We start from the raw sequence: 111,875 nt of genomic DNA on the forward strand, positions 1-111,875 counted from the left end.
TCTCAAAACACGAACAGGATGGAAACGAATCTCCATCCTGTTCGATAGGTCTTACCAGATCCTCATCCAGCCCAACTTAAGTGAACTGCATTACGAGCAACGCCCGGCCTTTTGCTTAGAATTTTCAGTTGCTTAGAACTTGATCTTGATACCGCCGGAAATTGCCGTGACCAGATCGTTGCCGAAGTCATAGCTGTCATCGGTGCCCGCGATATAGCCGTTCTCGCCAGCCAACTCCCCTGAATGGCCGCTGGTCAGCACACCGACCGCACCTGCCAGACGAACCTCGATATTCGGCCTGGGCGTATAGGCAACGCCACCACCCAGCGTCCAGGTATCGGTCTGTGCACCATAGCCATGCGACGTGCCACGATCCCAGGAAAGCTGCCCAGCGGCACTCCACTGATCATTGAACTTGTGACCGATACCGCCCGTGACAGTCCAGCCATCACGATACATCAGGTCGAGTGAAGTTAGTTGGCCCAGACCATTCGTGACGCAGAATGAGGAGGGTGTACCCTGGGCACAGATCGGAACGCTTTGCAGGACGCTCCAATTGACCCACTTGATCGAACCGAAAGCGAGCCAGCCAGGTGCGATGCCCGACTGCAGTTTCAATTCGAGCGAATCCGGCATTGACTCCGTCGCACCATAAATCGGTACAGAGACGACGCCGCCGATGTTCAGAGTACCAGAGATATTGTCGAGCTTCACTTGCGAATTGTAGACAAGGCTGGCGCGCAGCGCGATATCTGGAATTTCATAAGCGACGCCCGCACGCCAGCCCCAGCCATCGGCCTCCAGATCGACACGACCGACCATCGTGCCGAAGCCAATATCTGTGTAGTTCTCCTTGAAGCCATAGATCTTCTGGTAGAAAACACCGCCTATGAACCGAAGCTGGCCTTTGCCGGCGTCCATCTTGTAGGAGCAGGTAGCCGCGTAGTTGTCGCTCTTGATGTCGGTTTCGATATTCGAAAACGCGCCGTTCCACGCATTTCCCGGCGCGGTATGTGCACCCCAGGGCTGCGAATAATCGACCATGCAATCCACGCCTTGCACGACCTGGACCTTGGCTCCAATGCGTGGAACCCAATAGCCCTCGGCTCCGTCGGCCGAGGTGCCCAAACCGAGATCGGCTCCGCCCGGGCCGCGCGCATTCTTGTACTTGCGGTCCGGCATCACATAGGTCGCTTCCGCTTCGGTCGCGAACGGAGCCGGATCAAACAACAGGTCGATATCGTAGCCAGCACGCTCCAGGCCGCCGGCATGTGCCGGGTTCATCGCCGTCCCGATCAAAGCCAGCGAAAAGCAGCCCGCCCCAAGCAGCGCTTTCAGTCGCAGAATAGTCATGAAATGTCCTCCCCGAATTCGAGTGCATCAAGCTAGAACCAATTCGGGTTAACGGTGCAACAACGAATTCAAGAGCGTACATGTACACATTCGCCAGGCGCATTTTCGAGGAAATGCAACCGGATGCGGCAAGGCCGAAAACGGTCCGTGATGGCGGATCTGCTTCCAAAAAACAGAGGAAACCCATCCAAAAAGGTTCGAAAACAGCGTTTTTTGCGGTCCGGGAGCCCCATTGTTACATTATGGCAACAATGGGGCTAAAACTTCCGTTTACGTCAAAATTAACGCAACGGCATGCTGATTTTCGAGGCGGAAAACCAGCAGTTTAGAGAGGGCTAAAGTCTCGCGAATCTATCCTTAGCCGGCGTCGCGAACCCTGGCCAACGCGACTGACAGCTTGCCCTGCGCATCGCGGTATTCGGCGAGCTTTTCACGCTCGGCATCGACGATCTCGGCCGGCGCGCTGGCGACGAACCTTTCGTTCGACAGTTTCTTGTGCAGGCGCGCGATCTCCTCGGTCACCTTGGCCAGTTCCTTCTGCAGCCGTGCCGCCTCGGCGGCGAGGTCGATCAGGCTGCCAAGCGGCAGGCAGACCGTCGCCTCATTGAGCACGATCTGCGCCGAGCCCTTGGGCGCGACATCGGCAAGCGAGATGTCGCCGACCCGCGCCAGCCGCTTGATCGCCGAATCCTCGCGAACGAGGCGCTCGCGTGTCACATTATTGGCGCCGACCACGACGAGCGGTGCAATGGCTGCCGGCGGCACGTTCATCTCCGAACGCACGGAGCGAATGCCGGAGACGAGTTCGACCAGCCAATTGATGTCCGCTGCGGCCTCGGCGTCTTCGAAATCCGGTGACGGCCATGCCGCATGACACAGCAGCGAGAGGCGTTGCTTGCCTTCGCCAGCGGTCTGCGCCCACAGTTCCTCGGTCATGAACGGCATCATCGGGTGCAGCAGCTTGTAGATCTCGTCGAGTACGAAGGCGACGCAGGCGCGGCTTTCGGCCTTGGCCGCCTCGTCGGCGCCCATGAACACCGGCTTCAGCAATTCCAGATACCAGTCGCAGAACAGGTTCCAGACGAAGCGGTAGGCGGCACCCGCCGCCTCGTTGAAGCGGTATGAGGTGATGCCGTCCGTGATTTCGCGCGCCGCGCGCGTCAGTTCGGTCAGGATCCAGCGGTTGACCGCCAGCTTCGCGTCATTCAGCCAGAACTCGTCATTGCGCGCGACCTCGTTCATTTCGGCGAAGCGCGTGGCGTTCCACAGCTTGGTGCCGAAATTGCGATAGCCGGCGATGCGCGCCGGGTCGAGCTTCACGTCGCGGCCTTGCGCCGCCATCACCGTCAGGGTGAAGCGCAGCGCATCGGCCCCGTATTCGTCGATCAGGTCGAGGGGGTCGACGACGTTGCCTTTCGACTTCGACATCTTCTGCCCGTTCTTGTCGCGCACCAACGCGTGCATGTAGACGGTGTGGAACGGCTCCTCGTCCATGAAGTGCAGGCCCATCATCATCATACGGGCAACCCAGAAGAAGATGAGGTCGAAGCCGGTCACCAGCACGTCGGTCTGGTAGTAGGTCTTCAGCTCCGGCGTCTCATCAGGCCATCCCAATGTCGAGAACGGCCACAGCGCCGACGAAAACCAGGTGTCGAGTACATCCTCGTCGCGGGTCAGGATCTCGCCCGGCTGGAAATTCTCCAACTTGTCCTCGACCCAGCCCTTCCAGGGTCCTTCCAGAGCCAGGTAGTATTCGATCGCGGCGCCGAGCGCCTCTTCCTCGGTCTTCTCGACGAAGACGCGCCCATCCGGCCCGTACCATGCCGGGATCTGATGACCCCACCACAGTTGGCGTGAGATGCACCAGGGTTCGATATTTTCCATCCACTGGAAATAAGTCTTTTCCCAATTCCCGGGTATGATCTTGGTGCGCCCCTCGCGCACCGAAGCGATCGCTGGCTTGGCCAGTTCCGCCGCATTGGCATACCATTGCTCGGTCAGGAACGGCTCGATCGGCACGCCCCCGCGATCGCCTTGCGGGACGGCGTGGCGATGCGGCTCGACCTTTTCGAGGAAGCCGCCCTCTTCCATCAGCTCGACGATCTTCTTGCGCGCGACGAAGCGGTCGAGGCCGTCGAGTTCGTCCCAGACAATTTGGCGCTCCGGCGTCACCTCGAGGCCGGCAAGGAAATCCTCATTATCCCTGAGACTTACCGCCGCCTCCGTGGTCAGGATGCTGATCGCCGGCAGCTTGTGGCGCTTGCCGACCTCGAAGTCATTGAAATCGTGCGCGGGCGTGATCTTGACCGCGCCCGAACCCTTTTCCGGATCGGAGTACTCGTCCGCCACCACAGGAATCCTGCGACCGACGATCGGCAGGACGATGTTCTTGCCGACCAGATGCCGGAAGCGCTCGTCGTCAGGGTGCACGGCGACGGCCGTATCGCCCAGCATCGTCTCCGGGCGCGTCGTCGCCACGGTGATGAAGGTTGTTGGGTTTTCCGGGTCGAAGACCTGGCCCTCTACGGGGTAGCGGAAGTGCCAGAGATTGCCGTTGACCTCCTGCTGCTCGACCTCGAGATCGGAGATCGCGGTGAGCAGCTTGGGATCCCAGTTCACAAGGCGCTTATCCTTGTAGATCAGCCCTTCCTTGTAGAGCGTGACGAACACTTCGAGCACGGCCTTGGACAGGCCTTCGTCCATGGTGAAGCGTTCGCGTGACCAATCGGCCGAGGCGCCGAGCCGCTTTAACTGGTTGAAGATCGCGCCGCCGGATTCGGCCTTCCACTCCCACACTTTCTCGATGAACTGCTCGCGGGTCAGGTCGCGGCGATGGATCTGCTTTTCCATCAGCTGCCGCTCGACCACCATCTGCGTGGCGATACCGGCATGGTCCATGCCCGGCTGCCACAGGACATTCTTGCCGCGCATGCGCTCGAAGCGCACCAGTATATCCTGCAGCGTGTTGTTGAGCGCGTGTCCCATATGCAGCGAGCCGGTGACGTTCGGCGGCGGGATGACGATGGTGAAGGCTTCCGCCCCCTCCTCGGCCCCGGCACCGGCGCGAAACGCGTCGGCCTCTTCCCAGACTTTGGCGATCTTCGGCTCGACGGTTTTGGCGTCGTAGGTCTTTTCAAGCATGGGAAAATGGTCCGCGCTGTCGGGAGTTTTGCTGGTCCGCTGTAAATCGGAAGGCTTTGACCAAGTCAACCGCAAGGGCTGTCTCGGACCCTCACAACCAGATAGGCGCGGCCTTGGTCATTTCAACGGAAAGCGATCCGTCGTCCTGCCAACAAGCTGACCTCACCAAAGGAAACGGCGCCACGAGGGCGCCGCTTCCTTTGGTGATCGGCATGGGGAACTACTGCGCCCCGCGCGCCACGCGCTCGATCTCCTCGCGCACCAGCCTTTCGACCAGTGTCGGCAGATTGTTGTCGAGCCAATCCTGCAGCATCGGCCGCAGCATCTCTTCGGCCATTTCGTCGAATGTCTTCTTGCTGCGGCTGGCAAACGCGTCGGAAAGCTCGCCAAAGGCAGCCGCGACCTGCCGGCCGGTGTGCTCGGAAACGATCGCCGGACGCGGCGCGTCGCTGGCCGCCACCGGTCGCACCACGCTTGCATCCGGACGAGACGGCTCGACGGCTGCTTTCGCGGTCGGTTCGTCACTTGGAGTCTCCACGGACGGCTGGGCAGCGGTCTTGGGGGCTTCGCTCCGGTCCGACACCGCCCTCGCCTGCTCACCGACCGCGGCGATCTCGCGACGCCAATCGGCGATGGAAGCGTCGGCGACAGGACGCGATCCCGGCGCTTCAACCGTGATTGGCTCGGCGGCGACGCGGGCGCTGACCTCGGCAAGTGTCATCGATGGCTTTGCCGGGCCGGGATCGGGGCGCACCGGCGTTTCCATGCGTGCGGCCACCGGCTCGGCCGCCGGCAACTGTGCCTGGACTTCCGCCAGCGTGACCGGCTTCCTGCCGTCGGGGGCGGCATGCAGGTCGGCACGGAATGCTTCCACGTCGGGGGCTGCATAGGCGCTCGACGCGCGCTCCAGATCCTGGCTCAACTCATCGGCGTCGCCCGGCTGCTTGCGGCCGCCGTCGCTGTCCTCGATGATCCGCCTGATGGAAGCCAGTATCTCTTCCATGGAAGGTTCGCGCTGTGCGCTGCTTGCCGTTGCCATCGTCACATCCGCCGCCCTTGTGACCCCTGTTGGGTTTTCCGATCCGGCAGAGCCGGATCGAATCATGGCGACAGCGTAACCGACGGATCGCCGCACGAGAATCCCCAATCTGGGGACTTGTGGGATTTCAACAGATTAGCGCGATCTGAACCCGAGAGCGCAGTACGAAAGATCCTGCTCAAACGAGGAGCACGGCCAGTCCTGGCCGAACGCTTCAGCGGCCGTCCGGCGTGCGCAGGCCGTACCACTTGTCCTTGACCGCGTTGTAATGCTCTTCAGGCTTGTATTTCGCTACCTGCAAGCCAAGGCGGTCGACGGACAGACGGCCGGTCGCCTGCAGGATGGCGTAGCTCGCCACCACCACATCATGTTCGTAACCGGCCTGGTTGATCTGGGCGGTGATGACCGTCGCCTGCGCGTTGAGGACGTCGAGCGTGGTGCGCTGGCCGACATTGCGCTCTTCGATGACACCGTTCAGTGCCAGCTTCGCGGCCTCGATCACCTGCCTGTTGGCCGTCAGCTGCTGCTGCGCGGCGGTGTACTCGGTCCAGGCGGCGGTGACGGCCTGGCGCACCTGGTCGCGGCTGACGTCGACCTGGATGCGGGCCTGGCTGAGCGATTCCTTGTCCTGGCGCACGATCGCCGAGGTGCGGCCACCCGAATAGATCGGGATGGTCAGCGTTGCCCCGACACTGGCCGAATTGGTCGTGCCATCCTGCGAACCGACGCCCGGCAAAGGCGAGGTATTGCGATAGGCGCTCGAAACGCCGGCGGAAGCCGACAGCTGCGGCAACAGCGCGCCTTCGGCCGACTTCACCGAAAACGCGGCCGCGTCGACCAGATGCTGCGTGGCAAGGATGGCCGGATGCTCGTTCGAGGCCACCCCGACGGCGGCGGCGAGGCTCGACGGCAACAGCTTTGCCACCGGCGAAGCGCCCTTGAGCTTGCCCGGCTCGTCGCCGACGATCTGGCGGTAGATCGCCGCACTTGCCAGCGCCTGCGCCCGGGCGGCACTCAGCGATGCCACGGCGGCGGCCCGCGAAGCATCGGCCTGGGCGACATCGGTGCGCGTGCCTTCGCCAACTTCGAAACGCGAACGCGCCGCGCGCGCCGTTTCGGTAAGGAACTGAAGGTTCTGCTCAGTCAGCACGGCGACCTGCCGGTCGCGAATCACGTTCATATAGGCTTGGGCCGCGCTGAACAGGATACCCTCTTCGGTGTTGCGCAGGCTTTCGACGGAAGCGCGGACCTGCGCTTCGGCGGCAGCGACATTGTTCCTGGTCTGAAAGCCATCGAACAGCATCTGGTTTATCTGGACGCCAAAATTTCCGGTGGTCAGCCTCACGCTTGAATTGGTGCCATTGAGATGGCTGCTCGAATAATCAATATCCGCCGAGCCGGTGACAATCGGGCGGTAGCCCGACTTGGCGATGGCGACACCCTCGTCGGTGACACGAACGCCGGCGCGGGATGCATTCAGCGAAGAATTGTACTGATAGGCCTTTGCAAGCGCGCCGGAGATGCTTTCGGCTGAAGCCGCCAGTGGGGACAGCATGGTCGCCGAAACGAGGACGGCGGTGAAAAGTGACTTGCGTAAAGACGGCACGGTTAAACCCTCATTCGTTTTCCATGGGAACCGCGCCGCGCCTGCTTCTCTCATAGATCAGCCGGCGCCGCGTGTTCGATGTTCCCTGCTGCTCACCCCAAAGTGCCCCCAGTCTGGGATCCGCAGCGATCGTTCAAATGCAAGCGACCATGACACAGCCTCTCCTGCAAGGCCAAATCATTCAGAATTCGAAAGCACGAATGCGTTCAAACCCCGGTAGTGGCTTAATTGCCGCATTAAATGCACGTCTTCCGGTTACAACCCCCCCGGCCTTGAAAAAGAGACGGGCCACGCCGGAATTGCCCTGCCCTTCGACGGCGACAAGGCGGCCGCCTTCGGCGAGTTGGTCCAGCAGCGCCACCGGCACTTCCGCGACGCTGCCACCGACGAAGATGACGTTATAAGGCGCCTTAGCGGCATGCCCCTGCGGCAACGCGCCCTGGACGACGGTCACATTGCCGCAGCCCAGCGACGAAAGCGTCGATCTGGCGGTTTCCGCCAGCGCCGAATCACTTTCGAGCGCCACCACGGACCTGGCCAGTCGCGACAGGATGGCCGAGGCGTAGCCGGTTCCGCAACCGACATCGAGCGCCGAATCGGTCGGGTTGATCTCCGCCAGCTGGATAAGCTTGGCCAACGGCGATGCTTCCATCAGGTAGCGCGCGCCGTCCGCGCCGGCGGCAATGCGGATGTCCTCGTCGATATAGGCCAGATCGCGCTGGGCGGCGCCGACAAACATCTCTCTTGGGACGACAAGCATTGCATCGAGCAGCGGCGCGCTGGTCACATCGGTGGTGCGGACCTGGCCGTCGACCATCTTGACGCGTAGTTCGGAGAAATCAGCGCTCATGTCCCAACCAATCCGCTTGCCGCGCCAGAACCGCGGTCCATTGTGTCAGGAACTTCAGGCCCCTGCGCTGCCGCGCGGGGGCCCGGGCATTGGAGGCCTCGCCCGGAATCGAACCGGGGTGCAAGGATTTGCAGTCCTCTGCGTAACCACTCCGCCACGAGGCCTCATTGCTCCCGGCGTTCCACCCGGTTCCAATAGGTTGCGGCGAAAATGACGTCAAGCGGCCACCGTGCATTCCGAACGGTTTCCTCGCGTCAGTCCGGACGGCACCCGGCAAATCGTCGGATCGGGCCTGACCGCTCCATTAGCGGACAATTAAGCATAGCCTGCCCGGAGAAGAAACTCATCGGCGGCCGTGCGTTGGACATGGCAGGAGGAAGAGCCATGCACCGGACAGTGGCAGCAAATACAAGTGCCTCGTCCGGCCTGTCCCTGCCACAATGCGGAGAGCCTCTGCATTACGCAATCGACCGTCTGTCCATCGAAGGTGCGGACAGCCTGTCGCCGCATGACAGGGCAAGGCTTGCCTCGGCCGCGGCGATTCTCAAGCAGATCCGTGAGGCGCTGGAAGAGCACGCCGCCCGCTGAACACCCGCCTTGCGCTATCGGCGGTCAATCGGGCCGGCGACGCCGTTCCCACCAGACGACAAAGCGACGCCGGTGACGGCGAACCATGGCGAATTCATAGGACAGCACCAGCAATCCGAGCGGAACCATCCAGAAGCCGAGGATCGGCAGGAAACCGAGGACGCCGCCAACGGTCAGCAGGATGCCGATCGTGATTCTGAGCCCGCGCGAGCGCGGCATTTTGAACTCGCGCCCGAAAACGGAGATTTTCCGCGCCGGCATCTGGTTGTCTTGTGCTGTCATCGTCTCGAAAGATTGACCCGTTTGATTGTTCGCAAGCATGCTTGAACCAAAGCAGCCGCCGCGCTTTCGGTTCCATATCCCCGCCAAGACGGCTAATATGAGGGCTTCCTTCGACGATTGCGAGAAACGCCTGCGCGAAAAAGCCTCGGAAAAATGTGAAAAGCTTCTTTGCAAAGCCGAAAAGGGCAGCTATAGGCTGCGCCACTCACATAAGAGCATCCGTTCCCCGGTAGCTCAGTGGTAGAGCAACCGGCTGTTAACCGGTTGGTCGCTGGTTCGAATCCGGCCCGGGGAGCCAATCTTTTCAAAGCCTTGAGACGGTCAGGTCGCCCATAGGGGCTGATCTATGGCATGTCTGCAAAATCGCGGTCAGCAGGTTGATTCTCAACTTGACCTGGCCCCGCTGTCCAGCGCCGTCGATGACGCCGCGGCATCGGGACGGTTCGCGGGAGCAGGCATAAGGCCTTGCTTCGATCTCGGCGATCTCATCTCTTGTCGCCGTTCGGGTTGGGTGCCGGTGCCTCTCGCACATCTCGCGGTGGCGGGTCGACATGCTTAAGCTCTGGCGGGACTTCTTTGTCCCGGCGTTGCACAGGTATCTTCTCCGGTGCGGGCTTCGATGGTGGCTCTTTGATCTTGCTCGGCATAATCGAGTTAACCGCCCTGCCGGTCTCTTGTTCCGTAGCGAGCAGAAAACCTGAATGCGTGGGGAACCGGGAACATCGAAGAGCGTTTTCTCGCATGCTGAAGAAGATCGCCCTCGCCGCCGTGCTGGTCCAGGTTGCCGCGTTTTCGGCTCTCATCACCCAGACGGTCCTCTTCGCGTCCACGGCCACACAGGCCGCCGACGCGAAGCCCGGCGACGCAGTCGCCGTCACCATTGAGAACGAACGGGACAAGGCGGCGCAACCTATTGTTGCCGGCCAATGTCCAACGCGGCTTGTGGCGAGCAAGGTCTTCACGAGGAACGTAATTACGGCGCAACAATAGCTCGCCATCGATGCCGGCCATCCGTCGATCCCCCCAATTTAAGTCAGGGCAATGTGCTTGAAAGCACAATGATTCCTGTTACTTGCGACGTAGGGCGAGTGCGTTTGGGTTGGGCAAGAATTAGTATGATTTCATCGAATATGGAATGCCCGCGCTGTCATGGCAGCGGCAGGGTTTTCGACTGCTCCAAGTGGTATGCGTCAAACGGGCACTGCTGCCCGCAGGGAACCCATCGGGGTGGCTGCCCTGGAAAGACGGGCGCCTGCGCGGAATGCGACGGCCTGGGGACGATGGCGGAGCCTCCGCTGAGAGCCGTGGCGTAATCTGCGAGAGCCGCGCATGCCGCTGATGACGGCGCGGAGGCGCCCGAACGAGCATATTTTACTCTGTTGGTGTTTCTACGGGTGGTGCGGCCAGAACCGTGATGTCCATCCTGGCGATCTTGGATGCCGCGCGGCCTTGCGCGCCAGCATCCATATCGCCGCCTGCGGCAACCATGATTTTGGCCAGATGTCCCACGGCGTCCGCGCTGCGGCCCGGCGAAAATCCTTCCCCGGTTTGCGGCTTCCCCACTGCCGTTTGTTTTTCCGGGACATGCGGATGTTGACTTACGATAGCGGAAACCATTGAACCTCCTGTGGCGACGCTTCGAACATTATATTAGCATTGACTGTTGCGAGGCTGACCTAGCCAGTCGCCAAAAACCGCACCAGGGAGTTCGAACAAAAGATCGAGCCGCCCCGCTACAAGGTGAACTGGTAGGGCAGCTCACCTTGCAGCGATGTGAAAACGACGATGCAGGCCCAGCCGTCCTGGTAGCGCCGCCCCTTTTATCAAGGCTAAGCGGTAATCCCACCGCGACCTGACCTTGTGTCCATCCAAGGGAACTGAGCAAGCGGGTCCTGCAGGATCTTGACGGATCTTGCGAAGCCGGCGACGGCATCGCGCGCCACCGTCAGCGGAACCTGGCCGTCGTAAGCACGCTGGCAGGCTCGAAAGGCCGTTTCGAAAATCGGACCCCGCCTTTCCCTTGGCCACTCGTCAAAGAAGTCAAAGGCGTCGTCGAGGCACCCTATTTCTTGAATGAACTCGCCATTCTTGACCAGGACCGGTTGGTCGAACGTCCTGTCACTCATGTAATCCTCCATTCGGCACGGTGGGTTGTTGCTGGTTCGGGTCATCATGCGATTGCATGCTCCGGCTCGGCCAACATGCCGCCACCTCCACGCCCAGGCGGTACCGTTGCAATGGCCGGGATTGGCGGCGGATCATCGTCGTCATCTCGCCAGGGGTGCCGCATCCAACCGAGGCGGCTCTTCCTGCGGCGCCGGTCGAAAGACGGGCTGACGGTGCCCGGCATCTTTGAAATACGCGGTTCCCGCCCGGATTCGTCCAGGAGGTGGAGGGCGCGAAGTATGTCGCTGACTTCCACGATGGCGCCGTTGTCCAATTGCCGCAACGCGGGATTGTCAGGAACCGCATGAACGTCGGAAGCCCAGAAAGCGAGCAAAGCCCGCTTTGCGCCGATTGTCATCGTCTCCTCGTTCAGGACGTCATCTGGCGTCCGCAACTCAGCGGATTCCGCGGCAAGATTTTTCGGTTCGGGTTGGTAAAAACTGTAAGCTTCGGTTCTCATCTCCATTCTCCGCGAGCTGTGCCTCCCGGCCGAACCGGGAGGCGGACCGTAGATCTAGGTTCCAGGGAATCAGGCGACCTCGCGCTGAGGCTCCGCATCGGAATCGATCAACTGCTTCTTGCCGGGTTGCTCGAGCGAAACCGCCTTGGCTTCGGACCCTATCTCAATGCGCCGAGGCTTGAGTTCCTTGGGCACTTCGCGGATCAGGTCCACCGACAGCAAGCCATTCTCGAGGTTGGCCGCCTTGACCTTTACGTGATCGGCAAGTTTGAACACCTGCTTGAAGTTGCTCGTCGCCAAGCCGCGATGAAGGACCTCCCGATTTTCCTGGTCGGGTTTCCTTTGGCCGATGACAGACAATTCGGGGCCGTTCTGTATGAGTTCGACTTCATCGAGAGCGAAGCCGGCGATAGCCATCGTAATGCGATAGTCGTTCTCGCCAATCTTCTCGATATTGTAGGGAGGCCAGTCGGAGCGCCCGCTTTTCTCGAGCATATCGAAGAGACGGTCGAAGCCGACCGTTGTGCGGTAAAGAGGGGTATAATCAAAGCTTCTCATAGCCATATCCTCCGTGAAGCAACATGGGTTACGAGGCTGTCGCAGCGCCGCTGCGACGCCAATATGTCGAGCCGAAGCCTCGACGGAAAACGATCTGGTAATCGTGTTTTTTTCCGTCAAGAGGGGCGTAAAAAATTTTCTGGCCGGCAGGCAGATCCAGCGAGCCATGCTCTTCGGCGGGGAATTCCGCCACACCGTACGAGGTCCGCTGAAGCGGGTGCCCAAGGCGCTGCCTTGCGTGCTGGCGGTCACTGCGCGATGTTGGCGGCGGGGTGGAGCGAATCATGCGAAAAATTTTGATGTCCGGACTGCTGCTCGCGGTGGCCTTTTCCGCGAACCCGGCCCACGCGCTGGACAGCAGCGGCACGCCTGTCGTCGTGACCCCTCTTGCGTCGCGCACGACGACCGCGTCCGGCCAGCCGATCACGCTGCCGCAGAAGAACGTGCAGGTGCTGGTCTCGAGCTACGACATCGCGTCGGGCGCGACCTTGCCGGTCCACAGGCACCCCTTTCCGCGCTACGCCTATGTCCAGGCCGGCACGCTGAAGGTCACCAATGTCGAGACCGGCATCAGCAACACCTACAAGGCTGGCGATTTCATCATCGAAATGATCGGCCAGTGGCATCAGGCCACCAATATCGGTGATGTCGAGGTGAAGCTTCTGGTGATCGATCAGGTCGAGCAAGGCGCCAAGAATACGGAATTGCGCCAATAACCGCGAAGTCTGTGCCCGAAGGCGGAAGGCTGTTCGCGCTTTCGCAGCAGCCGGCCCGGTGCTAGGGCTGGCCGGGAAATCATGGACTGGATCGCCCCTTGACCAAAGCTCTCCGCCTGCCGCTGATCGAAATCTGTGTCGAAGGCATTGACGGCCTGCTCGCGGCGCAAGCCGCTGGCGCCGACCGGGTCGAATTATGCGCCAGCCTCATCGAAGGCGGCATCACGCCGAGCCTCGGCACGGTCCGCGCCGCCATCGAGCAGGCAAGCGTGCCGTTTCACGTCATGGTGCGGCCGCGCGGCGGCGATTTTCTCTACAGTGAGACCGAATACGCCTCGATGCTGGCCGATGTCTCGGCACTGCGCGAACTCGGCGTGCCCGGCGTGGTGTTTGGCTGCCTGAACGCCGATGGCACCATGGATGAGGCGCGCATGAGCGAACTGACACAAGCCGCTGGCCCCTTGAACGTCACCTGCCATCGCGCCTTCGACATGACGCGCGATCCGGCCGAGGCGCTCGAATCGCTGATCCGCAGCAAGGTCGGCCGCGTGCTGACCAGCGGCCAGCGTGACACTGCCGTCGAAGGCTTGCCGCTGTTGGCGGATCTGGTGCGGCAGGCCGGTGACCGCATCGTCATTCTCGGCTGCGGCGGCCTGGATTTGCACAACATTGCCGAAGTGCGCAGCAAGACCGGCCTGTCCGAAATGCATTTTGCCGCCCTCAAGGATGTGCCGAGTGCCATGGACTACCGCAATCCCCATGTCGGCATGGGTGGCTCCGATCTCGATCGCGAGTATCGTAACACGCTCACCGACACACCACTGGTGGCGGCAACGATCGCGGCGGCGAAGGCATGACCTCGACCCCTGTCCCGATAGCCCGTGTAGCGGCCGCAGACGAAGCGGCGATCCTGGCGCTCAACAACGAGCATGCCGCCGAACTGTCGTGGCTGGAGGCTGAGCGGCTGTCCTTCCTGCTTGGCGAAGCATTCTATGCGCGCCGCATCGGCAATCTCGAAGCCTTCATCATGACCTTCGACCAGGACGCCCGCTACGACAGCCCGAATTTCCTGTGGTTCCGCGAGCGCTATGAGCGGTTCGTCTATGTCGACCGCGTCGTCGTGGCGGCGCATGCGCGCGGCCGCGGCCATGCCCGCCGCCTCTATCAGGATCTGTTCGGCCATGTTGAGCGCGCCGGCTACAATCTGGTCACCTGCGAAGTCAACACCGACCCGCCGAACCCCGCCTCGGATGCCTTTCACGCCGCCCTTGGCTTCACTGAGGCCGGCGACGCCGTCATCCATGGCGGCAAGAAAGCGGTCCGCTATTACATCAGACGAACCTCCGTCTGAGGCCAGGCGGATCGAACTGAAGACAGGGCTACTGGAACAAGGCTGTCGCACTCACCAGCGTCATCCAGAACCCCCAGACCAACGGGATGCCGACCAGCAGCCAGGCCAGCGTCAGTTTGATCGAATTGCCGTTGTCTTGCGCCATGGTCGGTCTCCTCAGAGCATGATCCCGAAATTGGGCTCCGGTTTCGGAAAAGATCATGCTCAAACAATACGATAGAGCCCATCCCGATTCTATCGGGATGGAACTGGCTCTAAGCCACCGCTGGTTCGGTCTTCATGTGGAAGCGCGCATTGATCGGCCGCATCATCAGGTTGAGCAGGAGGCCGATGACCAGCAGGCCGGCCATGATGTACATGGTGACCGTGTAGGCGTCGGCCTTCGCCACGCCGCTGTCGATCTGGTACTGCCTGATATAATTCACCAGCACCGGGCCAAGCACGCCCGCCACCGACCACGCGGTCAGCAATCGGCCGTGGATGGCGCCGACGTAACGCACGCCGAAGACGTCGCGCAGGTAGGCGGGAATGGTGGCGAAGCCGCCGCCATACATGCTGAGGATGATCCCGTAGAACAGCACGAACAGGAAGACGCTGCCGGTCTGGCCGGTCCAAGGCACCGCCGCATAGAGGACGACGCCCAGCGCGAAGAAGATGGCATAGGTTGTCTTGCGGCCGATATAATCGCTGGTCGAGGCCCAGAAGAAGCGGCCGAGCATGTTAAAGATCGACAACAGGCCGACGAAACCGGCGGCAGCGGCCGGCGAGATGCGTCCCGGGAACATCTCCTGGCTCATGGCCGAGGCTTGCCCGAGCACGCCGATGCCTGCCGTCACGTTGAGGCACAGCACACCCCATAGCAGCCAGAACTGCGGCGTCTTCAACGCATCGTCGAGATGGACATTGGACGTCGTCACCATCGCATTCTGTGCCGCTGGCGGCGCCCATCCGGCGGGCCGCCAGCCCTCCGGCGGCACCCTGACGATAACAGCCCCAATCAGCATGAAGACGAAATAGACGATGCCCAGCACGAGGAAGGTTTCAGCGACGCCGATATGCTCAGGCGTCGAAAACAGCTTCATCAGATAAACCGACAGCGGCGAGGCGATGAAGGCGCCGCCGCCGAAGCCCATGATCGCCATGCCGGTTGCCATGCCCGGCCGGTCCGGAAACCAGGTGATCAGCGTCTTGACCGGCGAGATGTAGCCGAGGCCGAGACCGATGCCGCCCAGCACGCCGTAGCCGAGATAGATGATCCACAACTGGTGCAGATAGACGCCGAGCGCCGAGACAATGAAGCCGCCACCGAAACAGCAGGCAGAAGCGACCATGGCTTTGCGCGGCCCGACACGATCCAGCCAGCCGCCGCCGAACGCCGCCGCAATGCCCAGGAACAGGATCGCGATCGAGAAAATCCAGCCAAGGCCGGTCAGCTTCCAGTCGTCGGGCGCCGAGTCGGTGATGCCGACCAACTTCGACATCGGCAGGTTGAAAACGCTGAACGCATAGGCCTGGCCGATGCAAAGGTGTATGCAGAGCGCCGCTGGCGGCACCATCCACCTGCTGAAGCCAGGTTCGGCGACGGTGCGTGAGCGGTCGAGCCAGCCGCCCGCCCTCTCCCCGGTCGTGTCCATTCCATCCTCCCAGATGCGTCTTCGAACCATCTTCTCAGATGTGTCCTGCGAACAAACTAGGAGGGTGAGCCGGTGAGGCAATAAGGAATGCCCGTCATAAGACCAATGTCTAATGAGACTGGCCTATATCGAAAGCAGGTCATTACTTTCCAAAAAATTATATTAGAGATAATTAATTGATTGTCTGCTTATGAAGCGCGATCCACTCCACCTGCACTCGCGATCATCTGGCCGGGCACGACGGCATTCACCAGTTGCGGTTGAGCCATTCGCGCGCCGGGCGCTCGATGAGGTAGTAGCTGCAGAGCGCGCAGGCAAAAACGCCGGCCAGCATCGGGATCGGCGCGCTGCCTTGTTCATAGACGAATTTGTAGAACGGCTGCTGCCACAGATAGAGCGAGTACGACCACAGGCCCAGCGTCGCCATCGGCCAGGAGGACAGCAATCCGGAAAAATACCGTGGGCTGAAATCGAGTGCGTTGACGGCCAGCGCCAGCAGCGGCACCGCGAAGAGATAGTGGATCGGCGTCGGCACCTGATCCAGGAACAGGACAACGGCACAGAACGTTGCCACCAGGGCCACATGCTTGCCTCTCAAAAACGCAGGCAGCCTGCCATCGGCCTTGAGCAGGCAGATCGAAGCCGACAGCAGGATCGACGCGATGTGCACGTCGGTGCGCCAATAAGTGGTTTCGTAGTCCATCCCGAAGACCCAGTACGAAACCGCGCCATTGGCCATGGCCAGCAAGGCCAGCGCCAGGAGCAGCACGACCACGCGAGAGCGACTTGAGACGATGACGCTGATCAGCGCCAGGAAGATGTAGGCGTGCTCCTCGATGCAGAGCGACCAGATATGGTCGAGCGCCCCTGCCCGCGTCAGGAGAATGCCGGCATAGTTGTAGGTGAATGTCAGCGCCGTCAGCGCCGCCTTCCATTTGAAGGCGATGAACGTGCCGGCCAGCGCGATCATCGCGACGACTACGAAGACCAGAAGAGCTGGATAGATGCGGGAGAAGCGGCGTTTGAAGAATTTTTTCAGCGGGTAGCGTTCGATGAACAGGATCTCGCCCATCAGCCGGCCGCTGAGCACGAAGAAGAATTCGACGCCCAGCACGCCAAGATTGATTCCCGGAACCGGAAAGAAATGGCCGATCAGCACCAGCGCGATCGAAAGGCCGCGCCAGCCGTCGAGATAGGCCAGTCTTGTTCTGGTTGATCTGTCGGCGGCGGATCGGGACGGAACGACATGCGTCGCGGAAATGTCGGTCATGCCGATCCTCTCGCAATAGGTATGCGAAGGGTACGACGGTACATTTCGAACCCAGCTCGCATTCCCGCCCAAATCCATATTGCAGTGCAATATGGATTTGTGCAAGTGCGAGATTGCCGCCGGTGCAGTTCCAGGTGAAGTGTCGGCGGAAGAAATTGCTCAGGCAAACGATTGGTGCGGGGGGCGATTCCATCAAAATTGGACAACTACAGGTCGTCCCAAAAAGGAAAAGGGGCCGCATGACCCCTTCTCCCGTGTTCACAACTGACCGTATCAGGCGTTGGCGGCAGCCACCGCGCGCTTGGCCATCACCGCGATCAGATTGGCGCGATAGTCGGCCGAGGCATGGATGTCGGTCATCAAATTCTTCGCCGGCACTTTTACCCCTTCGAGTGCCGAGGCCGCGAAGTTCCCGGCTAATGCTGCCTCGATCTCCTTCGAACGAAAAACGCCGTCGTCGCCGGCACCGGTGACGGCGACGCTGACGCCATCCTTGCCCTTGGCCACGAACACGCCGACGATGGCGTAGCGCGATGCCGGATTGCGGAATTTTTCATAGGCCGCCTTGGCCGGCGCGGTGAAGGTGACGGCGGTGACGATTTCGCCATCCTTCAACGACGTTTCGAACAGGCCTTTGAAGAATTTGTCGGCTGATATCTGGCGCTTGTTGGTGATGATGGTGGCGCCCAGCGCCAGCAGCGCCGCCGGATAATCGGCCGCCGGATCGTTGTTGGCGATCGAGCCGCCGATCGTCCCCTTGTGGCGCACCGCCGGATCACCGATCAGCGATGCCAGATGAGAAAGCGCCGGACAGACCTTCTTCAGCTTCTCGTCATTGGCAACAGCGTGATGCGTGGTGGCGGCGCCGATGGCGACGGTCTTGCCCGACACCGTGACGCCCTGCAGCTCCGTGATCCGCGACAGGTCGACAAGGTCGGACGGCGCGGCAAGCCGCGTCTTCATCGCCGGGATCAGCGTCATGCCGCCCGAAAGCAGCTTGGCGTCGCCGGTCTTGATCAGCTTGGCGGCATCGGCGACCGAGGCGGCGCGGTGATAGTTGACTGCGTACATTTGTCTTTCTCCCCTGGGTGAAAGAGCGAACAGGAAGTAGCGAACATCGCGTTCTCCCCCTATTCGCTACTCCCTATTCGCCATTCGCGTTCAATGTTTCGTCGCGCGGATCGCGGCCCACACGGTGGACGGCGAAGCCGGCATGGCAAGATCGTTGCTGCCGATGGCATCGGTGATGGCGTTGATCACCGCCGGCGGTGAGCCGATGGCGCCGGCCTCGCCGCAGCCCTTGATCCCCAACGGATTGCCCGGGCAAGGCGTGTTCGAGGTCGAGACCTTGAACGACGGCAGATCGCCGGCGCGCGGCATGGTGTAATCCATGTAGCTCGCGGTCAGCAATTGTCCGCTGTTGTCGTAATAGGCGCCTTCGAGCAGTGCCTGGCCAATGCCTTGCGCCAGCCCGCCATGCACCTGGCCCTCGACGATCATCGGGTTGATGATGTTGCCGAAATCGTCAGCGGCGACGAACTGGACGATCTCGGTGACGCCGGTTTCCGGGTCGACCTCGACCTCGCAGATATAGCAGCCCGCCGGGAAGGTGAAATTCGACGGATCGTAGAACGCCGTCTCCTTGAGCCCGGGCTCCATGCCGCCCGGCAGGTTGTGGGCAGTGTAGGCGGCCAGCGCCATCTGGAACCACGGCACGTTCTTGTCGGTGCCGGCCACCTTCAGCGCGCCGTTCTCGATGATGATGTCGCCTTCGTCGGCCTCGAGCAGGTGCGCCGCGATCTTCTTGGCCTTGGCCTCGACCTTGTCGAGCGCCTTGACGATGGCCGACATGCCGACCGCACCCGAGCGCGAGCCATAGGTGCCCATGCCCATCTGCACCTTGTCGGTGTCGCCATGGACGATCGAGACCGAATCGAGCGGCACGCCGAAGCGCTCATTGACCAGTTGCGCGAAGGTCGTCTCATGGCCCTGGCCGTGGCTGTGAGAGCCGGTCAGCACCTCGATCGTACCGACCGCGTTGACGCGCACTTCCGCCGATTCCCAAAGGCCGACACCGGCGCCGAGCGAGCCGACGGCCGCAGACGGCGCGATGCCGCAGGCCTCGATGTAGCAGCTCATGCCGATGCCGCGCAGCAACCCCTTGTTGGCGGCGGCGGCCTTGCGCTTGGCGAAGCCGGCATAATCCGACGCCTGCATTGCCGCATCGAGCGAAGCGGCATAGTCGCCGGCGTCATAGCACATGATGACCGGCGTCTGATGCGGAAACGCTGTGACGAAGTTCTTGCGCCGCAGCTCAGCCGGCGAAACGCCGAACTGGCGGGCCGCCGTCTCCATCATGCGCTCCATGACGAAGGTCGCTTCCGGCCGCCCCGCCCCGCGATAGGCATCGACGGGCGCGGTGTTGGTGTAGATCGCCTTCACATTGGCGTGGATGGCCGGGATGTTGTACTGGCCCGACAGCAGCGTCGCATAGAGATAGGTCGGCGTCGCCGATGAAAACAGCGACATATAGGCGCCAAGATTGGCTTGGGTTTCCACCTTCAGGCCGAGGATCCTGTGGTCCTTGTCGAAGGCCATTTCAGCATGGGTGTGATGGTCGCGGCCATGCGCGTCGGTCAGAAAACTTTCGGTCCGGTCGGCCACCCATTTGACCGGCACGCCGGTCTTCTTTGACGCCCACAGGCAGACGATCTCTTCGGGATAGATGTAGATCTTCGAGCCGAAGCCGCCGCCGACATCGGGCGCGATCACGCGCAGCTTGTTTTCCGGCGCGACATTGTAGAAGGCGCTCATCACCAGCCGCGCCACATGCGGATTCTGCGAGGTCGTCCAGCAGGTATAGTGATCCTCGGCCTTGTCGTAATGGCCAAGTGCGGCGCGCGGCTCCATGGCGTTGGGCACCAGCCGGTTGTTGATGATGTCCATCTTGACGACATGGGCCGCCTTCCCGAAGGCCGCCGCGGTGTCGTCGGCATTGCCGATGTCCCAGTCGAAGATCAGATTGTTGTCGGCTTCGGGGTGGATCTGCGGCGCACCCTTGTCCATCGCCTTGGAGGCATCGACGACGGCCTTCAACTCCTTGTAGGTGATCTCGACCGCCTCGGCGGCATCACGCGCCTGCCCCTTGGTCTCGGCGACGACGATGACGACGGCGTCGCCGACATAACGGACCCGGTCGAACGCCAGTGGCGACCATGCCCCCATCTTCATCGGCGAGCCGTCCTTGGAGTGGATCATCCAGCCACAGATGAGATTGCCGATGCCGTCGGCCTTGAGTTCCTTGCCGGTCAGCACGCCGATGACCCCGGGCATGCCCTGGGCCTTCTTCACATCGATCTTCTTGATCTGCGCATGCGCGTGCGGACTGCGCACGAACGCGGCGTGCTTCATGCCGGGAACCACCATGTCGTCGACATAGCGGCCGGCGCCCGTGATGAACCGTTTGTCTTCCTTGCGCGCGACCCGAGCGCCAACACCTTCAATGCCCATCAGAAATTCCTCCGGAATTTATGGGAGTAGGGCAGTAGGGGAGTAAGGGAGTAGGGAAAAAGAGGCCTCGTTGCGTTGGCCTTTTTGCCCTACTCCCCTACTGCCCTACTCCCTTATTCCCTTGCCTAAGCAGCTTGTTTCGCCTTACCCTTCGACCCCTTCATCGTCGTCGATGCGGCGAGGATCGCCTTGACGATGTTGTGGTAGCCGGTACAGCGGCAGATGTTGCCGTCGAGCTCGGCGCGCACCGTCGCCTCGTCGAGCCCTTCGGGGTGGCGGCTGATCATGTCGGTCGCCGTCATGATCATGCCCGGCGTGCAGAAGCCGCACTGCAGCCCGTGATGTTCCTTGAAGGCGGCCTGCACCGGATGCAGGTCGGCGCCATTGGCCAGGCCCTCGATCGTCAACACGGTGGAGCCGGAGGCCTGCACCGCAAGCATCGTACAGGATTTGACCGCCTTGCCATCAACGTGGACGACGCAGGCACCGCATTGCGAGGTGTCGCAACCGACATGCGTGCCGGTAAGACCGAGATTTTCCCGTAGGAAGTGAACCAGAAGTGTTCGGTCCTCGGCAGCACCGCTGACCCGCTTTCCGTTCACCATCAACGAAACGTCCGACATGGTCCCTCCCTGGGTATCAACCTTGGTATCCACGCTGCCGACGCGGTATTCGCGCTTCGGTGGTGCATTATTCGTACACCGCACATCGGACAAAAAACAGCACGTCGCAAACGCGGAACATTGTACTTTCGGTCATGGCCGCGCCCAAACATGCGGTGCCGGTGGCCCCATTGCCAAACCGCCGATTGAAGGCAACAATGTCGGTCGACGCCCGCGCGCCAGAAGCATTTAAAAACAGCCGCGCACAAAAAAGCGTCGGAGGAAATGCGGAGAACATCGCTGGCCAATTCACAGACGCGCTATGCATGCGGCCTGTCGGCGCTCACCACGGACGAGCCCGACATGGAGGCGTTCGCCAAGGCGATCGCACTGGAAGCAGCCGCCATCGACGCAGGCTTTGCCCTGCTGTTCTTTTCCCAGAGCCTAGTCGAAGCCAGCGCCCTTTCCCAGGCGCTCATGACCCACGCACCGGCGCTCCACCACGCCGGCTGTTCGACTGCCGGCGAGATCACGCCGCAAGGTCTCGAGGATGGTCATGTGCTGGCCATGCTGCTTCCGTCCACCGCGTTCACCGCCGTTAGCGTGATGGTCGAAAATCTGTCCTCGTCGGGTATGGACAGGATCACCGGCGAGGTGGAGACCCTGCGGCGATCGCTGCGCGCGCGCCTCGGTTGCGATCGGACCAAAGGCACTTTCGCGCTCTGCTTCATCGACGGGCTCTCTTATGCCGAAGAAGCGGTGAGTTCAGCCATCCACTGGGGCCTCGATGACATACCGCTGCTTGGCGGCTCCGCCGGCGACGATCTGAAATTCGAGACGACGCGCCTGATCTCGAACGGCAAGGTCACCTCCGACAGCGCCATCATCGTGCTGATATCGACCGAAATTCCCTTCCATGTCTTCAAGACCGACAACTTCGTTCCCACCGATGAAAAACTGGTGGTGACGGCTTCCGATCCCGATCACCGCATCGTGCGCGAATTCAACGCCACCAATGCAGCGCAGGAATATGCCGCGTCCGTCGGCATCGTCGCGCAGATGCTGACGCCACTGAGCTTCGCCTCGCATCCCGTGGTGGTGAAGGTGGGCGGCCAATATTATTGCCGATCGATCCAGAAGATGCATGCCGACGGCTCGCTGTCGTTCTTCTGCGCCATAGACGATGGCGTCGTGCTGTCGATCGCCCAACCAAAGGACATGGTCGAATCGACGCGCGCCGCCCTGCGCGATGTCGAGGAGAGGCTTGGCGGCATCGACATGATCCTCGGCTTCGACTGCGTGCTGCGCCGGCTCGACGCGCGCAATCGGCAGGTGTTTCGCGAGATTTCGGAACTCTACCGGGTCAACAATGTCATCGGCTTCGGCACCTATGGCGAACAGTACCGGTCGATGCATCTGAATCAGACTTTTACCGGCATCGCCTTCGGCGAGCGCCAGGCGGCGGAATAGGACGGCGCAACAAGATGCCGCTGAGGGACATAAACGATCTTGAAAAGCTGAAGAAGATCAACGCGGCACTGGTCAGCCGCGTCGAGCGCTCTATGGACCAGCAAGGCAACGCCTTTTCGCTGTTCCAGACCGCGATTTCGCTGGAAAACCGGGTGCGCACCCGCACCGAGGAACTGCACTCGACCTTGCGCCGGCTGGAGCAGTCGAACATCGACCTCAGCGCCGCCAAGGAAAACGCCGAACTGGCGAACCTGTCGAAAACCCGTTTCCTCGCCGCTGCCAGCCACGACGTGCTGCAGCCGCTGAACGCGGCCCATCTCTCGGTTTCGGCGCTCGCCGAAGTTCAGACCAGTGACGAGGGCAAGAAACTGGTGCGGCAGGTCGAGCGCTCGCTGGAGACGATGGAGGATCTGCTTAGAACGCTGCTCGACATCTCAAAGCTCGATGCCGGCGTGGTGCAGCCCGACATAAGCGATGTCAGCCTGGAGGCGCTGTTCTCGTCGCTCCGCTCGGATTTCCTGCCGGTGGCGGAGATGAAAGGCCTGTCGCTGAAATTCCGGCCGGTCCATGCCGTCGTCCGCTCCGACCGCACGCTGCTGCGCCGCATCCTGCAGAACATTCTTTCCAACGCGCTGGGCTATACACGCTCGGGCGGCGTGCTTGTCGGCACCAGACATCGCGGCGACACCATCCGCATCGACGTCGCCGATACGGGCTGCGGCATTCCCGACGACCAGCGCGAGGCGGTATTCGAGGAGTTCCATCGCGGCACCTCGCCGGCCAATGCCGAACTGGACGGTGGCGGTCTCGGGCTCGGGCTTGCCATCGTGCGCCGCATGGCCAGCGCGCTCGGCCATCCCGTGACATTCTCGTCGAAGGTCGGACGCGGCACGATCTTCCACATCGATGTTCCCGTCGGCATCGGTGCGCCAGCCGATGCCATCGCTAGCGTTGCCGATATGGAACGGCCGCGCGGCTATGGCCTGTTCGGCACCAAGGTGCTGCTGGTCGAGAACGATATCGAAGTGCTGCAGGCCATGACCTTCCTGCTCGAACGCTGGCAATGCCTGGTGCGGGCCGCGACCTCGACCGACGATGCGCTCGACATGCTTGGCGACACCGACTGGGTGCCCGACATCGTCATTGCCGACCAGCATCTCGACGGCGGCGATCTCGGCACCACGACCATCGCCGAAGTCCGCGATTATCTCGGCCGCGCCGTGCCGGCGCTGATCGTCACCGCCGACAGTTCGGAAGCGGTCGCCAAAGCCGCCCGCTCCGGCGGCATCGAACTGATGCGCAAGCCGCTGAAGCCGGCACAGCTAAGGGCGCTGCTGGCACATTTGCTGGCTTAGACAATAACCAATTCGATGCTTAACTACTTGGAAAGACGGAGGCGTCACTTTTGAGATCGCCACCGTTTAAATATTGGAAATTCCGAAAAAAAGTTGACGATGATCTTCCGGAAGTCCGCATACATTACGTATCCGCACGCAGTAGTTTGACAATTTGGATCGAGACCTCTTGGACATTCCTTTTCATCCAGTCGCAAGGACGTGCTTGATAATTTTGGCGTCCCCATAAAAAGCGGCACGGCAGATGGGATAAGGAAGGTAACGCTCATGCGCGCTGACGCGGTGCCGTGATTATGAGGGGCATCGTCCAGGCGCGACTGTGAGATCCGGCAATTACGGTGACAGTGCACTCTTAATATGTCCTCCCGGCCCATAGTGCATACTGTCAACGCATTTGATAGCGCAAAGGTGATGATTGAAAGAGGAGCTACCTATGTCCGATGACGACACGCATTTAGTTCAAGCCAAGGAAGCCCTCCACAAGGGTGAAGTGGAGAAAGCAATATCAATTCTCTTAGACGCAATGAACTATGAGAGCAAGAAAGCGGCGGCGGCGTATTCTCTGGGGATAGTTTATGACAGTAATACCGATTGTCACGATGATGATCTGGCGGTAAGTTACTATTCGATTGCAGAAAGTGGCGGAATCGAAATGGCAACTTATAGAATTGCTGGGTTGAAACAAAGAATTGGCGACAATATTGAATCTTTAGAGCTGTTTAAAAAAATCTCCACCCGGAACCCGTCCGCCGCCTACTGGTGCTATCGCTTGATACAGAAAAATGAACCGACTGATCCGGATGCTGAAATATTTCTAAAAAGCGCTGCATCTCAAGGCCACATTCTTGCGAAGAGGGATATATTAATGGAGAAACTGAAAGGAAGGCGAGGCGCTGCTCAAATGGTTATCGGCGCGTTTGGTATGATAAGACTATTTAGAGAAACGATGGCTGCATATGCGGCGAGGGATGAGCTACTGTACCAATAGATGTAGAGGCCGAAATTGTTGCGATTTTCGAATTACGGTGACAGTGCACTTTTACCACGTTCGCCCAGCCAGTGTTGAGCGTGGTGGTGACAACCCTACTTGGATGAGGGACGGCGAGCCTCAAAACCCAGCCTGATCCCGAAACAGCTCCGCATTGTCCAGCTTCGAAACCTCGATCACCGCCTGCGTGCGGCTGTAGACATTGAGCTTGCGCAATATCTCCGAGACATGCGCTTTCACGGTGGTCTCTCCCACCTGCAGCTCGTAGGCGATCTGCTTGTTGAGCAGGCCCTGGCGCAGCATCTGCAGCACGCGCAGTTGCTGGGGCGTCAGCGTCGACAGGCGCTGCACCATGTCGGCGCGGTCGACGCTTTCAGCGTCGGGTGTGCGGCCTTCATAAGTTTCCGGCACATAGATCGCGCCTTCCATCACCGAGCGTATGGCGGCGGCGAGGTCGCTCTTGCGCGCCGATTTCGGGATAAAGCCGGCGACACCATAGGACAGCGCCTCGGAAATGATCTTCGGCTCCTCATAGCCCGAGACGATGACCACCGGCAGGCGCGGATAGCGGGTCCGGAGCTGCAGCAGGCCTTCAAAGCCATGCACGTCGGGCATGTTGAGGTCGAGCAGCGCGAGATCGAACGGCTTGGCGCCGGCCAGAAGGTCCAGCGCCTCGGTGATCGAGCGCGCCTCCACGGTGTCGACTTCCGGGTAGGCCATCTGCACGGCGCTGTGCAGCGCCTCGCGAAACAGCGGGTGATCGTCGATGATCAGGAACCGGGCGCGATCGTGGGTTGCGGTCATAGGGGTTCATTTCAGTTCGTGGGCGATTAGAATAGCCTCGTCAGCATGGCCAGATTATTGCCAAATAGTATATCGCCATCTCCGGCGGAAAGTGCCGCCGGCACTTTCTCGACCAAATCGCCTTGTCCAGGCCCCCAAATCGGTCGAATGTTCCGGCAACCAAGCAGAGACCCACATGACAGAATTCGTCCTTCCCTTGCCCGCAACCGCATCGGTGGCCATTGCGGGCTCGTCCGATCGTTTCGCGGTGCGCCGTATCTACTGCGTCGGCCGCAACTACGCGGCGCATGCCCGCGAATTCGGCAATGACGAGCGTGATCCGCCCTTCTTCTTTACCAAGCCGGCCGACGCGGTGGTCGATTCCGGCACCGCTATCCCCTACCCGCCGCTGACGGCCGATCTACACCACGAGATCGAATTGGTGGCTGCGATCGGCAAAGCCGGCTTCCGCATTGCCCGCGACAAGGCGCTGGACCACGTCTGGGGCTACGGCGTCGGCATCGACCTCACTCGCCGCGATCTGCAGGACGAGGCCAAGAAGGCCGCCCGTCCGTGGGACTGGTCGAAGGCCTTCGACCGCTCCGCGCCTTGCGGCCCGCTGATCCCCGCGGCGAAATCCGGCCACCCACAGAAGGGCCGCATCTGGCTCGCCGTCAACGGCAAGGTCAGGCAGGATGCCGACCTCGCTGAACTGATCTGGCCAATATCGGATATCGTGTCGATCTGCAGCGAGGCGATGGAGCTCGAGCCCGGCGACCTGATCTTCACCGGTACGCCGGCAGGCGTCGGCGCGGTTGGCCCCGGCGACACGATGACCGGCGGCGTCGACGGCATCGGCACCATCGAAGTGACCATCGGCCAGCCGAAGTGAGCGCATGAGCGGCCTCGTCCTGCATAATTACTACCGTTCCTCCACCTCCTACCGGGTGCGGATCGCGCTGGAGATGAAGGGGCTGAGCTACGACTATGTCCCGCATCATCTGCGCCATGGCGAACATCTGGAACCAGCCTATCTCGCGGTCAATCCGCAAGGCCTGGTGCCGGCGCTGGTGCTCGGCGACGGCACGCTGCTGACGCAATCGCTGGCGATCATCGAGTTCCTCGACGAGACCAAACCGGAACCACCGCTGCTGCCGAAGGACCCGGCCGGCCGGGCACGCGTGAGAATGCTGGCGCAGATGATCGCCTGCGACATCCACCCGGTGAACAATCTGCGCGTGCTGACCTCGCTGCGCACGCTGTTCGGCGCCGGCGACGAAGACATCGCCAACTGGTTCCGCCATTGGGTGAACGAGGGCTTTCAGCCGCTTGAAAAGATCATGGCGTCGGCGGCGGAGAGGGGTACATTCTGCCATGGCGACGCGCCGGGCCTGGCCGACATCTGCCTCGCCGCGCAGATTGCCAGCAACGCCCGCTTCGGCGTCGACTTGACCCCCTACCCGACGATCGCGCGCATCAATGCCGCCTGCATGGCGCTGCCGGCCTTCCAGAAAGCCGCGCCCCGGAACCAGATCGATGCCGAGTAGAAAAGCCACCGACCCAGGTGAAGCCAAGGCGCTGGCCGATATAGAGGCTTATGGCTGCCACATCTTGCATGTGCTGGAGGAAGGCGACGATCCGCCTTTCACCTATTCGGTTGGAATAGAGCACAACTTCAAGGCGCCGGAACTCATCGTCATCGGCCTGAAGCCGGAAATCTCCCAGTTCATCATCAACGAGTATTGCAGCCGCGTCCGCTCCGGCGAGGTTTTCCAACCAGGGCAGCGATCGTCCGGTTTTATCGAAGGTTTCGACTGTCAATTCGGCGCCGTTCATATCGAACACTATCGCGAGCATTTCGGCTGGGACCTCTGGTTCTACGACGGCCTGGATTTCGGTGTTCTCCAGCTGATCTATCCCACTGTGGACGGCATCTGGCCGTGGCAGGCCGAGGCGAGCGACTGGTTCCGAGCCTGGCAGCCGCTTCTCGACACCGCGCCGTGGCCATAGGCTTATCTGCCGACGCGCAGCGTCAACGCCCAGAACAGCAGCGCCAACAGGCCGATGCCGGCGCCAAGCACACAGACGCCATTCCAGCCCATTGCACCATAAGCCATGGTCGAGGCGATGGAGCCCAGGGCGCTGCCGACCGAGTAGAAGATCATGTAGCCGCCAACCAGTCGGCTGCGCGCATCCGGCCGCCGGGCGAAGATCAGGCTCTGGTTGGTGACGTGGACGGCCTGGATCGCCAGATCCAGCATGACTATGCCGGCGACGAGCAACCACAGAGACATGCCCATGAAGGCGATCGGCAGCCAAGCCGCCATCATCAGCAGCAGGCTGAGGCCGGTGACCAACTGGCCGCATCCACGATCGACGAGGCCGCCGGTCCAGCGCGCACCGAGCGCGCCGGCGACGCCCGCAAGGCCGAAAAGCCCGATCTCGGTATGCGAAAGTGAAAATGGCGCGACGCTGAACGGCAGTACCAGCGGCGCCCACAGCACGTTGAAGCTGGCGAAGATCAGCATGGCCAGCACCGCCCGCACGCGCAGCAGCGGCTCCTGCGCGAACAGCAGCAGCACCGAAGCGAGCAGGCGTGGATAGGATGTGCGTGGCCGCTCCGCCTCGTGGCGCGGCAGGATCAGGTAGAGAACCATCGCCATGACGAGCGTCAACATGGCCGAGACAAGATAAACCCAGCGCCAGCCGGCGAAATCGGCGACGACCCCCGAAGCGAAGCGGGCAAGCAGGATGCCCAGGATGACGCCGCTGGTGACGGTGCCGACCGCCCGCCCCCGCTCCGATGCTACAGCGAGGTCGGCAGCGAAGGCGACCAGCACCTGCACCACCACCGCCAGCAGCCCGACGACCGCGAGGCTCGCCAGCAGCATCGCCGCGTTGGGCGCGATCCCGACCGCCACCAGCGCCACGGCAGACAGAATCGCCTGCCCGGCAATCAGCTTGCGGCGATCGAACAGGTCGCCCAGCGGCACGATGAAGAACAGGCCGAGCCCATAGCCGATCTGCGTGACCGTCACCACGATGCCGACCGAGGCCGGCGCGATAGCAAAATCATGCGCTATGGCGTCGAGCAGCGGATGAGCGAAATAGATATTGGCGACGCTCAGGCCGCAGGCGATGGCGAAGATCAGCGCGGTCAATCGTGACAATCCCGTAGGCGGCGGCGCCACCCGATGCGGCCCATCGGATTGCTCGAGGCTTGTTGCACCGCTGTTCGCCACCTGCATGTTCATGTCTCTCTCCACAAAAGGTTTCAACTTGAAACCTCTTGCTGGATAGGCGGAACAGTTTTATGTTGCAACCGAAATTAGAGCATTGGACCGACGACTGCCATGGTGAAACGAACGAGCCACCACGAAGCGGATTGCTTCATAGCGCGACCACTGGACGCGATTGGCGACTGGTGGTCGCTGCTCATCGTGCGTGACGCCTTCGACGGCTTGCGGCGCTTCGGCGAATTCCAGAAGAGCCTCGGCGTCGCCAAGAACATCCTGTCGTCGCGGCTGCGCAATCTTGTCGCGCATGGCATCCTCGAAACGGTCCCGGCGCCCGACGGCAGCGCGCATCATGAATATGTGCTGACGCAAAAGGGACGCGGCCTGTTCTATGTCCTGGTTGCCCTGCGGCAATGGGGCGAAACCTACTTCGCCGGACCGGGCGAACCCTATACCTTCATGGTCGACAATCTCACCAGCCGGCCGATCAAGCGACTGGAAGTACATGCCGAGGACGGGCGGCAGCTTGCCCCCGGCGAAACCCGGCTTGCCGACTTTCGCAACCGCGGAACCGGTTAAGAGCTGCTGCCTGCCAACAGGCCTGGCGGAATCGATTTCTGCTCGACCAGACAGGGAATCGGCTATCGTTTCCTGCAGCACAGAGGGTGGAGTGACCGATGAAAGCCGTCGTCTTCGAGAAATTCGGCGAAGCGCCGAGGATCCAGACCGTTCCTGATCCGAAGCCGGCCGCTGATGGCGTCGTCATCAAGGTCGAGGCGACCGGTCTGTGCCGCAGCGACTGGCATGGCTGGATGGGTCATGACGACGGCATCACGCTGCCGCATGTGCCGGGCCACGAGCTGGCCGGCGTCGTTGTTGCCGCCGGCAAGCAGGTCACCCGCTGGAAAGCCGGCGAGCGCGTCACCGTGCCGTTCGCCGTCGGCTGCGGCCGCTGCTTCGAGTGCAATTCGGGCAATCACCAGGTCTGCGAACACCAGACACAGCCTGGCTTCACCGGCTGGGGCTCGTTCGCCGAATATGTCGCCATCGAACACGCCGATACCAATCTCGTGCGCTTGCCCGACGAGATGGAATTCGCCACCGCCGCCAGCCTCGGCTGCCGCTTCGTCACCTCGTTTCGAGCCATCGTCGACCAGGGCCGGGTGAAGCCGGGCGAATGGGTCGCGGTGCATGGCTGCGGCGGCGTCGGCCTGTCGGCGATCATGATCGCCAGTTCAATGGGCGCCAATGTCATCGCCATCGATCTCACCGACGAGAAACTGGATTTCGCCAAAAAGATCGGCGCCGTCGCCACCATCAATGCATCCACGACACCGAACGTGGTCAAGGCGGTCAAGCAGATCACCAATGGCGGCGCGCACATGTCGATGGACGCGCTCGGCCACCCCACCACCTCGTTCAATTCGATATCCAATCTGCGCCGGCGCGGCCGCCATGTGCAGGTCGGCCTGATGCTGGGCGAGCATGCCCGGCCGCAGGTGCCGATGGACAAGGTGATCGCCTTTGAACTCGAAATCCTCGGCAGCCACGGCATGCAGGCCTACCGCTACCAGGCGATGATGGACATGATCCGCAACGGCAAGCTGAAGCCCGAACTGCTGGTCGGCAAGAGGATCAGCCTCGACGAGGCGCCCGCGGCCCTGATGGCGATGGGCGGCTTCGAGGGCATTGGTATTGGGGTGGTCACGAAGTTTTAGGCGAGGACGGTACCGTCGTCAGGCGATCGCGCGTCGTGGCAATTCCTGCTTCGCGAATCGCTTGGCGCCGACGACGCAAAGCACGACGCCAAGCGTGACGACCACCATCAGCGGGCTGACCTGCTCGTGCAGCAGCGTCGCTGCCAGTGCCAGTCCGAAAAATGGCTGCAGCAGCTGCAACTGCCCGACCGCGGCGATGCCGCCTTGCGCCAGCCCGCGATACCAGAACACGAAGCCGATCAGCATGCTGAACAGCGAGACATAGGCAAGCCCTATCCACGCACTGACGCCGACGCCGTCGAACGACGGCGGCATGGTCATCAGCGTCAGCACCAGCATGATCGGCAGCGACAGCACCAGCGCCCAGCAGATCACTTGCCAGCCGCCAAGCTTGCGTGACAGCGCGGCACCCTCGGCATAGCCCAGACCGCAGGCGATGATGGCGGCCAGCATCAAACCATCACCCACCGGCGAGGCCGTCACGCCCTGCGTCAGGGCAAAACCCGCGACCAGCGCGCTGCCGATGCATGAAAACAGCCAGAACGCCGGGCGCGGCCGATCGCCGCCGCGCAGCACGCCGAAAATCGCAGTGGCCAGCGGCAGCAGGCCGACGAAGATGATGGAATGGGCCGTGGTGACGTGCTTGAGCGCCAGTGCGGTCAGCAAGGGAAAGCCGACCACCACGCCAAGCGCGACGATCACCAGCGACAGCAGGTCGCCGCGCTCCGGACGCTTTTGCCGAAACAGGAGCAGCAGTGCCAGGCCAAGCAGTCCGGCAATCGCCGCTCGGGCCGAAGTCAGGAATGTCGGATCGAAATCCCTGACCGCCACGCGCGTTGCCGGCAGCGAGCCGCTGAAGATCAACACGCCGATGAATCCATTCATCCAGCCGCTCGCGGTCTTGTCCATCGTATGCTCCGTTTGTCGGCTCCGTATCGCGCGGAGCCGGTAGTATCGCCAGAGACAATGCGGTACAATTACACACAACTGTCATGCTTAGAAGAGCAGTACGGATGGACAAACAGACAACAGGAAGCGAGAGCAGCGGAACGCTGGTCGAAGGCGTCATGGCGACGATCCGCCAGCGGATCGCGGCGCGCAGCCTGACGCCGGGAGCGCAATTGCCGTCGATCCGCACCTTTGCCAAATCCATGCGAGTGTCCAAATCCACCGTGGTCGAAGCCTATGAGCGGCTCGCCGCCGAAGGTGCGATCCGCTCGCGGCCGGGCTCCGGATTCTATGCCGCCGGATCGCTGGCGCCGCTGTCGCTGGCCGAGATTGGTCCTCGCCTCGACCGCGCGGTCGACCCCCTCTGGATCTCACGCCAGTCCCTGGAGGCCGGCGACGACATGCTGAAACCCGGCTGCGGCTGGCTGCCGGCCTCGTGGATGCCGCAGGCAGGTCTGCGCCGGGCACTGCGCACGGTAGCGCGTGCCGACGATATCGCACTGGTCGATTACGGCACGCCGCTCGGCCTGCCACCGCTGCGGCAATTGCTGGCGCGGCGTATGGCCGGGCACGGCATCGAGGCCTCTCCCGGGCAGATCATGCTGACGGAATCAGGCACGCAGGCCATCGACCTGTTGTGCCGGTTCCTGATCGAGCCGGGCGACACCGTGCTGGTCGACGACCCCTGCTACTTCAACTTCCACGCTCTGTTGCGCGCCCACCGGGCCAAGGTCGTCAGTGTCCCCTACACGCCGTCGGGGCCGGATATCGATCTATTCGCGCAAGCGTTGGCCGAGCACCGGCCGCGCCTCTACATCACCAATTCCGCCATCCACAACCCGACCGGCGCGGTGCTGTCGCCAGTCACCGCCCATCGGCTGCTCAAGCTCGCCGACCAATCGGATCTGACCATCGTCGAAGACGACATCTTCGCCGATTTCGAACATGCGCCCGCCCCGAGGCTGGCGGCGTTCGATGGTCTCAACCGCGTTGTCCACATCGGCAGCTTCTCCAAAACGCTTTCGGCGTCGGTTCGCTGCGGCTTCATCGCTGCACCGCGCGACTGGATCGAGCCCCTGACCGACCTCAAGATCGCCACTACCTTCGGCGGCGGCCGGCTCGCGGCCGAACTGGTGCTGACGCTGCTCAAGGACGGCAGCTACCGCAAGCATATGGATTTGCTGCGCGCGAAGCTTGCCCGCGCCATGGGCGAGACCAGCGTTCGTCTGAAGGCGATCGGTATCTCACCCTGGATCGACCAGCCGGCCGGCCTGTTCCTGTGGTGCAGCCTGCCGGATGGCGTCGATGCGGCTGAAGTGGCCCGCCGCGCTTTGGCCGACAACATCGTGCTGGCGCCCGGCAACGCGTTCAGCCTGTCTGGAACGGCCAGCCGCTTCCTGCGCTTCAACGTCGCCCAATGCACGGACGAGCGGATTTTCACGGTGATCGAAGCTGCGATGGCGCGTTGATGCCCATCAAGCTGATCCTGTTGCCTGGGCAACCTTCGGCTGCTAGGGAACCGCGAGCGCACTCGAGAGAATGTCCGCGCAATCATTCCGGGATAGTGGTTATGGGAACCAGCAAGTCAGCAGACAAGTAGGCCGCAACAGCAGTTCGTTGTTGCGGCGGCCCGTCATTTCCCATTTTCAGTGAGAACGGCAGATCGCCGCCAAATGTAGCCATTTGAGCGGATGTTCAATCATGCCTTGTCCAAAAAACCCGACATGGACCACTTCCCTGCCAGCAGCCATGGTGCTGATGGCGCCCTTCGACATCCTGGCCTCGCTGGCCATGGATATCTACCTCCCGATCGTCCCGGCGATGCCGGGAATCCTCAAGACATCGCCTGATGTCATCCAGCTGACGCTGAGCCTCTACATGATCTGTCTTGGGCTCGGCCAAATCGTCTTCGGCCCGATTTCCGACAGGATCGGCAGGCGTCCGGTGCTGATCGGCGGCGCGCTTTTATTTGCAGGCGCTTCCGGCCTGCTCGCCTGCACCTCGCTGGCCATGGTGTTCGTCGCCTTGCGGGTCGTGCAGGCCATCGGTGCATCCGCCATTCTCGTTGCGACCTTTGCAACGGTTCGCGACGTTTATGCGCAGAGGCCTGAAAGTGCCGTCATCTACGGCCTGTTCAGTTCGATGCTGGCCTTCGTGCCGGCGTTGGGGCCGGTTGCCGGTGCATTGATCGCCGACAATCTCGGCTGGCGCGCGATCTTCCTGACGCTCGGCGGTCTGGCGGTAGCCGCCACCCTCAACGCATGGCCGAGATGGCATGAAACACGGCCCACCAATGGCAACGACAGGCGAATGGCGTTTCGTCCCATTCTCTCCAGCTTAGCCTTCTGGACCTATACGCTCGGCTTCAGCGCCGCCATGGGCGCCTTCTTCGTGTTCTTTTCGACAGCGCCACGGGTGCTCATGGATCGCGCCGGCTTTTCACAACTCGGTTTCAGCCTTGCCTTTGCCACCGCGGCACTGGTCATGATCGTGACCACCCGCTTCGCCAAAAGGTTCATTGCACACTGGGACATCGCGGGCAGCGTCGCGCGCGGCATGGCGATGTTGCTGCTCGGCGCGGCACTGCTGGCATTCGGACAGGTATTCGCGGCACCGTCCTTCGTCACATTCGTCGGCCCGATGTGGGTCATCGCCGTGGGCATCGTCTTCACTGTTTCGGTCACCGCGAACGGCGCACTCGAGGCCTTCGGCGATGTCGCGGGAACCGCCGTCGCGCTCTACTTCTGCATCCAGAGCCTTGTCGTCGGCATCCTCGGCACGCTGTTCATCATCCTGCTTGATGGAGACACGGCGTGGCCGCTGGTGGGCTACTGTTCGGTCATGGCGACGCTCACACTAAGCGCGCTGAGATATTTGCGGAAACGCCAAACCGAATAAACGGGACAGATGAGAAGCCTGGGCGATTGGCGCAGGCTTCTCATCGTTGTCAGCGAGACGCCGCGCAGATCTCCCGCACGCAGTCGCGCAGCCAGCGTTGCGCCGGATCGGCATCCAGGCGCGGGTGCCACAGCATGGAGATGGTGACCCCAGCCGTGGCAACAGGCAGGGCAAAACTGTGCATGCCGACGCGTGCGCCCTCGGTGTGCCGCTCCGGAACGCTGGCGATCAGGTCTGATGTGCGGGCCATGGCAAGGGCTGCCGAGAACCCGGACACCATGCACACGATTGTCCGCTGCAGCCCGAGCCGGTTCAAAGCCTCGTCGATCGGCCCTTTCTCGCGGCCACGCCGTGAAACGCTGATGTGCCGGCCTGCGGCATAGCGCTCTGGCGTCACCGTGCCCTCGCTCAACGGATGGCCCATTCGCACGGCGCCGATGAAGCGGTCGCGAAGCAATGCCTGGATGCGCACCTCCGGTCCGGTCTCGCCAGCGACGCCTATGTCCAGGTCGATCGCCACATCGCGCAGCTGTCGCAGTTCTTCCGCACGCGGCGTCGCCACCAAGCCGCGACCGGAGCGAACCAGCAGCGGATCGCCCGTCGCCTGGCGCAGCCGCGCCAGCGTCCGACTCATCGCCGAGGGGCTGAGGCGCAGGCGGTTGGCGGCGCGCGCCACGCTGCCTTCGGTCAGCAGGACGTCGAGAGCGAACAGCAGATTGAGATCGGGCGATGTCATCGGCGGATCATGGCATGATATGGCGCCAAACGCACGAGTAAGATGCAAACGCTGCGCCTTCCGCCACATCTGCCAAGGGACTAGATCTCCAGCAGTTCCGGTTATGGACTGATGGAAGGGGATCGCCGTGGCAATTGCCGAGCAAAATCTGGACGGGCGCGCATCGGCGCCGCCACGGATGCAATCCGCCCGCTGGGCGCTGGCAAGCCTGTCGCTCGCCACGCTGCTGTCGTCGTTGGGAACCAGCATTGCCAGCGTCGGGCTACCGTCGCTGATGCAGGATTTCGACGCGACGTTCCAGTCCGTGCAATGGGTGGTTCTGGCCTATCTGCTCGCCATCACCACACTGATCGTCAGCGCCGGACGGCTGGCCGACATGTTCGGGCGCAGGCCGTTGCTGCTTGGCGGCATCGCGCTGTTCACATCGGCATCGGTGCTCTGCGGCCTGGCGCCGACACTCTGGCTGCTGATTGCCGCACGCGCCGTGCAGGGACTTGGCGCGGCGCTGATGATGGCGCTGACGCTGGCCTTTGTCGCCGAAACCGTGATCAAAGACAGAATTGGCAGCGCCATGGGCCTGCTCGGCGCCATGTCCGCGATCGGCACGACACTTGGCCCTTCGCTCGGCGGCCTTTTGATCGCCGGCTTCGGCTGGCGAGCGATCTTCCTCGTCAATGTCCCGCTGGGTGTGCTCACCTTCGCTCTCGCCTGGCGTGCCCTGCCGGCACACAGCAAGACAGCGCAGCAGGTCGACCGAGGCACGTTCGATGTCGTGGGCACCGCCTTGCTGGCCTTGACGCTGGCCGCCTATGCACTGGCCATGACGTTTGGCCGAGGCAATTTCGGCGCACTCAACATCAGCCTGCTGATAGCTGCCGGCATCGGCGTGTTTCTCTTCGCCGCCGCGCAGGCGAGAGTGAAAAACCCCTTGATCCAGCTTGCCAGCTTCCGCGACCTCCAACTGAGCGCCAGTCTCGCCATGAGCCTCGTCGTCGCCACGGTGATGATGGCGACCCTGGTGGTGGCCCCGTTCTACCTGTCGCGAGGACTTGGGCTCGATGCCGCAATGGTCGGCCTCGCGCTGTCGACCGGGCCGCTCGTCTCGACCTTGTCGGCGCTGGTGGCCGGACGCCTGGCCGACCGCTTCGGCGCCCACAGGATGATGGTCGCAGGCCTGCTCAGCCTCGCGACAGGCACGTTCCTGCTGTCGCTCGCCGTGACCAGACTCGGCATTGCCGGCTATGTCGTTGCGATCACCGTCACCTGCATCGGCTATGCCCTGTTCCAGACATCCAACAATGCAGCCGTCATGACCGGTGTCGGCGCCGGCCAGCGCGGCGTCGTTTCCGGCCTGCTCAACCTTTCGCGCAATCTCGGGCTGATCACCGGCGCATCGGTGATGGGCGCCATATTCGCCGTCGCATCGGCCAAAGGGCAGGAAGGCATTGGACTTCTGAGTTCCGAGGCCGCAGCACGGGGAATGCAGGTCACATTTCAGACGGCCACGGTGCTGGCGCTGGCTGCACTGTTCCTCGCACTGCTCTCGGCCCGCGCCGAGTTCAAGCGGCAGAGGCTGGTGGAAGTATCACAAGACCTCTGATTTTGCGCTCCAGGTGAACAGCCTCTCACGCCCCTGCCCGCTTGCGGCGTTCATAAAGCATGACCAGCGTTTCGGCCATCAAAGCAGGCTTTTCCTCGCCTTCGATCTCGACCGTGTTGGCGGCCTTCATCAGATACTGGCCGGGGCCCCTGTCCTCCATGGACAGCAGCGTGATGCGCAGTCTGATGCGGGCACCGACCTTGACCGGTGCCAGGAAGCGTACCTTGTCGAAGCCATAATTGAAGGCGGCCTGCGTATTCTCGGGCACGATGCCCATGCCGAGCGCCAGTGCGCCGATGATCGACAGCGTCAGATAGCCATGCGCGATCGTCGTGCGGAACGGGCTTTGCCGCCGCGCCCTTTCAGGGTCGACATGAATCCATTGATGGTCGCCGGTGCATTCAGCGAACTGGTCGATGCGGTTCTGGTCGACCGTCGTCCACTCCGACACGCCGAGTTCCAGCCCGGCCATCGTCCTCAACTGCTCGTAGGTAGGCGGCGTTTTAGGCCGTATTTCGTTCATTCCTGGTTTCCCGATCGCTTCCAGAGCCTCCGGACCACGAACTGACGGCCTCTGTCAATTCGCTCTGCGCGAATCCGTTCCGTCGATTTCGGCCGCAATCGTGCCACGCCGCCGGCGCAGTCGCAGGTCAAATCGGGCTTTCCGGGCTTCAGGGCGCTGTCGGCAGCAATGAGCCGGCCCCGGCCACATCCGCTACTTCTTCTCGTAGCCGGCGCGGATTTCCTCCATCGCCTCCTTGATGCGGGTGCGCAGGATGTCGACCGATTCGGCACCGGATTTCTTGACCAGTTCAGCCACTTCGCCCGCATTCTTCAACGCGGCCTCGAAGGACTTCCTGGCAAACTCCCTCCGTTTGGCCATCAGTTCCTGCGGATTGCCCGGCGCCCTGTAGCTTTGCGCGATATCGGTGACCTCGCGCAGCGTATCCTGCAGCATCTCGCGCTGCCGGGACAACAGCGAGGTGGCGCCGGCGGCACCGGCTCGTGCCGATTTCTCCAGCGCTTCGATGTTCTTGCGATGATGGGCGAGGATCGCCTCGACATCGACATTGGGCACCTTCAGGTCGCGGCCGAACCTGCCGAACATGTCCATGAAAGAATCGGATTCCGGTTGTTTTGCCATGCTCGTTTGCTCCCCTTTGCCGCATGATGCGGGCACCCTCGGCGGGAGAATAGCACTCGCATGCCGCGAGTCCATGAACGCGGAGGAATGAGCGCCAATCGGGCCGCGCATCAATTCACGAGGAACAGCCGCTCGGCCACATAGAGCACGACACCGGCGAGGCCGCCGATGATCATGCCGTTGAAGCGGATGTATTGCAGGTCCTTGCCGATGTTCATCTCGATCAGCCGCGTCAGCTGGGCAAGGTCCCAGCGCTTGACCTGGTCGGCGATGAATGTCGACACGCCGGCCTTCTGGCTCTCCACGAACGACGCCAGCGCCACCACGAACCCCTGGTTCATGTCGGCCCGGATCTGCGCATCGCCGGCAAGATGGCGGCCGACCTCGACGAACATGTTGGCAAGATGCGCGCGGACAACCGAATTCGGCGCCTTGGCGTCCTGCTCGATGAACTGGCTGAGGCTTGCCCACATGTCGCCGGCCAATCCCCTGACTTCCGGCCGGGCCAGGAAATCGCGCTTCAGCTTCTCGGCACGTTTGGCGTATTGCTTCGATGTCCTCAGCTTTTCGATGAAGCCTTGAGCGAAATGGTCGAATTCGGCGCGCATCGGGTGATCGGGATCGGCCCTCACCTCGTCGAGCAGCGAACCGGCCGAGGCGACGATCTTCTTCAGGAGATAGGCGTCGGCGCGGAACAGGTTGAACAGCGACGGCAGTTCCTCGCGGATCTTCTCGCGCATCGTCGCCAGCGCCTGTTCGTCATTGAGGAACCTGCCGATCACCTTGGTGAACTCGTCGAACAGTTTCTGGTGGCGGCGGTCGTCGGTAAGCGCTGACAACAGCTCGGCGGCCAGCGGCGCCAGCGGCACCTTTTCAATCTGTTCGAGCATGCGGCTGGTGACGAAGCCGCGCAGGCCGGATTGCTCTATCGCCGCCAGCGTCTGCGGCACCAGCCGCACGACGAAGCGCGACAGGCCGGCGGCGCGCTCCGCATCGGCCAGCCAGTCGGCGACGAGTGCCGAGAAATCGACCTCGGCGAGCTTTTCACGCACCGGTTCAGGCGCCAGGAAGTTGACCTCGATGAAGCGGCCGAGATTGTCGGCGATGCGGTTCTGGTTCTCGGGTATGATGGCGGTGTGCGGGATCGGCAGCCCCAGAGGTCGCCTGAACAGCGCCACCACCGCGTACCAGTCGGCCAGCCCGCCGATGGTCGCCGCCTCGGCAAAGGCAGCGACGAAGCCGAGCCACGGGTGGATGTGCTCGAACGATTTGGCGAGCGCAAACACCGCCACGCAAAGCGCCAGCGCGGCGGCCGCGAGGAATTTCGTCCGCCGCAACGCGGAAAGCTTGGCATCCGCTTCGGCATCGAAACGGACCGGCGCCAGGGGCGAAGCCGATTGTGACATGGGTGAGCCGCTCCTCGTCGATCTCAGCCTATTTAGTGTTCCGAGCGCCGAAATACCCGCGACAGCGGGTTTCGTCCGGCATCTTCTCCGGCTGCGCACACAAAGTTGAGGAGAAAATTCATCTATCGCACGAAGCTAGTCTGGAATTATTCCAAGGTATAGGCCATATTCCGCCCGAGCCAATGTGGCGAATCCGGAAATTCGGGTCAAAGCCGCATCAGCAAGAATTTCCAGATCTGGCGTGGTTGCACCGCACCAGTGCCTTGTGAGGACAAAATGCGGCTTACGCGCCAGACCAATTATGCCATGCGCATCTTGATGTATTGCGCGGCCAATGATGACCGATTGAGCCGCATCCCGGAGATCGCGGCCGCGTATTCGGTGTCGGAGCTTTTCCTGTTCAAGATCCTGCAGCCCCTGGTCGAGCACGGCCTTGTCCAGACCGTGCGGGGCAGGAATGGCGGCGTCAAGCTTGGCCGTGCCGCCGAAGCCATCAGCCTGTTCGATGTCGTGCGCGTGACAGAAGAGAGCTTCGCCATGGCCGAATGCTTCGAGAACGATGCCGCCGAATGCCCGCTGGTCGACAGCTGCGCGCTGAACTCGGCGCTGCGCGAGGCGCTGAACGCGTTCTTCGCCGTGCTCGCCCGCTACACGATCGCCGATCTGGTAGCGGCGCGGCCGAATGTGCGCAACCTGCTCGGCATCGACATGTTGGAGCGCCGCGCCCCGGCTGCCTAGCCCAGCCAGGGGCGCGGGCTAGGTTTGCAATAAATTAAGCTGCTGACTGAGGCAGCACAAACGGCATATTGCCGGCCGGCAGCACGCCGACCCTGAGCCGGCAGTCGAACACTTTTTCGATCAGGTCATCGCTCAGCACATCCCGCGGCGACCCGGTGGCGGCTAGCCTGCCGCGGTGCATGACGAAGATCCGGTCGGCATACATGGCCGTCAGATTGAGGTCGTGCAGGATGGCGACCACGCCGCCGCCCCTTCTGGCGAAGTCGCGGGCAATGTTCATGATGATCAGCTGGTGCTTGATGTCGAGACTGGAAACCGGCTCGTCTAGGAACAGAAAGCGCGGCTTGCCGTCGAGCACTGGCGCCCAGACCTGGCACAGCACGCGCGCGAGCTGGACGCGCTGCTGCTCGCCGCCGGAAAGCTCCTGGTAGAAACGGCCGGCAAAGCCGTCGAGATCGACACGCGCCAATGCCCGTTCCGGCAGCCGCGAATCCTCGCCCGGCAAGACGCCTGAGCGGCCGCCGACAAGGCCAAGCTTAACCACTTCCCGCACGGTGAACGGGAACGACAGCGTCGTCGCCTGCGGCAGCACAGCGCGATGGACGGCCACCTCGACCGGCTTCATCGTCGAGAGATCTCGGCCGTTGAGGGCAACGCGCCCGGTATAGGCGAGTTCGCCGGAGAGCGCTTTGAGGAAGGTCGTCTTGCCCGAACCATTGGGGCCGACGATGGCGGCGATCTCGCCGGGCCGCGCGTGGAAATCGATACCGCTGACGATAGGCTTGCCGGCGATATCAACCGAAACATCCTTGGCCTCGATCATCAAGCCTCACAAATCAACCACGCCGCGCTTGCGCAGCAGGATCCAAAGGAAAAACGGCGCGCCCGCTATCGCGGTGACGATACCTATCGGCAGTTCGGCCGGCGCAACGATGGTGCGTGCGACCGCATCGGCCAGAAGCAGCAGCGAGGCACCGAGCAGCGCCGACGCCGGCAGCAGATAGCGATTGTCCGGACCAATCAGCAGGCGCAGCAGATGCGGCACCACGATGCCGACAAAGCCGATGCCGCCGCTAACGGCGACGGACGCTCCGACCGCGGCGGAGACGCCGATGATGGCCGTGTATTTCAGCCGCTGCACCGGAATGCCGAGATGGCCGGCGGTCGCCTCGCCCAGCGCCAGCGCGTTGAGGCCGCGTGCCAGGAATGGCATCGCCGCCAGCGCCAGCACGATGATCGGCCCGACGGAAGCAATCTTCGCCCAGGTCGCGCCGCCGAGCGATCCGAGTTGCCAGAAGGTCAGGTCGCGCAACTGGCGATCGTCGGCCATGAAGATGAGGATGCCGGTCAGCGCCATGGCGAGCGCCGCCAGCGCGATGCCCGCAAGCAGCATTGTGGCAACCGAGGTTTGCCCCCGCCGCGTCGCGACCTGATAAAGCACCAGCGTGGTGGCGAGCCCGCCACAGAAGGCCGCCAGCGGCAATGCGAGCGTGCCGAGCAAGACGGTCACCGGAGCCAATATCGTGGCGCCGAGCACGATGACGGCAACCGCGCCGAGGCTGGAGCCGGCCGAGACGCCGATCAGGCCGGGGTCGGCCAGCGGATTGCGGAACAGTCCCTGCATGACCGCGCCGGAGACCGCGAGCGCCGCGCCGACCAGCATGCCGAGAATGATGCGCGGCAGGCGGATGTCGTAGACAATCAGGCTGTCGCGGGCACTCACCGCGGCGTCATCAGGCACTGTGCCGAACAGCCAGTCGCCAATGACGTTGACGGCCGAAGCGTCCGAAGCCCCCGATGTCAGCGACAGAAAAATGGCAGCCGCGAGCCCCAGGCACAGCAGAAGGATGACGATGCGGGCGCGGCCCGACCGGTCGCCTTCGGATACGCTTGCCATCACCGGGCCGGCGATCGATTGATCGACCATGATCCGCCCGTTCAGTCCGTGACCTGCCCGCCATAAAGCGAGACAGCGAGGTCGTGGATGGCATCGGCCGTGCGTGGCCCGAAGCCGAGCAGATAGGCACCGTCGATGCGGATCAGCTTGCGCGCCGTTCCGGCCGGCGTCGAGGCGATCGACGGATTGCCGAACAGTTCGTCGTCCGACACCGGAGGCCCGGCATTGCTCATCATCAGGACCACGTCCGGTCTGGCGGTTATGATCGCCTCGTCGGACATTTGCTTGTAGCCGGAAAAGCCCTCGACCGCGTTGACGCCGCCAGCCAGCTTGACCATACCGTCGGCCGCGGTCTCGCTGCCGGCCGCCAGGATCTTGCCGCCCTGTATCGACAGCACGAACAGGATGCGCTTGCGCTCCTTGATCGACGCTGTCTGCTTCTCAGCTGCCGTAAGCTTGGCATCGAGCTCCCCGGCGAGCACCTCGGCCTTGGCGTCGACGCCGAGCGCCTTGCCGACGATACGGACCTTTTCGAGGATGCCTTCGTGGCTATAGTGCTCGGGCACTTCGATGAACGGGACGCTCGTCTTCTTCAAGACATCGACGGCTTGCTTGGGACCGCTGCCATGCAGCGCCAGGATGCCGGTCGGGTTAACCGACAGCACCCCCTCCGGCGACAGCGCGCGCATGTAGCCGACATCGGGCAGCTCAAGCGCCGGCTTTGGGTACCGGCTGGTGGAATCGCGAGCCACCAGATGCTTTTCCTCGCCGAGCGCATAGACGATCTCGGTAATCGAGCCGCCAACGGCCACGATTTTCGAAGGATCGGCAAACACGGCCGTGCCTTCCATGGCGCTGGCGGATTGCAGTGCGATAACAGCTATGGAGAGACCGATCACCGGCCCGAAAATAGATCCGCGCACGGTCGACAATCTTGGGAAAAAACGCATCGCATTTTCCTCAGGCTGCGGTCGGGTTTGGGATGCGCGGCAGGTTTTCCGCCAGGAAGCGCCAGTCGTCCCGCTCGCTTTCGCCTTCATGACGCTTGCCGAAGAACTGGATGAACATCTTGCCGTCGACGTCATAGACCTCAAGCGAGGTGACATGACCGTCCTTGGTCGGCTTGCGCACCGCCCAGACCTCCTGGATGTGGTCGGTCCGCAAATGCAGGTGGAAGGTTTCGTCCAGCACGTTGATCCATGGCCCCATCGGCTTGATCGACTTGATCGGACCGGAATGGATCTGGATACAGCCGCGGTTTCCCACAAAGCACATGATCGGCATCTCGCCCTCCGCAGCGTGATGAAACATGGCACGGACGGCATCATTGTCGAGCTGCCAGGCATAGTCTTGCCCGACCAGGCGGACCGCCTGCCGGCGGCTGAGCTTCAGCGTCTTCAGCATGCCGAAGAACTGGTGCACGTCGGTGAGCCGGCTCCAGCGGTCGCGCAGGTCGTCGAGGTTGGCGGCCGTTTCGTCGCCATGGATCTCGTCATCGGGGAGTGGTCCTGAAATGTCGACCGTCGGCTCCTGATTGGACGATTCGAGCGCGGCAACCAGTTTCTGATAGGCATAGAGGCTGGAGGCCGGACGCAAATGCACCTTGTGCACGGCCTCGCCCGCCGCATCGAAAAACTGCAGGCTGCGGCTGATTTCGTCGCCGTCTCGCTTCTCGACGGCAAAGCCGTGTGCCCAGACCTTCGGGAAGATGCGCAGGTCGATGTTTTCGCCAAGCACCATGGCATTGTGGTTGCCGGTGACGACCTTGTCATAGACGCCGATCTTTTCGTGCACCGCGCTTTCATTGCGGGTCAGCGCCATGACCTCGCCGACGGCTTCGAGACCGGTCAAAAGATCGTTGACGCGTGGCTCGACGCGGACGACGCCGTCGCCGCAGTGGGCTGCGACCAGCTCGGCCTCCGAAATGCCGAGCTGGGCGGCGAGATCACGCTCGCGCGTCTTCGGATTGTCTGTCCGTGCCCGCCGGATTTCATGCGGGGCGGGTTTTACGCGCTGGTCCATGTCTTGGTCCCTGTGGCCTTGCCTTACTTGTTGAGAATGAGCTTGCCCTGGCGGGTGATCTTCAGCCGGTAGAGCGCGCCATGATGCTCGATGCCGATCTCGTGCTCGCCCTGGAACAGGGTGTTGCTAGACAGGGTTCGCACCGCCAGCGGAACCCGGTCGAAACGGGCGGAGGCATCGTCGGAGCGGCGGACGCGATAGCGAAAATCGTTGGGATTGTGGGTGTTCATCTGGATGGATCCCTTTCCTGTGCCGGGCGTCTGGCTAGGCGTTGCGTAATCCGATTCATTTCTTGACTTGAATAATCATGTTTACTAGTCAGTGCAATACCGGATTAAATGAATCAACATTTAAGACCCCGGACATGATCAAAAATGCCAGCCAGCCCCGGGCCAGCCAGCATGAAACCTGGACTTTGGAGTTGGGGCATGGGGTTTGTGACTTGGGAATGGCGCGGCCGGTCGGCGGCGAACGGCGCAGCGGCTTTGCTGGCAAGCGTGGCGGCGATCGCCTTGTCGGCGCAGCTGGCCAACGCTCAGCAGGCGGCGCAGCCGGCGGACCAGCAGACAGATCAAACGAAGAAGGCCGACGAAGAAAAGGCGGCACAAGCGGGCGCAACGCTGCTCGACAAGATCCTCGTCATCAGCCGCACCGGCGAAACGGCGATCGAATCGCTGGCATCGACCAGCCATGTCGGCCAGGAACAGCTCGACCGCCGCATGGCGACGACGCCGAACGAGATGCTGCTCGGCGTGCCCGGCGTCGCCGCGCAGGCCGACGCCAGGCGTGTCAGCACCAGCATCAACATCCGCGGATTGCAGGATTTCGGCCGCGTCGCGGTGATCGTCGACGGCGCGCGCCAGAATTTCCAGCGCTCAGACCACGGCACGCAGTCGACCTTCTACATCGACCCCGAACTCGTCAAATCCGTCGACGTGATCCGCGGTCCTGTCGCCAACACCTACGGCTCGGGCGCCATCGGCGGCGTTGTCTTCTTCGATACCAAGGACGCCGAGGATTTCCTCAAGCCGGAAGAAACATGGGCCGGCTCCGTCACGGGACGCTATGAGAGCAACGGCAAGGGCTGGACAACAAGCGCATCCGGTGCCTACCGCCTCAACGAGAACTGGGATGTGCTCGGCAACATCGTCTACCGCAACTATGACGACTACAAGGATGGCGGTGGCGACACGGTCAAGGGCACGGGCTTCGATGTGCTGAGCGGTCTGCTCAAGACCACCATCCGCCCGACCGACAACAGCGAACTGAAGCTCGGTTGGGTCGGCTCAAGCGACGGCTGGAACGAGATCAGCGGCGGCGTGCCGGTCAATGAGGTCGACCTGAAGTCGAACACCTTCACCGCCCGCTACAACATTACGGATGAGGACAAGAGCTGGCTCGATCTCCATATCAACACCTCCTACAACAAGACCAATCTCGATCTGACCAGCCTCGTGCCTCTCAACCGGTTTGATCCGAGCACCGGCCTTCCCGTTGTTTTGCCGGCTGGCTCGACATCGACATTCGACATCGGCACGACCAGCATCGACATTTGGAACACGTCCAGATTCGAGACTGCCGCCATCGCGCACGAACTGACCTATGGCGGCGACTGGGCCGGCGATAACGTCGAGACCGGCGGCACGGCCGGTGGCGACAGCTTCTATACGCCTTCCGGTAAGCGGAACGTCTCCGGCGCCTATGTCCAGGACAAGCTCACCTGGGAGTGGCTCGAAGTCATCGCCGGGCTGCGTTACGACAATTACAGCCTCAAGGATGACACACACGAAACGTCGGGGGACCGGTTGTCGCCGCGCATCACCGTCGGCGTCTCGCCTTTCGACAGCGCCAGCCTTGCCGGCCTGCAATTCTACGGCACCTATGCGGAAGGATACCGGTCACCCTCCCTGTCGGAAACACTGATCAGCGGTCGCCATCCGGCGGGTGTCACCTTCCCGTTCCTGCCCAATCCCAATCTGCGGCCGGAAACCGGAAAGACCGTCGAATTCGGCGTCAACTACAAGCAGAATGACATCCTCGAAGCCGGCGATGCGCTGCGCATCAAGGCAGCCTATTTCAACAACGATGTCGAAGACTACATCGATGGCGTTACCCTGTCGCGGTTTGACCCGACAGCCGGCTGCCCGAGCGGACCCGGTATCCCGATATGCTTCCAGTACCAGAATTTTGCCAAGGCCAAGATCGACGGCTTCGAACTTGAGGGCGTCTATGATGCCGGATGGGGCTATGCCGGGCTTTCGGCCTCAATCACCAATGGTCATACCATTTCCTACAAGGACGTTCGGGCCGACCTGCTGACCATCCCCTCATCCCAGGTCACCGCGCAGCTCGGCTTACGCTTCCTCGAGGACAAGCTGACCGTGGGCGGCGAAGTGCAATACAATGGCAAGCCCAAGGGCAATCCGATCGCCGAGGACTACACGCTGGTCAATGCTTTTGCCAGCTACCAGGCGACGGACAATTTGAAGATTGATTTCCGCGCCGACAATCTGTTCGATGTCAAATACGCCAACCCGCTCAACCTGACCACGGCCGGCCAGCCGCCGCAGCCGGTCTTCGCGGCCTACGAGCCCGGCGTCACTCTGAAGCTGGCGGCGACGATGCGATTTGGAGGCTGATGACCATGACGAGCTTGATGACATCCCTTCGTCTGCTGACCTCGATGCTGGCGATGTCGCTTGCGATGGTTCCGGCGTGGGCACAAGAGTCCGCGCCGGTCCCCGCACTCACCCTAGAACTCAATGGTGCGCAACCTTCCGACAAGGGTTGCCGCCTGACGTTCGTGGTCAACAACAATCTCGGCGCCGACCTGTCCAAGGCTGCGTTCGAGATCGCCTTGTTCAACGAGGCAGGCGTCGTCGACCGGCTGACCGTGCTCGATTTCAAGGAATTGCCGGCGGGCAAGACCAAGGTGACGCGTTTCGATCTGGCCGGCACCGAGTGCTCGAAAGTCAGCCGCGTGCTGATCAACAGCGCGACCGAATGCACCGGTACCGGCGTCGAACCGAACGCCTGCATGCGCAAGCTGAAGACGGACACCAAGACCGGGATCGCTTTCGGCGTCTGAGGTGGGACTGCATCCCGCATTCCTGCAAAACAATGCGGCGTGGCCAGTTGCCGGCCACTGCCGACTGCCGCTGCGAGCGAACGATCTTGATTTGACAATTCTGCTCTTGTCGCTGCAGGTCTCGCGGCGAGACATGCAGGATATCAGTCCCCTCCCCGAAGCCAGCGCCGAGCTGGCGATAGAGCCAACCGAGCCGCTCGCGCTGCCGCGGCCATCGGCCTGGAACCGCAAGTGGACGGCGGCGATCGTCGTCTCCTGCCTGCTCCATGCCGCGGTGGCAGCGGCCTTTCTGATCTCCCCTACGGGGATTTCCAGTTTCCAAGATGCCGAGCAGCCGGAAGGCAGTGAACAGTCGGGCACCAACGTGGTCGGCAGCGCGCTGGACAAGGACCCGACGGCAATAAACGTTGCACTGGTGCCGAACCCGCAACCCGCCACACCACAGCCAGCAACGCCGCCCAAGCCAACGCCGCCAACAGAGCCTTCGCAACCCGCGAAGGACGCAGAAAAGCCGCTCAAGCCTTTGCCGGAACCTGCCAAACAGCAGACGGTGACGCCCGACATATTGGTGGCCGGCGCCCCTCGCCCCGATGACCAGAGCGTGGCTCCCAAGGCCGAAACGCCGGCGCAGCCGACCGTGCAGGCCGAGAGCGCCGAAGTGCCTGTCGCCGTTCCAGAGCAGCCACCGATCCCCAGCGCCAGGCCAACGTCGGCAGCTGCCCCTTCAAAGACGGCGGATGAGAAGCGCGGCACGGCGAATGGCGAGGACCGGTCGGCGCAAGCAGCCAGCAAGGGCAAAAGGCAAAAAGAGGCAGGCACGGCCGCGGAAGACAACTACCGCGGCGATGTTTTTAGAAAACTCGGCAGCGTCAATCGCACCCTCCCGCCTTCCCTACAGCTGGCGGCACGCAACAATGCGGTTGTCACATTCGTCATAGGCAGGAAGGGCAACATAAACGAGTTGCGCATCCTGGAGACCTCAGGGTCGGCGGCTTTCGATCAGGCGGCGCTTGGCATTGTCCGCAAGGCAGCCCCCTTCCCTCCAATTCCACCACAGGCAGCAAGCGCAAATTTGGAGTTCGAGACCGAAATCGGCCCATTTTGAATGTGCGCAGAACAAACGCTGCAGCCGCCAATCATCAACATCCGCACGAAAGGAACCGCCATGTACATCGCCATGAACCGCTTCAAGGTGCAGACCGGCTCGGAGAACGATTTCGAAGCCGTGTGGAAGAACCGCGATTCCAGCCTCGCTGAGATGAAGGGTTTCCGGGAATTCCACCTGCTGCGTGGCCCGGCCAACGAGACCGAAGGCTACACGCTGTTTGCGTCGCACACGGTGTGGGCGAGCCACGAGGATTTCATCGCCTGGACCAAGTCGGAGAATTTCCGCGCCGCCCATCGAAATGTCGGCACGACAAAGGTCCACTATCTCGGCCACCCCCAGTTCGAGGGCTTTTCGGTCGTCGAAGGCGCTTAAATACTGGCCGGGATCAAGCTCCGGCCAGCAGGCTCGCATTGCCGCCGGCGGCGGTGGTGTCGACGCAGACAGCCCGTTCATGTGCATAGGCCGCCGGGTTCAGTACCTCGCTGACCAGCGGCACGATCGGCCCGGAGCGGTCGGCGATGACCTTGCGCACGATGCGCGCGGCCTCGGACGTGCCGGAAAAAGCGACGACATCGACGCGTAGCGCGCGCGCCTCGACCGGATCCGGCCGGCCGTCGATGGCGGCCAGCGGCAGGCCCTTGCCGGTCAACGCGGAAAGGGCAGCCGGTGCGCCGGGCGCCACGGCCAGCACCGCATTGCCGGCGGCGAGCGCCTGGATCGTCTGCGCGAGCAGCGTATCGCCATCGGGACCAAGGCACAGCACCCGTCCGCGTGGCGACAGCGACAGCGTGTTGGCCTCGCCGGTTGGTCCGGGCAGGTCGACCTGGCCGAAATCGATGCCGGCGGCAGCACCAATGGCCGCGGCACCCTTGCCGCGCAGATGCTTCCTCAGAATGGCGATCCGGTCGGGCCGCGTCGACCAGCCGCCAAGTGTGGGATCAGGCAGATTGTCGGCAAGTTCGGTCGCCGTGACCTTATGGCCATCCTGCAAATGGGTGCCGGCCTCCGGCCCCTTGCGGAAGCGCCTGAGATAGTGCGGGCCGCCGGCCTTCGGCCCGGTGCCTGAAAGCCCCTCGCCACCAAACGGCTGCGAGCCGACCACGGCGCCGATCTGGTTGCGGTTGACGTAGATGTTGCCGGCATGAATGCCGTCGACGAAATGCTGGACGCGACCCTCGATGCGGGTGTGCAGGCCGAAGGTCAGGCCATAGCCCTTGCGGTTGATGGCGGCGATGACCGCGTCGATTTCGTCGGCGTCGAACGTAGCGACATGCAGCACCGGCCCGAACACCTCGCGCTCCATGTCCTCGATACCCTTGACCCGGAAAACATGCGGCGCGACGAAGCGACCTTCCTTCGGCGCCTCGAGCTTGGCGATCAGCCGGCCCTGCAGGCCCATTTTCGTGCAGTACTCGCGGATCGAGCTTTGCGCTTCGTCGTCGATGACAGGGCCGACATCGGTCGAAATCCGCCAGGGATCGCCGATGCTGAGCGCCTCCATGGCGCCCTTCAGCATCTCCAGCATCTTCTTCTCCACGTCCTTCTGCACATAGAGCACGCGCAGTGCCGAGCAACGCTGGCCGGCACTCTGGAAAGCCGAGGCGAGGATGTCGCGCACCGCCTGTTCGGGCAGCGCGGTGGAATCAACGATCATGGCGTTGAGGCCGCCCGTCTCGGCGATCAGCATGGCGTTGGGCGCGGCCGTCTCGGCCAGTTGCTTCTCGATCAGCTTGGCGACCTCGGTCGAGCCGGTAAAGCAGACGCCGGCGATGCGCGGATCTGATGTAAGCGGCCCGCCGACCGATGGGCCGTCGCCAGGGAGCAACTGGATGACGTCTTCCGGCACACCGGCCCCGCGCAGCAGCTCGACAGCCCGGAAGGCGATCAGCGGCGTCTGCTCGGCCGGCTTGGCGATGACCGAATTGCCGGTGACAAGTGCGGCCGCGATCTGGCCGGTGAAGATGGCGAGCGGGAAATTCCACGGCGAAATGCACACGATGGCGCCGCGCGCTTGCGTGCCCGCCTCCGCATTAGCCGCCTCGGTGGCGTAGTAGCGCAGGAAGTCGACCGCCTCGCGCACTTCGGCGACGCCGTCGGCCAGCGATTTGCCGGCCTCGCGGGTGGCGAGTGCAAAGAACTCGACGGCATTGGCTTCATAGAGATCGGCGGCACGGTTGAGGATGGCAGCGCGCTCGGCGACGGAACGTTTTGCCCATGCCGGCTGCGCTTCCACCGCAAAGCGCACGGCGGTCGCGACTTGCTTGGCGGCGGCTTCGCTGACCGTACCGACCACTTCGGAAGGCTTTGCTGGGTTGACTATGGGACGCTGCTTGCCGTAGCCGGCGGCACGGGTGATCGGCTTGGCATGCCAACGATCCGGCCCAGCGAAGGCCGCCCTGGCCTTGTCGATCGCCGCCAGCGTCACCGTGTCGGTGATGTCGAATCCTTTCGAATTGCGACGCCCGGCCCCAAAAATCTCGGAAGGCCGGGCAATCGCCGGATTGGCGGCCGGACCCTGGCTCTCGACCGTTTCGAGCGGATCGCGCGCAATGTCCTCCGGCTCGACGTCCTCATCGGTCAGCTGGTGCACGAAGGAGGAATTGGCGCCGTTCTCCAGCAACCGGCGGACCAGATAGGCCAGCAGATCGGAATGCGCACCGACCGGCGCGTAGATGCGGCAGCGCGTGCCTTCGGACCGGCGCACCGTCTCGTGCAGCGCCTCGCCCATGCCGTGCAGGCGCTGGAACTCGAAGGAATCGCGATTATCCGTCATCGCCAAGATGGCGGCGACGGTGTGGGCATTGTGGGTGGCGAATTGCGGATAGATGCGGTCGGTCATCGATAGCAGCTTTTTCGCGCAAGCCATGTAGGAAACGTCGGTGTTGGTCTTGCGGGTGAAGACGGGATAGCCTGACAGTCCGAGCGTCTGCGCCCGCTTGATCTCGGTGTCCCAATAGGCACCCTTGACCAGCCGCACCATGATGTTGCGGTCGTATTTCCTGGCCAGCGCATAGAGCCAATCGATGGCGAAAGCCGCGCGTGGCCCATACGCTTGCACCACCACGCCGAAGCCGTTCCAGCCGGCGAGCTCCGGCTCGGCCAGCACCCGCTCGATGACGTCGAGCGACAGATCGAGGCGATCGGCCTCCTCGGCATCGATGTTGAGGCCCATACGCGAATGGCGCGCGGCAAGCGCCAGCGACAAGAGCCGCTCGGCCATCACAGGCAGCATCTCTTCCTTCTGCGCCACCTCGTAGCGCGGATGCAGCGCCGAAAGCTTGACCGAAATGCCGTGGTTCTGCCTGATGTCAGGACCGTTGGAGCCGGAATCGAGCGACGAAATCGCGTCGGCATAGGCCTTGTGATAGCGCAAGGCGTCGGCCTCGGTACGGGCCGCCTCGCCCAGCATGTCGAAGGAATAGAGGTAGCCCTTCTGCGTCATCGGCCGGCCGCGCTTGACGGCTTCCGTGATGGTGCGGCCGAGCACGAACTGCTCGCCCATCTCGCGCATGGCGGCGGCCACCGCCTTGCGGATGACCGGCTCGCCCAACCGCCGCACCATCGAGCGCAGCGTGCCTTCGATGCCGCCCTCGCCCTCATCGAGGACGCGGCCGGTCAGCATCAGCGCCCAAGTCGAGGCGTTGACGAAGATGGAGCTCGAACCGCCCGAATGCGCCGACCAGTCGTGCGGCGCGATCTTGTCGGCGATGAGGTCGTCCATCGTTTCGGTATCGGGCACGCGCAACAGTGCCTCGGCCAGGCACATCAGCGCGACGCCTTCCTTGGTGGAGAGACCATAGGCCGAGAGGAAGACTTCCATCAGCCGGGGATCGGACGAACCGCGCACCGCCCGCACCAGATCGGCGGCGCGGGCCGAGATCGCCTTGCGGTCTTTCCCGGAGAGCGCCGTCGCGTCGGCAAGCCGCTTCACGGCCTCGTCTTCATCGGGCAGGTAGTTGGCGCGGATCTGCTGGCGGATGGCATCGAGCGCTGGCATGGCGGTCCCATGGATCGAGCAAAGGGATCGGGCCGGCGGTCACCGGACCGAATGGTGCAAGCTAGCACAGATGCGAATTTTCAATCGGTCCGAAGAAATCGACATTGCAGGTCGTTCGATCTATCGTAGCAGCTCAAAACCGACATATGGACTGCATTTTCGATGACGGAAGACCAATTGGACCGCATCGACAGGAATATCCTGGCGGCGCTGGCAAGCGATGGCCGGCTTTCGATGTCAGAACTGGCGGCAAACGTCGGCCTGTCGAAAACGCCGGTGCAGGCGCGGGTGAAGCGGCTGGAGAAGGACGGCTACATCAGGGGCTACCAGGCGATCATCGACCGCGAGCGCATGGGCGAAGGCCATGTTGCATTCGTCCAGGTGAAATTGTCCGACACCAGGTCCGCCGCGCTCGATGCCTTCAACCGATCCGTGCAGGCCGTGCCGGAAATCGAGCAGTGCCACATGATGGCGTCGAGCTTCGACTATCTGCTGAAAGTCCGCACCAGGGACATCGCCGCCTACCGCCGCGTCCTCGGCGAACGCATCTCGGCCCTGCCCCACGTCGCCCAGACCTCGACCTTCGTGGCAATGGAGACAGTCAAGGATCGATGACCATGATCCCGAAAAGTGGAAGCCGGTTTTCGGACAAGATCATGGTCAAACGTAGAGCCCCATCCCGATACATCGGGATGGATCGGGCTCTAACTCACTCCGAAAGCGTCTTCAGGAAAGCCACCAGCGCCGCACGTTCACGATCCGACAGCCCCAGCGGATGAACTTCGGACGTACCCTCCACGCTGGGTGCAGCCTTGGCGTAGTGCGCCACGACCTCGTCGAGCGACGAAAACTGCCCGGCATGCATGTAGGGCGACCGCGTTGCCGCACCGCGCAGCGACGGCGTCTTGTAGGCGCGGATCAGTTGCGGGCCATCCTTGACCATGAAGCGCAACTCGCCGCAGGCGCTGGCGTCGCCATCGCGATAGGCGCCGAAACAGTTGAACGGGTCGGCTTCGACTTGGCGCACCGCATCGATGCGGCCGCGGTCCGGCGGCAGGCCCGCAATGGGTGGCACGCCGGTGTTGTGAAAGCTGTTGTCGGTGAAGCGCGGGCCGTTGTGACAGGTCACGCAATTGGCCTTGCCGATGAACAGTTTCAGCCCAAGGATTTCTTGCTTGGAAAAGACCGCATCGCCTTTCGGCTCAGCACCGGTGGCGACGTCCAGCGCAAAACGGTCGAAACGCGTCGGCGCCGGCGCGATCGAGCGTTCGAAGGCCCCAATCGCCTTGCCTATATTGGCAAAGACGCCGTTGACGGCGTCACGCTGCGGGCCGCTCATCGCGTTCCAGGCAGCCTTCTCGGCATCGTTTCCCAAAGGGCTGGCATCCAACGGCATACCGGAAAAGTCAGGCAGCGGCCCAAAAATGCGCTCATAGCGCTCGCCGAAGCGCGCCTTGATGTAATGCGCGTAGGCGGCGCGGTTTCCCGCCTGCTCCAGCGGATTTTCGAGCGGCGTCAGCGCTTGGGCCCACAGGCTGTCGCGGCGGCCGTCCCAGAAGAACCAGGGATCGCGCGCGACGCCGGCCAGCGGCATGGTGCGCCGGCTGGTACGGCCGACCCCGACCGCCTGCGGCAGGTCGTCCTGGAACTGGCGGTCGATCTTGTGGCATGTCGAACAGGATATCGACCCGTCACCGCTCATGCCTTGGTCGAAGAACAGCGTCGAGCCGAGTGCGGCAGCCGCCGGCACGTCGGCAAAACGATTGGTGGTGTCGGGCTTGAGCGCCGGCAGCGACGACAGCGCCAGCGAGGCGATGGTCGTCTTCTCGGCGTCGGAAAAATCCGGCTTCGTGCAACCGGTAAGGACAACGGCCACCATTAGCGCCAGAAAACGCGAACGCCGCCTCATGTCCTGCTCACAGCACCACGTTGAAGAGCACCGTATCGGAGCCTGCGGTGGCCGAGATAGCGAAATGCAGCTGCCACCAGCCGCTCATGGTGAATTTCACCCCTTCGATCCGGTAACGCCCGTCGCCGAGATAGTCGGTCGCTTGCGGGCTGGTCGGCAGGCCGTGACTGTGCAGCGGCATGCCGCCGGAGATCGCGATCGCCGCCCCTTCCACCGGAGCTCCAGCCTTTGTCTTCAGCGTCAGCAGCCAGGATTGCAGTTGGCCTAGCCGCACAACGCCTCGCTCCGGCGCGAAGCTTGCCACGAACAGCCCGTTGGCGGTGTTCTTCGTCCGAGAGACATCCGGGCCGGCGGGCCGCGCCGACCGCGGCGCCGTCAGGTAAACGACCGCGAGAATGCCGACCAGCAAGGCAGCCAGACCAAGACCTGCCAGAAGATAACGCCATATCGATGCCAAACCGGTTCCTCTTCTGCAGACAACGCTCTGCCGAACGGATCGCATCCCGCCAGCCTGTGGGAAAACGCTGTGGCGGAAAAAACCCTGCTTGCCAAGCATGGCGCTGCCGGTGGCAAAAAGCTACAGCACCGAGATCACTGGAGGATTGCAGATGGCGGGAAACGGCGTCGCCTCGATCGGCGAATGCATGCTCGAACTGTCGGGCCAGACGGGACCGAACTGGCGCATAGGCTTTGCCGGCGACACGTTCAACACGCTGTGGGCGCTGCATGCACTGAGCGCTGAGCGGCCGGCAACCTATGTCTCGGCCTTCGGCGACGATCCATTCTCGCAAGGCCAGATCGATTTCTTCGCTGAAAACGGCATCGGCATCGGCTCCAGCCCGCTCATAGCGGGCGCGCGGCCCGGCCTCTATGCCATCACGCTGACGGGAGCCGAACGTTCCTTCACCTATTGGCGTGGCGACGCCGCCGCGCGGCAGCTTGTCTCGGACCCGGCCGCATTATCGAAAAACCTGCAAAATCAGGCACTTGTCTATTTTTCCGGAATCACTTTGGCAATTCTGGACGAAGCCGCGCGCGCTGAGTTGCTGGCCGCCGTCGCCAAGGCGCGTTCGGCTGGTTCACTTATCGCCTTCGACCCCAACTATCGGCCGCGGCTCTGGCGTGAGCGCGAGGATGCGCAGGCAGCGATCGTCGAAGCCCTTGCCGTCACCGACATCGCATTGCCGACCTTCCCCGACGAGCAGATGCTGTTCGGCGATCCAACACCGCAAGCCACAGCGAAGCGGCTCGGGCAACTCGTCGGCGAGGTCGTCGTCAAGAACGGCGAAGCACCGGCACTGATTGCCCAAGCAGGAACGCTGCGCGAAGTCCCGGCAATCCATGTCGCCGCTCCCGCCGATACGACGGGCGCCGGCGATTCCTTCAACGGCGGCTATCTTGCGGCTCGACTTGCCGGCCACGACCCGCTTGAAGCAGCACGCCGTGCGCATCGCGTCGCCGCAGCCGTGGTGCAGGTGCGCGGCGCGCTGGCGCCGTTCGAGACGCTGCGCGCGGCCTTCGCCGGCTAAAGTCTGTTGCGATTCAGGTCAGGCGGGCTTCACCTGAACATTGGCAGGCCTCAGGGCAGACGGAATCTGTATTCCGTCACGTGGTGGTAGATCGCGCCCGGCCACAGCGTCGCCTGCGGGAAATAAGGCCGGTTCGGCGCGTCCGGCCAAATCTGCGGCTCCAGGCAGAAGCCGCAAAAAGCCTTGTAGTCGCGGCCTTCCAACCCGGTGCGCGGCGTCACGTACTGGCCGGTATAGAGCTGGACGCCCGGCTCAGTGGTCCAGACCTCCATCTCGACACCGGAACTGGCGCCTTGCGCCCATGCCGCCTGCTTGAGCGGCCCGCGTGCCGAAGCGAGGCAGAAATTCTGGTCGTAGGGCAGCTGTTCGCCCTCGGTCTCCATGCGCAGCGGCCGCGCCTGGCGGAAATCGAACGGCGTGCCGTCAACCGGCTTGACCACGCCGGTCGGGATCATGTCGCCATCGACCGGCAGGTAGGCGCCGGCATTCAGCATCATCCTGTGGTCGAGAATGTCGCCGGCGCCGCCATCATCCAGGTTGAAATAGGAATGCTGGGTCAGATTGCACAGCGTCGGCTCCTCGCAGGTGGCGGTCAGCTCGACGCTGAGCGTGCCGGGGATCTTCAACCGGTAGGTACAAGTGACATCGAGCGCGCCGGGAAAGCCCATCGCGCCGTCGGGATCGTGCAACGTCAGCGTGACGAAATCCCTGCCATGCAACGAAACCGTCCACGGCCTGTGGGAATAGCCTTGCGAGCCGCCATGCAGCGTATGCTTGTCGAGGAAGTTTTGCTCGGTCTGGTAGCGGCTGCCGGCGATGGTAAAGCGGCCGTCGCGGATGCGGTTGGCATAGCGGCCGACAACCGCTCCAAAGAAGCCCGTATCCGTCTCGTAGGCCGCCAGATTGTCGTAGCCAAGCACCAGCGGCGCATCGTGCCCGGTCAGGCGCAGATCCTGGATGATCGCGCCCAGACCGATGATGTTGGCGGTGATACCGCCGCCCCTGATCGTGAAGCGACGCACCGGCTCGCCTGCCTGCGTCGTGCCGAAAACCTCGCCGTCCTTCATCGCCATGCCCGTAAATGCCAGTTGATCCAGAAGACTTCGGCTGGTTTTCCCATGAGAGACAGGCAGGCCATCGGCCTCCCCATCTCAGGGAATATCCTATCAGAGGCCGAGGCCGCCGATGCAGACATATTTGGTGTCGAGATAATCCTCGATGCCCTGATGTCCGCCTTCTTTGCCGAGACCCGATTCCTTGACGCCGCCGAACGGCGCCTCCGGCGTGGTGATGAGGCCTTCATTGACGCCGACCATGCCGTATTTCAGCCCTTCCATGACGCGGAAGGCGCGGCCGAGATCGCCGGTGTAGAAATAGCAGGCGAGGCCGAATTCGGTGTCGTTGGCGAGTGCTATCGCCTCCTCTTCGGTCTCGAACTTGAACACCGGTGCGACCGGGCCAAAGATCTCTTCCTTCATGAAGCGCATCTTGGGCGTCGCATTGGCAATGACCGTCGGCTGGAAGAACGAACCGCCGAGCGCATGGCGCTTGCCGCCGGCAACGATCTTGCCGCCCTTGGATGTGGCGTCGGCGATCAGTTCTTCGACCTTCTCGACCGCCTTCTCGTCGATCAGCGGCCCCTGCTGCACGCCGTCCTCGAGGCCGGAGCCGACCTTCAGCCCGTTGCTGGCGGCAGCGAGCTTCTCGACGAACTTGTCATAGACACCAGCCTGGACAAGGAAGCGGTTGGTGCAGACGCAGGTCTGGCCGGAATTGCGATACTTGGCGGTGATCGCACCAGCGACCGCACGCTCGAGGTCGGCGTCATCGAAGACAATGAACGGCGCGTTGCCACCGAGCTCCATCGACACTTTCTTGACGGTGACCGACGACTTCTGGATGAGAAGCTTGCCGACTTCGGTCGATCCGGTGAAGGTGATCTTCGACACCAGCGGATTGGCGCAGATCTCGTCGCCGATCTCGCTTGCCGAACCGGTCAGGATGTTGACGACGCCCTTGGGGAAGCCGACCTCCTCTGCGAGCGCACCCCAGGCGAGGCCTGAATATGGTGTCTGCGAGGCCGGCTTGACCACTGCGGTGCAGCCGGCGGCGAGCGCCGGGCCGAGCTTGCGGGCCAGCATCGAGGACGGGAAATTCCACGGCGTGATGGCGGCGATGACCCCGACCGGTTCCTTGGTCACCAGGATGCGGCGGTCCGCCCATGGCGACGGCACGACGTCGCCATAGGTGCGGCGGCCTTCCTCGGCGAACCACAATATGTAGGCCGCGGCAGAGCCGATCTCGCCCTTCGATTCGAACAGCGACTTGCCCTGTTCGATGGTCAGCAGTTCGGCCAGCACGTCCTGATTGTCCATCATTGCGTCATGCAGCTTGCGCAGCAGCTTCGAGCGCTCGAGCGCGGTCGTCTTGCGCCAGGTCTTGAAAGCTTCCGCGGCGGCTTCGATGGCGCGGCGGGTTTCGGCTTTGCCCGACTTCGGCACGGTGCCGATCTTGAGGCCGGTGGCCGGGTTGTTGACGTCAACCGTCTGGCCGCTGTCGGCCTGCACCCATTCGCCATTGATGAGATTGGCCTGCCGCATGAAATGGCTGGTTTTCTGAAGCATGGTCTATCCTCCGTTCGGCGCGCTGACGGCCGGTCTGTGAAATCTTCGGTGAGCGTGCGCCATGGACTGAAGCCGGCACGCCGGAGCCACTGCTCTTTACCGAGGGCAAGGCCCGCAAGCAATCGCAAGATGGCATATAGGGGTTGGACCAGCCCGAGGCGAGAGCAGGCCGGACATATGCCGTGCCGATCGCTGGCCGCACCATCTGGCTATCTATCCGAAAACGTGGAGCACCACCGTCAGCCAGAAGGCGGTTGTAACAACCGCGCTCGCCGTGGCGATTGTCATCTGGTTCGACGCCAGCGCCTGGCCGGTGTTGAACTGCACGGCGATGAGATAGGAATTGATGCCGGATGGTAGCGCCGCCACCACCACCGCCACTTTGGCCGTCAATGGCGGCAGGCCAAGCAGCCAGACCAGACCGAGAACCAGAGCCGGCATCAGGAACAATTTCAGCACCGAAAGCGCCAGAGCCGGCCGGACATTGCCGGAGATACCGAAGCGGCGCAGGCTGAGGCCCATGGCGAACAGCGCCACTGGCCCGGCAGTGTCAGCCAGCGCATCAACCAGCCGTGTGGCAAGGTTCGGCAGCGGCGCGCCGGTTAGGCGCCATGCCAGCCCGGCCAGGATGCCGATGATCAGGGGATTGGTGAACAGTCTTCTCAGAAAGCTCTGGATGATGCGCAGCGGGTGTACGGGCTCGCTGCCACCGCGGCCAAATATCTCGAACATGATGATCGACGCCATCATCATGGTCGGCAGATGCACGGAAACGAGCAGCGACAGCACTTCGAATCCGCTGGACCCGAATACGCCGAGAACGAAGGGAATGCCCAGCAACACCACATTCGAGAAGGACGACGACACTCCACCGACGATACCTGTGCGTGCGTCCCGCCCGAAGATTCGCGTCGTCACCAGATGGCCGGCAGCCCATGTCATTGCAACCGCGGTGAAGTAAGCGCCCCACAGCGACCATGGCGCCACGCCATGGAAATCGGAATTCACCATCGTCCGAAACAGCAGCAGCGGCATCGCCACGTTGATGGCGAATTCGGAGATGCCGTCCCCGCTGGGCGGCTTTAGATAGCCGGTGAGCCCGGTGAGATAGCCGAGCGCGACGAGGCTGAAGACGAAAAGAACGGTTTCGGTGAGCGGCGACATTTTTCAGGGATAGGCGAGCCACGGCCGCGGCGCAATCGCGCCCGAATTTGATCATGCCCTAATTTGATCATGGCCAAATTTGATCATGGTCCATTGGCAGCGTTATAGAGGGCTTGGATCATCAGGGCGGATGCGAACGACAAATGACCTTTGTCGAAACCTCGAAGCTTAATCTTTTGCGGCGGGCATGGCTGACGGCTTTCATCGCCGCACTGCTTTGCCTTGCCGCGACCGCGCTTGCAGTTGCCGAGACAATAAGCCTTAAGGGCGTGGCGCTGATCATCGGCCAGTCGAATTACCTGCACATCGCCGCCCTGCCCAACCCCGCCAACGACGCCCGCGACATGGCCAAGATGCTGACCGACCTTGGCTTCGACGCCCGCAGCGTCACCGACCGCGACGCCACCAAGCTGAAGCGCGACCTGGAGCGGTTCACCGAAGATGCCGACGGCGCCGATGTCGCCTTCATCTACTACTCCGGTCATGGCATCGAGGCCGGCGGCGAAAACTATCTGGTTCCGGTCGATGCCGACGTCCCGTCGCTGAAGGATGCCGGCACCAGCCTTGTGCCGATATCGGCCGTCATGGAGGCATTGAAAAAGACAGTGCCGGTGACGATCATGCTGCTCGACGCCTGCCGCACCAATCCATTCCCCGCGGATGCCATGGTCCGGCGCTCACCGACCGCTTCCGCCTCGCCCATAGGCGCCGGCGGGTTGGAGCCGGTGCGCGGCGCGAAGGCGCTCGGCAATGCGCCGGCGGCCGACGCGAGCCTGGGTACGGTGGTCGGCTTTGCCGCAGAACCGGGTCGTCCAGCGCTCGATGGCGCCGCCGGCGAAAACAGCCCTTATGCGTCCGCTTTGCTGCGCCACCTCGCGGCGATGAAGGGTACCGAGTTCGGCTCGGTCATGCGCATGGTGACCGAGGAGGTCTATCTCGACACAAAGGCAAAGCAGCGCCCCTGGGTCAATGAAAGCTTGCGCCGGCTGCTCTATTTCGGCGTCGCGCCGGCGGAGCCGACCGGCGACGACGGGCTGATCACCGGCGAGCGGCGCCAGCTGCTGCTGACGATTTCCGACCTGCCCGACCCCAAACGGGCGCAGGTGGAACTGGCCTCGCTGCAGGAAGGCGTGCCGCTTGATGCGCTTTATGGCGTGCTGAAAGCGCTCGGCACGGAAAAGATCCCGGAAGATCCGACTGACCTGCAAAAGGTGCTCGACGCCCAGGCCGAGCGCCTGAAGAAGATGATGTCCGAGCGTGCAGCGCTTCGCACCGACGATCCGGAGATCAAACGGCTTGTCGCCTCCGCCGACAAGGCCATCAGCCAGGGCGCCATCGTGACGGCGCGTAAATTCCTCGACGATGCCGTCGGCCGGATCGAAGAGACCAACGACGCGGTCGATCAAGCCGAGGATCTCGTCAAGCAGAAGCGTCTTGCCGATGCCGCGATCTATGCCAGGCGCGCCGATGCCTCTGGCCTGGTCTTCGACTACAAATCCGCCGCAGGCGATTACGCCAAGGCCTTCTCGCTGGCCGAGAAATGGGACGACAAGCTGCGCTGGAACTACAAGAACCAGCAAGCCGAGGCGTTGAACGCCTACGGCTACGCCACCGGCGATCTCGATGCGCTGCAGCACTCCATCGAGGCCTATCGCACCATTCTGAACTTCATCCCCAATGACGAACAGAATCGCGACTGGGCGATCACCCGCAACAACATGGCGGTGGTGCTGCAGACCATCGGCGAGCGAGAGACGGAGACCGCGCGCCTTGAAGAGGCAGCGCGGATCTTTCGCGATTCCCTTGTCGTGTTCGAGCGCGAGAAGGACGATCTTAACTGGGCCGCCGCGCAGAACAATCTGGCCAACGTGCTGTTGAAGATCGGCGAACGTGAGAGCGACCCGAAACGCCTGAACGAGGCGGTGGTGGCGATGCGCGCCACACTCGAAAAACGCCCGCGCGACAAGGTCCCGCTCGACTGGGCCGCTTCGCAGAACAATCTCGGCCTGGCGCTCTATGCGCTTTCCGAGCGCGAGGCCGCCGGCGAACATCTGACGCAAGCCGAGGCGGCCTACCGGCTGGCACTTGAGGAATACACACGCGAAAAGGCGCCGGTTGAATGGGCGATGGTCGAGAACAATCTCGGCAACACGCTGGTGTCGCTCGGCATTCAGCTCAACGACAAGGCGAAGATAAACGAGGCGGCCAACGCGTTCCGTGCCGCGCTTGAAGTGCGAACCCGTGAAACCTTCCCCGTCTCATGGGCGACCAGCAGGCTCAACCTCGGCAACGCGCTGAGCGGTGTCGCCCGTTTCGATATGGGCACCGGCGCGCTCGAAGAGGCCGCGGCCGCCTATGACGATGCACTGACGGTCTTTACCCGGCAGCGTTTCCCGATGGACTGGGCGTCGGCGCAGAACAATCTCGGTTCGATCTACCAGACGCTTGGCCAGCGCACCCGCGACGCGGCCAAGCTGGAGCAGTCGGCCGCGGCCTTCCGGGCGGCCCGGCAGGTCTATGTCAGACGGAAATTCCCTCTCGACTGGGCAATGAGCCACTACAATCTCGGCAACACGCTGCAGCTCCTCGGCGGCGTCACCGACAAGCCGGAACATTATGGTGAAGCCATTGCCGCCTACCGCGATGCGTTGCGCGAGTACAAGCGCGAGACGAACCCCCGCCAATGGGCGCTGGCCCAGGCCGGCCTCGGCTCGACGCTGCACTGGCTGAGCATGAGCAATGCCGACTCCAGGACGCTGCTTGAGTCCATAGCGGCCCGCCGAGCAGCCCTCGAAGTACTCACCGTCGACGCGGCACCAGTCGACTGGGCCAACGCCCAGAACGGCATCGGCATGAGCCTGCTCAACCTCGGCAATCTCGAACGCACCGGCAAATACCTCGGTGATGCCGAGGCCGCCTTCGCGGCCACGCTGAAGGTATTCACCAGGGAAAGCCTGCCCATGCAATGGGCCTTCGCGCAGAACAATCTCGGTGACGTCAGCTGGAACCGAGCCAGCTATGGCGGGGGCAAGGCCGAATATCAAAAGGCGATCGAATTCTTCGAGAACGCCAAGCAGGGCTTTACCGAAGCCGGCTACACAATCCCCATCCCGCTCACCGACCAGAAGATCGATCTGGTGAAGAAGCAGATGGCGAAGAAGTAGGTCTACGCATCCCGCCGACCGCGCCTTGTCTTTCGGCTGGCTTTACCGTCCCTATATGTCCCGTCACCGGAACCCATTGCCGGGAACCGGAGAAGGATAGCGGATGATTCGATTTGCCTTGGCGTTGTTCCTGTTTCTTATTCCCGGCGTGGCCCACGCCACGGATGCAGGCTGGGCGCTGCTGCGCGATGGCGGACATGTCGTGCTGCTGCGCCATGCCATGGTCACCGGCACCACCGACCCGGCCAATTTCGACATCGACAGTTGCGCCACCCAGATGAACCTGTCGGCCCGTGGCAAGCAACAGGCGAGCAAGATCGGCGCTCTGTTTGCCGCCCGTGCGGCACCGATCGAGCGCGTGTTGTCCAGCCGCTATTGCCGCTGCCTCGATACTGCCCGCATCGCCTTCGAGGCCGAGCCGGAGCTGTTTGCTCCGCTCGATCTCCTGAAGGGCGACGAGGCGCAGAAAGCCGCGCAGATCGCGGCGATCCTGAAAGAAATCCGCGCCTATTCCGGCTCCGACAATCTGGTCATGGTCACCCATCTGGAAGACATCGTGGCGCTGACCGGCATCTCGCCGCGCGAAGGCGAGGCCGTGGTCGTGGAGCCGCAGGGCGATAGCCTGCGCGTGCTCGGCCGCGTCACCTTCTGAGCTCCCTGCGCGCGATCGCTGACGTCGAAAGCGGTGTTGCCGAAATGCCACCGCCGCAAGAAGCCGCAAATCCGCCACGACAATGCCGCTTGCGACAACCCGTCGCAGGGGCTATAGGCGCGCTCCCGGTCACGAGAACCGAAGCGAGCACAACGGTTGGAGCTTTCGCCTCCGCCCGTGCAGGCGGCTTTGCCGCCCTGTATACGGCGCCGCTTTGGGGACTGGGATCGCGGATGTAGCTCAGCGGGAGAGCGCCGGATTTGGGTCCGGAGGTCGGGGGTTCAATTCCCTTCATCTGCACCACGGATAGCTCAGTTTGGTTAGAGCATCAGATTGTTAATCTGACTGTCGAAGGTTCGATTCCTTCTCCATTGGCCTGAAAAGCCATCCGAAAAACGGTCAGGGGACTGGAATGCGAAAGACTGAACGGATGGCCCAAGCCCTCGGGCGCGGATCATCCCAAGCGTCTTTCGCCATCGGCTCGCGGCCAGGCCCGCGGTGACGATCAAGGCGCAGTGTCGCCGGCAAAGGAAGCTCGGCCTCCGGCGCCCGCTTCGCTGCCCCGCGATCCGCTCCCGAAGGCCCGCCACGGATTGATGCCACCAGTCCCCGGATCATTCGTGCCCGGACGATGACGCAAGACGACGATGTGAAACGAGAAACGAAAGGAACGATCGACGCATGACTTGACGCCTCGCATGTGGCCATGCCCGACAGGAGTGAAACAATGACAATTCTCGACAAGGTTCTTGGACGCGAGCGCGTCCTCGTAAAGGAAAACGAACGTGCCCTCACCCTCCACAAGGGTGAGATCAAGACTGTCCTGCTGCCGGGCGAACATTGGCTCGCCAACCGGCGCGGCAGCCTTGAAGTGTCCCGGCACGATCTGAAGAACCCGGAATTCGTTTCGGCATACGAGAAGGCGTTGTTCGACAAGCTCCCGGATGTGGCCGCGCGTCATTTCACCGTCGTTCGCACCGGGCGCACGGATGTCGCCATCATCGAGCGTGACGGCAATCTGCACGCCGTTCTGGCGCCGGACCGCAAGCTCGTGCTGTGGACGGATGCCGGTCCGTGGAAGGTGACGCTGATCGACACATCGGTCGATCTCGCCATCGATGCGGCGGTCATGCGCCGGCTCGGCCAGGCCCGGAAGGCGGAATTGATGTCCGTCCACCCGGTCGTCGACGGTCAGGCCGGACTGCTGTTCATCGACGGTGTCCTGGTCAGGACGCTGACGGCGGGCGTGCATGGCTTCTGGAACGTCGGACGCATGGTGCAGATCAAGGTCGTCGACCTCAAGCGCCAGTCGCTCGACGTTGCTGGGCAGGAAGTGCTGACCAAGGATCGCGTGACGATCCGCGTCAACATCGCAGCCGAATACCGGGTCGTCGATCCTGTCAAGGCGGTGAGCATGGTGAAGGACTTCTCCGAAGCCCTTTACCGCGCCCTGCAGTACGCCTTCCGCAAGACCCTTGGCGCGCTGACACTCGATCAGATCCTTGAAAAGAAGGTGACGATCGACGAGGAGGCCGCCGGCAAGGTTCGCGCCGACATGGCCGAGATCGGGGTGGAGGTCAGTGATATCGCGCTCAAGGATGTCATCCTGCCGGGCGAGATGCGCGAGATCCTCAACCAGGTGGTGTCGGCCGAAAAGCAGGCCGAGGCCAACATCATCCGTCGCCGCGAGGAGACGAACGCGACGCGTTCCCTCCTCAACACGGCCAGGGTGATGGCGGAAAACCCGGTGATGCTGCGGTTGAAGGAGCTTGAGGCTCTGGAAACCATCGCCGGCAAGGTCGAGCGGCTGACCGTCCACAACGGAACGGGCGGGCTGCTGAACGACCTGGTCAAGCTCCGCGACAGCTAATGCATGTCGCCCAAAGTGGTTCCGGTTTTGGGGAACGACATGCATCGAGACAAAGGCTGACGTAACGTCAAAGGGAAGGGCCGCCGGTCAGCCGGCGTCCCTTCTTGCCTTTACAGAGCAGGCTTCCCATCTGCGCCCGGCGTATCAGGCCTTTTCCTGCCGGGAAAAACCGATTAGACAGCGCCCAAACAAGATGCGGACAGATTCCGCCCGCAACCGAAGGAAAAGCCCTTGTCCACCACGTTCGACAAAGTCGCCAAGATCATTGCCGACACCAGCGAGATCGATATCGACACCATTACGCCCGAGAGCCACACGATCGACGATCTCGGCATCGACAGCCTCGATTTCCTCGACATCGTCTTTGCCATCGACAAGGAATTCGGCATCAAGGTGCCGCTGGAAAAGTGGACCCAGGAGGTCAATGACGGCAAGGCTTCGACCGACGATTACTTCGTCATGAAGAACCTGTGCGCCAAGATCGACGCACTGGTTGCCGCCAAGACCGCCTGACTTCGGTTGAGCGCGTGATCTTGACGCGCCCTGCCGCCTGACCCACAAAGCCGCTCATGAGCAGCCCCCGCGACGTCGTCATCACTGGTATCGGCCTTGTCTCCTCGCTGGGGGAAGGTCCGGACGCCCATTGGCAGAAGCTCGCGCAGCCGGGCCTGGAACCGGTGCTCGAAGCGGCGCGCTTTGCACCCTATACCGTCCATCCATTGCCGGAGATCGACTGGAACCTGCAGATCGCCAAACGCGGCGATCAGCGCCAGATGGAAACCTGGCAGAGGCTCGGCACCTATGCCGCAGGCCTGGCGCTGGACGACGCCGGCATCAAGGGCAATGACGAACTCTGCACGACCATGGACATGGTTGTGGCCGCAGGCGGCGGCGAACGCGACGAGGCGGTCGATGCCGCCATTCTCGCCGCTTCGGAAAGCCGCAACGACCGCGATGTGCTGCTCAACGAGAAATTGACCACCGAATTGCGGCCGACACTGTTCCTGGCCCAGCTTTCCAATCTGCTCGCCGGCAACATCTCCATCGTCCACAAGGTGACGGGCTCATCCAGAACCTTCATGGGTGAGGAAGGTGCCGGTGTCGCCGCCGTCGAGACGGCAGCCGCGCGCATCCGCTCCGGCCAGTCGACGCACATCCTGGTCGGCGGTGCCTTCCAGACCGAACATTCCGACATGCTGCTCGGCTATGAACTCGCCGGCTATTTGCATCGCGGCCCGTGGAAGCCGGTCTGGCAAAGACAGGGGGCTGAGGGCGGCGGCGTCGTGACTGGATCCGGCGGTGCCTTCCTGGTGCTGGAGCAGCGCGAACACGCGACAAGCCGCGGACGAAAGATTTATGCCGAGCTTGGGCCGGTCGTCTCCGGCCGCGCCAGGCGCCCACGGGGAGAACTCGACACCGAGATCGCCGCACTGCTCAAGCAGGCTGCAATGCCGAACGGCAAATTACTGGCCCTGTCGGGCGCGTCAGGCGCCCATATGGCAACCATCGCCGAGAAAGCAGCGCTCGACGCCAATCCGGCGATTGCCGCGCGCGGCTTCTCGACGCTGACCGGGCACATGAAGGAAGCACAGTTTCCCTTCGCCGTGGCACTGGCGGCGCTGGCCGTCGATCGCAAGGCCGCCTACCCCGTTTTTGATGCCGCAGCCGAGAAGCCGTTCGAAGGGGTTCCCGCAACCGTCCTTGCAACGGCGATCGGCTATCACCAATTCGAGGGCATGGCGCTGATCAACGCCGCCTGAGGCGGTGTTCCACGATCCATGCTGCAACGATAAACGCTCGAGGGCTCCCGCATGGCCAATCTGAACGATCATATGGGCAGGCCGATCGTCGCCGTCACCGGCATCGGCGTGGTGACCTCGCTTGGCGTCGGCAAGGCCGACAATTGGGCGGCGCTGACCTCGGGCAAGTCGGGCATCCACCCGATCACCCGTTTTCCGGTCGATCATCTCAACACCCGCATCTCCGGCATGGTCGACTTCCTGCCATCGAGCTCGAAGGGCTCCAGCCACCTCACCTATGAACTGGCGGAAACCGCCGCGCGTGAGGCCGTGGCCGAATCCGGCCTCGATTCCGGTGATTTCGGTGGTCCTCTCTTCCTCGCTTCACCGCCGGTCGAACTCGACTGGCACGACCGCTTCGCGCTCTACAATTCCGACAAACTGGACTCCGGCGGCGAACGGCTGCTGCGGGTGGCGCGCGGATTGAAGGAACTAGACATTTTCGAGACCACGCAGTTCGGCTCGATCGCCGACCGGCTTGCCGACCGTTTCGGCACACGCGGGCTGCCGATCACGCTGTCGACCGCTTGCGCTTCCGGCGCCACCGCCATCCAGCTCGGTGTCGAGGCGATCCGCCGCGGCGAATGCGACCGGGCGCTGTCGATCGGCGCCGACGGTTCGGCAACCGCCGAGGCGCTGATCCGCTTCTCGCTGCTGTCGGCGCTGTCGACCCACAACGACATTCCCGAAAAGGCGTCAAAACCCTTCTCCAAGGAGCGCGACGGCTTTGTGCTGGCCGAGGGCTCCGGCGCTCTCGTGCTGGAATCGCTGGAAGCCGCGATGGCGCGCGGCGCCACGATTCTTGGCATCCTGCGCGGCTGCGGCGAAAAGGCGGACGATTTCCACCGCACCCGCTCGAAGCCGGACGCTTCGCCGGCGATCGCGGCGGTCCGTGCTGTGCTTGCCGATGCCGGCTTGAGCGAAGACGAGATCGACTACGTGAACGCTCACGGCACTTCGACGCCCGAAAACGACAAGATGGAGCATCTGTCGCTGTCGACGGTGTTCGGCGAGCGGATCGGCTCGATGCCGGTTTCGTCGAACAAGTCGATGATTGGCCACACGCTGTCGGCCGCCGGCGCGGTCGAGGCAGCTTTTTCGCTGATGACGATGCGCGAAAGCGTCATTCCGCCGACCATCAACTATGACAATCCCGACCCCGCGATCGTGCTGGACGTGGTGCCGAACAAGAAGCGCAATGCCGAGGTTCGCACCGTTCTGTCGAACTCCTTCGGCTTCGGCGGCCAGAACACTTGCCTTGTCATGGCGCGGGAACCGGTCTAAGCGACCTTTTTCAGCCAGACCGAAACCGACAGGCCCAATGCGCGCATTGCAACTTATCGAGGACCGCCGTCTTGAAACGGTGGACCTGCCGCCACCCTCACCGCCGGCACTTGGCGAAGTCACGCTGCGCATCAAGGCGGTGGCGCTGAACCATATCGACGTCTGGGGCTGGCGCGGCATGGCCTTCGCCAAGCGCAAGCTGCCGCTGGTCGTCGGCGCCGAAGCCTCCGGCGAGGTCGAGGCGGTGGGCCCCGGCGTTTCCAGCCTGCTGCCCGGACAATTGGTATCGATCTACGGCGCGCGCACCTGCGGCCTCTGCCGAGCCTGCCGCGAAGGCCGCGACAACCTCTGTGAACATGTTTCGGGTGTGCACGGTTTCCATCTCGACGGTTTCGCGCAAGAGAAGATCAACCTGCCGGCTCGCCTGCTGGTCCCTGCCCCGCCCGGCGTGACCGACATCGGCGCGGCGGTCGCGCCCGTCACCTTCGGCACGGTCGAGCACATGCTGTTCGACAACGCCAGGCTACAGCCCGGCGAGACGATCCTTATCCATGCCGGCGGATCCGGCATCGGCTCGGCGGCCATCCAGCTGGCCAAGCGGATGGGCTGCACCATCATCACCACGGTCGGCTCCAACGACAAGATCGACAAGGCCAAGGCGCTCGGCGCCGACCATGTCATCAACTACCGCGACGACCGTTTCGAGGGCGTCGTGCGCAAGCTGACCAAGAAGAAGGGCGTCGATGTCGTCTTCGAACATGTCGGCGCCGACACTTTTGCCGCCTCGATGTTGTGCCTGAAGCGTGGCGGCCGCCTGGTGACCTGCGGTTCGACTTCCGGCGTGTCGACGCAGATCAACCTCATGCAGCTGTTCCAGCAGCAATTGAAACTGCTTGGCTCCTTTGGCTGCCGCATGGAGAACATGGCAAACGCCATGCAGAAAATGGCGGCGGGACAGGTCGCACCTGTCATCGATACCGAAGTCGACTTCGACGGTATAGATGCCGCGCTGAAGCGCATGGAAGGCCGCGACGTGTTCGGCAAGATCATCCTGCGCGTCGGCTAGAGCCTTGACCTCTGTGTTCAAGAAGTTCCGCCGGGATCTAAAATTTCGTTACGGCAGGCAACTGCGCCAGCTCAATTACTGGCTGGTGGCGCGGGCGGCGATGATGATCATCTCGGTCCTGCGCCTGCTGCCGGCCGACAGTGCGCTGAATTTCGCCGACCGCGTCGCACGCATGGTCGGCCCCCGGGTGGGACGCCATCAGGTTGCCGTCGACAATCTGCGCAAGGCCTATCCGGAAAAGAGCGAAGCCGAGATCCAGGCGATCGCCTCCGACATGTGGGGCAACATGGCCCGTCTTGCCGCGGAATACATCTTTCTCGACGCCCTCTTCGACTATGACCCTACAGCCATCAAGCCCGGCCGCATCGAGGTCAAAGGAGCGGACCACTTCGTCGAAATCGCTGGCGAACAGAAGCCGCATATCGTCTTTACCGGTCATCTCGGCAATTTCGAATTGCTGCCGGTGGCGGCGGCGACCTTCGGCATGAACATCACGGCGCTGTTTCGGCCGCCCAACAATCCTTATCTTGCCGACTACATCCTCTCGACGCGCCGCTCGACCATGGGCTCGTTGCTGCCATCGATGGCCGGTGCTTCATTCGCCTTGGCCGGGGTCCTGGAGAACGGCGGCAACATCGGCATCCTTGTCGACCAGAAATTCTCCAATGGACTGGATACGACGTTCTTCGGCCGTCCGTGCCAGAGCAATCGGGTGCTGGCCACCCTTGCCCGTCACTATGACTGCGACGTCTATCCGGCGCGCTGCATCAGGCTGCCAGGCAACCGCTTCCGGCTCGAAATCGAGGACAAGCTGACATTGCCGCGCACCGCTGACGGCAGCGTCGATGTCCACGCCACCACCCAGCGTCTCAACGATGTCGTCGAACGCTGGGTGCGAGAAGATCCCGGCCAGTGGATGTGGTTCCACAAAAGGTGGGAGATCAGCGGCGGGCGTCGAAAGCGGCCCTCGCAGGCAAAAGCGGTCCCAAACGCTTAAACAGAACTGCTGGCGAGGGTGTTAGCCCTGCGCCAGCCGACAACAGCGAACCTGAATCTCTTCAGTTCGTCACGACAATCCGCGTATTGCCGAAGCCGGCTTGCCGAACCATCGCATAGAAGGCGGCGGCGTTGGTCGGGTGCAAGCGCACACAGCCATGCGATGCCGGGCGCCCGAGCTGCCTCACCGCGCCGGTGCCGTGAATGGCATAGCCGCCGCGGAAGAACACGGAATGAGGCATCGGCGACATGTCGTATTTGCGCGAATACCACATCCGCGCCGTCCGTTGCGGCCGATAGCTGCCGCGCGGGGTAATGTAGCCTTTGCGCGCGGTGGAGACGCTCCACCGGTAAACCGACGCACCATATCTGACGGTCATCGTCTGCGACGACACGTCAATATTTGCAACGAGGCTGGCTGCCCAGCCCTGCCCCGAAGCACCGAACAGCATCGCAACAAACACGGCTGCCATGAGAACTGTCTTTTTCATGCGATCAAACCCCTTTGATTGCCCCTAACCTGTCTGCCCTCAAATTGTCTTTCATCTTTTTAATGGCAGATGAACGGGCTAACACACACACCTTGACCAATTCGCCAATCCAAAGCAGCGAATTTGAACGATTTCCCGCAATAGTTGCCGCAACGACACGCCGCCCAGGCTCGATCACCAACGGGCTTGCAAAACCGCTGAGATCGCTGCTCAACTCTGGGTATGAACGAGCGACTCCTCCGGGCAATCGATGACAGGCGCGACGATGTCGTCGCGCTGACCACTGAGCTGATCCGTTTTCCGACCATCAATCCACCCGGCGAGGCCTATCGGCCATGCGCCGAATATCTCGGCGCGCGGCTGAAGAAGAGCGGTTTCGAGACCGAATTCATCCGCGCCGAAGGCACGCCCGGCGACACCGACCGCTACCCGCGCGTCAATGTCGTTGCCCGTTTCGACGGAAGATCGTCAGGCGCCTGCGTCCACTTCAACTCACACATCGACGTGGTCGAAGCTGGCGACGGCTGGACCGTCGATCCTTTTGCCGGCATCGTCAAAGACGGCAAGGTCTACGGCCGCGGCGCCTGCGACATGAAGGGCGGTCTTGCCGCCTCGATCGTCGCAGCCGAAGCCTTCCTGGAAGTCTTCCCCGATTTTCCCGGCGCCATCGAAATATCCGGCACGGTCGACGAGGAGTCCGGTGGTTTCGGCGGCGTCGCCCATCTGGCGAGCCTGGGCTATTTCTCGAAGCCCAGAGTCGACCACGTCATCATACCCGAGCCACTCAACAAGGACCGCATCTGCCTCGGTCATCGCGGTGTCTGGTGGGCGGAGATCGAGACCAAGGGGGAGATCGCGCACGGCTCGATGCCGTTTCTCGGCGACAATGCCGTACGTCACATGGGCGCCGTGCTGAGGGCTTTCGAGGACGAGCTGTTCCCCGCACTCGACCGCAAGATGACGCGCATGCCGGTCGTGCCCGAAGGGGCAAAACGCTCGACCATGAACATCAATTCGATCCATGGCGGCCAGACCGAGGACTTCCGGCCCGGCCTGCCGTCGCCCAACGTGCCCGACTCCTGCCGGCTGACCATCGACCGCCGTTTCCTGCTGGAGGAAGATCTCGACACCGTCAAAGGCGAAGTGACCGGTATTCTCGACCGGCTAAAGCGCGAGCGGACAAAATTCGACTACGAAATCCGCGACCTGATGGAAGTGCTGCCGCTGATGACCGAGCGCGACGCCCCGGTGGTCAAGGCGGTTGCGCAAGGCATCATGGCGATCTTCGACCGCGAACCCGACTATGTCATTTCGCCCGGCACCTACGACCAGAAGCACATTGCGCGCATCGGCCATATCTATGATTGCATCGCCTATGGGCCGGGCATTCTCGACCTCGCCCATCGGCCGGACGAATGGGTCGGCATATCGGACATGGTAGAATCGGCTAAGGTGATGGCGATCGGGCTCAACGTGCTGCTGCGCGGCACAGCCACGGAATAAGGTGTGCACCGCGACAAGCTTCGACCTGCCGATGCGGTCGCCAGGACAAAAACATTCCCGGCCCCGCCAACGGGCAGAACGAAACGCAATTTACTCCGTGGCGAAATCACGCTTCTATCGCCCGGGTTCGAGCACGTGTCTGAACGCATGGGGAGTTGCACGATGAAATTGTGGAAAACCATTCTGGCGGCCGCGGTGCTGTCGCTGGCCGCCGGCACCTCCGCGTTTGCCGCGCGAACCGACCTGGTCATCGGCATTCCGCTCGAACCCCCGCATCTCGACCCAACCGCAGGTGCCGCCGCGGCAATCGACGAGGTTCTCTACGCCAATGTGTTCGAGGGGCTGACACGCATCGGGCCGAATGGCGAGGTGCTGCCGGATCTGGCCGAAAGCTGGACCATTTCCGATGATGGAAAGGTCTACACCTTCAAGCTGCACACCGGCGTGAAATTCCATGACGGCACCGACTTCGACGCCAGCGACGTGAAATTCTCGCTCGATCGAGCCCGCGCCGAAAATTCCGTCAACGCACAAAAGGGCCTGTTCGCCGCCATCGACAAAGTCGACGTGGTCGACCCGGCAACCGTCAAGGTCACGCTGAAAAACCCGCAGGGCTCGTTCCTCTACAATATGGGCTGGGGCGACGCGGTAATCGTGGCGCCGGAATCTGCCGATACCAACAAGGAGAAACCGATCGGCACCGGCCCGTTCAAGTTCCAGAGCTGGGCCAAGGGATCGTCGATCACCTTGGTCAAATCGGATAACTACTGGGGTACGCCGGCGTCCCTCGACAAGGCCGAGTTCCGCATCGTGCCGGATGCAGCCGCCTATGTGCCGGCGCTGCTCTCGGGCGACATCCAGGCTTTCCCGTTCTTCGATGCCGACAGCGTCGCCCAGGTCAAGGACGACCCGCGCTTCAAGGTTGTGATCGGCGCGACCGAGGGTGAGACCATCCTGTCGATCAACAACAAGAAGCCGCCTTTCGACAAGCTGCAGGTAAGACAGGCGATCTCCTACGCGCTCGACCGCAAGGCGATCATCGACGGCGCCTCGGCCGGCCTCGGGCAGCCGATCGGCTCGCATATGTCGCCGGCCAACAAGGACTATGTCGACCTCACCGGCCGCTACCCGCATGATGTCGCCAAGGCCAAGGAACTGCTGAAGGAGGCAGGCCTCGAGAACGGCTTCAAGGCGACGCTGAAACTGCCGCCGCCCGCCTATGCGCGGCTCGGCGGCGAGATCATCGCTTCACAACTTCGCGACGTCGGCATCGATCTGGAAATCATTCCGGTCGAATGGGCACAGTGGCTGGATCAGGTGTTCACCAAGAAGGATTACGACCTGACCATCGTCTCCCACACCGAGCCCAACGACATCGATATCTATTCGCGCAAAGACTATTATTTCAACTACGACAATCCAGCCTTCGACAAGGTGATTGCCGACCTCGGTGTCACCTCCGACGAAGCCAAGCGCAAGGAATTGCTGGGGCAGGCACAGAAGATCCTGGCCGACGATGCCGTGGTCGGCTTCCTCTACGAATTGCCGAAGGTCGGAGTCTGGGACGCCAAGCTGCAAGGGCTGTGGGAAAACGCGCCGATCCAGGCCAATGATTTGACCAAGGTGAAGTGGTCGGATTGAAGACTCAGGCTGCCTGGCGGAACTTGCGCTCCGTCACACCCCCCTCTGCCCTGCCGGGCATCTCCCCCGCAAGGGGGGAGATCGGCAGTTTGGCCGATGGTGCACCCTTTGCAACCTTCTTGGTCTGCGCACCGTCAACGATTGGCGAAAGCCTCGATGAGAGCACAATCTCCCCCCTTGCGGGGGAGATGTCCGGCAGGACAGAGGGGGGTGTGCGGGAACGCAACCTTTGCCCGGTGGACAAAATAACAGTGCCTCCGCTTCCATGACCGCCTATCTCCTAAAACGCATCGCCGTCGCCATCGCCACGCTGCTGCTGGCTTCCATGGTGGTGTTCGCCGTGCTGGAGATCCTGCCCGGCGATCCGGCACGGCTGATGCTGGGCATGAACGCAAGCGCCGACCAGATCGAACTTCTCCGCAACCAGATGGGCCTCAACGCGCCACTGGCCTTGCGCTATCTGCACTGGGCCGGCGGCCTGCTCAGCCTCGATTTCGGCCGTTCCTACACCTATTCGGTGCCGGTCATCGACCTGGTGAGCGAGCGGCTTGCCGTCTCGCTGCCGCTGGCGCTGATTGCACTTGCGCTCTCCACCATCATCGCGATTCCCGTTGGCCTGTTTTCCGCCAGCCGGCGTGGACGCGCCGGTGATACGATTTCGATGGGTGCCGCACAGCTTGGCGTCGCCGTGCCCAATTTCTGGTTCGCGCTGATGCTGATCTATGTGTTCGCCGTCTGGCTGCGGCTGGTCCCGGCCGGTGGGTTTCCCGGCTGGAGTGCCGGCGTCTGGCCAGCCCTGAAATCGCTGCTGCTGCCGGCGGTCGCACTTGCCTTGCCGCAAGCCGCGATCCTGGCGCGCGTCACCCGCTCGGCGCTGATCGAGGTGCTGAGCGAAGACTACATCCGCACCGCCCGCGCCAAGGGCCTGCCCTATCGCGCAGTCTTGTGGCGGCATGCACTGCGCAACGCCATGATCCCGGTCCTGACCATTCTGGGCCTGCAATTCGCCTTCCTGCTTGCCGGCACCATCATCATCGAGAATGTTTTCTATCTGCCCGGCCTCGGCCGGCTGGTATTCCAGGCGATCACCCAGCGCGATCTGATCGTCGTCGAAAGCGTCGTCATGCTGCTGGTCGCCGCCGTCATCGCCGTCAACCTTCTCGTCGATCTTTCCTATGCGGTTGTCGATCCGCGCCTGAGAAGCCGGCAATGACACTGCACATCGACATCCCAGAGGAGACGTTCGGCAGCATCCTGGCCAAGGCATTCAGGAACACCGCCTTCGTGGCCGGTTTCGTCATCACCCTGCTGATCCTGGCAATGGCAATCGTCTCCTATGCGTGGACGCCCTACGACGTCACCAAACTGGTGATATCGGACAAGACGCAAGCCCCCTCTCTGACGCACTGGTTCGGCACCGATCATTTCGGCCGCGACATCCTGTCGATGGTCATGGTCGGCGCCCGCAATTCGATTGCCGTGGCGCTGGTCGCGGTTGGCATCGGCATGGGGGTCGGCGTGCCGCTCGGCGCCTTTGCCGCGGCACGCGGCGGCCTCGTCGACGAGGCACTGATGCGGCTGAACGATCTCGTCTTCGCCTTCCCGGCTTTGCTGTCGGCGATCATGATCACCGCCATCTTCGGGCCGGGCGCGATCAACGCCATCATCGCCATCGGCATCTTCAACATTCCGGTCTTTGCCCGTGTCGCCCGCGCCGGCGCGCTGGCGATCTGGCCGCGCGAGTTCATTCTGGCCGCGCGCGCCGCCGGCAAGAGCAGCACGCAGATCACAATCGAACATGTGCTGCCCAACATCGCCACGCTGCTCCTGGTGCAGGGCACCATCCAGTTCGCGCTGGGCATCCTGGCCGAGGCCGGGCTTTCCTATCTGGGCCTGGGTGCCCAGCCGCCGATGCCGAGCTGGGGCCGCATGCTGTTCGACGCGCAGACCCGCATGGTGGTGGCGCCATGGATGGCGATCTTTCCGGGCATGGCGATCGTCGTCGCCGTGCTGGGACTGAACCTGCTGGGCGACGGCATTGCCGACATCCTCGATCCGAAATCGCGGCGGCAGCGATGAGCCTGCTCGACATTGAGAACCTGTCGCTGACTATCGGCGACACGCAGATCCTCAGGGGTATGGAGCTTTCCGTCGCGCCCGGTGAGGTAATGGGGCTGGTCGGCGAATCCGGTTCGGGCAAATCGATGACCGCGCTGACGGTGATGCAGCTTCTGCCCCATGCCGCGCGCGCCACCGGACATGTCACATTCGACGGCATCGACATCCTGGCAGCAACCGAGGACCAGATGTGCGCGCTGCGCGGCGACGACATCGGCATGGTCTTCCAGGAGCCGATGACGGCGCTCAACCCGGTCAAGACCATCGGCGAACAGGTTGCCGAAGGCATACGCTGGCACACCAAGGCCAGCCGCGCCGAGGCCGAAGACCGGGCGCGAAAGATGCTCGACCGCGTCGGCTTGCCCGAGGCGAAATTCCCGATGGCGCGCTTTCCGCACGAACTGTCCGGCGGCCAGCGCCAGCGCGTCGTCATCGCCATCGCCTGCGCGCTGAAGCCGAAGCTGCTGATCGCCGACGAACCGACGACGGCGCTCGACGTGGTGCTGCAGGCACAGATCCTCGACCTGTTGCGCGACCTCGTCGCCGAAAGCCGCATGGGCCTGCTCCTGATCTCGCATGACCTCGCCGTGGTGACCGAGATGGCCGACCGCATCACCATCCTGCGCCATGGCGAGGTGATGGAGGCCGGCGACACGGCGCGCACGCTGTCCGAACAGACCCACCCCTACACGCGCCAGCTGGCGCAGGCCTCGATGCATGTGCCGGCGCGCGCCAGGCCGCATGACATCGAGACGGGCCAACCTTTGCTTCAGGTCGAAAGCGTGACCCGCGACTATCCCGGCCGACGCACCTCATTGTTCAAACGCGCGCCTGGTATCCGAGCCGTCGACGATGTCTCCCTGTCGATGGCGCCGGGTCAGTCAGTGGCGCTGGTCGGCCGCTCCGGTTGCGGCAAGTCAACGCTCGCCCGCATGATCCTGGCGCTGGACCAGCCAAGCTCGGGCACGATCCGGTTCCGAGGCGAGACCGTCACCGGCAAGAGCGAAGCCGAGCTGAAGCCGGCGCGACGTAACATGCAGGTCGTCTTCCAGGATCCCTACGGTTCCTTCGACCCGCGCCAGAAAGTCGAAAAACTGATCGCCGAACCCCTGCATGTGCTGGAGAAAAAGCCGACGCGCGCCGAACGCCGCGAGATGGTGGCGCATGCGCTGCACGAAGTCGGTCTCGGCATCAGCGACATGGACAAATACCCGCACGAATTTTCCGGCGGCCAACGCCAGCGCCTGTCGATCGCCCGCGCCATCATCACCCGCCCGAAACTGGTCGTCGCCGACGAGCCGGTCTCGGCGCTCGACGTCTCGATCCGCGCCCAAATCCTCAATTTGTTCGCCGAACTCAACCAGAAGCTCGGCATCGCCTATCTCTTCATCACCCACGACCTGACCGTCGCCCGGGCCATCACGGACGAGGTGCTGGTCATGCATGACGGCAAGATCGTCGAGCGCGGCAAGACAAACGAGGTGCTGGATCACCCGCAGTCGGAGGCGGCCAAGGCACTTGTCACCGCAGCCCCTGATTTACACCGGGCGATCGCCAAGCGGCTGCGAGAGCAAGGCTGATCAGGAGAGAAGGCGGCCCAATCACTCCTGCGGCTTCACCACATCGACCGGGCTGATATCGAGCAGGTCGAGGGTGCGGCGCAGCAGGCGCACCTCGCTCTCGGCCAGTTGCGAATCGGCCTTGGCGATCTCCGCCATATGTTTGGCCAATTGCCGGCGCCGCTCGATGTCGAGATCGCGGAACAGTGCAATCGCCTGCGAGCCGTTGGTCTCGTAGCCGAACTCGTTGAGATATTCGATGACGCTGTCGATGCTGCTTTCCTGAATGCCGAAGGCGTCCTTGCAGATGCGCCGGAAGGCAACCATCTCGCTCTCGCTGACCGACCCATCGGCCAGGATCATGCGAAACAGCATCAGCAGTTCCGCCGACAGGACCGGATCGTCCGCCACCTTGCGCACACCCGGGTCGCCGTCGAATATCTGACGTATCTGGTCCAGCAATGCGAATGCCATCAGGAGCCTCTTTCCGGTTAACCACACAAATACAAATCCAAGCGCGATGCGCTTGGATAGAGGTAGCGCGGAATCGACCTTGCGCAAACAGGGCGGCCGTGGTCGAACGCCCGATATTTCAGCCGGCCGGACACCCCCATACACCAGATGATCGACCTTAGCATCCAGACCGTCGCCATGCTCGCCTTCGCCGCCTTTGCCGCGGGCTTTGTCGATTCGATCGCCGGCGGTGGCGGGCTGATCACGGTGCCGGCGCTGCTGCTTGCCGGCTTCACGCCGGTCCAGGCGCTCGCCACCAACAAACTCCAGGGCATGTTCGGTTCGGGCTCGGCGACCATCCACTACGCATCGAAGGGTCATGTCGACCTCCGCCGGCAATTGCCGTCGGCGCTTCTGGCCCTTGTCGGAAGCGCCATCGGCGCCTTGCTGGCAACGATCGTGCCGGGTGACATTCTGCGGGCTGCCCTGCCTATCGTGCTGATCGCCATCGCGCTCTACTTCGCGTTCAAGCCCAACATGAACGACATCGACCGCGCCGAGCGGCTGTCGCCCTTCCTGTTCGGACTGATCCTTGTGCCCGCCATCGGCTTCTACGATGGCCTGTTTGGACCGGGCGCAGGCTCCTTCTACATGCTGGCGTTCGTGGCGCTTGCCGGCTATGGCGTGCTCAAGGCGACGGCGCATACCAAGCTGCTCAACTTCGCCTCCAACATCGGCGGCTTCATCGTCTTCGCGGCCTTCGGCGTCGTCTACTGGAAGATCGGCCTGATGATGGGCGTTGCCCAGTTCCTCGGCGCCCGCGTCGGCGCCAGCCTGGCCATGCGCATCGGCGCAAAACTGATCAAGCCGCTGCTGGTAATCGTGTGCCTGGCGCTTGCTGTGAAGCTGCTGGCCGACCCGGCGAACCCACTGCGCGCCCTGATTGGTGTGTGATCACGCGCCCTGATAGAATGCCGCTGTTCGAATCATGTTGGAGGAGCCACACATGAATCTTAGCGCACCTACGCAGATCGTTTTTATCATTTCCGTTGTTATCGCCATCATCGGCGCACTCGCCGCGCTTGGCGTTCTTGCGTTCATTCCACTCGCATCGGTGTGGATTGTTCTTATCGCTTTCATCGTGCTTGCCGGCGGCTGCTTGATGCGCGGCGCCTGACCATTTCCCTTGAAGTGGGGACGAGGAGCGCCCGGCCAAAAGCCGGGCGCTTTTGATTCCGGCCTCGAGTCTGCTAGATTTGACTTGGCGCAAGGATGGCCAATGCCCGTCGATATGCAACCCCAGCAAGAGCAGGACCGATCCGTCGCCGGGCGGTTCGAGATGCGCCGGCGCCTGCCCGACCCTCGACTTGAGGGCATTGTGTCAGACATTTGCGGCTATCGCGAAATGGCGCCCGGCCATATGCGCAACGTCGAATACGCGTCGCTCACCGTACCGCTGGTCATCAGCTTCGCCGAACCCTTCGCCATCGGCCTCGGCAAGGCGCCCGGCGACAATGACCGCTTCGCCAGTTTCGCCGCCGGTCTCTATGCCGGACCGGTGGTGATCGAATCCTTCGGCGGCGCCTGCTGCGTCCAGGTCAACTTCACGCCGCTTGGCGCACGCCGTTTCTTCCGCCTGCCGATGAGCGAGCTGGCTGACAGCATGGTCGCCCTCGACGACGTGCTTGGCGCGCAAGGCATGGCGCTGCGTGAACGGCTTGGCAACGCGCCGGACTGGGCCACGCGTTTCGACGTGGCCGAAGCCTTCGTCACCGCCCGTCTCGAGAATGCCGCAGAGACGCCGCTCGAAATCGCCTGGGCCTTTGACCGTATCATCACGTCCGGAGGCCGGACCCGCATTTCATCGATTGCAGAAAGACTGGGCTGGAGCCGCAAGCATCTCGCCAGCGGTTTTTCCAACGCCATCGGCATCGGCCCCAAGACGCTGTCGCGCATCGTGCGCTTCAACCGCGCGCTCGGTCTGTCGAGGCAGCAGACCGCCGACTGGGCGGATATCGCCGCCGATTGCGGTTATGCCGACCAGGCGCATCTCGTGCGCGAGTTCCGCGATCTTGCCGGCGAGACGCCAACCTCGCTTTCAGTCAGGTAACATTTCTTCAAGACGCTGGAACGGCCTTTGAGCAGGGTGGGTTATCGACCAACCCAATGAAGGAGGTTCCCATGCCAACCACCACTGAAGCGCCGCGGCTTTACCCCGCTTTGCGCTACAAGAACGCGGCAAAAATGATCGACTGGCTGGGCGAGGCTTTCGGCTTCAGCGTCCGGGCCCGCTATGGCGAAGGCGATGTCGTGCACCATGCCGAACTGGTCTTCGGCTCCTCAATGATCATGCTGGGCACGGTGCGCGACGACGACTACGGCAAGATGGTCGGCGAGCCCGGCTCAGGCGGCGGCAAGTCGATCTACATTGCAGTCGATGATGCCGATGCCGCCTATGCCAAGGCCAAGAAGGCCGGCGCCACAATCATCCAGGAATTGACCAACCGCGACTATGGCAGCCGCGAGTTCATCTGCCGCGACCCGGAAGGCAATGTCTGGTCGTTTGGCACCTACTGGCCGAAGGCTGGCGAGAAGGCCTGAGTTATTGCGCTGCTGGCTGGGGATTGACCGAGGCGTCCTCAACTTCGTCATCCTCGGGTCTGCGCCGCGTCGCTACGCTCCTTGCTCCGCCCGTGGATGACGACGTGATCGGCGTTTATCGCTAATTGCCAAGGTGGTTAGCCAACGGGGATCTATCGAGCCAACCCAAAAATCGCGTCACAGTCGAGATTAGTCTCCAGCTCGGCCGCGATCTCGTCCAGCGCTTTCTCGACCTCGGCGCGATAATCGACGCCGCCGCCGCTGACGCCAAGGCTCGCAAGGTAGGCAGCGCGAAAGCCGTCGGCGCCAAACAGGCCATGCATATAAGTACCCAACACCTTGCCGTCGGCCGACACCGCCCCATCCTCGATGCCATTGATGATTGCCGACGGCCGCAGCGTATCCGGTCCGGTGGTGCGGCCGAGATGGATTTCGTAGCCTTCGAGCGGCAGGTCGAACGGCACAGAACGGGCGCTGACGTTGCGCACCGTCTTTTCCGGTTCCATCACCGTTTCGACGTCGAGCAGGCCTAGCCCTTCGGCTTCGGTGACGCTGCCCTCGATGCCGTCGGGATCGCGCACAGCACGGCCGAGCATCTGGAAGCCGCCGCAAATGCCGACGACATGGCCGCCGCGCTTGCGGTGCGCAAGCAGGTCGCGATCCCAGCCGTTCTCGCGGAATTTCAGAAGATCGCCGATCGTCGACTTGGAGCCCGGAATGACCACCAGTCCGGCATCGGCCGGCAGCGGCCTTCCCGGCGGCACGAACACCACCTCGACCTGCGGTTCGGCCTTGAGCGGGTCGAGATCGTCGAAATTGGCGATGCGGCCAAGCATCGGCACCGCCACCTTCAGCGCGCGCGCTTCGCCGGACGCCAGCCTTTCCAGCACCACCGAATCTTCCGAAGGCAGGCGTGCCGCCGCCTTCAGCCACGGAACGACACCGAAACAGCGCCATCCCGTGAATGTCTCGATCGACTTCAGGCCGTCGTCGAACAGCGAAACGTCGCCGCGAAACTTGTTGATGAGGTAGCCGACGATCATGCGCCGGTCCTCTTCCGGCAGGATCAGATGCGTGCCGACGACCGAAGCGATGACGCCGCCGCGATCGATGTCGCCGACCAGCACCACCGGCACGTCGGCGCGCGTGGCAAAGCCCATATTGGCGATGTCGCGGCTGCGCAGGTTGATCTCGGCCGGCGAACCGGCGCCCTCTACGATGACCAGATCGGCGCCCTCGCCGACCTTGCCCCAGGAGTCCAGCACGGCATCCATCAGCCGGCCCTTCATCGCCTGGTAGTCGCGCGCCCGCGCTTCGCCGAACATTTTGCCCTGCACGATGACCTGCGCGCCGACATCGGTCTGCGGCTTGAGCAGCACCGGGTTCATGTGAACCGATGGCGCAACACCGCAAGCGATCGCCTGCAGCCATTGCGCGCGGCCGATCTCGCCGCCGCCATGATTGTTGTCGCCCGGAATGTCGGCGACGGCGGCGTTGTTCGACATGTTCTGCGGCTTGAATGGCCGCACCTTCAGCCCACGCTTTTTTGCCGCCCGGCAGAGGCCGGCGACCAGCACCGTCTTGCCGACATCCGAACCCGTGCCTTGCAGCATGATCGCTTTGGCCATCAGCCCCTGCCCTGCGCCACGGTTCCGGTAATATCGGATTTCTGCGCCAGCGGCCCGCCGCGCCAGATGTAGAGCGCCAGCAATGGGTCCTTGCCGGTGCGCATGGCGTGATTGACGTTGGACGCGTGGTGGACGACCTCGCCGGCCGTGCGCATGCAAAAGCCGCTCTCGCCCATGCGCCATTCGGTACCGCCGGTCAGCGGAATGTAGATTTCCTCGGCAATGTGATGGTGGTCGGGATAGATGATATCAGGCCCAAGGATCAGCACGCCGGCGGCGACCGCGTCATTGGCGAAGTGGCCTCGGTTGCCGAACACTTCCAGCCAGCCGTAATTGTCGATGAACTCTTTTCCGAAATCCGCCTCGCTGTAGGTCTGCCCCCAGCGGAAATCATTCCGACGCTCGGCAAGCAGTTGCACCAGCGGCTTGGCATCCGACGGCGCCAGTTCGGCGGCGCGATCAAGATGGCGCAGGCAGGCAAGCGGATGTGGCTCCAGCGTGCGGGCCGGCATGCCCCAGCCAATGCGCGCCACGGCTTCGCGCACCAAGGCGTGATCCACGGACGCAAGGTATGCGTGGAACCGGCCCAGCAGTTCATCGAATTTTGTCGTCACATTGTGCTCCGGACATGCATTGATGCACAGCCGCTCCCCAAATGGCCGGTTGATAGGCTCGGGTTGCGCGGCGGCATCATTGGTCTAGATTGGTGCGCGCGCAAAGCCAAAAACGACAGGCCAACAGGTCGAAGATTAGGGAGCACGCCATGGACGCCGCGGTCGATGCGAGCACCAGCCAGTTCGAACTTAACGAGGAGCAGCGCGCCATCCAGGAGATGGCGCAGGCCTTCGCCGCAGACCGTGTCGCGCCGAATGCGTTAGACTGGGACCGCAACAAGCATTTCCCGGCCGACGTGATCCGCGAGACCGGGCCGCTCGGCCTTGGCGGCATCTATATCAGCGATGACGTCGGTGGTTCCGCGCTCGGCCGGCTCGATGCCGTACTGATCTTCGAGGCGCTTGCGCACGCCGATCCGGCCTTCTCGTCCTTCATCTCGATCCACAACATGGTGGCCTCGATGATCGACCGTTTCGGCAATGACGAGCAGCGCCAGCGCTTCCTGCCCAAGCTCACGTCGATGGAATGGCTGGCGAGCTACTGCCTGACCGAGCCCGGCTCCGGCTCCGATGCCGCGGCGCTCAAGACCCGTGCGGTCAGGAGCGGCGACGACTATGTCCTCAACGGCACCAAGCAGTTCATCTCCGGCGCTGGCGACAGCGATGTCTACGCCGTCATGGTGCGCACCGGTGCCGAGGGGCCGAAAGGCATTTCCACCATCATCGTGCCGAAAGACGCGCCAGGCCTCTCCTTCGGCGCCAACGAGCACAAGATGGGCTGGCACATGCAGTCGACCCGCCAGGTGATTTTCGAGGATTGCAAGGTGCCGGCGGAAAACCTTTTGTCCGGCGAAGGCGCGGGCTTCGGCATCGCCATGGCCGGGCTCGACGGCGGCCGGCTGAACATATCAGCCTGTTCGCTGGGCGGCGCGCAGTCGGCGCTCGACAAGGCGCTTTCCTACACCGCCGAGCGCAAGGCCTTCGGCTCGAAGATCAACCAGTTCCAGGCGCTGCAGTTCAGACTGGCCGACATGGAGACCGAGCTGCAGGCGGCGCGTATTTTCCTTTATGCAGCCGCCTCGAAGCTCGACAGCAAGGCGCCGGATGCCGGCAAATGGTCGGCGATGGCCAAGCGCTTCGTCACCGATACCGGCTTCAACGTCGCCAACGACGCACTGCAGCTGCTCGGCGGCTATGGCTACCTGCATGACTACGGCATCGAGAAGCTGGTGCGGGACCTGCGGGTACACCAGATCCTGGAAGGCACGAACGAGATCATGCGCGTCATCATCGCGCGGGCGCTGATTGGTAGGCAGTAGGCAGTAGGCAGTAGGCAGTAGGCAGTAGGCAGTGAGATGACCGGCAAGATCAGTTCGTACAAGGATCTTATCGTGTGGCAGCAGGCGATGGATCTGGCTGTCGCCACCTATTCTTTGACCAAGGCATGGCCCAAGGAAGAATTGTACGGGTTGACCAGCCAAATCCGCCGTTCAGCGACCTCTATCCCTGCAAACATCGCCGAAGGTTATGGTCGAGACAACAGAGGCTCTTATCAGCAATTTCTCCGGATCGCCCAAGGCTCGCTGAAGGAGTTCGAGACACACCTCCAGATCGCCGAACGCATTGGCCTTGCCACGCATGATCAAGCTGATCACTTGCTGATATCGACCGAGGGCATCGGCAAAATGCTTCGCCAACTCATTGTCAGACTTACACCGGAATAGACATGCCTACTGCCTACTGCCTACTGCCTAGCCCAAATCACGGAGCACCATTATGAGCACCATTGCCTTCATCGGCCTAGGGAACATGGGTAATCCGATGGCCGCTAACCTGGTCAAGGCGGGGCATGCGGTGAATGGTTTCGACCTTGTGCCGGAAAGCCTCACCGTCGCCCGAGAGCATGGCGTGACTGTGATGGCCAATGCCGTTGCCGCAGCGAAGGATGCCGATGTGGTGATTACGATGCTTCCCGCTGGCAAGCATGTGCTCTCCGTCTACGAAGACATCGCGCCCAAGGCGAAAAAGGGGGCGCTGTTCATCGATTCCTCCACCATCGATGTGGAGTCGGCGCGCAAGGTGCACGCCATAGCCGCCAAACACGGCCTGCTATCCATCGATGCGCCCGTCTCAGGCGGCACCGGCGGTGCCGCAGCCGGCACGCTGACCTTCATGGCCGGAGGCTCCGATGACGCCTTTGCAACCGCGGAGCCGATCCTGAAGCCGATGGCCGGCCGCATCGTCCATTGCGGCGGCGACGGCGCCGGCCAGGCGGCAAAGATCTGCAACAACATGATCCTCGGCATTTCGATGATCGGTGTCGCCGAAGCCTTCGTGCTGGCGGAAAAGCTCGGCCTGTCACACCAGGCGCTGTTCGACGTCGCCTCAACCTCGTCGGGGCAATGCTGGTCCTTGACCACCTATTGCCCGGTGCCCGGCCCGGTGCCGACTTCGCCCGCAAACAGGGACTACAACCCAGGATTTGCAGCAGCACTGATGCTGAAAGACCTGAAATTGTCCCAGGAAGCCGCGCAAAGTGCGGGTGCTGTAACGCCGCTTGGTGCCGAAGCAGCCCAGCTCTATGCCTTGTTCAACGCCCAGGGACATGGCGGCGTCGATTTCTCCGGCATAATTAATTTTCTCAGGGGTAACCCAGCGTAACCCTTGGATTTGGCGGGTTTTTCCGGTTTCCTTCGGTGGAAAAAATGCAAATTTAGATTTGCTTAAGCTCTCGATAACTCCGCGGTAACGATGTCCCTATAAAACGGACTGCGAGGCGGACATATCTCATCCGCCCGGCGCTCCGGATCAGGTCTCGCGTACCGGAGCCCGTAAGTTTCGACAAGTGCCATAAGTTTCGCAAAGTGTTTGCGTAGCGAAGCGCCATGCGTATCTGGCAAAGCCGCGTTCCTGATGGAGCGCGGTTTTTGCGTTTTGCCCTGCAGCACGTTTTGAGACATCGATAACCCGGAAACTGTACTCCGGGATGCCTCACATGCGCCCGCGGGCGCCTTCCGGATCATAGGGCGAGTCCGCGATCACCTTGGCCGCGCGGCGCTCGCCGAGGATGGACACCTCGAGCTCGATACCGGGCGACACAAGTTCCAGGGGCAACAGCGCAAGTGCGATGTCGTGACCGAAAGTGTAGGAGTAGCCCGCAGAGGTGATGTGGCCGACGAGCTCGCCTTCGCGGTAGACGCCCTCGAAGGCGAACGCGCTCGCACCGTCCGTATCGATCGACAGCGTGGCGATCCGGCGTGCCGCCCCCTGCTTCTGTTTTGCGACCAGTGCCGCGCGGCCGATGAAGTCCCCTTTGTCGAGGCTCATGAATCGGTCGAGGCCGCTCTCCCAGGCCGACAGTTCGAGATTCATGTCGCGATACATGGCGCGGTAGGATTTATCGAGACGAAGCGATTCCAGCGCTTGAAGTCCGACCAGCCTCAGTCCGTGCGCCTCCCCCGAGGCCAGGAGCGCATCCAGCAAATGCCGCTGATAGCAGAGCGGATGATAGAGCTCCCATCCCAATTCGCCCGAATAGTTGACGCGCAGCAGTCGCACGTCGCTGGCCATGCCGACAGTGCCGGACTGCACGCTGAACCAGGGGAAGGCCTCGTTGGAGAGATCTATTTCCGTCAGCGGCTGCAATATGTCGCGCGCCTTCGGCCCAACCACCGTGAAGCTGCCGCGATCCTCCGTGACGTTGCGCAGATGCACGCTGCCGTCCTTCGGCAACAGCCGGCGGAGATCGTCAAGGTTACAGCGCTCTGCGCGCGGCGTCGATATGAGATAGAACAGGTCGCTCTGCAGCCGCGCCACCACATACTCGGCCTGCACGCCGCCGGCCGGCGTCAGGTGATGGGCAAGAGCGACGCGACCGGGACGCGGCAGTCTGTTGGCCAGGATTCCGTCGAGCCAGTCCCTTGCGCCCGGTCCGCTGACCTCGAACTTGGTCATTGGTGTCATCTCGACCAGGCCAGCGGTCTGGCGGACAGCCTGGACCTCCGCGGCGACGTGGTTCCCTTTGGGGGTCCAGCGCCAGCTGTAGACGTTGCGCGCTTCGACACCGGCAGGCGCAAACCAGCTCGGCATCTCCCAGCCGTTCAACACATCCCACACCGCGCCGAGCTGGCTTAGACGGTCATAGGAAGGGGCCGTTTTCTGCGGTCGTGCCGCCGGCATGTCCTGGCCTGGATAGTGCTGTGCGGCGTGGGTGCCCCAGGCTTCCCGGACCTTTGCCCGGGTCCAGTTCTTGTTGGCATATTGGCCGAACCGACGGGGATCCAGCTCCGCCGTGTCGATGCTGTTGCCACCCTCCACGATCCGTTCGGAGAGGTAGTAGCCAATCGCACCGCCCCAAAGGATGCCCCCCGGCACCCCTTCGGCGAGCCAGACATTCTCCAGGCCCCACGCCTGCCCCATCAGCGGCAGTTCATCGGCCGTCATCTGGAAAGGCCCTCGCACATTCCGCTTGATGCCGGCGCGGCCTAGTGCGGGGACCAGTTCGGTCGCGCGCTCCCAGTTCCAGGAAACGGCGTCGAAATCTTCATCGAGCAGATCGGCGCCGAACCATTCCGGGACGCCGTTTTCGGCGAACAGCTTGAGCTGCTCGGTACGCTCATAGGGGCCGAACATCAGCCCGTCCCCCTCTTCGCGCAGATAGCCCTCGTAACCCTCGTCCCTGAGGATCGGCATCTCCGGAAGACCAAGCCGTTTGCGTTCCACCACCTCGGGAACCGACTCGGTGATCCAGTACTGATGCAGGATCGGGATCGCGGGAATGTCCAGGCCCAGCATGGCGCCTGTCTGGCGTGCGTAATTGCCGGTCGCAAGGATGACATGTTCGCAAACGATGTCACCGCGCGAGGTCTTGACCCTCCACTCGCCGCTCGGCATCCGCTCGAAACCCACGACCTCGGTATCAAGATGGATCTTCGCGCCGAGGTCGCGTGCACCCTTGGCCATGGCCTGGGTGACATCGGCGGGTGCAATGTGGCCGTCATCGGGATGGTAGAGGGCGCCCAGCATGCTGTTGTTGTCGAGCAGCGGCCAGATCTCTCGCGCCTCCGCGGGCGATACGATCCGGGCCCGCACACCCTGGACCTCGGCAACGTCCATGTAGCTTCTGTACTCGTCCAGCCTGTCGCGCGTGTTGGCAATGCGCAGCTGGCCGCATTTGTGCCAGCCGACGTTCTGGCCCGTCTCCGCCTCCAGCCCCTCATAGATTTCGATCGACCTGGCGATCATGCGGCCGACATTGCGGCTGCGCGCGTAAGAGGGGATGAGCCCCGCGGCATGCCATGTCGACCCGGCCGTAAGCTGCGTTCGCTCCAACAATGCCACATCGGTCCAGCCGCGCTTTGCCAGGCCGTAGAGAATGCCGGCACCCACACAGCCGCCACCGACCACGACCGCACGAAAGGAACTCACCATATGCGCGTGCCCTTGTATGAAATTGCCACCGGCCCACATGAACGCATGCGCATACTGTCAGACAGCATCCGGCTTTTCAGCATATTTCCTTGTCTGGAACGCAGCAGTGGTGACCCGATTGTTGGGCCACAAAGCCGACCGAACTGTCAGCCTTCGCGCCCGTGTTTAGGCTGCTTTTTTTGCGTTTTGCCCAGCTATATTCCGATTGCAGCATTCGGGATCGGGACATGATCTTCGTTGATCAGCACGATCGGCGCATTGGTTCCCTCGACCCTGACGACCAGCAGGCGCAAGCTCCATGTGCCGGCTGTCCGGACAGCGGTCGAATAGGCCGTGCCCTTGCCCTTGGCGCCGTGGACCGGAATGCCGAACTGGGCGTCGCCGGCCCCATTTGCATTGACGTTGAGATGGCCGCCGACCCAGAAACTGTCGGTCAAATCATCACCCAACGCCGCCTTGACGCGGTCGTCGGCGCGAAGCCTGTCCATCGTCATGTGATAGGCATCGCTGCCTTTCAGGACGTAGGGAATGCTGCCCACCATCGTCGCGCAGCCGCCAATCCCGACAACCCAGACGGCAAGGCCGGCGATTGCCCAGTTGCGCTGCGTCTTGCGAAACTGTTCCGCGTCACGCCAGGCGCGGTTCTGCCAAGCCCAGCGGCTGCCGCGCGCGCCCAGGACGATGATCATGATGATGTTGACGACAGGGATCAGCGCCAGCAACGCGATGAAAGTGCTGTTGCCGATGCCCCAGATCCAGTTGAGGAAGAAGGCGCCCCAGTTCCAGCGGTCGAGTTCGGCTGGAATTTCAGCCGGCTGGTTGAGCGGTTGTCCGGCCATCGTGTCCCCCATCGGTGACGTACCGACTGATTCTAGCGCATGCGCCCGTCAATGCGCAAAATCAAAGTTCTGCAACTTCTGTCAGGTCTTGTTGGACAGCCGGCGAAAATTCGCTTTCACGGCACGGCTTGCCGGCTTCAGCGCGGCGCTGATCGAGCGCTCCGCCGCGACCCCGTTGAACAGCGACGGCGTGCGGCCGGAAAAGATTTCCGGCCAGAACCGCGATGCCGATTGCAGGAAGGACATTTGCGCCGCAAACACGCCTTCGGCCATAGCGGCGGTCTTCTCGTTTACCGCACGCGCGGTCTCCGTGCTCCATGGCTGGCTGCTCCCGCCATCCATGGTCATCAACGGCAGCCGCATCATCGCCACCAGCGGCGCCAGCATCAGGTCGCCGCCGATGCTGGCCGCTTCTTGCGTCCGTCGGCTCTTGCCGGTCTTTCTCATGGAAACAAAACCCCTTGTCGCGGCCGAATCAGCCGCAGCCCCACACACTACGCGCTTGTGGTGGAATTCGTTCGCTCCCCGCGTCAGCATGGCCTCAAGGCTGGGCGCTCCCGCCGAGGAGCGCCCAGCCGAGGGGTCGAGTTCTACCGCTTGCGCAGATCGGCTTGCGCCAGATCCAGCGCCTTCGAGATGCGATCGCAGGCCATATCGATCGTATCGCGGGTCCAGATCAGCGGCGGCGACAGGATCATCGTGTCGCCGGTAGCGCGCAGCATCATGCCGTGCGCGATGGCATGATCGCGCACGGTCACCGCCGCACTTCCAGCCGGCAGGAACCGCTCCTTGGTCGCCTTGTCCTTGACGATCTCGATCGCGCCCATCAGTCCGATCGAACGCACCTCGCCGACCAGATCATGTCCGGCAATGCGCTCCTGCAACGCCTTGGCGAAATAAGGACCGGTGTCGTTCCTGACGCGGTCGACCAGCCCTTCGCGCTCGATGATCTCGAGGTTCTTCAGCGCCACGGCGCAGGCCACCGGGTGGCCGGAATAGGTGTAGCCATGGTTGAACTCGCCGCCCTTCTCGACCAGCGTCGAGGCGATGCGGTCGCCAACCAGCAATGCCGACAGCGGTTGATAGCCCGAGGTCAGAGCCTTGGCGGTGGTGATCGTGTCGGGCTCGATGCCGAGCGTCTGGGCGGCGAACCATTCGCCGGTGCGGCCATAACCGGTGATGACTTCGTCCAGCATCAACAGGACATCGTATTTGCGGCAGATGCGCTGCACTTCCGGCCAGTAGCTTGCCGGCGGTATCTTCACGCCGCCCGCCCCCATGACCGGCTCGCCGATAAACGCGGCAACCTTGTCGGCGCCGGCTTCGAGGATCGCCTCCTCGACAGCCCCGGCCGCGCGCAGGCCGAAATCATGATCGCTCTCGCCAGGCAGCGCCAGTTCATAGGCGTAGGGCATCATCACATGGACGATGTTGGGCACCGCACCGTTGAGCTGCTTGTGCATACCATCCATGCCACCGAGCGAGGTGCCGGCAACGGTCGAGCCGTGATAGGCCATCTTGCGCGAGATGATGCGGTTCTTCTCCGGCTGGCCTTCCAGCACCCAATAGTGGCGCACGAGGCGCAGGGCCGTGTCGTTGGCCTCCGAGCCCGACGAGCCATAGAACACCTGGTTGACGTGCTTCGGCGCGATCTCCGCCAGCTTCTTGGACAGCAGCACTGGCGTCGGCGTCGAGCATTTGAAGAAGGAGTTGTAATAAGGCAGTTCCTTCATCTGGGCATAGGCGGCGTCGGCCAGCTCGTCACGGCCATAGCCGATGTTGACGCACCACAGCCCGGCCATGCCGTCGAGGATTTCAGCCCCTTCGGAATCGTAGATGAAAGGGCCGTTGGCATGGGTGATGATGCGCGACCCGGCCCCGCGCATTTCCTTGTGGTCGGTGAACGGATGCAGATGATGCGCGGCGTCGATCTGCTGAAGCTGCTTCAGCGAATAATTCTGATAGGTCATGTCTGATCTTTCCTCTGGATTCTATCCGGCAAGCCGGGGCGAATGCTTCAGAGGCAGAGAGGTGGCGAATAGCCGATGCGGGCGCACAGCCGCAAAAGCTCGGCGCGCAGCGTACGCGGTGACGGCGTCACCGCGACCCGCAATGCGCGAGCCTCAAATGCGTCAATCAACATCCTGACGAGAGCCATGGAAGCCATCTTAGAGCAAAGGCTGGTCGAGGAGAACCACCCTTTGCTTGGCCCATAACGGAATGAGTCTAGGCCTTGGCTGTCAGCGCCCTCTGCAGGAAGACATATTTCATCGCCGTCTGCGCCGCCTGCGGCCGGCGGTCGCCACGCCCGCCATGGCCGCCCTCGGTCTCCTCGAAGAACAGCGTCCTGGCATGGCCGGCTTCCTGCAGGCGGGCGGCCATCTTGCGCGCATGGCCGGGATGGACCCGATCGTCAGCGGTCGATGTGGTCAGCAGCACCGGCGGATAGGCGGCAGCGGCGTCGACATGCTGGTAGGGCGAGTAGGCTGAAAGCCACTTCGCGTCTTCGGGTTTCGACGGATCGCCGTATTCGGCCATCCACGAGGCGCCGGGCGGCAATTCGGCGTAACGCAGCATGTCGAGCAGCGGCACCTCGATAATGACGGCGCCGAAAAGCTCGGGATGCTGCGTCAAGGAAACGCCGGTCAGCAAGCCGCCATTCGAACCACCCTGGATGCCGAGTGAGCTTGCTGTCGCGATGCCGCGCTTGACGACGTCCTGCGCGACCGCTGCGAAATCATCGAATCCGTTTTGGCGATTGCCCTTGAGCGCCGCTTGATGCCAGGCCGGGCCGAACTCGCCGCCGCCACGGATGCAGGCCTGCACATAGGCATTGCCCTTTTCCAGCCATAGCCTGCCGCGCACGCCGGCATAGCCGGGCAGCAGCGGCACTTCGAAACCGCCATAGCCGTAAAGCAGCGTCGGCACCGGCCCCTTCTGATCGCGCCGCCTGACGACGAAATAAGGGATCATCGTGCCGTCCTTGGAGCGCGCCTCGAACTGTTCCGAGATCAGCGGCGAGGCATCGAAACGCGCCGGCTGCGACTTCACGGTTTCTAGCGTCTCGCCATTGTCGTCAGACCAGATGATCGAACTCGGCGTCAGGAAATCGGTGAAGGAGAAGGACACGCTCGAGCCGAACTGCTCGGCATGGCTGATGCCGACATTGCCATTTTCGGGCAGCGCCACCGGTTTCAGCGACCAGTTGCCATCCTTGCGCTCGCAGACGACGACCTTGCCGCGCACATTGTCCATCAGGCTGATGAACAGCCGGTCCCGCGTGCGGGCAACGCCGGCTATGGAAACGCGATATGCCGGCTCGAACAAGGTTTCGACAGGTCCGAGCGCGCCGATCTTGACCCAGTGCGCGAGATCCAGCGAATAGAGGCCGTCGGGCTTGCAAACCGTGCCGTCGGGCGCCGTCCATGGACTGCGTACGCCGAACACGAGCTGATCCCTGAATATTGCCGTATCGGTCATGTCGTCCGGTAGCGGCAGTTGTTTGTTTTCGCCGGAAGGCAGCCGAAGGAAGATGTGCGAAGCGAAGAAATTCAGCGTTCGAGCCAGGACCAGATAACGTCTGTCACCGTCGTACTCGACAGCGGCACCAACGGCGAGATCCTCTTTCTGCGCCTCGAAGATCGGCGTCGCGTCTTCCAGCTTGGTACCGCGCTTCCACAGCTTTATGACTCGCGGATAGCCGGACTCGGTCTTGTCGGCCTCGTCGAAAGCGGCCGAAACAATCACGGTGTCCTTATCCAGCCAGCTGAAGCCCGACTTGGAAGCGGGTGCACGAAACCCACCCTCGACAAACGACTTGGTCGCGATGTCGAATTCGCGCATCTCGCTGGCGTCGCCGCCATCCGGCGACATACTCACCAGGCAACGGTTGAAGTCCGGATAGAGTCGGCTTGCGCCGCCAAAAACCCATTTTACCCCCTCCTTCGCCGCAAGCTGGTCGAAGTCGATGATCGTTTCCCAGTCGGGCTTCTCGGTCTTGTAGGAAGCGACGGTCGTGCGGCGCCAGAGGCCGAGCACATTGGTCTTGTCCTGCCAGAAATTGTAGACATGGCCGGCTTTTGCCGCGCCGACCGCGATGTTGTCCTCGGCCGTCATCAGGTCGAGCGCGGTCTGGAACGACGCCTGATAGGACGGATCGCCCTGCAATTCGCCAACCGTGACCTCGTTCTGGCGATGTACCCAGTCCAGTGACTGCTTGGCCGTCCTGTCCTCCAGCCAGAGGAAGGGATCGTCGGTCGAGGGGGTGGAATTCGGCGTCTGGGTGGCAGGCTTGGTCATGAGGTCTCCGATAAACGCGTTGCTTTGAAAAGGCCAACGCCGACAGGCTGTATCGATATTCTCAGCGCACGATTGAGGCTTTCCGCCGACCAGCGAGGCTAGCAATAGCCAGCGCCAGGCACAGCAGCCCAAGCGTGATCGGCAGCCCGCCGGCACCCAGAATATCCATGGCGCCGCCCGCCAGCGGCGGCACGGCGATACCGCCGACGCCCCACATCAAGGAAAAGGCCGCGTTACCGGCAACCAGTGCGGAGCCGGTGAAGCGTTCGCCGAGCTCGATGATCGACATCGTGTAGATGCCGTAGGAAACCGCGCCCCAGATAAAGACCATTGGCCAGATGAGCGGCGACTCGATGAGAAGCGGAAGCAGGACGCAGCCGAGCACCGTGATCGCGACGCAGGCGAGCCGTACCAGGAGCGCGGAAAGCCTTTCCGCCAAAAGGCCGAGCGGCACCTGCATGGCGATGTTGCCGGCAATCATCACCGACAGCAGCGCCGACATGCGGGTTTCGGTGATGCCGTGATGGGTGCCATAGACCGGCAGCAACGCCAGCGCGCCCTGTTCGAAGCCGGCGGCGACTATGACGGCAAACAAAAGCAGCCACGCCAGCGGCACGAAACCCAGGACGGAAACCTGATGCCCGGCCTCGTCGACCTTGGGCAAACGCGGCAGCACCAAGCCCAGGCAGATGCCGCACAGCACGAAGGCGGAGATACCGACGAGGAAGGGCGGCCAGCCCTCGGTGCCGACTGCAAGCAGGCACAGTGGCCCGGCCGCGAAACCGGCCGAGATGATCGTCGAATAGACACCCATGACGCGCCCTCGCCGGGCCGGCGGCGCCAGCGCGATGACCCAGATCTCGCTCAGCACATAGAGCGGGTTGCTCACCACACCGATCAGGAAGCGCAGGGGAAACCACAAATAGACATTTTGCGTCCAGCCGATCAGCGCCAGCACGACAGCCGAAAGGGCCGCACAGGTAAGCGCCGTGCGCCCTGCCCCGAACCGCCGCGCCAGCGCCGGGATCAATGGCGACGACAGGATGAAACCGATCGGCGTCATGGCCGCCGACAAGCCGATCATCGCTGGCGAAACGCCCTGGCGCTGCAGGATGAAACTCAGCAGCGGATAGGACAACCCTTGCGCGACGGCGAACACCGAGACGGTCGCGATCACACCGGTGATGCCAGCCCATTGCATCGTCTCGTCCTTGTTCGATTCAACCAAATTCATGTGCGCACCGCTATCGAGGCTGCAGGATTAGCGATTGAGCAACGTGGTGGTAAGCCCCTGGCAGGCGAAAACAGTTTGCTCCAGACAATGCCTGTCAGGAGGCTGGGCCTGTCAGGAGGCTGGGCCTGTCAGGAGATTGGGCTTGTCAGGAAGCTCGGCGCACGGACGACCGATACAGCGCGAACATCACCAGCACCGCGTCGAGGCCGGCGATCACGACCGGCAGCCCGAGCGGGCCGATGCCTTGCATGAGCAGGCCGGCACCGGGTGGGCCGACGATGCCACCGACGCCCCACATCAGTGCAAAGGCAGCGTTGCCGGCGACCAGCACAGAGCCCTTGAACCGGCTGCCGAGTTCGACCAATGCCATGGTGTAGACGCCGTAACCGACCGCGCCCATCACCAGCAGCACGACCCAGATCAACGGCGTTGCGATCAGCAGAGGCAGCAAAAGCGCGCAAACGGTTGTTGCCAGCGCGCAGACGATGATCATGGCGCGTGCGCCAAAACGCTCCGCCAGAAGACCGAGTGGTATCTGCAGCAGGATGTTTCCGAGGGAAAGCGCCATCACCAGCGAGGCCAGAACGGCTTCGGCCAGGCCGTAGCTGGCGCCGAAGACCGGGACCAGCGCATAGGTGCTCTGCTGGACCGCCGCCGAGACAAGCACGGCAAGCAGCAGCGCCGGCGCCATCCTGGCAAAGCCGACGAGGCCGCTGGCAGGCTGGCCGTCATCCTCGAAACCGGTGAGCTTAGACGAGACCGCGTGCAGGATCACCGCGCAGAGCGCGAAACCGGCGACGCCGACCATGAAGGGCGCCCAGCCCGACGTACCGAGCAGGGTCAGCGCGAATGGTCCGGCGGCGTAACCGGCGCCCATCAGCGTGTTGAACACGCCCATCACCCTGCCGCGCCGCGATGGCGGCGCCAGCGACAGTGCCCACACCTCGCCGAGAATGTAGAGCGGGTTGATGACGACGCCGATGATAAAGCGGATGACGAACCAAGCCACCCAGTCCTGCAGATAGCCGATGCCCAGGAAGCAGAGCGCGCCGATCAGCGAGCAGCCGACCGCCAGGTTGCGCCCACCGACCAGCCGCACCGCGGCCGGCACGAAGGAAGCCGAAAGGATCAGCCCGAGCGGCATCATCGCCGCCGACAAGCCGATCAGCGCCGGCGACATGCCCTGTTTCTGCATCAGCAGCGTGAACAGCGGCGAGCTCAACCCCTGCGCAGCGCCGAACATGGCAAGTGCCGCGGTGACGCCGGCAAGCGCTGCCCATTGCGTTCCTGCTTCGCCTTCGCTCGAGCCGGTCGCGACCATGCTGCCATCCAAATGAACTGCTGGCCATCCGGCCGGCAAGCCGAGTAGCTATCGGTTCGATCCCGGGAAAGGAAGGGCCGGCCGCCGAAATCCGCTTAAGCCAACGAGGCGGCGGGATCAGGCCGATGTCGTGGCCGCGCAACTGCCGTTCCGGCATGTCGCTTCCCTCGCCCTAGTGGTCGCCGCCTCCGCAATGGCTGGGCAGCCGCCGGTCCATTATGCCGCCCGCTATCGCATCCTACGAGGACCATCATGACCGCCGCCCTACAACCCTTGGAACCGGCATTGGCCACTGACCGCGCCCGTCGCGGCGGCCGCGCCGGAAAGCGCGCCGGCGGCTCGGCCGCGTTCGAGCAGCCGGCTTTTCGCCAGCTGAAGAACCCGCTGGCGCCAACCAGGCTGGTCTCCGACGACGAGCTGGAATCGATCCACCTCGCTTCCCTGCGCGTGCTGCGGGAAATCGGCGTCGACGTGCTGCACGACGAGGCCCGCAGCATCATGAAGGCGCATGGCGCCGATGTGCGCGACGGCAGCGAACGGGTGCGCTTCGACAGCGACATGATCCTGGAACTGGTGTCGCACTGCCCGTCGGAGTTCACCATCCATGCCCGCAATCCCGCTCACAATGTGCGCTTTGGCGGCAACAATGTGATCATCTCGATGATGGCGTCGGCGCCCAATTGCTCCGACATCGATCGCGGCCGCCGGCCCGGCAACCAGCAGGACTACCGCAACTTCCTCAAGCTTGCGCAGATGCACAACATCCTGAACTGCACGGGCGGCTACCCGGTCGAGCCGACCGATATCCATCCGTCCGTCCGCCACCTCGAATGTATCCGCGATCTCAGCGTGCTGACCGACAAGGTGTTCCACATCTATTCGCTCGGCAAGGAGCGCAATGTCGACGGCATCGAGATCGCCAGGATCGCGCGCGGCATCAGCCACGAGCAGATGCTGGAAGAGCCGTCCGTCTTCACCATCATCAACACCAATTCGCCGCTCAAGCTCGATGTGCCGATGATGGAAGGCATCATCCAGATGTCGAGCAAGGGCCAGGTCGTCGTCGTCACGCCGTTCACCCTGTCGGGGGCCATGGCGCCTGTCACCATCGCCGGCGCACTGGTGCAGCAGAACGCCGAGGCGCTTGCCGGCATCGCCTTCGCCCAGATGGTGCGCAAGGGCGCGCCCGTCGGCTATGGCGGCTTCACCTCCAATGTCGACATGAAGTCCGGTTCGCCGGCGTTCGGCACGCCGGAATACATGAAGGCGCAGCTTGTCGGCGGCCAGCTTGCCCGCCGCTACAACATCCCCTACCGCACCTCCAACACTTGCGCCGCCAACACGGTCGACGCGCAGGCGGCTTATGAAAGCGTGTTCTCGCTGTGGGGCGCCATCCAGGGCGGCGGCAATCTGATGATGCATGCCGCCGGCTGGCTCGAGGGCGGCCTGCGCTGCTCCTACGAGAAGACCATTCTGGACATCGACCTGCTGCAGATGGTCGCCGAATTCCTGACCCCTCTCGATCTTTCCGAAGAGGCACTCGGCTTCGACGCCATCCAGTCGGTCGGTCCTGGCGGCCATTTCTTCGGCACCCAGCACACGCAGGACCGCTACAAGACCGCCTTCTACTCGCCGATCCTCTCCGACTGGCGCAATTACGAGACCTGGGCGGAAGCCGGCTCGCCGACGGCGCTCGAAAAGGCCAACAAGGTCTGGAAGGAGCGGCTGGCGTCCTATGAGGAGCCTTACATGGACCCGGCCATCCGCGAGGAACTCAACGCCTTCGTCGCCAAGCGGCGGTCCGAAGGCGGCGCGCCGACCGATTTTTGATCGGCCGTGTTGTTGATGAACAGTCGACCCCCACTCCGTCGAGCTTCGCTCGACACCTCTCCCCCGATCGACGGGGTAGAGGAAAGGTGCGAGCTTATACAGGCTGGCTCCCTTCCTCTCCCTCCGGAGGGGGGAGAGGTGGCGCCGCGAAGCGGCGACGGAGTGGGGGAAGCCGTTCATGAAACGCGCAGCCGCCGAAAAACAGGCACAACTCGGCGAGCGAGAAAACTCAGGCAAGGCGACAATCAAGCCGAAGCGCTGCTTTGGCTTGAGTTAAAAGCCCGCAAGCTTGGCGGTTACAAGTTCACGCGACAGTTCTCTATCGAACCATACTACGCTGACTTCGCTTGCCGCGAAAATTGGCTTGTCGTGGAAATCGACGGGCACCAACACGCCGGCAGTTCATATGACCGCCACCGCGACGACTTCATGCGCGCTCAAGGCTATTCGATCCTGCGTGTTTGGAACCATGACGTCCTGAAACATCGCACGTCGGTCTGTGAAACCATCCTCGCCGCGCTTGATGGCAGGCTGGCCGAGAACATCGCTGCATCCGATCTCCGCTTTGTCTTCACACCCCGCTCACCCAATTCAATCTCTTCAAAAACGGACTTATCTAGATGAAATCTCACGTAAAAGCGGTTGTCATCGGCGGCGGCGTCGTCGGCTGCTCGGTTCTCTACCATCTGGCCAAGGCCGGCTGGACCGACATCATGCTGATCGAGCGCTCGGAGCTCACCTCCGGCTCGTCCTGGCATGCGGCGGGAGGCTTCCACACGCTGAACGGCGACCCCAACGTCGCCAAGCTGCAGGCCTATACGGTGCAGCTCTACAAGGAGATCGAGGAGATATCCGGCCAGTCCTGCTCGCTGCACCTGACCGGCGGCGTGATGATGGCTGATACGCCAGAGCGCATGGATTTCCTGCGGCTGGCCCACGCCAAGGGCCGCTATCTCGGCATGGACACAGAGCTGATCACCCCGTCCGAAGCCAAGGCGATGTTTCCGCTGATGGACGAGACCAATTTCGTCGGCGCCATGTGGGATCCGGTGGAAGGCCATCTCGATCCGTCGGGCACCACCATCGCCTACTCCAAGGCGGCAAAAAAACTCGGCGCCGAGATCGTGCTGCGCAACCGCGTTGTGGAACTGACACAGGAGGTCGACGGCACCTGGAACGTCGTCACCGAACAGGGCACGGTGAAGGCCGAGCATGTCGTCAACTGCGGCGGCCTGTGGGCGCGCGAGATCGGCCGCATGGTCGGCGTCGAGCTGCCGGTTCTGGCCATGGAGCACATGTATCTCTTGACCGAGCCGATGCCGGAGGTCGAGGAGTTCAACAAGTCGACCGGCCGCGAAATGATCGGCGTGCTCGACTTCAAGGGCGAGATCTACACCCGCCAGGAGCGCAACGGCATCCTGCTCGGCACCTATGAGAAGGCCTGCAAGCCGTGGTCGCCGGTCAACACGCCGTGGGATTTCGGCCATGAATTGCTGCCGCCCGACCTCGACCGCATCGCGCCGTCGCTGGAAATCGGCTTCAAGCATTTCCCCGGCATCGAGAAGGCCGGCATCAAGCAGATCATCAACGGCCCCTTCACCTTCGCGCTCGACGGCAACCCGCTGGTCGGCCCGGTGCAGGGCCTGACCAATTTTTGGTGCGCCTGCGCCGTGATGGCCGGCTTCAGCCAGGGCGGCGGCGTCGGCTTGGCGCTGTCGAACTGGATGGTCCATGGCGATCCCGGCTTCGACGTCTGGGGCATGGATGTCACCCGCTTCGGCGAATGGGCCGGCCTGCGCTACACCAACGCCAAGGTGCGCGAAAACTATTCGCGCCGCTTCTCCATCCGCTTCCCCAATGAGGAACTCCCGGCGGCACGCCCGGCGCAGACGACCCCGCTCTACGACACGATGCTGGCCAACAACGCCGTCATGGGCGACAGCTGGGGACTTGAGACACCGCTCTGGTTCGCACCTGAAGGCAAGGAACCCAGGGATATCGTCTCCTTCCACCGCTCCAACGATTTTGGGCCGATCGGCGAGGAAGTGCGCGCCACGCGTGAGCGTGTCGGTGTCACCGAGATCGCCAATTTTGCCAAATACGAAGTCTCGGGACCCGCGGCCGAGGATTTCCTCAACCGGCTGATGACCAACCGCATGCCGAAGACCCGCCGCATCGTGTTGACGCCGATGCTCAACGAATTCGGCAAGCTGATCGGCGACTTCACCATCGCCAAGGCGGCAGAAGACCGCTTCATGATCTGGGGCTCGTCGGCGGCGCAGAAATACCACATGCGCTGGTTCGAGAAGCACCTGCCGAAGGACGGAACGGTGCGCATCCACCGCTTCGACCAGACCCTGGTCGGCCTGTCGATCGCCGGGCCGAAATCACGGGACTTGCTGCAGAAACTGGTCGATGTCGACGTCTCGACAAAAGCCTTCCGCTTCATGGATTTCCGCGAGATGGCGGTCGGCGGGGCGCCCTGCATGGTCAACCGCATCACCTACACCGGCGACCTCGGCTATGAAATCTGGATGGCGCCGGCCTACGAGCGCCTGGTTTACAAAGCGATCAAGGACGCCGGCGAGGAATTCGGCCTTGTCGATTTCGGCATGCGCGCGCTGCTCTCCATGCGCCTCGAAAAGAATTTTCCGACCTGGTTCCGCGAGTTGCGGCCGATCTACGGCCCGTTCGAAGGGGCGATGGACCGCTTCATCAAACTGGAGAAGAACGACTTCATCGGCCGCGAGGCTGCCGCCAAGGAACAGGTCGAGGGTCCGAAGCTGCGCCGCGTCTCCTTCATCGTCGATGCCGCCGACGCCGACGTCATGGGCGACGAACCGATCTGGGCCAAGGTCAGCAAGGACTACGGCACGGTGGAAAAGCCGCATGGCTATGGCGCGCCACGCTTCGACAAGGGCGGCAAGGAAATACGCGGCTCCAAGGCTGCCGAAGGCGCGTCCGCCGTGCGCGGCATCGTCGACGGCGACTGGCGCGTGGTTGGCTGGGTCACGTCGGGCGGCTATGCGCATTATGTGCAGAAGTCGATGGCGCAAGGCTATGTGCCGGCGGCTCTTGCCGAGGACGAAAGCGCGGGCCTGTTCGAGATCGAGATCCTCGGACACCGCCGGCCGGCCCGCATCAACGTCGAAGCGCCTTTCGACCCGAGCGGCGAGAAGATGCGGACCTGAGGTTCGACCATGGACAGCGCGGGGCCGAAGGGCAGCTTTGGCCGCCATCGCAAGATCATGCCGTTCGAGCCAGGCTCGATCGAGGCCCTCCGCGACGCCTCCCGCCGGAAGGCGGCTTCGCTCAACCAGCATGTGCTGGGCTATGGCGCGCAGGCCGAAGCTGAATGGGCCGCGGCAGGCATTGCCGCGCCCGATCTGCCTGCCATGCGTCAATACCGGCTGGAGCGTATCCGCGCCGAGCTGAAGCGGCGCGGCTATGCCGGCGCCCTGCTCTACGACCCCGTCAACATCCGCTACGCCACCGACTCGACCAACATGCAGCTGTGGGTGGCGCACAACCCGACGCGGCATTGCTTTGTCGCCACCGACGGCCCGGTGGTGCTGTTCGACTATTTTTCCTGCGAGCACCTGTCCGATCATTCCGGCGTCGTCGACGAGGTGCGGCCGGCGGTGTCGTGGATGTACCTCTATAGCGGCGAGTTGACCGAGCAAAAAGTCCGCCGCTGGGCCGCCGGGATCGCCGATCTGGTGAAAGAGCATGGCGGCGGCAACAGCCGCATCGCCGTCGATCACATCAACCCGGAAGGCGTCGAGGAACTGGCGCGGCTTGGTATCTCCATCGGCAATGGCGAAGCGGTGATGGAAAATGCGCGGCTGATCAAGTCGCCTGACGAAATCCTCGCCATGCGCCGCGCCATCGTCGCCTGCGAGGCGGCGATGGGCGAAATGGAACAGGCGCTGAAGCCTGGCATTTCCGAAAATGAGTTGTGGGCGGAACTGCATCGCGGCAACATCGCGCGCGGCGGCGAATGGATCGAGACCCGGCTGCTGACGTCAGGTCCGCGCACCAACCCATGGTTCCAGGAATGCTCGTCACGCAAGATTGTATCAGGCGACCTCGTCGCCTTCGACACCGACCTTATCGGCCCCTACGGCTTCTGCGCCGACCTGTCGCGGACATGGCTGTGCGGCGATGCAAAGCCGACCAATGAACAGCGCGACCTGTTCCGTATCGCCGCCGATCAGATCGAGCACAACACGGCACTGATGCAGCCGGGCATCTCGTTTCGCGACCTCGTCGAGCGCTCGGCCGTGCCACCGGGAGACTGCTTCCCGACGCGATACGGCGTGCTCTATCATGGCGTCGGCCTGGCCGACGAGTATCCGACACTACCGCATGCCAGCGACTGGACATCGGACACGCCGGACGGCGTGCTGGAACCGGGCATGGTGCTGTGCGTGGAAAGCTATATCGGCCGGCTTGGCGGGCGCGAAGGCGTCAAGATCGAGGAACAGATCCTGATTACCGAGACCGGCAACGAACAGCTCTCAACCTACCCGTTGGATGCGAGGCTGCTCGGCTAGCCCGGCAAGGGCCTCGCGCAACGCCCCAACCGTCTTTTCCGGTGTCACCGCGGCGGTGATGTAAGGCAGGCCTTTGCGCCGCCCGGTCCAGCCGATGACCACCACCTTTTTCGCCGCCGGCTCGAAACGCTGCGCCAGTGCCCAGCTCTCGCAGTCGATGGCCGCTATATCGGCCTTGCCCTCGGCAATTGCCACGATCGAGGAACGGTGCCCACCGCTTTCGCTGCGCGAGGCAAAGAGGTCAAGGCTCTCGCCCATCGCCTCCAGGTCGCGCGTCAAACCGAGGAACCCCGACATCGAATCGAGGCTGTTGAAGGTGAAGCGCTTGCCACGGATGCGATCGAGTGGGACCAGCGGGCTGCCGTCATTGGGCGAGGCAACCGACGGCGCGCCATCCGCCAGCATGACGATAGCGCTGGAATAGAGCTCGCCCTGCCCGCCTTCGTAGGCGTCGTAGCTTGGCTGGGCGACCACCTGCACATGCCTGGACAGGCCGAGTTCCATCGGCCCCCAGCAGGTCTGCGCGAACAGCAGCGCCGGGTGCAGCCACAGTCTGTGAAAATCGAGTTCGTCCGGCGGCAATGTCGCTGGATCGGGTGCGATCAATGCACCGGCAGCATCACGAATTCCGCCCGGCACCGGCGGCAGGTCACCATTGCGACGCGCGATGGTTTCCGGCGCGTCAATGCCCTTTCCCCGGAAAGCATCGCGCAGCAGCACCCATTGCGCGTCGACCTCGCCGCGCATTTCGGGCCAATCATACATCGGCAACGCCGCAACCAATTCACTCATGCCGATATCAAATCATCATGTCGGGAAAAAGGATCGCAAAAACGCGGCGTCCAATCAGAATTGGCCGACACGGACCCCCGGATAGGCCGGATTATTCCTTGGGCGGCTCGGCGGGAACCGGCGCACTGCCAAGCCCGCTGATGCTGCGCGCCCTGATGCGCGGCTTGAAGGCCCTGCCCGGCTCGGCTTGACGCCGCAGCACCGGGTGCACGATCGGCTCTTTTGCCTTGAAGGCGTAAGCCTTGATCAGCGCGAAATAGTTCGGATAGGCATAGCCATTGTTCATCCGCAGCCATTCCTCACGGCGGTCACGAAACAGCTTGGGTAGCTTGTACCAGGCCACGGTCGGGGTCTTGTGGTGGACGAAGTGCAGATTGTTGTTGAGGAACAGGAACGACAGCGGCGAACGCTCGACGATCACCGTGCGACCTTCCGGATGTTCCGACCATTGATGCTCGGCGAACGTGCGGATCGAGATCAGCGACTGGCCGAGCCAGACCGGCACGAGAATGTAAAGCCACAGCGGGATGCCGAAGCCGAACTGGACGATCGGCAGCACGACGGCAAGGCCGATCGCGTGCAGCAGCCACGCCTTGCGGATCGCCTTGTCGCCGGCGAACATCTGCTTGGCGTCGTCGATGAAGAAGCCGACGCAGGACAGCCACGGGCCGAGCACGAAGCGGCCGGCCATGGTGTTGTTGATCTTGAGCAGGAATTTCATCGTCGGCGGCAGCTCGTCATGCTGCCAGAGCGCCTGGTAATAACTCTCTGGATCGTCCAACGGGTCGGTCAGCCGCTCGTCGGCGTGGTGGCGCAGATGGATGGTCTTGAAGCGGCGGAATGGCCAGACCAGACCGATCGGCAGGAACACGAAGGCTTCGTTGACCCGTGCATTGCGTGTCGGATGCCCGTGCAGCACTTCGTGCATGATCGACGATTGCAGTGCGGCGGTCAAAGCCAGGATGGCGAGCGCCAGGACGGGGTAGGATGGCCAGAGCAGGAAACCGGTGGCGAGCCAAGTTGCGTAACAGAAAAAGGCGAGTACCACGGTCGGCCACTCGATGGCCGGTGCGCTGTGTCGCCTGATGCTCTTGCTCGTCATGCTATCGACCACTGTCCCTCAGTCGCCGGAAACCCCAATTGGCTCCTGACAGCATAGTGTCAGGAGAAATGATTCCACTCAACGAGACAAAGTGCACAAACTGTTGCGATTGCGCATTTTCGGCCGCACATGTTATACATTGTAAACAGACTTAGGGATTCATTTACGCCTGAGGCGCGCTCGGAAGCGATTCGGCGCAAATTTTTCCTCAATCGAGGTGGAGCCCGCACATGGACAAGCGCGACCTGTCGACGATCTTCCGCGAACGCCTGAAAATGCTCTTGACACGCTCCGACCTGAACCAGTCGGCCTTCGCGACCGCGGTCGGCATCGACCGCTCGGCGCTATCGCAGCTGCTGTCCGGCGCCTCGACCCGCCTGCCCCGCGCCGAAACGCTGCTCAACATCGCCGCCGAGTTCAAAGTGTCGCTGGACTGGCTACTCGGTCTCAGCCAGGACGAGGGCCTCACCGGCGAAATCCGCGAGAGCCTGGAGATCGAGGAGGCACCCGACGGCTTCGACCGCACCCTGCTGGCCAAATGGCATGCCGAGGCGGCCGGCACCAAGATCCGCTACGTGCCTGCCGGCATTCCCGATCTTCTGCGCACCGAAGCGCTGGTCGACTATGAAGCCGGCATCACCAACAAGAGCCGCCTGGCGCAGGCCGGAGAAACGCAATACCGCATCGACTACAACAGGCGCCCGGAAACCGACATGGAAGTCTGCATGCCGCGCCACACGCTGGAGATCTTCGCCCGCGGGCTGGGTGTCTGGGACCGTTTCCCCGAAGCCGATCGGCGCGCCCAGTTGCTGCACATGGCGACGCTGCTCGACGACCTCTACCCGACCTTCCGGCTGTTTCTCTATGATGGGCGGATGCGCTATTCGATCCCCTACACCATCTTCGGCCCCTATCGTGCCGCCATCTATGTCGGCGACATGTATCTGGTGCTCAACGCCACCCAGCCGATCCAGACGCTGATCCAGCATTTCGACAATCTGATCCGGGCTGCCGACATCAATGCGCACGAGGCGTCCGGCTTTGCGCACAGGCTGGCCGGCATGTCGTTCCCAACAGGCACTGTCTGATTTTCGGCAGCCAAGATCACCACCGCGCCATGGCTCAAGGCGCCGCATGGGCGAATCCGTCCTAGCTATTCATTGACTACACATAAAGACTTCTTTATATCCTTATCCGACTTCGAACATGAAAGCCAATCCGATGACGACCACCAACCCGATCGATGCGCTGCTGGCTGAAAAGGGCGTGCTGCTGGCCGATGGCGCCACCGGCACCAATCTATTCGCCATGGGTCTGGAGGCCGGCGAGGCGCCCGAACTGCTGAACGAGACGGCGCCCGACACCATCACCAGCCTGCACCAGAATTTCGTCGATGCCGGCGCAGACATCATCCTCACCAATTCGTTCGGCGGCACCCGTCACCGTTTGAAGCTTCACCATGCGCAGGACCGCGCGCATGCGCTGAACAAGCGCGCCGCCGAGCTTGCTCGTGCCGTCGCCGACAGAGCCGGCCGCAAGGTGATCGTCGCCGGTTCGGTCGGCCCGACCGGCGAATTGCTGGTGCCGCTGGGCGCCATGACCTATCACGAGGCGGTCGACGCCTTCGCCGAACAGATCGAGGGTCTCAAGGCCGGCGGCGCCCAAGTTGCCTGGATCGAGACGATGTCGGCTCCCGACGAGATCCGCGCCGCCGCCGAGGCGGCCATCCGCGTCGGCTTGCCCTACACCTACACCGGTTCCTTCGACACCGCCGGCCGCACCATGATGGGTCTGCTGCCGAAGGATATCCACGGCGTCACCGACGGGCTGTCGCAGGCGCCGCTCGGCGTTGGCGCCAATTGCGGCGTCGGCGCCTCCGACATCCTGGCCTCGCTGCTCGACATGACCGAGGCGAAGCCGGAAGCGACGGTGATCGTCAAGGGGAATTGCGGCATTCCCGAATTCCGCGGCACCGAGATCCATTATTCCGGCACACCCGAACTGATGGCCGACTATGTCAGGCTCGCCGTCGATGGCGGCGCCAAAATTATCGGCGGCTGCTGCGGCACCTCGTTCCAGCACCTCGCCGCCATGCGCAAGGCGCTCGACGCGCACACCAGGGCGGATCGTCCGACGGTTGCCGCGATCGTCGAACGCATCGGTCCGATGCGCAACAAGGTGGCGACGGAAAACACCGCCGAGACCAGCGAAGCCCGCCGCGAGCGCCGCCGCAGCCGGGCCTGACCCATCGGTTTTCGACTATTCGCTGTTGTCGGCGTAGCTCGACTGCGCCGACTTGAAGTCGACCACATTGTCGCCGCGCATCGTCATCAGCGCGCCTGAAGCGCTGGGGTCGGTGATCTGTTCCAGCATGATGCGGAACCGGTCGTTGGTCAGTGCCGACAGGGCGGTATGGCGCGCCTGCGCGACATCGTCACTGATACGCCTGGATTCCGATGATGGGGCCGATGAAACCGCCGAGGCGTCTGGCGCTGGGGGTATCGAGTTGGCGATAGTCCTGATCTGCAATTTCGGCTCCCTCAAGCCCAGTACACCTGTCCTGCGTAACAAGGAGAGGGTTGCCATCCAGTACCGGAAATGCCGCGCAATTTAACGACCCGGAAAATCCGCGAAAAAAGGCCGGCAAGATTTCCCTCGCCGGCCTGCCTCACCCGCCCGTAGGTCGGTTTCCCCTGTCAGAACGATCCCATCTGAAAGAAACCGGCCGTCATCACCACTACCGGTTACCGCCCAGCGCCGAGGCAAGGCGCACAAGTGAAAGGAACTCGGACCTGTACCCAAACGGGTCGGCCCCTCGAGCGGCAGTGGCGATCTCCATGATCTTGTCGTAGCCAAACTTCGCGGTCGCATCCTCGTCGCGCAGCTTCTGGCCGAAGGCGGCAACCGCGACGGAGAAGCGCTGATCGGCGCTGGCCTGGTCGAAGGACGAAATCTCGTTGGCCGAGGTCACCGGCGTGGTGATCAGCTTCGAGACGTCTTCATTCGGCAGCTTGTAGCGGATCTTGACGAAGGCATATTCGTCCGCGTTGGCGACGCCGCCATTGTCCACCGACGCCTGGCCGTAGCGCAGCGGATCGATCTGCTCGCCGCCGCTGCCCTTTGGCGTGATTTCATAGATCGCGGTAACGGAATGGCCCGAACCAATGTCGCCGGCATCGACGCGGTCATTGTTGAAATCCTCGCGGTTCAAGGCGCGGGTCTCGTAGCCGATCAGGCGATATTCCGAGACCTTGTTCGGGTTGAACTCGACCTGGATCTTCACGTCCTTTGCGATGGTGAACAGCGTCGACGAAGCATCCTCGACCAGCACCTTTTCGGCCTCGGCCAGCGTATCGATATAGGCGGCGGTGCCGTTGCCGTTCTGCGCGATGGTCTGCATCATCTGGTCGTTCAGATTGCCGCGGCCGAAGCCGAACACCGACAGGAAGACACCGCTCTTGCGCTCGCTTTCGATCAGCCGCTTAAGGTCGTCGTCATCGGTCTGGCCGACATTGAAGTCGCCGTCGGTGGCGAGCATCACCCGGTTGACGCCGTCCTTGACGAAGGATTTTTGCGCCAGCCTGTAGGCTTCCTTGATGCCCGCCTCACCGGCCGTGCTGCCGCCGGGCGTCAGATTGTCGATGGCGCTGAGGATCTTGTCCTTTTCGGACGCCTTGGTCGGCTCCAGGACTGTGCCGGCGTCACCGGCATAGGTGACGATCGAAATGGTGTCGTCGGCCTTCAGCTTGCTGACCAGCAGCCGGAAGGCCGATTTGAGCAGCGGCAGCTTGTCCGGCTCGTCCATCGAGCCCGAGACATCGATCAGGAACACCAGATTGGCCTTCGGCTGCTCGGTCGGCTTGACGTCAAAACCCTTGATGGCGACATGCATCAGCCTGGTCTGCGTGTTCCACGGCGTCGGCATGACGCTGACGGTCGAGTTGAACGGCGTCGAGGCGGAGTCCGGCCCCTTCCAGTCATAGGGGAAGTAATTGATCATCTCCTCGACGCGAACAGTATCGGCTTGCGGCAGAGTGCCTTGCTTCAGCGAACTGCGCACGAAGGAATAGGAGGCCGTGTCGACGTCGATCGAGAAGGTCGAGACCGGGTCCTCGAGTGCCGCATGCACCGGATTGGTCTTGAAATCCTCGATACGGTCGCGATTTTCCTCCTGCGGCAGCATCTGGTCGGCCGGCGCCATGGCCGGCTGCTGCGGCGCCATCAGCTTCGACTCCGCCGCCATGCGGGCTCGCGAGGTACTGGGTACACTTGCAGCGCCATCCAGTGCGAATTCACCTGTCGGTGCCGGTGGCGCAGGCTCGGCCAGCACACCGCGCTCCAGCGCATTTTGTTGTGCAGCGCCCCCAGCAACGGTCGATTCGGATTTCTGCGGCGAGGCCGGCGCCACAAGCGCATCGGTGGCGTCGCGGCTTTCCACATCGGCGTCCGCCTTCTTGTCCTTCTCCAACTCGCCGCGCTTCGGCTCGGCGGTCGTCGGCTTCACCGTCGTCGGCTTGTCGGCCAGCGTCTCGGTGATCTTCTCGTCGCCGCCGAATTTGGGCGGCTGTTCCCTCAGCAGATGGAAGGTGGCGTATCCGGCGATCGGCAGGGCGACGAGCCCGGCAAGAGCCGGCGTGGCAATGAGTTTCTTTTGCATGATCTCGCTCCAGAGCTTTTGTGCTCGCTCTGTGAGACGAAGCCCGCCAACCGATCCTTGGGAGACAGCAGAAATATTTTCCTGATCATAGGCGCGCAGGGCGGCCTCGAAGGCACGTGCCTTGGCATCCTTGGCGGGCGCCAGTGCTGCGATATCGCGCAGTCTGTTGAGTTCATTGTCGTCGACCATGGTCACACTTCCCCGGCCGCGCGCATCAGCGTCTTCAGCCGTTTCTTCGCTTCATGGATGTGCCAGGAAACCGTCGTCTCCGAGATCGCCATCGCCTCGGCGGCGGCCGCGTGGCTCAATCCTTCGCCATAGACCAAAAGCACGGCGTCGCGCTGCTTGTCCGGCAATTGCCGCACCGCGGCCCATAGCGCTTCGGCGGGGTCTTCCGGTTCGATCGACGCCTCGCCCGAGATCAGTGCATGGACGCCATAGGCCTCTGTCTTGACTGTCTCGCGGGCGGATTTGCGCATCATGTCGCGCGCGGCGTTCAGGGTCACGGAATAGAGCCATGTGGTGAAGGCGCCGCCGCCGCGATAGTCGCGGATCGCCTTGCCCAGCCTGACGCAGACTTCCTGGGCTATGTCTTCGGCATCGGCCTTCCTGCCGCACCAGCGATAGGCAGCGCGATAGACGAAGTCATAGTGCCTTTCCAGCAATGTGCTGAAGGCCCCCCTGTCTCCGCCCTTCGCCCGCCCGATCAGTTCGGCGTCGGAGGCTTCGCTCTCATCCAGCATCATCGCCATCATTTGCCTGTTGGACGAAGGCTAATGGCTAATCCTTGGGGCAATGGAAAGATTTTTTTGGAAACCGCCGGATCGTGACCGCCGGCACCCCGCTTGACACATCCATATCTCGACGGTTATACGTCAATCAATAGCCACCGGGTTATCGATCCAAAATGAACAACGCTCACGACGTCCTCTTCAGAACGCTCTCCGATCCGACGCGTCGTGCGATCTTCGAGCGCCTGTGCCGGCAAGGCGAGCAGACGGTCGGTGCCCTGACGGCTCAGTCGGGGGTCTCGCAGCCGGCGGTGTCGAAGCATCTCGGCGTGCTCAGGCAGGCCGGGCTCGTGCGTGACCGCCATCAAGGACGGCAGACCCATTATAGCGCCCAGCTCGCAGCACTTTCCCCGCTGACCGACTGGACGAACCAGATGAACACGTTCTGGCAGAGCCGGTTCGACGACCTCGAAAATTTGCTCAAAAGAATGGACCAATGACCAACATCGCGACCGAAACGCGCTCCGTCATCGTCGAACGTGAGATCCCCTATCCGCCGGAAAAAATCTGGCGCGCGCTGACCCAACCGCATCTGATCGAGGAATGGCTGATGAAGAACGACTTCAAGCCAGTCGTGGACCATCGTTTCAAGCTGCGAAAGGAACCGCAACCTGACGTGAGCATCGTTGTCGACTGTCAGGTAACAGCCGTCGAATTGAACAAGACACTGTCCTACACGTGGCAGGCCTATGGCCTCGAGAGTGTCGTCACCTGGACTCTCCTGCCGACCAGCACGGGCACCCGGTTGCGCATGGAACAATCCGGCTTCCGTCCGGATCAGGAGCAGGCGTATCGGGGCGCGACGAGCGGGTGGCGGCAGTACTTTACGAATCTGAGTCAAGTCCTGGCGCGGATAGATTGAACCCGCCGGTGCGGATCGGTGGTCCGCGTCGGCTGTTTTGACAGGAGGAACTATTGGATTGGAACATGTGGGTTCGGCAAATTCATCGCTGGCTGTCGATCATCTTTACGCTGACCGTCATCGCCAACTTCGCCACCATGGCATTCGGGCAGCCTCCCGCCTGGGTGGTCTACTCGCCGCTCCTGCCGCTCTTCCTGCTGCTGTTCAGCGGCCTGTACATGTTCGTGCTGCCCTATGTCGCCAAGGGCCGCGGCGCGCAGTGTGTCGGCGGATAGGAGTGGGGCAGAATGGCCAAGACGCAGCGGCAATCGACCAAGGCCAAGGCTGCGCCAGTGCTGCTCTCGGGCGGCAACCCGCAAATCGCCAAGGCCGACGGTGACGCCCCGGTGCAGGCTATATCGCTGCGATGCCGGGTTGGAAGCGCGGCCTGGGCGAACGCCTCGACGCGCTCATCGAGCGCAACGTGCCCGACGTGCGCAAGGCCGTGCGATGGAACTCGCCCTTCTACGGCATCGAAGGCCAGGGCTGGTTCGTGAGTTTCCATGTCTTCACCCACTATTTGAAGGTGACCTTCTTCAGTGGCATCTCATTGCAGCCGATCCCACCTGGCGGCACGGCCAAGAGCAAGGATGTGCGCTGGATCGACATCCGCGAAGACGATCAGTTCGATGAGGCGAGGATGGTGGAATGGATCAAGCAGGCCGCGGCCCTGCCCGGCTGGATGCCGTAATGACCGACTATGACAGAGGAAAATGAGCGATGAAGATCAAGCTGACCAGCGTGTATGTGGACAACCAGGAAAACGCACTGCGCTTCTACACCGACGTGCTGGGCTTCACCAAAAAGGCCGATTTCAGCAATGGGCCTTATCGCTGGCTGACCGTGGCCTCGGCCGAAGAGCCTGATGGGACCGAACTGCAGCTCGCGCTCAACGACAACCCGGCCGCCAAGGCCTATCAAGAAGCCATTTTCAAGCAGGGTCAGCCCGCGATCATGTTCTTCACCGACGACGTCAAGGGCGACTACGAGCGCATCAAGGCGAAGGGCGGCGCGTTCACCATGCCGCCGACCGAAGTGACCGGTTCGACCATCGTCCAGATGAACGACAGCTGCGGCAATCTCGTTCAGATCACCCAACTGACGCGCTGGTGACAGGCAGCGGTTGAACGTATCGAGGCACAGGAAGGCACCCAATGACCCCCTCGCAACAAATCGACCAATTGATCGCCGGCCTCTCGG

Annotated in this window: 104 protein-coding genes, 4 tRNA genes and 1 pseudogene (1 of these 109 running past the window's edge); 58 read left to right on the forward strand and 51 right to left on the reverse strand. The window is 62.7% G+C overall.

The annotated features are described in order from the left end of the window. Positions 1-132: 132 nt before the first annotated feature. The 6 genes from NKJ11_RS17130 to NKJ11_RS17155 form a co-directional block, all read right to left on the reverse strand. Positions 133-1,353 (reverse strand): OmpP1/FadL family transporter, encoded by a 1,221-nt coding sequence (locus tag NKJ11_RS17130; protein ID WP_128304005.1) that lies wholly within the window; start codon positions 1,351-1,353, stop codon positions 133-135. 357 nt (positions 1,354-1,710) lie between these two features. After that, entirely contained in the window at positions 1,711-4,494 is a 2,784-nt protein-coding gene (locus NKJ11_RS17135; RefSeq protein WP_352793829.1) for a valine--tRNA ligase, read from the reverse strand. A 220-nt stretch (positions 4,495-4,714) separates the two neighbouring features. Further along, complete coding sequence (locus NKJ11_RS17140) at positions 4,715-5,533, reverse strand: PopZ family protein (RefSeq protein ID WP_128304003.1); 819 nt, start codon at positions 5,531-5,533, stop codon at positions 4,715-4,717. Positions 5,534-5,747: 214 nt separating this feature from the next. After that, on the reverse strand, positions 5,748-7,139 hold the full coding sequence (locus NKJ11_RS17145) for a TolC family outer membrane protein (protein WP_023812204.1): 1,392 nt from the start codon (positions 7,137-7,139) through the stop codon (positions 5,748-5,750). A gap of 181 nt (positions 7,140-7,320) precedes the next feature. Continuing rightward, positions 7,321-7,989 (reverse strand): protein-L-isoaspartate O-methyltransferase family protein, encoded by a 669-nt coding sequence (locus tag NKJ11_RS17150; RefSeq protein WP_023812205.1) that lies wholly within the window; start codon positions 7,987-7,989, stop codon positions 7,321-7,323. A 90-nt stretch (positions 7,990-8,079) separates the two neighbouring features. Further along, positions 8,080-8,153, reverse strand: a tRNA-Cys gene (locus NKJ11_RS17155). Positions 8,154-8,373: 220 nt separating this feature from the next. Between NKJ11_RS17155 and NKJ11_RS17160 the strand changes: the two genes are divergently transcribed. Further along, positions 8,374-8,577 carry a hypothetical protein gene (locus tag NKJ11_RS17160; RefSeq protein WP_128304002.1) on the forward strand — a complete coding sequence of 68 codons (204 nt, stop codon included), beginning with the start codon at positions 8,374-8,376 and terminating at the stop codon, positions 8,575-8,577. A gap of 24 nt (positions 8,578-8,601) precedes the next feature. Here NKJ11_RS17160 and NKJ11_RS17165 read toward each other — a convergent pair whose 3' ends face one another. Next, positions 8,602-8,859, reverse strand: coding sequence for a hypothetical protein (locus NKJ11_RS17165; protein ID WP_023812207.1), 258 nt, complete (start codon positions 8,857-8,859; stop codon positions 8,602-8,604). 223 nt (positions 8,860-9,082) lie between these two features. On the opposite strand from NKJ11_RS17165, the gene NKJ11_RS17170 reads away from it, so the two are divergent. Together NKJ11_RS17170 and NKJ11_RS17175 are read left to right on the forward strand one after the other, a co-directional pair. Further along, positions 9,083-9,157, forward strand: a tRNA-Asn gene (locus NKJ11_RS17170). Positions 9,158-9,600: 443 nt separating this feature from the next. Beyond that, positions 9,601-9,849, forward strand: coding sequence for a hypothetical protein (locus NKJ11_RS17175; RefSeq protein WP_023812208.1), 249 nt, complete (start codon positions 9,601-9,603; stop codon positions 9,847-9,849). 381 nt (positions 9,850-10,230) lie between these two features. Here NKJ11_RS17175 and NKJ11_RS17180 read toward each other — a convergent pair whose 3' ends face one another. The 4 genes from NKJ11_RS17180 to NKJ11_RS17195 form a co-directional block, all read right to left on the reverse strand. Then, positions 10,231-10,476 (reverse strand): hypothetical protein, encoded by a 246-nt coding sequence (locus tag NKJ11_RS17180; protein WP_023812209.1) that lies wholly within the window; start codon positions 10,474-10,476, stop codon positions 10,231-10,233. 212 nt (positions 10,477-10,688) lie between these two features. Continuing rightward, the gene (locus NKJ11_RS17185) at positions 10,689-10,985 is read right to left on the reverse strand and encodes a DUF982 domain-containing protein (RefSeq protein ID WP_023812210.1); all 297 of its coding nucleotides are present in this window, start codon (positions 10,983-10,985) and stop codon (positions 10,689-10,691) included. 44 nt (positions 10,986-11,029) lie between these two features. Beyond that, complete coding sequence (locus NKJ11_RS17190) at positions 11,030-11,485, reverse strand: hypothetical protein (protein ID WP_023812211.1); 456 nt, start codon at positions 11,483-11,485, stop codon at positions 11,030-11,032. 69 nt (positions 11,486-11,554) lie between these two features. Next, positions 11,555-12,043 (reverse strand): Hsp20 family protein, encoded by a 489-nt coding sequence (locus NKJ11_RS17195; protein WP_023812212.1) that lies wholly within the window; start codon positions 12,041-12,043, stop codon positions 11,555-11,557. 284 nt (positions 12,044-12,327) lie between these two features. Here NKJ11_RS17195 and NKJ11_RS17200 point away from each other — a divergent pair, with 284 nt between their 5' ends. The 3 genes from NKJ11_RS17200 to NKJ11_RS17210 all read left to right on the forward strand — a co-directional run bounded on the left by NKJ11_RS17200 (position 12,328) and on the right by NKJ11_RS17210 (position 14,110). Continuing rightward, on the forward strand, positions 12,328-12,759 hold the full coding sequence (locus tag NKJ11_RS17200) for a cupin domain-containing protein (protein ID WP_023812214.1): 432 nt from the start codon (positions 12,328-12,330) through the stop codon (positions 12,757-12,759). 98 nt (positions 12,760-12,857) lie between these two features. Continuing rightward, entirely contained in the window at positions 12,858-13,616 is a 759-nt protein-coding gene (locus NKJ11_RS17205) for a copper homeostasis protein CutC (protein ID WP_023812215.1), read from the forward strand. Continuing rightward, complete coding sequence (locus NKJ11_RS17210) at positions 13,613-14,110, forward strand: GNAT family N-acetyltransferase (protein ID WP_128304001.1); 498 nt, start codon at positions 13,613-13,615, stop codon at positions 14,108-14,110. The genes NKJ11_RS17205 and NKJ11_RS17210 overlap by 4 nt, the downstream gene beginning before the upstream one ends. A gap of 28 nt (positions 14,111-14,138) precedes the next feature. Here NKJ11_RS17210 and NKJ11_RS33845 read toward each other — a convergent pair whose 3' ends face one another. From NKJ11_RS33845 to NKJ11_RS17235, 6 genes are all read right to left on the reverse strand, one after another. After that, the gene (locus NKJ11_RS33845; RefSeq protein ID WP_128304000.1) at positions 14,139-14,255 is read right to left on the reverse strand and encodes an MFS transporter small subunit; all 117 of its coding nucleotides are present in this window, start codon (positions 14,253-14,255) and stop codon (positions 14,139-14,141) included. Positions 14,256-14,364: 109 nt separating this feature from the next. Further along, positions 14,365-15,744 (reverse strand): L-lactate MFS transporter, encoded by a 1,380-nt coding sequence (locus tag NKJ11_RS17215; RefSeq protein WP_128303999.1) that lies wholly within the window; start codon positions 15,742-15,744, stop codon positions 14,365-14,367. Between the two features lie 247 nt (positions 15,745-15,991). Further along, positions 15,992-17,014, reverse strand: coding sequence for an acyltransferase family protein (locus tag NKJ11_RS17220; RefSeq protein WP_352793830.1), 1,023 nt, complete (start codon positions 17,012-17,014; stop codon positions 15,992-15,994). Between the two features lie 273 nt (positions 17,015-17,287). After that, a complete protein-coding gene (locus tag NKJ11_RS17225) occupies positions 17,288-18,085 on the reverse strand; it encodes an FAD binding domain-containing protein (protein ID WP_023812220.1) in 798 nt (265 codons plus the stop codon). 90 nt (positions 18,086-18,175) lie between these two features. Beyond that, positions 18,176-20,524 (reverse strand): xanthine dehydrogenase family protein molybdopterin-binding subunit, encoded by a 2,349-nt coding sequence (locus tag NKJ11_RS17230; RefSeq protein WP_023812221.1) that lies wholly within the window; start codon positions 20,522-20,524, stop codon positions 18,176-18,178. A 125-nt stretch (positions 20,525-20,649) separates the two neighbouring features. Then, positions 20,650-21,147 (reverse strand): (2Fe-2S)-binding protein, encoded by a 498-nt coding sequence (locus tag NKJ11_RS17235; protein WP_023812222.1) that lies wholly within the window; start codon positions 21,145-21,147, stop codon positions 20,650-20,652. Between the two features lie 264 nt (positions 21,148-21,411). Here NKJ11_RS17235 and NKJ11_RS17240 point away from each other — a divergent pair, with 264 nt between their 5' ends. The 3 genes from NKJ11_RS17240 to NKJ11_RS17250 all read left to right on the forward strand — a co-directional run bounded on the left by NKJ11_RS17240 (position 21,412) and on the right by NKJ11_RS17250 (position 24,939). Then, a complete protein-coding gene (locus NKJ11_RS17240) occupies positions 21,412-22,596 on the forward strand; it encodes an FIST signal transduction protein (RefSeq protein ID WP_050592709.1) in 1,185 nt (394 codons plus the stop codon). A gap of 14 nt (positions 22,597-22,610) precedes the next feature. Beyond that, positions 22,611-23,951, forward strand: a complete 1,341-nt coding sequence (locus NKJ11_RS17245; protein ID WP_023812224.1) for a hybrid sensor histidine kinase/response regulator — start codon at positions 22,611-22,613, stop codon at positions 23,949-23,951. A 433-nt stretch (positions 23,952-24,384) separates the two neighbouring features. Beyond that, positions 24,385-24,939 carry a tetratricopeptide repeat protein gene (locus tag NKJ11_RS17250; protein ID WP_031213515.1) on the forward strand — a complete coding sequence of 185 codons (555 nt, stop codon included), beginning with the start codon at positions 24,385-24,387 and terminating at the stop codon, positions 24,937-24,939. 120 nt (positions 24,940-25,059) lie between these two features. On the opposite strand, the gene NKJ11_RS17255 is transcribed toward NKJ11_RS17250, so the two are convergent. After that, a complete protein-coding gene (locus NKJ11_RS17255) occupies positions 25,060-25,743 on the reverse strand; it encodes a response regulator (protein WP_023812226.1) in 684 nt (227 codons plus the stop codon). A 175-nt stretch (positions 25,744-25,918) separates the two neighbouring features. Between NKJ11_RS17255 and NKJ11_RS17260 the strand changes: the two genes are divergently transcribed. Genes NKJ11_RS17260 through NKJ11_RS17270 form a run of 3 tightly spaced genes read left to right on the forward strand, consistent with a single transcriptional unit; the run spans position 25,919 to position 27,732 of the window. Beyond that, a complete protein-coding gene (locus NKJ11_RS17260; RefSeq protein WP_023812228.1) occupies positions 25,919-26,614 on the forward strand; it encodes a fumarylacetoacetate hydrolase family protein in 696 nt (231 codons plus the stop codon). 4 nt (positions 26,615-26,618) lie between these two features. After that, positions 26,619-27,269 (forward strand): maleylacetoacetate isomerase, encoded by a 651-nt coding sequence (gene maiA, locus NKJ11_RS17265; RefSeq protein ID WP_023812229.1) that lies wholly within the window; start codon positions 26,619-26,621, stop codon positions 27,267-27,269. Beyond that, positions 27,259-27,732: a DUF4262 domain-containing protein gene (locus NKJ11_RS17270; protein ID WP_023812230.1), complete on the forward strand. Its 474-nt coding sequence runs from the start codon at positions 27,259-27,261 to the stop codon at positions 27,730-27,732. The genes maiA and NKJ11_RS17270 overlap by 11 nt, the downstream gene beginning before the upstream one ends. Before the next feature lie 2 nt (positions 27,733-27,734). Here NKJ11_RS17270 and NKJ11_RS17275 read toward each other — a convergent pair whose 3' ends face one another. Beyond that, complete coding sequence (locus tag NKJ11_RS17275) at positions 27,735-28,976, reverse strand: MFS transporter (protein ID WP_023812231.1); 1,242 nt, start codon at positions 28,974-28,976, stop codon at positions 27,735-27,737. 99 nt (positions 28,977-29,075) lie between these two features. Between NKJ11_RS17275 and NKJ11_RS17280 the strand changes: the two genes are divergently transcribed. Next, positions 29,076-29,537, forward strand: a complete 462-nt coding sequence (locus NKJ11_RS17280) for a winged helix-turn-helix transcriptional regulator (RefSeq protein ID WP_023812232.1) — start codon at positions 29,076-29,078, stop codon at positions 29,535-29,537. A 98-nt stretch (positions 29,538-29,635) separates the two neighbouring features. Further along, complete coding sequence (locus NKJ11_RS17285) at positions 29,636-30,676, forward strand: zinc-dependent alcohol dehydrogenase family protein (RefSeq protein WP_023812233.1); 1,041 nt, start codon at positions 29,636-29,638, stop codon at positions 30,674-30,676. 18 nt (positions 30,677-30,694) lie between these two features. Here the strand turns inward: NKJ11_RS17285 and NKJ11_RS17290 are convergent, their stop codons facing one another. Continuing rightward, positions 30,695-31,585: a DMT family transporter gene (locus NKJ11_RS17290; RefSeq protein ID WP_023812234.1), complete on the reverse strand. Its 891-nt coding sequence runs from the start codon at positions 31,583-31,585 to the stop codon at positions 30,695-30,697. 104 nt (positions 31,586-31,689) lie between these two features. Here NKJ11_RS17290 and NKJ11_RS17295 point away from each other — a divergent pair, with 104 nt between their 5' ends. Together NKJ11_RS17295 and cml are read left to right on the forward strand one after the other, a co-directional pair. Next, positions 31,690-33,093, forward strand: coding sequence for an aminotransferase-like domain-containing protein (locus NKJ11_RS17295; protein WP_023812235.1), 1,404 nt, complete (start codon positions 31,690-31,692; stop codon positions 33,091-33,093). Between the two features lie 232 nt (positions 33,094-33,325). Beyond that, positions 33,326-34,522: a CmlA/FloR family chloramphenicol efflux MFS transporter gene (gene cml, locus NKJ11_RS17300; RefSeq protein WP_023812236.1), complete on the forward strand. Its 1,197-nt coding sequence runs from the start codon at positions 33,326-33,328 to the stop codon at positions 34,520-34,522. A 49-nt stretch (positions 34,523-34,571) separates the two neighbouring features. On the opposite strand, the gene NKJ11_RS17305 is transcribed toward cml, so the two are convergent. Then, positions 34,572-35,258 (reverse strand): LysR family transcriptional regulator, encoded by a 687-nt coding sequence (locus NKJ11_RS17305; RefSeq protein WP_352793831.1) that lies wholly within the window; start codon positions 35,256-35,258, stop codon positions 34,572-34,574. Between the two features lie 127 nt (positions 35,259-35,385). Here NKJ11_RS17305 and NKJ11_RS17310 point away from each other — a divergent pair, with 127 nt between their 5' ends. Further along, positions 35,386-36,858 carry an MFS transporter gene (locus NKJ11_RS17310; RefSeq protein WP_352793832.1) on the forward strand — a complete coding sequence of 491 codons (1,473 nt, stop codon included), beginning with the start codon at positions 35,386-35,388 and terminating at the stop codon, positions 36,856-36,858. Between the two features lie 25 nt (positions 36,859-36,883). On the opposite strand, the gene NKJ11_RS17315 is transcribed toward NKJ11_RS17310, so the two are convergent. The 3 genes from NKJ11_RS17315 to NKJ11_RS17325 all read right to left on the reverse strand — a co-directional run bounded on the left by NKJ11_RS17315 (position 36,884) and on the right by NKJ11_RS17325 (position 39,408). Beyond that, positions 36,884-37,381, reverse strand: a complete 498-nt coding sequence (locus NKJ11_RS17315) for a MaoC family dehydratase (protein ID WP_023812239.1) — start codon at positions 37,379-37,381, stop codon at positions 36,884-36,886. A gap of 192 nt (positions 37,382-37,573) precedes the next feature. Then, positions 37,574-38,002 (reverse strand): phasin family protein, encoded by a 429-nt coding sequence (locus NKJ11_RS17320; RefSeq protein ID WP_128303992.1) that lies wholly within the window; start codon positions 38,000-38,002, stop codon positions 37,574-37,576. Between the two features lie 110 nt (positions 38,003-38,112). After that, positions 38,113-39,408 carry a DUF445 domain-containing protein gene (locus tag NKJ11_RS17325; RefSeq protein WP_128303991.1) on the reverse strand — a complete coding sequence of 432 codons (1,296 nt, stop codon included), beginning with the start codon at positions 39,406-39,408 and terminating at the stop codon, positions 38,113-38,115. A gap of 276 nt (positions 39,409-39,684) precedes the next feature. On the opposite strand from NKJ11_RS17325, the gene rirA reads away from it, so the two are divergent. Further along, the gene (gene rirA / locus NKJ11_RS17330) at positions 39,685-40,146 is read left to right on the forward strand and encodes an iron-responsive transcriptional regulator RirA (RefSeq protein ID WP_023812242.1); all 462 of its coding nucleotides are present in this window, start codon (positions 39,685-39,687) and stop codon (positions 40,144-40,146) included. A 34-nt stretch (positions 40,147-40,180) separates the two neighbouring features. Here rirA and NKJ11_RS17335 read toward each other — a convergent pair whose 3' ends face one another. Genes NKJ11_RS17335 through hemP form a run of 5 tightly spaced genes read right to left on the reverse strand, consistent with a single transcriptional unit; the run spans position 40,181 to position 44,295 of the window. Further along, a complete protein-coding gene (locus NKJ11_RS17335) occupies positions 40,181-40,969 on the reverse strand; it encodes a heme ABC transporter ATP-binding protein (RefSeq protein ID WP_352793833.1) in 789 nt (262 codons plus the stop codon). A 6-nt stretch (positions 40,970-40,975) separates the two neighbouring features. Further along, a complete protein-coding gene (locus NKJ11_RS17340; protein ID WP_352793834.1) occupies positions 40,976-42,073 on the reverse strand; it encodes a FecCD family ABC transporter permease in 1,098 nt (365 codons plus the stop codon). Positions 42,074-42,084: 11 nt separating this feature from the next. After that, a complete protein-coding gene (locus NKJ11_RS17345) occupies positions 42,085-42,993 on the reverse strand; it encodes a heme/hemin ABC transporter substrate-binding protein (protein ID WP_352793835.1) in 909 nt (302 codons plus the stop codon). Positions 42,994-43,003: 10 nt separating this feature from the next. Continuing rightward, on the reverse strand, positions 43,004-44,065 hold the full coding sequence (locus tag NKJ11_RS17350) for a hemin-degrading factor (RefSeq protein ID WP_352793836.1): 1,062 nt from the start codon (positions 44,063-44,065) through the stop codon (positions 43,004-43,006). A gap of 23 nt (positions 44,066-44,088) precedes the next feature. Then, on the reverse strand, positions 44,089-44,295 hold the full coding sequence (hemP, locus tag NKJ11_RS17355) for a hemin uptake protein HemP (RefSeq protein ID WP_023757683.1): 207 nt from the start codon (positions 44,293-44,295) through the stop codon (positions 44,089-44,091). A gap of 198 nt (positions 44,296-44,493) precedes the next feature. On the opposite strand from hemP, the gene NKJ11_RS17360 reads away from it, so the two are divergent. From NKJ11_RS17360 to hmuQ, 4 genes are all read left to right on the forward strand, one after another. Then, a complete protein-coding gene (locus NKJ11_RS17360; protein WP_128303987.1) occupies positions 44,494-46,704 on the forward strand; it encodes a TonB-dependent hemoglobin/transferrin/lactoferrin family receptor in 2,211 nt (736 codons plus the stop codon). Positions 46,705-46,709: 5 nt separating this feature from the next. Next, on the forward strand, positions 46,710-47,153 hold the full coding sequence (locus NKJ11_RS17365; RefSeq protein ID WP_023812248.1) for a hypothetical protein: 444 nt from the start codon (positions 46,710-46,712) through the stop codon (positions 47,151-47,153). Positions 47,154-47,244: 91 nt separating this feature from the next. Continuing rightward, positions 47,245-48,258, forward strand: coding sequence for an energy transducer TonB (locus NKJ11_RS17370; protein ID WP_352793837.1), 1,014 nt, complete (start codon positions 47,245-47,247; stop codon positions 48,256-48,258). A 60-nt stretch (positions 48,259-48,318) separates the two neighbouring features. Beyond that, positions 48,319-48,633 (forward strand): heme-degrading protein HmuQ, encoded by a 315-nt coding sequence (hmuQ, locus tag NKJ11_RS17375; RefSeq protein ID WP_352793879.1) that lies wholly within the window; start codon positions 48,319-48,321, stop codon positions 48,631-48,633. 13 nt (positions 48,634-48,646) lie between these two features. On the opposite strand, the gene putA is transcribed toward hmuQ, so the two are convergent. Beyond that, entirely contained in the window at positions 48,647-52,258 is a 3,612-nt protein-coding gene (gene putA / locus NKJ11_RS17380) for a bifunctional proline dehydrogenase/L-glutamate gamma-semialdehyde dehydrogenase PutA (protein WP_352793839.1), read from the reverse strand. A gap of 162 nt (positions 52,259-52,420) precedes the next feature. On the opposite strand from putA, the gene NKJ11_RS17385 reads away from it, so the two are divergent. Beyond that, the gene (locus NKJ11_RS17385; RefSeq protein ID WP_023812252.1) at positions 52,421-52,873 is read left to right on the forward strand and encodes an Lrp/AsnC family transcriptional regulator; all 453 of its coding nucleotides are present in this window, start codon (positions 52,421-52,423) and stop codon (positions 52,871-52,873) included. A 94-nt stretch (positions 52,874-52,967) separates the two neighbouring features. Here NKJ11_RS17385 and NKJ11_RS17390 read toward each other — a convergent pair whose 3' ends face one another. Both NKJ11_RS17390 and NKJ11_RS17395 read right to left on the reverse strand, forming a co-directional pair. After that, positions 52,968-54,167, reverse strand: coding sequence for a cytochrome-c peroxidase (locus tag NKJ11_RS17390; protein ID WP_352793841.1), 1,200 nt, complete (start codon positions 54,165-54,167; stop codon positions 52,968-52,970). A 7-nt stretch (positions 54,168-54,174) separates the two neighbouring features. Continuing rightward, positions 54,175-54,624, reverse strand: coding sequence for a FixH family protein (locus NKJ11_RS17395; RefSeq protein ID WP_023812254.1), 450 nt, complete (start codon positions 54,622-54,624; stop codon positions 54,175-54,177). Positions 54,625-54,775: 151 nt separating this feature from the next. On the opposite strand from NKJ11_RS17395, the gene NKJ11_RS17400 reads away from it, so the two are divergent. Continuing rightward, on the forward strand, positions 54,776-55,696 hold the full coding sequence (locus NKJ11_RS17400; RefSeq protein WP_352793881.1) for a sugar kinase: 921 nt from the start codon (positions 54,776-54,778) through the stop codon (positions 55,694-55,696). A 50-nt stretch (positions 55,697-55,746) separates the two neighbouring features. Here the strand turns inward: NKJ11_RS17400 and NKJ11_RS17405 are convergent, their stop codons facing one another. The 3 genes from NKJ11_RS17405 to NKJ11_RS17415 form a co-directional block, all read right to left on the reverse strand. Continuing rightward, complete coding sequence (locus NKJ11_RS17405) at positions 55,747-56,769, reverse strand: aldose epimerase family protein (protein WP_023812255.1); 1,023 nt, start codon at positions 56,767-56,769, stop codon at positions 55,747-55,749. A 93-nt stretch (positions 56,770-56,862) separates the two neighbouring features. Further along, positions 56,863-58,320, reverse strand: coding sequence for an NAD-dependent succinate-semialdehyde dehydrogenase (locus NKJ11_RS17410; protein ID WP_127291661.1), 1,458 nt, complete (start codon positions 58,318-58,320; stop codon positions 56,863-56,865). 213 nt (positions 58,321-58,533) lie between these two features. Then, positions 58,534-59,484 carry an AEC family transporter gene (locus NKJ11_RS17415; protein ID WP_352793843.1) on the reverse strand — a complete coding sequence of 317 codons (951 nt, stop codon included), beginning with the start codon at positions 59,482-59,484 and terminating at the stop codon, positions 58,534-58,536. 143 nt (positions 59,485-59,627) lie between these two features. Between NKJ11_RS17415 and NKJ11_RS17420 the strand changes: the two genes are divergently transcribed. The 10 genes from NKJ11_RS17420 (at position 59,628) to NKJ11_RS17465 (ending at position 70,316) form a co-directional block, all read left to right on the forward strand. Continuing rightward, entirely contained in the window at positions 59,628-62,648 is a 3,021-nt protein-coding gene (locus NKJ11_RS17420) for a caspase family protein (RefSeq protein WP_352439883.1), read from the forward strand. Positions 62,649-62,751: 103 nt separating this feature from the next. Further along, positions 62,752-63,300: a histidine phosphatase family protein gene (locus tag NKJ11_RS17425; protein WP_023812259.1), complete on the forward strand. Its 549-nt coding sequence runs from the start codon at positions 62,752-62,754 to the stop codon at positions 63,298-63,300. A 229-nt stretch (positions 63,301-63,529) separates the two neighbouring features. After that, a tRNA-OTHER gene (locus tag NKJ11_RS17430) sits at positions 63,530-63,603 on the forward strand. A 2-nt stretch (positions 63,604-63,605) separates the two neighbouring features. Continuing rightward, positions 63,606-63,675 (forward strand) — tRNA-Asn (locus tag NKJ11_RS17435). Between the two features lie 352 nt (positions 63,676-64,027). Then, positions 64,028-65,170 (forward strand): slipin family protein, encoded by a 1,143-nt coding sequence (locus tag NKJ11_RS17440; protein WP_023812260.1) that lies wholly within the window; start codon positions 64,028-64,030, stop codon positions 65,168-65,170. A 231-nt stretch (positions 65,171-65,401) separates the two neighbouring features. Beyond that, a complete protein-coding gene (locus NKJ11_RS17445; RefSeq protein WP_010909964.1) occupies positions 65,402-65,683 on the forward strand; it encodes an acyl carrier protein in 282 nt (93 codons plus the stop codon). Between the two features lie 56 nt (positions 65,684-65,739). After that, the gene (locus NKJ11_RS17450; RefSeq protein WP_128303982.1) at positions 65,740-66,930 is read left to right on the forward strand and encodes a beta-ketoacyl-ACP synthase; all 1,191 of its coding nucleotides are present in this window, start codon (positions 65,740-65,742) and stop codon (positions 66,928-66,930) included. A 51-nt stretch (positions 66,931-66,981) separates the two neighbouring features. Then, positions 66,982-68,253, forward strand: a complete 1,272-nt coding sequence (locus NKJ11_RS17455; RefSeq protein WP_127291675.1) for a beta-ketoacyl-ACP synthase — start codon at positions 66,982-66,984, stop codon at positions 68,251-68,253. 37 nt (positions 68,254-68,290) lie between these two features. Beyond that, positions 68,291-69,319 carry a zinc-binding dehydrogenase gene (locus tag NKJ11_RS17460; RefSeq protein ID WP_127291678.1) on the forward strand — a complete coding sequence of 343 codons (1,029 nt, stop codon included), beginning with the start codon at positions 68,291-68,293 and terminating at the stop codon, positions 69,317-69,319. A gap of 13 nt (positions 69,320-69,332) precedes the next feature. Further along, positions 69,333-70,316 (forward strand): lipid A biosynthesis lauroyl acyltransferase, encoded by a 984-nt coding sequence (locus NKJ11_RS17465; protein ID WP_164892933.1) that lies wholly within the window; start codon positions 69,333-69,335, stop codon positions 70,314-70,316. Between the two features lie 61 nt (positions 70,317-70,377). Here NKJ11_RS17465 and NKJ11_RS17470 read toward each other — a convergent pair whose 3' ends face one another. Continuing rightward, entirely contained in the window at positions 70,378-70,806 is a 429-nt protein-coding gene (locus NKJ11_RS17470; RefSeq protein ID WP_023812266.1) for a L,D-transpeptidase, read from the reverse strand. Between the two features lie 222 nt (positions 70,807-71,028). On the opposite strand from NKJ11_RS17470, the gene NKJ11_RS17475 reads away from it, so the two are divergent. From NKJ11_RS17475 to NKJ11_RS17495, 5 genes are all read left to right on the forward strand, one after another. After that, a complete protein-coding gene (locus tag NKJ11_RS17475; protein ID WP_352629375.1) occupies positions 71,029-72,309 on the forward strand; it encodes an acetylornithine deacetylase/succinyl-diaminopimelate desuccinylase family protein in 1,281 nt (426 codons plus the stop codon). A 162-nt stretch (positions 72,310-72,471) separates the two neighbouring features. Then, positions 72,472-73,950 carry an ABC transporter substrate-binding protein gene (locus tag NKJ11_RS17480; RefSeq protein WP_352629373.1) on the forward strand — a complete coding sequence of 493 codons (1,479 nt, stop codon included), beginning with the start codon at positions 72,472-72,474 and terminating at the stop codon, positions 73,948-73,950. 265 nt (positions 73,951-74,215) lie between these two features. Continuing rightward, a complete protein-coding gene (locus tag NKJ11_RS17485; protein ID WP_023812269.1) occupies positions 74,216-75,163 on the forward strand; it encodes an ABC transporter permease in 948 nt (315 codons plus the stop codon). Next, on the forward strand, positions 75,160-76,029 hold the full coding sequence (locus NKJ11_RS17490) for an ABC transporter permease (protein WP_023812270.1): 870 nt from the start codon (positions 75,160-75,162) through the stop codon (positions 76,027-76,029). The genes NKJ11_RS17485 and NKJ11_RS17490 overlap by 4 nt, the downstream gene beginning before the upstream one ends. Beyond that, complete coding sequence (locus NKJ11_RS17495) at positions 76,026-77,648, forward strand: ABC transporter ATP-binding protein (protein WP_352793845.1); 1,623 nt, start codon at positions 76,026-76,028, stop codon at positions 77,646-77,648. The genes NKJ11_RS17490 and NKJ11_RS17495 overlap by 4 nt, the downstream gene beginning before the upstream one ends. 21 nt (positions 77,649-77,669) lie before the next feature. On the opposite strand, the gene NKJ11_RS17500 is transcribed toward NKJ11_RS17495, so the two are convergent. Then, the gene (locus NKJ11_RS17500) at positions 77,670-78,101 is read right to left on the reverse strand and encodes a TerB family tellurite resistance protein (protein ID WP_352552444.1); all 432 of its coding nucleotides are present in this window, start codon (positions 78,099-78,101) and stop codon (positions 77,670-77,672) included. A gap of 147 nt (positions 78,102-78,248) precedes the next feature. Between NKJ11_RS17500 and NKJ11_RS17505 the strand changes: the two genes are divergently transcribed. The 4 genes from NKJ11_RS17505 (at position 78,249) to NKJ11_RS17520 (ending at position 80,681) form a co-directional block, all read left to right on the forward strand. Further along, the gene (locus NKJ11_RS17505) at positions 78,249-79,034 is read left to right on the forward strand and encodes a TSUP family transporter (RefSeq protein WP_023812273.1); all 786 of its coding nucleotides are present in this window, start codon (positions 78,249-78,251) and stop codon (positions 79,032-79,034) included. Between the two features lie 52 nt (positions 79,035-79,086). Continuing rightward, a complete protein-coding gene (locus NKJ11_RS17510; protein ID WP_127268806.1) occupies positions 79,087-79,257 on the forward strand; it encodes a hypothetical protein in 171 nt (56 codons plus the stop codon). Between the two features lie 102 nt (positions 79,258-79,359). Then, on the forward strand, positions 79,360-80,190 hold the full coding sequence (locus tag NKJ11_RS17515; RefSeq protein WP_352552450.1) for a helix-turn-helix domain-containing protein: 831 nt from the start codon (positions 79,360-79,362) through the stop codon (positions 80,188-80,190). Between the two features lie 71 nt (positions 80,191-80,261). Next, positions 80,262-80,681, forward strand: a complete 420-nt coding sequence (locus tag NKJ11_RS17520) for a VOC family protein (protein WP_352629361.1) — start codon at positions 80,262-80,264, stop codon at positions 80,679-80,681. 152 nt (positions 80,682-80,833) lie between these two features. Here the strand turns inward: NKJ11_RS17520 and NKJ11_RS17525 are convergent, their stop codons facing one another. Both NKJ11_RS17525 and NKJ11_RS17530 read right to left on the reverse strand, forming a co-directional pair. Then, on the reverse strand, positions 80,834-82,309 hold the full coding sequence (locus NKJ11_RS17525) for a cobyric acid synthase (RefSeq protein WP_352793847.1): 1,476 nt from the start codon (positions 82,307-82,309) through the stop codon (positions 80,834-80,836). Next, complete coding sequence (locus tag NKJ11_RS17530) at positions 82,309-82,923, reverse strand: dimethylsulfonioproprionate lyase family protein (protein WP_352793849.1); 615 nt, start codon at positions 82,921-82,923, stop codon at positions 82,309-82,311. The genes NKJ11_RS17525 and NKJ11_RS17530 overlap by 1 nt, the downstream gene beginning before the upstream one ends. Positions 82,924-83,072: 149 nt before the next feature. Between NKJ11_RS17530 and NKJ11_RS17535 the strand changes: the two genes are divergently transcribed. The 3 genes from NKJ11_RS17535 to mmsB are packed head-to-tail and all read left to right on the forward strand — an operon-like array spanning position 83,073 to position 85,584. Continuing rightward, on the forward strand, positions 83,073-84,242 hold the full coding sequence (locus tag NKJ11_RS17535; protein ID WP_352439876.1) for an isobutyryl-CoA dehydrogenase: 1,170 nt from the start codon (positions 83,073-83,075) through the stop codon (positions 84,240-84,242). 36 nt (positions 84,243-84,278) lie between these two features. After that, positions 84,279-84,647 (forward strand): four helix bundle protein, encoded by a 369-nt coding sequence (locus tag NKJ11_RS17540; RefSeq protein WP_023812280.1) that lies wholly within the window; start codon positions 84,279-84,281, stop codon positions 84,645-84,647. A gap of 52 nt (positions 84,648-84,699) precedes the next feature. Continuing rightward, positions 84,700-85,584: a 3-hydroxyisobutyrate dehydrogenase gene (mmsB, locus tag NKJ11_RS17545; protein ID WP_128303970.1), complete on the forward strand. Its 885-nt coding sequence runs from the start codon at positions 84,700-84,702 to the stop codon at positions 85,582-85,584. Between the two features lie 330 nt (positions 85,585-85,914). Here the strand turns inward: mmsB and NKJ11_RS17550 are convergent, their stop codons facing one another. From NKJ11_RS17550 to NKJ11_RS17580, 7 genes are all read right to left on the reverse strand, one after another. Then, entirely contained in the window at positions 85,915-88,353 is a 2,439-nt protein-coding gene (locus tag NKJ11_RS17550) for a GcvT family protein (protein WP_352439873.1), read from the reverse strand. A 194-nt stretch (positions 88,354-88,547) separates the two neighbouring features. Beyond that, positions 88,548-89,192 (reverse strand): cytochrome c oxidase assembly factor Coa1 family protein, encoded by a 645-nt coding sequence (locus NKJ11_RS17555; protein WP_023812283.1) that lies wholly within the window; start codon positions 89,190-89,192, stop codon positions 88,548-88,550. Positions 89,193-89,273: 81 nt separating this feature from the next. Next, positions 89,274-89,639 carry a hypothetical protein gene (locus NKJ11_RS17560; RefSeq protein ID WP_023812284.1) on the reverse strand — a complete coding sequence of 122 codons (366 nt, stop codon included), beginning with the start codon at positions 89,637-89,639 and terminating at the stop codon, positions 89,274-89,276. A gap of 143 nt (positions 89,640-89,782) precedes the next feature. Further along, positions 89,783-91,162, reverse strand: coding sequence for an aspartate aminotransferase family protein (locus NKJ11_RS17565; RefSeq protein WP_128303967.1), 1,380 nt, complete (start codon positions 91,160-91,162; stop codon positions 89,783-89,785). Between the two features lie 256 nt (positions 91,163-91,418). Then, a complete protein-coding gene (locus NKJ11_RS17570) occupies positions 91,419-93,491 on the reverse strand; it encodes a prolyl oligopeptidase family serine peptidase (protein WP_128303966.1) in 2,073 nt (690 codons plus the stop codon). A gap of 61 nt (positions 93,492-93,552) precedes the next feature. Beyond that, positions 93,553-94,725, reverse strand: coding sequence for an MFS transporter (locus NKJ11_RS17575; RefSeq protein ID WP_352793850.1), 1,173 nt, complete (start codon positions 94,723-94,725; stop codon positions 93,553-93,555). 145 nt (positions 94,726-94,870) lie between these two features. Then, positions 94,871-96,046 carry an MFS transporter gene (locus NKJ11_RS17580; protein ID WP_128303964.1) on the reverse strand — a complete coding sequence of 392 codons (1,176 nt, stop codon included), beginning with the start codon at positions 96,044-96,046 and terminating at the stop codon, positions 94,871-94,873. A gap of 252 nt (positions 96,047-96,298) precedes the next feature. Between NKJ11_RS17580 and NKJ11_RS17585 the strand changes: the two genes are divergently transcribed. From NKJ11_RS17585 to NKJ11_RS17600, 4 genes are all read left to right on the forward strand, one after another. Beyond that, on the forward strand, positions 96,299-97,876 hold the full coding sequence (locus tag NKJ11_RS17585) for a trimethylamine methyltransferase family protein (protein ID WP_023812287.1): 1,578 nt from the start codon (positions 96,299-96,301) through the stop codon (positions 97,874-97,876). 138 nt (positions 97,877-98,014) lie between these two features. Then, positions 98,015-98,500 carry an endonuclease domain-containing protein gene (locus NKJ11_RS17590; protein ID WP_128303963.1) on the forward strand — a complete coding sequence of 162 codons (486 nt, stop codon included), beginning with the start codon at positions 98,015-98,017 and terminating at the stop codon, positions 98,498-98,500. After that, a complete protein-coding gene (locus NKJ11_RS17595) occupies positions 98,497-101,067 on the forward strand; it encodes a GcvT family protein (protein WP_128303962.1) in 2,571 nt (856 codons plus the stop codon). Before NKJ11_RS17590 ends, NKJ11_RS17595 begins: the two co-directional genes overlap by 4 nt. 9 nt (positions 101,068-101,076) lie before the next feature. Beyond that, positions 101,077-102,432 (forward strand): M24 family metallopeptidase, encoded by a 1,356-nt coding sequence (locus NKJ11_RS17600; RefSeq protein ID WP_023812289.1) that lies wholly within the window; start codon positions 101,077-101,079, stop codon positions 102,430-102,432. Here the strand turns inward: NKJ11_RS17600 and NKJ11_RS17605 are convergent. Next, on the reverse strand, positions 102,397-103,224 hold the full coding sequence (locus NKJ11_RS17605) for a phosphate/phosphite/phosphonate ABC transporter substrate-binding protein (protein ID WP_352793851.1): 828 nt from the start codon (positions 103,222-103,224) through the stop codon (positions 102,397-102,399). The genes NKJ11_RS17600 and NKJ11_RS17605 overlap by 36 nt on opposite strands. A 91-nt stretch (positions 103,225-103,315) precedes the next feature. Then, positions 103,316-104,326 (reverse strand): fatty acid desaturase, encoded by a 1,011-nt coding sequence (locus tag NKJ11_RS17610; protein WP_031213520.1) that lies wholly within the window; start codon positions 104,324-104,326, stop codon positions 103,316-103,318. A 230-nt stretch (positions 104,327-104,556) separates the two neighbouring features. Here NKJ11_RS17610 and NKJ11_RS17615 point away from each other — a divergent pair, with 230 nt between their 5' ends. Both NKJ11_RS17615 and bmt read left to right on the forward strand, forming a co-directional pair. Continuing rightward, on the forward strand, positions 104,557-105,414 hold the full coding sequence (locus tag NKJ11_RS17615; RefSeq protein WP_023812292.1) for a helix-turn-helix domain-containing protein: 858 nt from the start codon (positions 104,557-104,559) through the stop codon (positions 105,412-105,414). 133 nt (positions 105,415-105,547) lie between these two features. Then, positions 105,548-106,570: a betaine--homocysteine S-methyltransferase gene (gene bmt / locus NKJ11_RS17620; protein WP_352793852.1), complete on the forward strand. Its 1,023-nt coding sequence runs from the start codon at positions 105,548-105,550 to the stop codon at positions 106,568-106,570. A 15-nt stretch (positions 106,571-106,585) separates the two neighbouring features. On the opposite strand, the gene NKJ11_RS17625 is transcribed toward bmt, so the two are convergent. The 3 genes from NKJ11_RS17625 to NKJ11_RS17635 all read right to left on the reverse strand — a co-directional run bounded on the left by NKJ11_RS17625 (position 106,586) and on the right by NKJ11_RS17635 (position 109,735). Next, the gene (locus NKJ11_RS17625; RefSeq protein ID WP_023812294.1) at positions 106,586-106,855 is read right to left on the reverse strand and encodes a hypothetical protein; all 270 of its coding nucleotides are present in this window, start codon (positions 106,853-106,855) and stop codon (positions 106,586-106,588) included. Between the two features lie 208 nt (positions 106,856-107,063). Beyond that, entirely contained in the window at positions 107,064-109,172 is a 2,109-nt protein-coding gene (locus NKJ11_RS17630; RefSeq protein ID WP_352609546.1) for a YfbK domain-containing protein, read from the reverse strand. Positions 109,173-109,174: 2 nt separating this feature from the next. Then, a complete protein-coding gene (locus NKJ11_RS17635; protein WP_352609544.1) occupies positions 109,175-109,735 on the reverse strand; it encodes an RNA polymerase sigma factor in 561 nt (186 codons plus the stop codon). 155 nt (positions 109,736-109,890) lie between these two features. Between NKJ11_RS17635 and NKJ11_RS17640 the strand changes: the two genes are divergently transcribed. The 6 genes and pseudogenes from NKJ11_RS17640 to NKJ11_RS17665 form a co-directional block, all read left to right on the forward strand. Continuing rightward, positions 109,891-110,214, forward strand: a complete 324-nt coding sequence (locus NKJ11_RS17640) for an ArsR/SmtB family transcription factor (RefSeq protein WP_127291759.1) — start codon at positions 109,891-109,893, stop codon at positions 110,212-110,214. Next, positions 110,211-110,636: an SRPBCC family protein gene (locus NKJ11_RS17645; protein ID WP_352609542.1), complete on the forward strand. Its 426-nt coding sequence runs from the start codon at positions 110,211-110,213 to the stop codon at positions 110,634-110,636. The genes NKJ11_RS17640 and NKJ11_RS17645 overlap by 4 nt, the downstream gene beginning before the upstream one ends. A 53-nt stretch (positions 110,637-110,689) precedes the next feature. Continuing rightward, a complete protein-coding gene (locus NKJ11_RS17650; RefSeq protein ID WP_352609540.1) occupies positions 110,690-110,911 on the forward strand; it encodes a hypothetical protein in 222 nt (73 codons plus the stop codon). 12 nt (positions 110,912-110,923) lie between these two features. Then, positions 110,924-111,366, forward strand: a pseudogene (locus NKJ11_RS17655) (DUF1801 domain-containing protein). Positions 111,367-111,395: 29 nt separating this feature from the next. After that, positions 111,396-111,788, forward strand: a complete 393-nt coding sequence (locus tag NKJ11_RS17660; RefSeq protein WP_128303956.1) for a VOC family protein — start codon at positions 111,396-111,398, stop codon at positions 111,786-111,788. 41 nt (positions 111,789-111,829) lie between these two features. Next, positions 111,830-111,875: the 5' end (the start) of a DUF1801 domain-containing protein gene (locus tag NKJ11_RS17665; protein WP_128303955.1), read on the forward strand. The gene runs 356 nt beyond the window's last position; only the first 46 of its 402 coding nucleotides appear in the window; it begins with the start codon at positions 111,830-111,832; the stop codon falls past the right edge of the window.

The organism is Mesorhizobium sp. M0243 (assembly GCF_040321775.1).
Lineage (GTDB): Bacteria > Pseudomonadota > Alphaproteobacteria > Rhizobiales > Rhizobiaceae > Mesorhizobium.

What these genes read in the sequence shown, in the direction of transcription:
- NKJ11_RS17285 (WP_023812233.1), top strand. Translation starts at nt 29,636, where the DNA reads ATGAAAGCCGTCGTCTTCGAGAAATTCGGCGAAGCGCCGAGGATCCAG.
- NKJ11_RS17275 (WP_023812231.1), bottom strand. Translation starts at nt 28,976, where the DNA reads ATGAACATGCAGGTGGCGAACAGCGGTGCAACAAGCCTCGAGCAATCC.
- NKJ11_RS17660 (WP_128303956.1), top strand. Translation starts at nt 111,396, where the DNA reads ATGAAGATCAAGCTGACCAGCGTGTATGTGGACAACCAGGAAAACGCA.
- NKJ11_RS17615 (WP_023812292.1), top strand. Translation starts at nt 104,557, where the DNA reads ATGGACAAGCGCGACCTGTCGACGATCTTCCGCGAACGCCTGAAAATG.
- NKJ11_RS17410 (WP_127291661.1), bottom strand. Translation starts at nt 58,320, where the DNA reads ATGCTTCAGAAAACCAGCCATTTCATGCGGCAGGCCAATCTCATCAAT.
- NKJ11_RS17495 (WP_352793845.1), top strand. Translation starts at nt 76,026, where the DNA reads ATGAGCCTGCTCGACATTGAGAACCTGTCGCTGACTATCGGCGACACG.
- NKJ11_RS17140 (WP_128304003.1), bottom strand. Translation starts at nt 5,533, where the DNA reads ATGGCAACGGCAAGCAGCGCACAGCGCGAACCTTCCATGGAAGAGATA.
- NKJ11_RS17245 (WP_023812224.1), top strand. Translation starts at nt 22,611, where the DNA reads ATGCCGCTGAGGGACATAAACGATCTTGAAAAGCTGAAGAAGATCAAC.
- bmt (WP_352793852.1), top strand. Translation starts at nt 105,548, where the DNA reads ATGACGACCACCAACCCGATCGATGCGCTGCTGGCTGAAAAGGGCGTG.
- NKJ11_RS17565 (WP_128303967.1), bottom strand. Translation starts at nt 91,162, where the DNA reads ATGACCTATCAGAATTATTCGCTGAAGCAGCTTCAGCAGATCGACGCC.
- NKJ11_RS17640 (WP_127291759.1), top strand. Translation starts at nt 109,891, where the DNA reads ATGAACAACGCTCACGACGTCCTCTTCAGAACGCTCTCCGATCCGACG.
- NKJ11_RS17340 (WP_352793834.1), bottom strand. Translation starts at nt 42,073, where the DNA reads ATGGTCGATCAATCGATCGCCGGCCCGGTGATGGCAAGCGTATCCGAA.
- NKJ11_RS17470 (WP_023812266.1), bottom strand. Translation starts at nt 70,806, where the DNA reads ATGAAAAAGACAGTTCTCATGGCAGCCGTGTTTGTTGCGATGCTGTTC.
- NKJ11_RS17360 (WP_128303987.1), top strand. Translation starts at nt 44,494, where the DNA reads ATGGGGTTTGTGACTTGGGAATGGCGCGGCCGGTCGGCGGCGAACGGC.
- NKJ11_RS17490 (WP_023812270.1), top strand. Translation starts at nt 75,160, where the DNA reads ATGACACTGCACATCGACATCCCAGAGGAGACGTTCGGCAGCATCCTG.
- NKJ11_RS17180 (WP_023812209.1), bottom strand. Translation starts at nt 10,476, where the DNA reads ATGGTTTCCGCTATCGTAAGTCAACATCCGCATGTCCCGGAAAAACAA.
- NKJ11_RS17475 (WP_352629375.1), top strand. Translation starts at nt 71,029, where the DNA reads ATGAACGAGCGACTCCTCCGGGCAATCGATGACAGGCGCGACGATGTC.
- NKJ11_RS17335 (WP_352793833.1), bottom strand. Translation starts at nt 40,969, where the DNA reads ATGATCGAGGCCAAGGATGTTTCGGTTGATATCGCCGGCAAGCCTATC.
- NKJ11_RS17570 (WP_128303966.1), bottom strand. Translation starts at nt 93,491, where the DNA reads ATGACCAAGCCTGCCACCCAGACGCCGAATTCCACCCCCTCGACCGAC.
- NKJ11_RS17315 (WP_023812239.1), bottom strand. Translation starts at nt 37,381, where the DNA reads ATGAACGAAATACGGCCTAAAACGCCGCCTACCTACGAGCAGTTGAGG.
- NKJ11_RS17325 (WP_128303991.1), bottom strand. Translation starts at nt 39,408, where the DNA reads ATGTCACAATCGGCTTCGCCCCTGGCGCCGGTCCGTTTCGATGCCGAA.
- NKJ11_RS17500 (WP_352552444.1), bottom strand. Translation starts at nt 78,101, where the DNA reads ATGGCATTCGCATTGCTGGACCAGATACGTCAGATATTCGACGGCGAC.
- NKJ11_RS17425 (WP_023812259.1), top strand. Translation starts at nt 62,752, where the DNA reads ATGATTCGATTTGCCTTGGCGTTGTTCCTGTTTCTTATTCCCGGCGTG.
- NKJ11_RS17585 (WP_023812287.1), top strand. Translation starts at nt 96,299, where the DNA reads ATGACCGCCGCCCTACAACCCTTGGAACCGGCATTGGCCACTGACCGC.
- NKJ11_RS17345 (WP_352793835.1), bottom strand. Translation starts at nt 42,993, where the DNA reads ATGCGTTTTTTCCCAAGATTGTCGACCGTGCGCGGATCTATTTTCGGG.
- NKJ11_RS17240 (WP_050592709.1), top strand. Translation starts at nt 21,412, where the DNA reads ATGCGGAGAACATCGCTGGCCAATTCACAGACGCGCTATGCATGCGGC.
- NKJ11_RS17175 (WP_023812208.1), top strand. Translation starts at nt 9,601, where the DNA reads ATGCTGAAGAAGATCGCCCTCGCCGCCGTGCTGGTCCAGGTTGCCGCG.
- NKJ11_RS17630 (WP_352609546.1), bottom strand. Translation starts at nt 109,172, where the DNA reads ATGGTCGACGACAATGAACTCAACAGACTGCGCGATATCGCAGCACTG.
- hmuQ (WP_352793879.1), top strand. Translation starts at nt 48,319, where the DNA reads ATGTACATCGCCATGAACCGCTTCAAGGTGCAGACCGGCTCGGAGAAC.
- NKJ11_RS17385 (WP_023812252.1), top strand. Translation starts at nt 52,421, where the DNA reads ATGACGGAAGACCAATTGGACCGCATCGACAGGAATATCCTGGCGGCG.
- NKJ11_RS17390 (WP_352793841.1), bottom strand. Translation starts at nt 54,167, where the DNA reads ATGAGGCGGCGTTCGCGTTTTCTGGCGCTAATGGTGGCCGTTGTCCTT.
- NKJ11_RS17575 (WP_352793850.1), bottom strand. Translation starts at nt 94,725, where the DNA reads ATGAATTTGGTTGAATCGAACAAGGACGAGACGATGCAATGGGCTGGC.
- NKJ11_RS17130 (WP_128304005.1), bottom strand. Translation starts at nt 1,353, where the DNA reads ATGACTATTCTGCGACTGAAAGCGCTGCTTGGGGCGGGCTGCTTTTCG.
- NKJ11_RS17600 (WP_023812289.1), top strand. Translation starts at nt 101,077, where the DNA reads ATGGACAGCGCGGGGCCGAAGGGCAGCTTTGGCCGCCATCGCAAGATC.
- NKJ11_RS17580 (WP_128303964.1), bottom strand. Translation starts at nt 96,046, where the DNA reads ATGGTCGCGACCGGCTCGAGCGAAGGCGAAGCAGGAACGCAATGGGCA.
- NKJ11_RS17605 (WP_352793851.1), bottom strand. Translation starts at nt 103,224, where the DNA reads ATGAGTGAATTGGTTGCGGCGTTGCCGATGTATGATTGGCCCGAAATG.
- NKJ11_RS17190 (WP_023812211.1), bottom strand. Translation starts at nt 11,485, where the DNA reads ATGAGAACCGAAGCTTACAGTTTTTACCAACCCGAACCGAAAAATCTT.
- NKJ11_RS17160 (WP_128304002.1), top strand. Translation starts at nt 8,374, where the DNA reads ATGCACCGGACAGTGGCAGCAAATACAAGTGCCTCGTCCGGCCTGTCC.
- NKJ11_RS17485 (WP_023812269.1), top strand. Translation starts at nt 74,216, where the DNA reads ATGACCGCCTATCTCCTAAAACGCATCGCCGTCGCCATCGCCACGCTG.
- putA (WP_352793839.1), bottom strand. Translation starts at nt 52,258, where the DNA reads ATGCCAGCGCTCGATGCCATCCGCCAGCAGATCCGCGCCAACTACCTG.
- NKJ11_RS17505 (WP_023812273.1), top strand. Translation starts at nt 78,249, where the DNA reads ATGATCGACCTTAGCATCCAGACCGTCGCCATGCTCGCCTTCGCCGCC.
- cml (WP_023812236.1), top strand. Translation starts at nt 33,326, where the DNA reads ATGCCTTGTCCAAAAAACCCGACATGGACCACTTCCCTGCCAGCAGCC.
- NKJ11_RS17135 (WP_352793829.1), bottom strand. Translation starts at nt 4,494, where the DNA reads ATGCTTGAAAAGACCTACGACGCCAAAACCGTCGAGCCGAAGATCGCC.
- NKJ11_RS17185 (WP_023812210.1), bottom strand. Translation starts at nt 10,985, where the DNA reads ATGAGTGACAGGACGTTCGACCAACCGGTCCTGGTCAAGAATGGCGAG.
- NKJ11_RS17555 (WP_023812283.1), bottom strand. Translation starts at nt 89,192, where the DNA reads ATGGCCGGACAACCGCTCAACCAGCCGGCTGAAATTCCAGCCGAACTC.
- NKJ11_RS17420 (WP_352439883.1), top strand. Translation starts at nt 59,628, where the DNA reads ATGACCTTTGTCGAAACCTCGAAGCTTAATCTTTTGCGGCGGGCATGG.
- NKJ11_RS17210 (WP_128304001.1), top strand. Translation starts at nt 13,613, where the DNA reads ATGACCTCGACCCCTGTCCCGATAGCCCGTGTAGCGGCCGCAGACGAA.
- NKJ11_RS17645 (WP_352609542.1), top strand. Translation starts at nt 110,211, where the DNA reads ATGACCAACATCGCGACCGAAACGCGCTCCGTCATCGTCGAACGTGAG.
- NKJ11_RS17235 (WP_023812222.1), bottom strand. Translation starts at nt 21,147, where the DNA reads ATGTCGGACGTTTCGTTGATGGTGAACGGAAAGCGGGTCAGCGGTGCT.
- NKJ11_RS17220 (WP_352793830.1), bottom strand. Translation starts at nt 17,014, where the DNA reads ATGACCGACATTTCCGCGACGCATGTCGTTCCGTCCCGATCCGCCGCC.
- NKJ11_RS17225 (WP_023812220.1), bottom strand. Translation starts at nt 18,085, where the DNA reads ATGTACGCAGTCAACTATCACCGCGCCGCCTCGGTCGCCGATGCCGCC.
- NKJ11_RS17195 (WP_023812212.1), bottom strand. Translation starts at nt 12,043, where the DNA reads ATGAGAAGCTTTGATTATACCCCTCTTTACCGCACAACGGTCGGCTTC.
- hemP (WP_023757683.1), bottom strand. Translation starts at nt 44,295, where the DNA reads ATGAACACCCACAATCCCAACGATTTTCGCTATCGCGTCCGCCGCTCC.
- NKJ11_RS17200 (WP_023812214.1), top strand. Translation starts at nt 12,328, where the DNA reads ATGCGAAAAATTTTGATGTCCGGACTGCTGCTCGCGGTGGCCTTTTCC.
- NKJ11_RS17305 (WP_352793831.1), bottom strand. Translation starts at nt 35,258, where the DNA reads ATGACATCGCCCGATCTCAATCTGCTGTTCGCTCTCGACGTCCTGCTG.
- NKJ11_RS17480 (WP_352629373.1), top strand. Translation starts at nt 72,472, where the DNA reads ATGAAATTGTGGAAAACCATTCTGGCGGCCGCGGTGCTGTCGCTGGCC.
- NKJ11_RS17215 (WP_128303999.1), bottom strand. Translation starts at nt 15,744, where the DNA reads ATGGACACGACCGGGGAGAGGGCGGGCGGCTGGCTCGACCGCTCACGC.
- NKJ11_RS17450 (WP_128303982.1), top strand. Translation starts at nt 65,740, where the DNA reads ATGAGCAGCCCCCGCGACGTCGTCATCACTGGTATCGGCCTTGTCTCC.
- NKJ11_RS17400 (WP_352793881.1), top strand. Translation starts at nt 54,776, where the DNA reads ATGGCGGGAAACGGCGTCGCCTCGATCGGCGAATGCATGCTCGAACTG.
- NKJ11_RS17635 (WP_352609544.1), bottom strand. Translation starts at nt 109,735, where the DNA reads ATGGCGATGATGCTGGATGAGAGCGAAGCCTCCGACGCCGAACTGATC.
- NKJ11_RS17150 (WP_023812205.1), bottom strand. Translation starts at nt 7,989, where the DNA reads ATGAGCGCTGATTTCTCCGAACTACGCGTCAAGATGGTCGACGGCCAG.
- NKJ11_RS17515 (WP_352552450.1), top strand. Translation starts at nt 79,360, where the DNA reads ATGCCCGTCGATATGCAACCCCAGCAAGAGCAGGACCGATCCGTCGCC.
- NKJ11_RS33845 (WP_128304000.1), bottom strand. Translation starts at nt 14,255, where the DNA reads ATGGCGCAAGACAACGGCAATTCGATCAAACTGACGCTGGCCTGGCTG.
- maiA (WP_023812229.1), top strand. Translation starts at nt 26,619, where the DNA reads ATGAGCGGCCTCGTCCTGCATAATTACTACCGTTCCTCCACCTCCTAC.
- NKJ11_RS17295 (WP_023812235.1), top strand. Translation starts at nt 31,690, where the DNA reads ATGGACAAACAGACAACAGGAAGCGAGAGCAGCGGAACGCTGGTCGAA.
- NKJ11_RS17540 (WP_023812280.1), top strand. Translation starts at nt 84,279, where the DNA reads ATGACCGGCAAGATCAGTTCGTACAAGGATCTTATCGTGTGGCAGCAG.
- NKJ11_RS17550 (WP_352439873.1), bottom strand. Translation starts at nt 88,353, where the DNA reads ATGGTGAGTTCCTTTCGTGCGGTCGTGGTCGGTGGCGGCTGTGTGGGT.
- NKJ11_RS17365 (WP_023812248.1), top strand. Translation starts at nt 46,710, where the DNA reads ATGACGAGCTTGATGACATCCCTTCGTCTGCTGACCTCGATGCTGGCG.
- NKJ11_RS17415 (WP_352793843.1), bottom strand. Translation starts at nt 59,484, where the DNA reads ATGTCGCCGCTCACCGAAACCGTTCTTTTCGTCTTCAGCCTCGTCGCG.
- NKJ11_RS17510 (WP_127268806.1), top strand. Translation starts at nt 79,087, where the DNA reads ATGAATCTTAGCGCACCTACGCAGATCGTTTTTATCATTTCCGTTGTT.
- NKJ11_RS17260 (WP_023812228.1), top strand. Translation starts at nt 25,919, where the DNA reads ATGACAGAATTCGTCCTTCCCTTGCCCGCAACCGCATCGGTGGCCATT.
- NKJ11_RS17610 (WP_031213520.1), bottom strand. Translation starts at nt 104,326, where the DNA reads ATGACGAGCAAGAGCATCAGGCGACACAGCGCACCGGCCATCGAGTGG.
- NKJ11_RS17455 (WP_127291675.1), top strand. Translation starts at nt 66,982, where the DNA reads ATGGCCAATCTGAACGATCATATGGGCAGGCCGATCGTCGCCGTCACC.
- NKJ11_RS17595 (WP_128303962.1), top strand. Translation starts at nt 98,497, where the DNA reads ATGAAATCTCACGTAAAAGCGGTTGTCATCGGCGGCGGCGTCGTCGGC.
- NKJ11_RS17230 (WP_023812221.1), bottom strand. Translation starts at nt 20,524, where the DNA reads ATGGGCATTGAAGGTGTTGGCGCTCGGGTCGCGCGCAAGGAAGACAAA.
- NKJ11_RS17440 (WP_023812260.1), top strand. Translation starts at nt 64,028, where the DNA reads ATGACAATTCTCGACAAGGTTCTTGGACGCGAGCGCGTCCTCGTAAAG.
- NKJ11_RS17320 (WP_128303992.1), bottom strand. Translation starts at nt 38,002, where the DNA reads ATGGCAAAACAACCGGAATCCGATTCTTTCATGGACATGTTCGGCAGG.
- NKJ11_RS17255 (WP_023812226.1), bottom strand. Translation starts at nt 25,743, where the DNA reads ATGACCGCAACCCACGATCGCGCCCGGTTCCTGATCATCGACGATCAC.
- NKJ11_RS17535 (WP_352439876.1), top strand. Translation starts at nt 83,073, where the DNA reads ATGGACGCCGCGGTCGATGCGAGCACCAGCCAGTTCGAACTTAACGAG.
- NKJ11_RS17270 (WP_023812230.1), top strand. Translation starts at nt 27,259, where the DNA reads ATGCCGAGTAGAAAAGCCACCGACCCAGGTGAAGCCAAGGCGCTGGCC.
- NKJ11_RS17290 (WP_023812234.1), bottom strand. Translation starts at nt 31,585, where the DNA reads ATGGACAAGACCGCGAGCGGCTGGATGAATGGATTCATCGGCGTGTTG.
- NKJ11_RS17560 (WP_023812284.1), bottom strand. Translation starts at nt 89,639, where the DNA reads ATGAGAAAGACCGGCAAGAGCCGACGGACGCAAGAAGCGGCCAGCATC.
- NKJ11_RS17460 (WP_127291678.1), top strand. Translation starts at nt 68,291, where the DNA reads ATGCGCGCATTGCAACTTATCGAGGACCGCCGTCTTGAAACGGTGGAC.
- NKJ11_RS17250 (WP_031213515.1), top strand. Translation starts at nt 24,385, where the DNA reads ATGTCCGATGACGACACGCATTTAGTTCAAGCCAAGGAAGCCCTCCAC.
- rirA (WP_023812242.1), top strand. Translation starts at nt 39,685, where the DNA reads ATGCGGCTTACGCGCCAGACCAATTATGCCATGCGCATCTTGATGTAT.
- NKJ11_RS17280 (WP_023812232.1), top strand. Translation starts at nt 29,076, where the DNA reads ATGGTGAAACGAACGAGCCACCACGAAGCGGATTGCTTCATAGCGCGA.
- NKJ11_RS17165 (WP_023812207.1), bottom strand. Translation starts at nt 8,859, where the DNA reads ATGACAGCACAAGACAACCAGATGCCGGCGCGGAAAATCTCCGTTTTC.
- NKJ11_RS17525 (WP_352793847.1), bottom strand. Translation starts at nt 82,309, where the DNA reads ATGGCCAAAGCGATCATGCTGCAAGGCACGGGTTCGGATGTCGGCAAG.
- mmsB (WP_128303970.1), top strand. Translation starts at nt 84,700, where the DNA reads ATGAGCACCATTGCCTTCATCGGCCTAGGGAACATGGGTAATCCGATG.
- NKJ11_RS17520 (WP_352629361.1), top strand. Translation starts at nt 80,262, where the DNA reads ATGCCAACCACCACTGAAGCGCCGCGGCTTTACCCCGCTTTGCGCTAC.
- NKJ11_RS17350 (WP_352793836.1), bottom strand. Translation starts at nt 44,065, where the DNA reads ATGGACCAGCGCGTAAAACCCGCCCCGCATGAAATCCGGCGGGCACGG.
- NKJ11_RS17405 (WP_023812255.1), bottom strand. Translation starts at nt 56,769, where the DNA reads ATGGCGATGAAGGACGGCGAGGTTTTCGGCACGACGCAGGCAGGCGAG.